104 protein-coding genes and 1 tRNA gene (1 of these 105 cut by a window edge) are annotated in these 112750 nt (G+C 68.8%); 51 read left to right on the forward strand and 54 right to left on the reverse strand.

The window, feature by feature from the left end; all coding sequences use genetic code 11:
• Positions 1 to 18 precede the first annotated feature (18 nt).
• From DES41_RS06610 to DES41_RS06625, 4 genes are read left to right on the forward strand one after another with little or no spacing between them, the layout of a single operon-like run.
• A complete protein-coding gene (locus DES41_RS06610; protein ID WP_211332922.1) occupies positions 19 to 5160 on the forward strand; it encodes a beta strand repeat-containing protein in 5142 nt (1713 codons plus the stop codon).
• A gap of 5 nt (positions 5161 to 5165) precedes the next feature.
• On the forward strand, positions 5166 to 6713 hold the full coding sequence (locus DES41_RS06615) for a sensor domain-containing diguanylate cyclase (protein ID WP_245965656.1): 1548 nt from the start codon (positions 5166 to 5168) through the stop codon (positions 6711 to 6713).
• Positions 6710 to 7816, forward strand: coding sequence for a response regulator (locus tag DES41_RS06620; protein WP_114466873.1), 1107 nt, complete (start codon positions 6710 to 6712; stop codon positions 7814 to 7816). Before DES41_RS06615 ends, DES41_RS06620 begins: the two co-directional genes overlap by 4 nt.
• The gene (locus DES41_RS06625) at positions 7816 to 8691 is read left to right on the forward strand and encodes an RNA polymerase sigma-70 factor (protein WP_114466874.1); all 876 of its coding nucleotides are present in this window, start codon (positions 7816 to 7818) and stop codon (positions 8689 to 8691) included. Before DES41_RS06620 ends, DES41_RS06625 begins: the two co-directional genes overlap by 1 nt.
• On the opposite strand, the gene DES41_RS06630 is transcribed toward DES41_RS06625, so the two are convergent.
• The 3 genes from DES41_RS06630 to phaC form a co-directional block, all read right to left on the reverse strand.
• A complete protein-coding gene (locus DES41_RS06630; protein ID WP_114466875.1) occupies positions 8688 to 9584 on the reverse strand; it encodes a DUF72 domain-containing protein in 897 nt (298 codons plus the stop codon). The genes DES41_RS06625 and DES41_RS06630 overlap by 4 nt on opposite strands.
• 190 nt (positions 9585 to 9774) lie before the next feature.
• Positions 9775 to 10953, reverse strand: a complete 1179-nt coding sequence (locus DES41_RS06635) for an acetyl-CoA C-acetyltransferase (protein WP_114466876.1) — start codon at positions 10951 to 10953, stop codon at positions 9775 to 9777.
• A gap of 47 nt (positions 10954 to 11000) precedes the next feature.
• Positions 11001 to 12698, reverse strand: coding sequence for a class I poly(R)-hydroxyalkanoic acid synthase (gene phaC, locus DES41_RS06640; protein ID WP_114466877.1), 1698 nt, complete (start codon positions 12696 to 12698; stop codon positions 11001 to 11003).
• A 91-nt stretch (positions 12699 to 12789) separates the two neighbouring features.
• On the opposite strand from phaC, the gene DES41_RS06645 reads away from it, so the two are divergent.
• Positions 12790 to 13089 (forward strand): hypothetical protein, encoded by a 300-nt coding sequence (locus DES41_RS06645; protein WP_114466878.1) that lies wholly within the window; start codon positions 12790 to 12792, stop codon positions 13087 to 13089.
• On the opposite strand, the gene pgeF is transcribed toward DES41_RS06645, so the two are convergent.
• The 4 genes from pgeF to DES41_RS06665 form a co-directional block, all read right to left on the reverse strand.
• Complete coding sequence (pgeF, locus tag DES41_RS06650; RefSeq protein ID WP_211332923.1) at positions 13018 to 13761, reverse strand: peptidoglycan editing factor PgeF; 744 nt, start codon at positions 13759 to 13761, stop codon at positions 13018 to 13020. The genes DES41_RS06645 and pgeF overlap by 72 nt on opposite strands.
• Positions 13761 to 14411 (reverse strand): maleylacetoacetate isomerase, encoded by a 651-nt coding sequence (gene maiA / locus DES41_RS06655; RefSeq protein WP_114466879.1) that lies wholly within the window; start codon positions 14409 to 14411, stop codon positions 13761 to 13763. The genes pgeF and maiA overlap by 1 nt, the downstream gene beginning before the upstream one ends.
• Before the next feature lie 91 nt (positions 14412 to 14502).
• Positions 14503 to 15729 (reverse strand): MFS transporter, encoded by a 1227-nt coding sequence (locus DES41_RS06660; RefSeq protein ID WP_114466880.1) that lies wholly within the window; start codon positions 15727 to 15729, stop codon positions 14503 to 14505.
• 54 nt (positions 15730 to 15783) lie between these two features.
• Complete coding sequence (locus DES41_RS06665) at positions 15784 to 16455, reverse strand: YiaD family glycine zipper/OmpA-like lipoprotein (protein ID WP_114466881.1); 672 nt, start codon at positions 16453 to 16455, stop codon at positions 15784 to 15786.
• 232 nt (positions 16456 to 16687) lie between these two features.
• Between DES41_RS06665 and DES41_RS06670 the strand changes: the two genes are divergently transcribed.
• Complete coding sequence (locus DES41_RS06670) at positions 16688 to 17386, forward strand: fumarylacetoacetate hydrolase family protein (RefSeq protein WP_114466882.1); 699 nt, start codon at positions 16688 to 16690, stop codon at positions 17384 to 17386.
• A gap of 58 nt (positions 17387 to 17444) precedes the next feature.
• On the forward strand, positions 17445 to 17993 hold the full coding sequence (locus DES41_RS06675) for an NUDIX hydrolase (protein ID WP_114466883.1): 549 nt from the start codon (positions 17445 to 17447) through the stop codon (positions 17991 to 17993).
• A gap of 27 nt (positions 17994 to 18020) precedes the next feature.
• Here the strand turns inward: DES41_RS06675 and DES41_RS06680 are convergent, their stop codons facing one another.
• The 5 genes from DES41_RS06680 to DES41_RS06700 form a co-directional block, all read right to left on the reverse strand.
• Positions 18021 to 18734, reverse strand: coding sequence for an ABC transporter ATP-binding protein (locus DES41_RS06680; protein ID WP_114466884.1), 714 nt, complete (start codon positions 18732 to 18734; stop codon positions 18021 to 18023).
• A gap of 1 nt (position 18735) precedes the next feature.
• The gene (locus DES41_RS06685; protein WP_114466885.1) at positions 18736 to 19506 is read right to left on the reverse strand and encodes an ABC transporter ATP-binding protein; all 771 of its coding nucleotides are present in this window, start codon (positions 19504 to 19506) and stop codon (positions 18736 to 18738) included.
• Positions 19507 to 19518: 12 nt separating this feature from the next.
• On the reverse strand, positions 19519 to 20712 hold the full coding sequence (locus DES41_RS06690) for an ABC transporter permease subunit (protein WP_114466886.1): 1194 nt from the start codon (positions 20710 to 20712) through the stop codon (positions 19519 to 19521).
• Positions 20713 to 20722: 10 nt separating this feature from the next.
• Positions 20723 to 21652, reverse strand: coding sequence for a branched-chain amino acid ABC transporter permease (locus DES41_RS06695; RefSeq protein ID WP_114466887.1), 930 nt, complete (start codon positions 21650 to 21652; stop codon positions 20723 to 20725).
• Between the two features lie 164 nt (positions 21653 to 21816).
• A complete protein-coding gene (locus DES41_RS06700) occupies positions 21817 to 23127 on the reverse strand; it encodes a replication-associated recombination protein A (protein WP_114467768.1) in 1311 nt (436 codons plus the stop codon).
• Between the two features lie 150 nt (positions 23128 to 23277).
• Here DES41_RS06700 and DES41_RS06705 point away from each other — a divergent pair, with 150 nt between their 5' ends.
• From DES41_RS06705 to DES41_RS06730, 6 genes are all read left to right on the forward strand, one after another.
• Positions 23278 to 24489, forward strand: coding sequence for an SMP-30/gluconolactonase/LRE family protein (locus tag DES41_RS06705; protein ID WP_114466888.1), 1212 nt, complete (start codon positions 23278 to 23280; stop codon positions 24487 to 24489).
• 44 nt (positions 24490 to 24533) lie between these two features.
• On the forward strand, positions 24534 to 25322 hold the full coding sequence (locus tag DES41_RS06710; RefSeq protein ID WP_114466889.1) for an SDR family oxidoreductase: 789 nt from the start codon (positions 24534 to 24536) through the stop codon (positions 25320 to 25322).
• Positions 25323 to 25370: 48 nt separating this feature from the next.
• Complete coding sequence (locus tag DES41_RS06715; protein WP_170168113.1) at positions 25371 to 25748, forward strand: DUF1090 domain-containing protein; 378 nt, start codon at positions 25371 to 25373, stop codon at positions 25746 to 25748.
• A gap of 16 nt (positions 25749 to 25764) precedes the next feature.
• Positions 25765 to 26172 (forward strand): PaaI family thioesterase, encoded by a 408-nt coding sequence (locus DES41_RS06720; RefSeq protein WP_114466891.1) that lies wholly within the window; start codon positions 25765 to 25767, stop codon positions 26170 to 26172.
• 143 nt (positions 26173 to 26315) lie between these two features.
• A complete protein-coding gene (locus DES41_RS06725; protein ID WP_114466892.1) occupies positions 26316 to 28691 on the forward strand; it encodes a DUF6351 family protein in 2376 nt (791 codons plus the stop codon).
• Between the two features lie 83 nt (positions 28692 to 28774).
• On the forward strand, positions 28775 to 30541 hold the full coding sequence (locus tag DES41_RS06730; RefSeq protein ID WP_114466893.1) for an ABC transporter ATP-binding protein: 1767 nt from the start codon (positions 28775 to 28777) through the stop codon (positions 30539 to 30541).
• Here the strand turns inward: DES41_RS06730 and DES41_RS06735 are convergent.
• Genes DES41_RS06735 through DES41_RS06750 form a run of 4 tightly spaced genes read right to left on the reverse strand, consistent with a single transcriptional unit; the run spans position 30538 to position 34802 of the window.
• Positions 30538 to 31008 (reverse strand): C40 family peptidase, encoded by a 471-nt coding sequence (locus DES41_RS06735; protein WP_114466894.1) that lies wholly within the window; start codon positions 31006 to 31008, stop codon positions 30538 to 30540. The two genes, DES41_RS06730 and DES41_RS06735, sit on opposite strands and share 4 nt — an antisense overlap.
• 4 nt (positions 31009 to 31012) lie before the next feature.
• The gene (gene lolA, locus DES41_RS06740) at positions 31013 to 31672 is read right to left on the reverse strand and encodes an outer membrane lipoprotein periplasmic chaperone LolA (RefSeq protein ID WP_114466895.1); all 660 of its coding nucleotides are present in this window, start codon (positions 31670 to 31672) and stop codon (positions 31013 to 31015) included.
• A 32-nt stretch (positions 31673 to 31704) separates the two neighbouring features.
• On the reverse strand, positions 31705 to 34071 hold the full coding sequence (locus DES41_RS06745) for a DNA translocase FtsK (RefSeq protein ID WP_114466896.1): 2367 nt from the start codon (positions 34069 to 34071) through the stop codon (positions 31705 to 31707).
• A gap of 50 nt (positions 34072 to 34121) precedes the next feature.
• Entirely contained in the window at positions 34122 to 34802 is a 681-nt protein-coding gene (locus DES41_RS06750; protein ID WP_114466897.1) for a Crp/Fnr family transcriptional regulator, read from the reverse strand.
• A 159-nt stretch (positions 34803 to 34961) separates the two neighbouring features.
• On the opposite strand from DES41_RS06750, the gene trxB reads away from it, so the two are divergent.
• The 8 genes from trxB (at position 34962) to DES41_RS06790 (ending at position 41021) form a co-directional block, all read left to right on the forward strand.
• Positions 34962 to 35912 carry a thioredoxin-disulfide reductase gene (trxB, locus tag DES41_RS06755; RefSeq protein WP_114466898.1) on the forward strand — a complete coding sequence of 317 codons (951 nt, stop codon included), beginning with the start codon at positions 34962 to 34964 and terminating at the stop codon, positions 35910 to 35912.
• A gap of 141 nt (positions 35913 to 36053) precedes the next feature.
• Complete coding sequence (gene rpmB / locus DES41_RS06760) at positions 36054 to 36290, forward strand: 50S ribosomal protein L28 (RefSeq protein WP_056672771.1); 237 nt, start codon at positions 36054 to 36056, stop codon at positions 36288 to 36290.
• 16 nt (positions 36291 to 36306) lie between these two features.
• Entirely contained in the window at positions 36307 to 36477 is a 171-nt protein-coding gene (gene rpmG / locus DES41_RS06765; RefSeq protein ID WP_056672770.1) for a 50S ribosomal protein L33, read from the forward strand.
• 124 nt (positions 36478 to 36601) lie between these two features.
• Positions 36602 to 37456: a 3',5'-nucleoside bisphosphate phosphatase gene (locus DES41_RS06770; protein ID WP_114467769.1), complete on the forward strand. Its 855-nt coding sequence runs from the start codon at positions 36602 to 36604 to the stop codon at positions 37454 to 37456.
• Positions 37453 to 38340, forward strand: coding sequence for a DMT family transporter (locus DES41_RS06775; protein WP_211332924.1), 888 nt, complete (start codon positions 37453 to 37455; stop codon positions 38338 to 38340). The genes DES41_RS06770 and DES41_RS06775 overlap by 4 nt, the downstream gene beginning before the upstream one ends.
• Positions 38341 to 38343: 3 nt before the next feature.
• Entirely contained in the window at positions 38344 to 38979 is a 636-nt protein-coding gene (locus DES41_RS06780; RefSeq protein ID WP_114466899.1) for an L-threonylcarbamoyladenylate synthase, read from the forward strand.
• A gap of 22 nt (positions 38980 to 39001) precedes the next feature.
• Positions 39002 to 39670: a site-2 protease family protein gene (locus tag DES41_RS06785; RefSeq protein ID WP_114466900.1), complete on the forward strand. Its 669-nt coding sequence runs from the start codon at positions 39002 to 39004 to the stop codon at positions 39668 to 39670.
• A 4-nt stretch (positions 39671 to 39674) separates the two neighbouring features.
• Positions 39675 to 41021 carry a tryptophan--tRNA ligase gene (locus tag DES41_RS06790; RefSeq protein ID WP_114466901.1) on the forward strand — a complete coding sequence of 449 codons (1347 nt, stop codon included), beginning with the start codon at positions 39675 to 39677 and terminating at the stop codon, positions 41019 to 41021.
• A gap of 2 nt (positions 41022 to 41023) precedes the next feature.
• On the opposite strand, the gene DES41_RS06795 is transcribed toward DES41_RS06790, so the two are convergent.
• From DES41_RS06795 to ligD, 7 genes are all read right to left on the reverse strand, one after another.
• Positions 41024 to 41461, reverse strand: a complete 438-nt coding sequence (locus tag DES41_RS06795; protein WP_114466902.1) for an OsmC family protein — start codon at positions 41459 to 41461, stop codon at positions 41024 to 41026.
• 32 nt (positions 41462 to 41493) lie between these two features.
• Positions 41494 to 42138 (reverse strand): superoxide dismutase family protein, encoded by a 645-nt coding sequence (locus tag DES41_RS06800; protein ID WP_114466903.1) that lies wholly within the window; start codon positions 42136 to 42138, stop codon positions 41494 to 41496.
• A 153-nt stretch (positions 42139 to 42291) separates the two neighbouring features.
• Positions 42292 to 42516 carry a hypothetical protein gene (locus tag DES41_RS06805; RefSeq protein WP_114466904.1) on the reverse strand — a complete coding sequence of 75 codons (225 nt, stop codon included), beginning with the start codon at positions 42514 to 42516 and terminating at the stop codon, positions 42292 to 42294.
• A 127-nt stretch (positions 42517 to 42643) separates the two neighbouring features.
• On the reverse strand, positions 42644 to 44764 hold the full coding sequence (gene glgX / locus DES41_RS06810; protein ID WP_114466905.1) for a glycogen debranching protein GlgX: 2121 nt from the start codon (positions 44762 to 44764) through the stop codon (positions 42644 to 42646).
• Positions 44765 to 44951: 187 nt separating this feature from the next.
• Complete coding sequence (locus DES41_RS06815; RefSeq protein ID WP_245965604.1) at positions 44952 to 45854, reverse strand: hypothetical protein; 903 nt, start codon at positions 45852 to 45854, stop codon at positions 44952 to 44954.
• A gap of 87 nt (positions 45855 to 45941) precedes the next feature.
• Positions 45942 to 46802, reverse strand: coding sequence for a non-homologous end joining protein Ku (gene ku / locus DES41_RS06820; RefSeq protein ID WP_114466907.1), 861 nt, complete (start codon positions 46800 to 46802; stop codon positions 45942 to 45944).
• A gap of 2 nt (positions 46803 to 46804) precedes the next feature.
• Positions 46805 to 49300, reverse strand: a complete 2496-nt coding sequence (gene ligD, locus DES41_RS06825) for a DNA ligase D (protein ID WP_114466908.1) — start codon at positions 49298 to 49300, stop codon at positions 46805 to 46807.
• A 158-nt stretch (positions 49301 to 49458) separates the two neighbouring features.
• On the opposite strand from ligD, the gene DES41_RS06830 reads away from it, so the two are divergent.
• Complete coding sequence (locus DES41_RS06830; protein WP_114466909.1) at positions 49459 to 50097, forward strand: CDP-alcohol phosphatidyltransferase family protein; 639 nt, start codon at positions 49459 to 49461, stop codon at positions 50095 to 50097.
• Positions 50098 to 50120: 23 nt separating this feature from the next.
• Here DES41_RS06830 and DES41_RS06835 read toward each other — a convergent pair whose 3' ends face one another.
• On the reverse strand, positions 50121 to 50597 hold the full coding sequence (locus DES41_RS06835; protein ID WP_114466910.1) for an Lrp/AsnC family transcriptional regulator: 477 nt from the start codon (positions 50595 to 50597) through the stop codon (positions 50121 to 50123).
• Between the two features lie 121 nt (positions 50598 to 50718).
• Here DES41_RS06835 and DES41_RS06840 point away from each other — a divergent pair, with 121 nt between their 5' ends.
• On the forward strand, positions 50719 to 51339 hold the full coding sequence (locus tag DES41_RS06840; RefSeq protein WP_114466911.1) for a LysE family transporter: 621 nt from the start codon (positions 50719 to 50721) through the stop codon (positions 51337 to 51339).
• A gap of 37 nt (positions 51340 to 51376) precedes the next feature.
• Here DES41_RS06840 and DES41_RS06845 read toward each other — a convergent pair whose 3' ends face one another.
• From DES41_RS06845 to DES41_RS06855, 3 genes are read right to left on the reverse strand one after another with little or no spacing between them, the layout of a single operon-like run.
• Positions 51377 to 52885: an acetyl-CoA acetyltransferase gene (locus DES41_RS06845; RefSeq protein ID WP_114466912.1), complete on the reverse strand. Its 1509-nt coding sequence runs from the start codon at positions 52883 to 52885 to the stop codon at positions 51377 to 51379.
• Complete coding sequence (locus DES41_RS06850; protein ID WP_114466913.1) at positions 52882 to 54036, reverse strand: acyl-CoA dehydrogenase family protein; 1155 nt, start codon at positions 54034 to 54036, stop codon at positions 52882 to 52884. Before DES41_RS06850 ends, DES41_RS06845 begins: the two co-directional genes overlap by 4 nt.
• A 1-nt stretch (position 54037) precedes the next feature.
• The gene (locus DES41_RS06855; RefSeq protein WP_114466914.1) at positions 54038 to 55222 is read right to left on the reverse strand and encodes an acyl-CoA dehydrogenase family protein; all 1185 of its coding nucleotides are present in this window, start codon (positions 55220 to 55222) and stop codon (positions 54038 to 54040) included.
• A 162-nt stretch (positions 55223 to 55384) separates the two neighbouring features.
• On the opposite strand from DES41_RS06855, the gene DES41_RS06860 reads away from it, so the two are divergent.
• Together DES41_RS06860 and DES41_RS06865 are read left to right on the forward strand one after the other, a co-directional pair.
• Positions 55385 to 56116 carry a c-type cytochrome gene (locus tag DES41_RS06860; protein WP_425466342.1) on the forward strand — a complete coding sequence of 244 codons (732 nt, stop codon included), beginning with the start codon at positions 55385 to 55387 and terminating at the stop codon, positions 56114 to 56116.
• Positions 56113 to 57396 carry a cytochrome c gene (locus tag DES41_RS06865; RefSeq protein ID WP_114466915.1) on the forward strand — a complete coding sequence of 428 codons (1284 nt, stop codon included), beginning with the start codon at positions 56113 to 56115 and terminating at the stop codon, positions 57394 to 57396. Before DES41_RS06860 ends, DES41_RS06865 begins: the two co-directional genes overlap by 4 nt.
• 6 nt (positions 57397 to 57402) lie before the next feature.
• On the opposite strand, the gene DES41_RS06870 is transcribed toward DES41_RS06865, so the two are convergent.
• Both DES41_RS06870 and phbB read right to left on the reverse strand, forming a co-directional pair.
• Complete coding sequence (locus tag DES41_RS06870; RefSeq protein ID WP_114466916.1) at positions 57403 to 59103, reverse strand: cation:proton antiporter domain-containing protein; 1701 nt, start codon at positions 59101 to 59103, stop codon at positions 57403 to 57405.
• Positions 59104 to 59237: 134 nt separating this feature from the next.
• On the reverse strand, positions 59238 to 59975 hold the full coding sequence (phbB, locus tag DES41_RS06875; RefSeq protein WP_114466917.1) for an acetoacetyl-CoA reductase: 738 nt from the start codon (positions 59973 to 59975) through the stop codon (positions 59238 to 59240).
• 214 nt (positions 59976 to 60189) lie between these two features.
• Here phbB and nikR point away from each other — a divergent pair, with 214 nt between their 5' ends.
• The gene (gene nikR, locus DES41_RS06880) at positions 60190 to 60678 is read left to right on the forward strand and encodes a nickel-responsive transcriptional regulator NikR (RefSeq protein WP_114466918.1); all 489 of its coding nucleotides are present in this window, start codon (positions 60190 to 60192) and stop codon (positions 60676 to 60678) included.
• An 8-nt stretch (positions 60679 to 60686) separates the two neighbouring features.
• Here nikR and DES41_RS06885 read toward each other — a convergent pair whose 3' ends face one another.
• On the reverse strand, positions 60687 to 61451 hold the full coding sequence (locus DES41_RS06885) for a crotonase/enoyl-CoA hydratase family protein (RefSeq protein WP_114466919.1): 765 nt from the start codon (positions 61449 to 61451) through the stop codon (positions 60687 to 60689).
• A 164-nt stretch (positions 61452 to 61615) separates the two neighbouring features.
• Here DES41_RS06885 and DES41_RS06890 point away from each other — a divergent pair, with 164 nt between their 5' ends.
• A complete protein-coding gene (locus DES41_RS06890) occupies positions 61616 to 63217 on the forward strand; it encodes an AMP-binding protein (protein WP_114466920.1) in 1602 nt (533 codons plus the stop codon).
• A 136-nt stretch (positions 63218 to 63353) separates the two neighbouring features.
• A complete protein-coding gene (locus DES41_RS06895) occupies positions 63354 to 63626 on the forward strand; it encodes an SWIB/MDM2 domain-containing protein (protein ID WP_245965605.1) in 273 nt (90 codons plus the stop codon).
• A 183-nt stretch (positions 63627 to 63809) separates the two neighbouring features.
• On the opposite strand, the gene DES41_RS06900 is transcribed toward DES41_RS06895, so the two are convergent.
• The 3 genes from DES41_RS06900 to DES41_RS06910 are packed head-to-tail and all read right to left on the reverse strand — an operon-like array spanning position 63810 to position 66460.
• Positions 63810 to 64457, reverse strand: coding sequence for a methionine ABC transporter permease (locus DES41_RS06900; protein WP_114466922.1), 648 nt, complete (start codon positions 64455 to 64457; stop codon positions 63810 to 63812).
• Positions 64447 to 65574: a methionine ABC transporter ATP-binding protein gene (locus DES41_RS06905; protein ID WP_114466923.1), complete on the reverse strand. Its 1128-nt coding sequence runs from the start codon at positions 65572 to 65574 to the stop codon at positions 64447 to 64449. Before DES41_RS06905 ends, DES41_RS06900 begins: the two co-directional genes overlap by 11 nt.
• Before the next feature lie 4 nt (positions 65575 to 65578).
• Positions 65579 to 66460: a MetQ/NlpA family ABC transporter substrate-binding protein gene (locus tag DES41_RS06910; protein WP_114466924.1), complete on the reverse strand. Its 882-nt coding sequence runs from the start codon at positions 66458 to 66460 to the stop codon at positions 65579 to 65581.
• A gap of 390 nt (positions 66461 to 66850) precedes the next feature.
• Between DES41_RS06910 and DES41_RS06915 the strand changes: the two genes are divergently transcribed.
• The 8 genes from DES41_RS06915 to DES41_RS06950 all read left to right on the forward strand — a co-directional run bounded on the left by DES41_RS06915 (position 66851) and on the right by DES41_RS06950 (position 74996).
• Entirely contained in the window at positions 66851 to 68464 is a 1614-nt protein-coding gene (locus DES41_RS06915; RefSeq protein WP_170168114.1) for an ABC transporter substrate-binding protein, read from the forward strand.
• A 14-nt stretch (positions 68465 to 68478) separates the two neighbouring features.
• Positions 68479 to 70116, forward strand: a complete 1638-nt coding sequence (locus DES41_RS06920; protein ID WP_170168115.1) for an ABC transporter substrate-binding protein — start codon at positions 68479 to 68481, stop codon at positions 70114 to 70116.
• A gap of 7 nt (positions 70117 to 70123) precedes the next feature.
• Positions 70124 to 71128 (forward strand): ABC transporter permease, encoded by a 1005-nt coding sequence (locus DES41_RS06925; RefSeq protein WP_114466927.1) that lies wholly within the window; start codon positions 70124 to 70126, stop codon positions 71126 to 71128.
• Positions 71125 to 72009 (forward strand): ABC transporter permease, encoded by an 885-nt coding sequence (locus DES41_RS06930; protein ID WP_245965606.1) that lies wholly within the window; start codon positions 71125 to 71127, stop codon positions 72007 to 72009. Before DES41_RS06925 ends, DES41_RS06930 begins: the two co-directional genes overlap by 4 nt.
• Complete coding sequence (locus DES41_RS06935) at positions 72006 to 73013, forward strand: ABC transporter ATP-binding protein (protein WP_114466928.1); 1008 nt, start codon at positions 72006 to 72008, stop codon at positions 73011 to 73013. Before DES41_RS06930 ends, DES41_RS06935 begins: the two co-directional genes overlap by 4 nt.
• Complete coding sequence (locus tag DES41_RS06940) at positions 73010 to 73984, forward strand: ABC transporter ATP-binding protein (protein ID WP_114466929.1); 975 nt, start codon at positions 73010 to 73012, stop codon at positions 73982 to 73984. The genes DES41_RS06935 and DES41_RS06940 overlap by 4 nt, the downstream gene beginning before the upstream one ends.
• A 333-nt stretch (positions 73985 to 74317) precedes the next feature.
• Positions 74318 to 74527 (forward strand): hypothetical protein, encoded by a 210-nt coding sequence (locus DES41_RS06945; RefSeq protein ID WP_114466930.1) that lies wholly within the window; start codon positions 74318 to 74320, stop codon positions 74525 to 74527.
• A gap of 118 nt (positions 74528 to 74645) precedes the next feature.
• Positions 74646 to 74996: an RNA recognition motif domain-containing protein gene (locus tag DES41_RS06950; RefSeq protein ID WP_114466931.1), complete on the forward strand. Its 351-nt coding sequence runs from the start codon at positions 74646 to 74648 to the stop codon at positions 74994 to 74996.
• A gap of 223 nt (positions 74997 to 75219) precedes the next feature.
• On the opposite strand, the gene DES41_RS06955 is transcribed toward DES41_RS06950, so the two are convergent.
• From DES41_RS06955 to ppsA, 10 genes are all read right to left on the reverse strand, one after another.
• Positions 75220 to 75307, reverse strand: a tRNA-Ser gene (locus DES41_RS06955).
• 52 nt (positions 75308 to 75359) lie between these two features.
• Positions 75360 to 76682: a serine--tRNA ligase gene (gene serS, locus DES41_RS06960; RefSeq protein ID WP_114466932.1), complete on the reverse strand. Its 1323-nt coding sequence runs from the start codon at positions 76680 to 76682 to the stop codon at positions 75360 to 75362.
• 16 nt (positions 76683 to 76698) lie between these two features.
• Complete coding sequence (locus DES41_RS06965; RefSeq protein ID WP_114466933.1) at positions 76699 to 77652, reverse strand: threonine/serine dehydratase; 954 nt, start codon at positions 77650 to 77652, stop codon at positions 76699 to 76701.
• On the reverse strand, positions 77652 to 79055 hold the full coding sequence (dnaB, locus tag DES41_RS06970; RefSeq protein WP_245965607.1) for a replicative DNA helicase: 1404 nt from the start codon (positions 79053 to 79055) through the stop codon (positions 77652 to 77654). The genes DES41_RS06965 and dnaB overlap by 1 nt, the downstream gene beginning before the upstream one ends.
• A 182-nt stretch (positions 79056 to 79237) precedes the next feature.
• Positions 79238 to 79690 carry a 50S ribosomal protein L9 gene (gene rplI, locus DES41_RS06975; RefSeq protein WP_114466935.1) on the reverse strand — a complete coding sequence of 151 codons (453 nt, stop codon included), beginning with the start codon at positions 79688 to 79690 and terminating at the stop codon, positions 79238 to 79240.
• 12 nt (positions 79691 to 79702) lie between these two features.
• Positions 79703 to 79987 carry a 30S ribosomal protein S18 gene (gene rpsR, locus DES41_RS06980; protein ID WP_056186748.1) on the reverse strand — a complete coding sequence of 95 codons (285 nt, stop codon included), beginning with the start codon at positions 79985 to 79987 and terminating at the stop codon, positions 79703 to 79705.
• The gene (gene priB, locus DES41_RS06985; RefSeq protein ID WP_114466936.1) at positions 79974 to 80297 is read right to left on the reverse strand and encodes a primosomal replication protein N; all 324 of its coding nucleotides are present in this window, start codon (positions 80295 to 80297) and stop codon (positions 79974 to 79976) included. The genes rpsR and priB overlap by 14 nt, the downstream gene beginning before the upstream one ends.
• A 52-nt stretch (positions 80298 to 80349) precedes the next feature.
• Positions 80350 to 80721: a 30S ribosomal protein S6 gene (rpsF, locus tag DES41_RS06990; protein ID WP_056672744.1), complete on the reverse strand. Its 372-nt coding sequence runs from the start codon at positions 80719 to 80721 to the stop codon at positions 80350 to 80352.
• A 108-nt stretch (positions 80722 to 80829) separates the two neighbouring features.
• Positions 80830 to 83055, reverse strand: a complete 2226-nt coding sequence (locus DES41_RS06995; RefSeq protein ID WP_114466937.1) for a VC_2705 family sodium/solute symporter — start codon at positions 83053 to 83055, stop codon at positions 80830 to 80832.
• Positions 83056 to 83152: 97 nt separating this feature from the next.
• Positions 83153 to 85543, reverse strand: coding sequence for a phosphoenolpyruvate synthase (ppsA, locus tag DES41_RS07000; RefSeq protein WP_114466938.1), 2391 nt, complete (start codon positions 85541 to 85543; stop codon positions 83153 to 83155).
• Between the two features lie 223 nt (positions 85544 to 85766).
• Between ppsA and ppsR the strand changes: the two genes are divergently transcribed.
• Positions 85767 to 86588, forward strand: coding sequence for a posphoenolpyruvate synthetase regulatory kinase/phosphorylase PpsR (ppsR, locus tag DES41_RS07005; RefSeq protein WP_114466939.1), 822 nt, complete (start codon positions 85767 to 85769; stop codon positions 86586 to 86588).
• Between the two features lie 21 nt (positions 86589 to 86609).
• Here the strand turns inward: ppsR and ahpF are convergent, their stop codons facing one another.
• Together ahpF and ahpC are read right to left on the reverse strand one after the other, a co-directional pair.
• Positions 86610 to 88184: an alkyl hydroperoxide reductase subunit F gene (gene ahpF / locus DES41_RS07010; protein WP_114466940.1), complete on the reverse strand. Its 1575-nt coding sequence runs from the start codon at positions 88182 to 88184 to the stop codon at positions 86610 to 86612.
• 130 nt (positions 88185 to 88314) lie between these two features.
• Positions 88315 to 88890: an alkyl hydroperoxide reductase subunit C gene (gene ahpC, locus DES41_RS07015; RefSeq protein ID WP_114466941.1), complete on the reverse strand. Its 576-nt coding sequence runs from the start codon at positions 88888 to 88890 to the stop codon at positions 88315 to 88317.
• Positions 88891 to 89155: 265 nt separating this feature from the next.
• Here ahpC and bfr point away from each other — a divergent pair, with 265 nt between their 5' ends.
• The 11 genes from bfr (at position 89156) to hemP (ending at position 101139) form a co-directional block, all read left to right on the forward strand.
• Positions 89156 to 89632 carry a bacterioferritin gene (bfr, locus tag DES41_RS07020; protein ID WP_114466942.1) on the forward strand — a complete coding sequence of 159 codons (477 nt, stop codon included), beginning with the start codon at positions 89156 to 89158 and terminating at the stop codon, positions 89630 to 89632.
• Positions 89633 to 89843: 211 nt separating this feature from the next.
• Positions 89844 to 91349: an efflux RND transporter periplasmic adaptor subunit gene (locus DES41_RS07025; protein WP_245965608.1), complete on the forward strand. Its 1506-nt coding sequence runs from the start codon at positions 89844 to 89846 to the stop codon at positions 91347 to 91349.
• Positions 91349 to 93331, forward strand: coding sequence for a MacB family efflux pump subunit (locus tag DES41_RS07030; protein WP_114466944.1), 1983 nt, complete (start codon positions 91349 to 91351; stop codon positions 93329 to 93331). The genes DES41_RS07025 and DES41_RS07030 overlap by 1 nt, the downstream gene beginning before the upstream one ends.
• Positions 93332 to 93342: 11 nt before the next feature.
• A complete protein-coding gene (locus tag DES41_RS07035; RefSeq protein WP_114466945.1) occupies positions 93343 to 94737 on the forward strand; it encodes an efflux transporter outer membrane subunit in 1395 nt (464 codons plus the stop codon).
• Between the two features lie 186 nt (positions 94738 to 94923).
• The gene (locus DES41_RS07040) at positions 94924 to 97215 is read left to right on the forward strand and encodes a catecholate siderophore receptor Fiu (RefSeq protein WP_114466946.1); all 2292 of its coding nucleotides are present in this window, start codon (positions 94924 to 94926) and stop codon (positions 97213 to 97215) included.
• Positions 97216 to 97283: 68 nt separating this feature from the next.
• Positions 97284 to 98420, forward strand: coding sequence for an alpha-hydroxy acid oxidase (locus DES41_RS07045; RefSeq protein WP_211332926.1), 1137 nt, complete (start codon positions 97284 to 97286; stop codon positions 98418 to 98420).
• Between the two features lie 118 nt (positions 98421 to 98538).
• Positions 98539 to 98829 carry a (2Fe-2S)-binding protein gene (locus DES41_RS07050; RefSeq protein WP_114466948.1) on the forward strand — a complete coding sequence of 97 codons (291 nt, stop codon included), beginning with the start codon at positions 98539 to 98541 and terminating at the stop codon, positions 98827 to 98829.
• A 123-nt stretch (positions 98830 to 98952) separates the two neighbouring features.
• Positions 98953 to 99654, forward strand: a complete 702-nt coding sequence (locus tag DES41_RS07055; RefSeq protein ID WP_114466949.1) for an energy transducer TonB — start codon at positions 98953 to 98955, stop codon at positions 99652 to 99654.
• A 32-nt stretch (positions 99655 to 99686) separates the two neighbouring features.
• Entirely contained in the window at positions 99687 to 100403 is a 717-nt protein-coding gene (locus DES41_RS07060; RefSeq protein WP_114466950.1) for a MotA/TolQ/ExbB proton channel family protein, read from the forward strand.
• 1 nt (position 100404) lies between these two features.
• Positions 100405 to 100815, forward strand: a complete 411-nt coding sequence (locus tag DES41_RS07065) for an ExbD/TolR family protein (protein WP_114466951.1) — start codon at positions 100405 to 100407, stop codon at positions 100813 to 100815.
• A 111-nt stretch (positions 100816 to 100926) separates the two neighbouring features.
• Positions 100927 to 101139, forward strand: a complete 213-nt coding sequence (gene hemP, locus DES41_RS07070) for a hemin uptake protein HemP (protein ID WP_114466952.1) — start codon at positions 100927 to 100929, stop codon at positions 101137 to 101139.
• A gap of 150 nt (positions 101140 to 101289) precedes the next feature.
• Here the strand turns inward: hemP and DES41_RS07075 are convergent, their stop codons facing one another.
• A complete protein-coding gene (locus DES41_RS07075; RefSeq protein WP_056672721.1) occupies positions 101290 to 101697 on the reverse strand; it encodes a GlcG/HbpS family heme-binding protein in 408 nt (135 codons plus the stop codon).
• 179 nt (positions 101698 to 101876) lie between these two features.
• On the opposite strand from DES41_RS07075, the gene DES41_RS07080 reads away from it, so the two are divergent.
• Together DES41_RS07080 and DES41_RS07085 are read left to right on the forward strand one after the other, a co-directional pair.
• Positions 101877 to 102575 (forward strand): Bax inhibitor-1/YccA family protein, encoded by a 699-nt coding sequence (locus tag DES41_RS07080; RefSeq protein WP_056672719.1) that lies wholly within the window; start codon positions 101877 to 101879, stop codon positions 102573 to 102575.
• A 116-nt stretch (positions 102576 to 102691) separates the two neighbouring features.
• Positions 102692 to 103045, forward strand: coding sequence for a hypothetical protein (locus tag DES41_RS07085; RefSeq protein ID WP_211332927.1), 354 nt, complete (start codon positions 102692 to 102694; stop codon positions 103043 to 103045).
• 9 nt (positions 103046 to 103054) lie between these two features.
• On the opposite strand, the gene rlmD is transcribed toward DES41_RS07085, so the two are convergent.
• Genes rlmD through surE form a run of 5 tightly spaced genes read right to left on the reverse strand, consistent with a single transcriptional unit; the run spans position 103055 to position 107980 of the window.
• Entirely contained in the window at positions 103055 to 104488 is a 1434-nt protein-coding gene (gene rlmD, locus DES41_RS07090; protein WP_114466953.1) for a 23S rRNA (uracil(1939)-C(5))-methyltransferase RlmD, read from the reverse strand.
• Positions 104489 to 104529: 41 nt separating this feature from the next.
• Entirely contained in the window at positions 104530 to 105507 is a 978-nt protein-coding gene (gene rpoS / locus DES41_RS07095) for an RNA polymerase sigma factor RpoS (RefSeq protein WP_114466954.1), read from the reverse strand.
• Position 105508: 1 nt separating this feature from the next.
• Positions 105509 to 106423 carry a peptidoglycan DD-metalloendopeptidase family protein gene (locus DES41_RS07100; protein WP_114466955.1) on the reverse strand — a complete coding sequence of 305 codons (915 nt, stop codon included), beginning with the start codon at positions 106421 to 106423 and terminating at the stop codon, positions 105509 to 105511.
• A gap of 13 nt (positions 106424 to 106436) precedes the next feature.
• A complete protein-coding gene (locus DES41_RS07105; protein WP_114466956.1) occupies positions 106437 to 107204 on the reverse strand; it encodes a protein-L-isoaspartate(D-aspartate) O-methyltransferase in 768 nt (255 codons plus the stop codon).
• Entirely contained in the window at positions 107204 to 107980 is a 777-nt protein-coding gene (surE, locus tag DES41_RS07110; protein ID WP_114467773.1) for a 5'/3'-nucleotidase SurE, read from the reverse strand. Before surE ends, DES41_RS07105 begins: the two co-directional genes overlap by 1 nt.
• Before the next feature lie 145 nt (positions 107981 to 108125).
• On the opposite strand from surE, the gene DES41_RS07115 reads away from it, so the two are divergent.
• On the forward strand, positions 108126 to 109121 hold the full coding sequence (locus DES41_RS07115; RefSeq protein ID WP_114466957.1) for an NADPH:quinone oxidoreductase family protein: 996 nt from the start codon (positions 108126 to 108128) through the stop codon (positions 109119 to 109121).
• Between the two features lie 59 nt (positions 109122 to 109180).
• Here the strand turns inward: DES41_RS07115 and DES41_RS07120 are convergent, their stop codons facing one another.
• From DES41_RS07120 to DES41_RS07130, 3 genes are all read right to left on the reverse strand, one after another.
• Entirely contained in the window at positions 109181 to 111712 is a 2532-nt protein-coding gene (locus DES41_RS07120; protein ID WP_114466958.1) for a bifunctional diguanylate cyclase/phosphodiesterase, read from the reverse strand.
• 401 nt (positions 111713 to 112113) lie between these two features.
• Positions 112114 to 112350, reverse strand: coding sequence for a hypothetical protein (locus tag DES41_RS07125; protein WP_114466959.1), 237 nt, complete (start codon positions 112348 to 112350; stop codon positions 112114 to 112116).
• Positions 112351 to 112447: 97 nt separating this feature from the next.
• On the reverse strand, positions 112448 to 112750 hold the end of the coding sequence (locus DES41_RS07130) for a THxN family PEP-CTERM protein (protein ID WP_114466960.1). The gene runs 486 nt beyond the window's last position; only the last 303 of its 789 coding nucleotides appear in the window; its start codon lies off the right edge, out of view; its stop codon occupies positions 112448 to 112450.

Genomic DNA, 112750 nt, shown 5'->3' on the forward strand with positions numbered 1-112750 from the left:
ACGATCACGCTCACCGACGTGAACGAAGCACCGCTGGGCGCCGTCACGGACGTGAACGCTGCAGCCAACAGCGTGACGGAGAACGCGGCCAACGGAACGGCAGTGGGGATCACCGCGCAGGCGCTCGACCCGGACGGCACGGCCACGGTGAGCTACAGCCTCAGCAACGACGCGGGCGGACGCTTCGCCATCGACGCCAGCACCGGCGTGGTGACGGTGCTGGACGGCACGCTGTTGGACTATGAGACGGCGAACAGCCATCAGATCACCGTGCTGGCCAGTTCCAGCGACGGCACAACCTCCAGCGCCAACTTCACCATCGCGCTGACGGATGCGAACGAGGCACCCATCGGTGCCGTGAGCGACACGAACGCTGCCGCCAACAGCGTGGCAGAGAACGCGGCCAACGGCACGGTGGTCGGCATCACCGCCCAGGCCACCGACCCGGACGCCAGCGCCACGGTGAGCTACAGCATCAGCAACAGCGCAGGCGGCCGTTTCACCATCGACGCCGCCACCGGCGTGGTGACGGTGCTGGACGGGACGCTCCTGAACTACGAAGCCGCCACCAGCCACACCATCACCGTGCTGGCCACCTCCAGCGACGGCTCTACCTCCAGCGCCAACTTCACCATCAACCTGACCGATGTGAACGAGGCGCCTGTCGGTGCGGTCACGGATGTGAACGCCGCGGCGAACCAGGTGGCCGAAAACGCCGCCAACGGCACTGCCGTGGGCGTCACAGCCCAGGCCACCGACCCCGACGGCACGGCCACAGTGAGTTACAGCCTCAGCAACGACGCCGGCGGCCGCTTCGCCATCGACGCCACCACCGGCGTGGTCACCGTGGCCGACGGCACGCTCTTGAACTACGAGTCCGCCACCAGCCATGGCATCACCGTGCTGGCCACGTCGAGCGACGGCAGCACTTCCAGTGCCAACTTCACGATCAACCTGACCGATGTGAACGAGGCGCCTGTCGGTGCGGTCTCCGACGTGAATGCGGCGGCCAACCAGGTGGCCGAGAACGCCGCCAACGGCACCACCGTGGGCATCACCGCGCAGGCGCTCGACCCCGACGGCACGGCCACGGTGAGTTACAGCCTCAGCGACAACGCCGGTGGGCGCTTCGCCATCAACGCCACCACCGGCGTGGTGACCGTGGCCGACGGCACGCTCTTGAACTACGAAGCCGCCACCAGCCATGGCATCACCGTGCTGGCCACCTCCAGCGACGGCACCACCTCCAGCGCCAGCTTCACCATCGACCTGACGGATGTGAACGAGGCCCCGGTTGGCGCAGTGATCGACACGAATGCGGCCGCCAACAGCGTGGCAGAGAACGCCGCCAATGGCACGGTGGTCGGCATCACCGCCCAGGCGACGGACCCGGACGCCACCGCGACGGTGAGCTACAGCCTCAGCAACAACGCCGGGGGACGCTTCACCATCGACGCCACCACCGGCGTGGTGACGGTGGCCGACGGCACGCTTTTGAACTACGAAGCCGCCACCGCCCATGGCATCACGGTGCTGGCCACCTCCAGCGACGGCAGCACCTCCAGCGCCAACTTCACGGTTGCGCTGACGGATGTGAACGAGGCGCCCATCGGCGCAGTCTCCGATGTGAATGCGGCCGCCAACCAGGTGGCCGAGAACGCCGCCAACGGCACCACCATGGGCATCACGGCCCAGGCGACAGACCCCGACGGCTCGGCTGCGGTGAGCTACAGCCTCTCGGACAACGCAGGAGGACGCTTCGCCATCAACGCCACCACCGGCGTGGTGACCGTGGCCGACAGCACCCTTTTGAACTACGAAGCCGCCACCAGCCACGGCATCACCGTGCTGGCCACCTCCAGCGACGGCAGCACTTCCAGCGCCAGTTTCACCATCGACCTGACGGATGTGAACGAGGCCCCGGTTGGCGCAGTGATCGACACGAATGCGGCCGCCAACAGCGTGGCGGAGAACGCCGCCAACGGCACGGTGGTCGGCATCACCGCCCAGGCCACCGACCCCGACGCGACGGCCACGGTGAGCTACAGCCTCTCGGACAACGCAGGGGGCCGATTCGCCATCGACGCCAACACCGGCGTGGTCACCGTGGCCAACGGCAGCCTGCTCGACTACGAGAACGCATCCAGCCACCAGCTCACCGTGCTGGCGACCTCCTCCGATGGGTCGACCTCCAGCACGCACTTCACGGTCCAACTCATGGATGTGAACGAAGCACCCATCGGTGGGCTCTCCGATGTGAATGCGGCCGCCAACCAGGTACCCGAGAACGCTGCCACGGGCACGCCCGTCGGCATCACGGCCCATGCCACGGACCCGGACGGCACGGCCACTGTCAGCTACACGCTCAGCAACGATGCCGGTGGCCGCTTCACCATCGACCCGGCCACGGGCGTCGTCACGGTGGCCGACGGCAGCCTGCTGGACTACGAGGGCACCGCGCAGTACCAGATCACCGTGCTGGCCACCTCGTCGGACGGCAGCACTGCCAGCCTCCAGTTCACGATCGACCTGACGGATGCGAACGAAGTCCCGGTTGGCCCGGTGAGCGACGTGGATCCGGCCGCCAACACCGTTCCCGAGAACACCGCCACCGGCACGCCCGTCGGCATCACGGCCCAGGCCACGGACGCCGACGGCACCGCCACGGTGAGCTACAGCTTGAGCAACAGCGCCGGCGGCCGCTTCGCCATCGACGCTGCCACCGGCGTCGTCACCGTGGCCAATGGCAGCCTGCTCGACTACGAGAGCGCCACCAGCCACCAGATCACCGTGCTGGCCACTTCGTCGGACGGCTCCACCTCCAGCGCCAGCTTCACCATCGCGCTGACCGACGTGAACGAGGCCGTGATCTCGCCCGTGGTCGACACCGATGCGGCGCCCAACCGCGTGCCCGAAAACGCCGCCACCGGCTCGCCCGTGGGCATCACCGCCTTCGCACGCGACCCTGATGCCGGCGCCACGGTCAGCTACACGCTGCTCGACAACGACGGGGGCCGCTTCGCCATCGACGCCAACACGGGCGTGGTCACCGTGGCCGACGGCAGCCTGCTCGACTACGAGGCCGCCACCGCGCACGGCATCGTGGTGCGGGCCACGAGTTCCGACGGCTCCACGACCGACACGGCCTTCGCCATCGCGCTGGCCGACGTGAACGAGTTCGCCGTGGGGCAGCCGGTGGACACCGACCCCGCGCCCAACCGTGTCGACGACAACGCCGGCACCGGCGCCACCGTGGGCGTCACCGTGCAGGCGGTGGACGCGGACGGCAGCAACAACACGGTGCGCTACAGCCTCAGCGACGACGCCGGCGGCCGTTTCGCCATCGACGCCGTGACCGGCGTGGTGACGGTGGCCGATGGCACGCGGCTGCAGGACGCCGATGGCTTCACCATCAAGGTGCTGGCGACTTCGTCCGACGGCAGCAGCAGCGAGACGGCGTTCAGCGTGGCGGTGCGCAACACCGACATCCAGGCGCCGGTGATCACCAGCCCGGCCAGCGTGGCCGTGCCGGAGAACACCGCCGGCGTGCTGCAGGTGACCGCCAGCGATGCCGACTCGCCGGCCGGTGCGCTGGTCTACAGCATCGTCGGCGGCGCGGACGCGGCGCGCTTCGCCATCGACGCGCAGACCGGCGCGCTGCGCTTCATCGCCACGCCCGATTTCGAGATCCCGGCCGATGCCAACGGCGACAACCTCTACGAGCTGCGCGTGCGCGTGAGCGATGGCCGCCAGGCCAGCGAGCAGCAGCTGGCAGTGCAGGTGACGCCCGTCAACGACAACCTGCCGCGCTGGACCACCCCGGGCGGGGTGGTCGAGGTGCCCGAGAACACCACCGAGGTCGTGCGCGTGCAGGCCGTCGACGCCGACCTGCCGGCCGAGACGCTGCGCTACAGCATCGTGGGCGGTGCCGACGCGGCGCGCTTCGCCATCGACGCGCAGACCGGCGCGCTGCGCTTCGTCAACGCACCGGACCGCGAGGCCCCCGTCGATGCCGACGGCGACAACGACTACGCCGTGGTGATCGGCATCAGCGACGGCCTGCACAGCGCCTCGCTGGCCCTGACGGTGCGGGTGCGCGACGTGGCCGAGGCGGGAGGATTGCCCGGCGGCACCGTGCAGGTCCGCGTGCCGGAGCAGCAGACCGCCGTCACGACGGTGCAGGCCACGGGCACGGATGGGCAGCCGCTGCAGTACGCGCTGGCCGGCGGCGCCGATGCGGCGCTGTTCGCCATCGACGCATCCACCGGCCGGCTGTCGTTCCGCGCACCGCCGCTGTTCATGTCGCCGCGCGATGCCAACGGTGACAACCTCTACGAAGTGCTGGTCCGCGTCAGCGACGGTGAACGCACGGGCGACTACCGGGTGCTGGTGACGGTCACGGGCAATCCGGTCGTGCAGCCGAACCCGGTGCCGACCGCGCCCGCTGCGGGCCCCACGCCGCCGGTGGCGCTGCCCTTGCTGCCCGGCCTGCCCGCCACCGGCGCCAGCCCTGGCATCGGCGGCGATTCCGCAGGCACCGGCACAGACGCAACGGAAGAAAGCCCGCAGCAGTTCGCGGGCGGTGCCGATGCGGTGCACGCCGACCATGTGCCCGGCACCAGGCCCGCTCCCGGCGTTCTGCTGGCCCCGACCACGCAGCAGCCGCTGCCGGCCGATCTGCTGCTGCGGGTGCACTGGCGCCAGTCCGACTACCACGCCGCGTGGGGCGAGGTGGGCCTGGCTGAACTCCTATTGCCTGAGATGCTGCGCAGCCAGCCTGCCGATGCCCGTGCGGAGACCGGCCGCGGCCTGCGGCCCGACGCTTTGCCGGTCCTCGCCGACACCACCGAGGAGGCCCGCGGCGATGCGCTGCAGACCAGCGCGGCTCTGGACCAGGCCCTGGCCGGCGGCATCGCCATCGGCCTGGGCGCGGCCTTCTGGGCCAGCCGCGGCAGTGCCCTGCTGGCCAGCCTGCTCGCCATGTCGCCGGCCTGGACGAGCATGGACCCGCTGCCCGTGCTGAACCGGCGTCGGCGCGGGCCACGCGACGCACGCGCGCAGCAACCCTTCGGCGATGCGCAGGACGACAATGCAGCCCGGACCGAACCCGAAGATGCCCGGCGCAGGAATGACGAAGCCGTGGCGGAGGACAACACGTGAATCTGATGGGATGGTGGCGCCAGTTGTTCACGCCTGCCGTGCGGGTCGCGCTCGGGCTGGTGTCGCTCATGGTCACGCTGGTGCTGATCGCCGAGATGTTCACCGGCTACCCGAGCGACCGTGGCGAACTGGTGCGCAAGCACCACGCCCTGGTGACCCGCACCGTGGCCCAGGATGTGGCCAGGGTGCTGAGTTCCGACGCCAGCGGCGCTGCGCAGTTGCCGCGATTGCTGGCCGATGCACGCGCGCAGGAGCCGCGGCTGCTGTCGGCCCGCGTGCTCGACAACCAGGGCCAGGTGCTGGGCCAGGTGGGCAACCACCAGAGCGGCTGGCACCTGGAGACCGGCAGCAGTTCCACGCTGGACAACATCCGCATCCCGCTGACGGTGGCCAACCAGCGCTGGGGAGAGGTCCAGTTCGTCATGCAGCCGCTGTACCCGCGCACGCTGGGCGGCTGGCTGCACGAGCCGCTGGTGCACTGGCTGGCCTTCATCTCGGTGGTCGGCCTGCTGGTCTATTCGCTCTACCTGCGCCGGGTGCTGCGCCACCTGGACCCGAACGCCGCCGTGCCGGAACGCGTGCGCACGGCCTTCGACACGCTGACCGAAGGCGTGCTGGTGCTGGACACCGTGGGCCGCGTGATGCTGGCCAACAAGGCCTTCACGCTGGTCGATGGCGAGGACGCCAAGGCCTTGACCGGCCGCGATGCCACGGACCTGCGCTGGCTCGTGGACAGCCTGCCGCCGGAGCAGCGCAACCCGCCACCGTGGCGCCAGGCCGTCCAGGACAAGGCGCCGGTGCTGGGCGTTCCACTGCATGTGGTGCGGCCGCGGCTGCCGGCGCTGCGGCTGGTGTTGAACTGCTCGCCCATCACCGACAACGGCCGCGTGCGCGGCTGCCTGGCGAGCTTTGCCGACGTCACGCAGCTGCAGGAGCGCACGGAGAAGCTGCGCGTGGCCTTGGAAGACCTCGGCGCCTCGCAGAAGGAGATCGAGCGCAAGAACGAGGAGCTGACGCTGCTGGCCACGCGCGACGCGCTGACCGGCATCTTCAACCGCCGCTCGCTGATGCAGCAGGCCGAGCAGCGCTTCACCGAAGCGCGCGCCAACGGCACGCCGCTGACCTGCATCATGTGCGACATCGACCACTTCAAGTCCGTCAACGACAAGTACGGCCATGGTGGTGGCGACCAGGTGATCCAGGGCGCAGCGCGCGCGCTGAGCCGCGGGCTGCGCATGGAGGATTTCGTCGGCCGCTACGGCGGCGAGGAGTTCTGCGTGGTGCTGCCGGGCAGCACGCTGGCGCAGGCGCGCGAGGTGGCCGAGCGGCTGCGCGAGGACATCGCTGCCACCCTCGGCGCGGCGCTGCGCGACCACCCCGGCGTGCGCGTGACCATGAGCTTCGGCGTCAGCGAACTCGAGGCCGGCATGGCCGACCCCGCTGCACTCATCGACCTGGCGGACCAGGCGCTGTACCACTCCAAGAAAAACGGCCGCAACCGCGTGACCGCGTGGCGCACCGAGGACACCAAGACGGCAGGAGCAGTTGCATGACGGACACCGCGAACTCCCCAACCCGGCCCACCGTGCTGGTGGTGGACGACACGCCGGACAACCTGTCGCTCATGAGCGCGCTGCTCAAGGATCTGTACAAGGTCAAGGTGGCCAACCATGGCGAGCGCGGCCTGCGCATCGCCAACTCCGACCCGCCGCCCGACCTGATCCTGTTGGACATCATGATGCCGGACATCGACGGCTACGAGGTCTGCGCGCGGCTCAAGGCCGAGCCGCGCACGCGCGACATCCCGGTGATCTTCCTGACCGCGCGCTCCGAGGTGGAGGACGAGACCCGCGGGCTGGAGCTCGGCGCGGCCGACTACATCACCAAGCCCATCAGTCCGCCCATCGTGCTGGCGCGCGTGCAAGCCCACCTGACGCTGAAGGCGCATGCGGACTTCCTGCGCGACAAGAGCGCCTACCTGGAGCAGGAGGTGGCCAAGCGCACGGCCGAGGTGCAGGCCATCCAGGACGTGACCATCATGGCCATGGCCTCGCTGGCGGAAACGCGCGACAACGAGACCGGCGCACACATCCGGCGCACCCAGCTGTACGTGCGCCGGCTGGCCGAGCAGTTGAAGGACCACCCGCGCTTCTCGGGCTACCTGACCGAGCGCACCATCGAGCTGCTGTACAAGTCCGCGCCGCTGCACGACATCGGCAAGGTCGGCATTCCGGACAACATCTTGCTCAAGCCGGGACGGCTCACCCCGGAAGAGTTCGAGATCATGAAGAGCCACACCACGCTGGGCCACACCGCCATCGCCGAGGCCGAGCAGCGCCTGGGCATGAAGGTGGACTTCCTCTCGCTGGCCAAGGAGATCGCGCTGTCGCACCAGGAGAAGTGGGACGGCTCGGGCTACCCGCAGGCGCTGGCGGGCGAAGCGATCCCGCTGTCGGCACGGCTCATGGCGCTGGCCGACGTGTACGACGCGTTGATCAGCAAGCGGGTCTACAAGCCAGCGCTGCCGCATGCGGAGGCGGTGCGCATCCTGCAGGAAGGCCGCGGCAAGCACTTCGACCCCGACGTGGTCGATGCCTTCCTGGTCGTGGCGGAAGACTTCCGCACCATTGCGGAAACCCACGGCGACGAGGACTGATGCAGGCGTCATCGAGCGACCCCTTCACCGCAGCGCGCCCCAGGCTGTTCTCCATCGCTTACCGCATGCTGGGCACGCGCGCCGACGCCGAGGACGTGGTGCAGGACGCCTGGCTGCGCTGGCACGGCAGCGACCAGGCAGCCGTGCAGTCGGCCGAGGCCTGGCTGGTGACGACGGTCACGCGGCTCGCGCTCGACCGGCTGCGTGCGGCCAAGACCGAGCGCGAGGCCTATGTGGGCTTCTGGCTGCCCGAACCGCTGGTGGAACTGGACGAGCGCACGCCTGAGGCCTTTGCGGAGCAGGCCGGCGAACTCTCGGTGGCCATGCTGTGGGTGCTGGAGCGCCTGGCGCCCGAGGAGCGCGCGGCCTACCTGCTGCGCGAGATGTTCGACCAGGACTACGCCGACATCGCCAAGCTGCTGGACAAGAGCGAGGCCGCCTGCCGCCAGCTCGTGCACCGCGCCAGCGAGCGCGTGCAGCGCGAGCAGCCGCGCTTTGACGTGCCGCGCGAGGCGCACCTGCGTGTGCTGCAGCGCTTCGTCACGGCGGCACGCAGCGGCGCACGCGATGCGCTGCAGGCCCTGCTGGCCGACAACGCCGAGCTGATCGGCGACGGCGGCGGCAAGGTGCCCTCCTTCGGCAAGGTGCTGCAGGGCGCGTTCCGCATCGCCAACCTGTTCTTCGCCACCTTCCGGCGTGCGCCGGACGCGGTGCTCTACCGCATCGCCACGGTCAATGGCGAGCCCGGCCTGCTGCGCTATGTCGAAGGTCGGCTCGAATCGGCCCAGGCCTTCGTCACCGATGGCGAGAAGATCCATACGATCTACGCCATCCGCAACCCCGACAAGCTGCGCGGGCTGCCGCAGCAGCCCTAGCCCGCCATGCCGGTCGGCACGCCGAGCCGGGCTGCCAGCCGCGCGGCGTCGTACGGCGCGTGCACCTTCACGTCGTTGTCGAAGTAGCAGAACACGTCGCGCCGCGCGCGCCGTGGCGCGGCGCGCGGTGAAGCGCGCCGTGCGCCATCGACCTGGCGGCCGGCGCGCCAGGCCGCGATGCGCGCGGCCCAGTGGTCGAGCGCGGCATCGCCGTAACCGCTCGCATAAAGTTCCTTGTCGCCATGCAGGCGCATGTAGACGAAGTCGGCCGTGAGGTCTTCCAGCAGCGGCCAGCGCCCAGCGGTGTCGGCCACCACCAGCGCGATGCCATGGCGCCGCAACAGCGCGACGAAGGCCGGATCTTCGAAGCTCGCGTGCCGCACCTCCAGCGCATGGCGCAGGCGCTGCGGGTGCGGCACACGCAGCAGCGCGCGTGCGGGCAGGCGGCCGTCGTGCCGGCGCGCGAGGGCACTGGCCTGGTCGGTGTCGCGCGGCAGGAGCGCGAGAAAGGCCTCGAGCCGGTCTGCATCGAAGCGCAGGGAAGGCGGCAGTTGCCAGAGCAGCGGGCCGAGCTTGGCGCGCAACGCGAACAGGCCGGAGGCGAAGAAGTTGGCCAGCGGCGTCTTCACCTCCTGCAGCCGCAGCATGTGCGTGATGTAGCGCGGGCCCTTCACCGCGAACAGGAAGTCCGCGGGCGTGGCGTCGTGCCAGGCCGCGAACGCGGCCGGCCGCTGCAGTGCGTAGTGGGAGCCGTTGAGCTCGATGCTGGGCAGGGCGCGCGCCGCAAAGGCCAGTTCCTCGCGCTGCGGCAAGCCGCGCGGGTAGAAGCGGCCGCGCCAGGGCGCATAGCGCCAACCCGAAATGCCGATCCATGCCCTGCCCTGGCCTGCCATGCCTGTGCTCCTTGTCGCGTTCTGGAGCGATGCAGCATGGCATGCGCCGCCGTGGCCGCCTGCACGCCAGCGGCGCGATCCCTTGTGCGGGATGGCCGATGCCGCAGCACCGGCCAGGCATGAAAAAACCCAGCGTCCAGACCACCGGGCCGTGGTCTTCGCGCTGGGTGGCGCCGGATGGCGGCGGGGATCAGCGTTCGATCGTCAGCGCCACGCCCATGCCGCCGCCGATGCACAGCGAGGCGATGCCCTTCTTGGCATCGCGCCGTGCCATCTCGTGCAGCAGCGTGACCAGGATGCGGCAGCCGGACGCACCGATCGGGTGGCCGATGGCGATGGCGCCGCCGTTCACGTTGACCTTGCTGGTGTCCCAGCCCATCTCGTTGTTGACGGCGCAGGCCTGGGCCGCGAAGGCTTCGTTGATCTCCAGCAGGTCGAGGTCGCCCGGCTTCCAGCCGGCGCGCTCCAGCGCCTTGCGCGCCGCTGGCACCGGGCCCATGCCCATGATGGCCGGATCCAGGCCCACGGTGGCGAAGCTGGCGATGCGGCCCAGCGGGGTCAGGCCCAGCGCGGCGGCTTTCTTGGCCGTCATGACGACCACGCCGGCGGCGCCGTCGTTGATGCCGGAGGCATTGCCAGCCGTCACGCCGCCGGCCTTGTCGAAGGCGGGGCGCAGGCCGGCCAGGGCTTCGGCGCTGGTCTTCTTGTTGATGAACTCGTCGTTGGCGAAGACGACGGGGTCGCCCTTCTTCTGGGGGATCGTGAAGGGGACGATCTCGTCCTTGAACCGGCCGGCTTCCTGGGCGGCGGCAGCCTTTTGCTGGCTGCCCAGCGCGAGCGCGTCCTGCGCCTCGCGGCTGATGCTGTACTTCTTGGCCACGTTCTCGGCCGTGATGCCCATGTGATACTGGTTGTAGACGTCCCACAGACCGTCGGTGATCATGGAATCGGTCATCTTCCAGTCGCCCATGCGCTGGCCGTCGCGCGAGCCCAGCAGCACGTGCGGGGCGGCGCTCATGTTTTCTTGCCCGCCGGCGATGACGATCTCGCTGTCGCCATAGGCCACGGCCTGGGCGGCCAGCATCACGGCCTTGAGACCGGAGCCGCAGACCGCGTTGATCGTCAGGCCGGGCGTGGCCTGCGCCAGGCCGCCCTTGATGACAGCCTGGCGGGCCGGGTTCTGGCCCGAGCCGGCGGCCAGCACCTGGCCCAGGATCACCTCGTTGATCTGCTCGGGGCTGAGCTTGGCGCGCACCAGCAGTTCCTTGAGCACCGCTGCGCCCAGCTCGGGTGCCGGGATCTTGGCCAGGCTGCCGCCGAATTTGCCGACGGCTGTGCGGGCGGCTGCGACGATGACGATGTCTTCCATGGTGTCTCTTCCTAACGATGCTGGGGTTGCGGGAAATCGAAAACGGATCAGGCCTTGGCCTTGACGTAGCGGCCGGGCGCCGGCTCGATGGCCTTGTATTGTGCGCGTCCGTAGCCGCGCGGGGCGGCAACCTGGCGGCCCGCATGGCCAGCCAGCCAGCTGGACCAATCGGTCCACCAGCTGCCCGGGTGCTCGGTGGCGTCGGCCAGCCAGTCCTGCACGTCGGCAGGGAAGCGGGTGTCGCTGCCGATCCAGTGGCTGCGCTTCTTCTTGGCCGGCGGGTTGATCACGCCGGCGATGTGGCCGGAGGCGCCCATCACGAAGCGCTTCTTGCCCGGCAGGTGCTGGGTGGACGCGTAGGAGCCGCCGATGGGCACGATGTGGTCTTCGCGCGAACCGTAGACGTAGACCGGCATCTGCAGCTTGGAGAAATCGATCTGCTCGCCGCAGACCGTGGCCCGGCCGGGCTGCACCAGCAGGTTCTCCAGGTAGGTGTTGCGCAGGTACCAGGCGTAGAAGGGGCCAGGCAGGTTCGTGGAATCGCTGTTCCAGTAGAGCAGGTCGAACGGCGGCGGCGTCTCGCCCTTGAGGTAGTTGCCCACCACGTAGTTCCAGACCAGGTCGTTCGGGCGCAGGAAACTGAAGGTGGACGCCAGGTCGCCACCGGGCAGGAGGCCGCCCTTGCCCATCTGCATCTCGCGGTACTTGACCATGTTCTCGTCGATGAACACGTCCAGGATGCCGGTGTCCGTGAAGTCCAGCAGCGTGGTCAGCAGCGTGAGCGCGGCGATCGGCTTTTCGCCACGCGCGGCCAGCACGGCGGCGGCCGTGGTCAGGATGGTGCCGCCCACGCAGAAGCCCAGCGCATTGATCTGCTTGGCGCCGGTGATGTCCTGCACCACGCCGATGGCCCGGATGGCGGCGTCCTCGATGTAGTCGTCCCAGCTCTTGTCGGCGAGCGACTGGTCGGGGTTGCGCCAGCTCACGACGAAGGTGCGGTGGCCCTGCTCCACCGCGTAGCGGATCAGCGAGTTCTCGGGCTGCAGGTCGAGGATGTAGAACTTGTTGATACAGGGCGGCACCAGCAGGAAGGGGCGCTCGTAGACCTTGGCCGTGAGGGGCTTGTACTCGAGCAGCTGGAACAGCTCGTTCTCGTAGACCACGGCGCCCTCGGTCGTGGCGACGTTGCGGCCGACCTCGAACAGGCTCTCGTCGGTCATCGACACATGGCCTTGCTGCATGTCGTGCAGCAGGTTCTGCATGCCCTTGGCGATGCTCTCGCCCTTGGTCTTCAAGGCCAGCGCCTGCGCTTCGGCGTTGAACGCCATGAAGTTGCTGGGCGCGGAGGCGGCCATCCACTGCTCGACCGCGAAGCGCACGCGTGCGCGCGTTTTTTCGTCGCCCTGCACCGCATCGGCCAGGGCCATCAGCGTGCGTGCATTGAGCAGGTAGCTGGCGGCCGAGAAGGCGGCCACGGGATTGCCGGACCAGGCCTCGCCCGCGAAGCGCCTGTCGCGCTGCAAGGAATGCTGCATGTTCTGGCCCCACAGGGCGCCGACCTCGCTCAGGTATTGCTTCTGCAACTCCTGCAGCTTGTCGGGTGCGAACGACAGCGCCGGCAAGCCAGCCGCAGCGGGTGCGCCCATGGTCGTGCCCCCGGACTGCTGCATGGCCTTGGCGAGCATGTCGCCCATCAGGCTCTGGAACTGCTGGGCGGCCTGCGCCCAGTCTGCTTGAGAATGCATTGCGTCTCCTCGACCCTCAAATCCCCAGAAATCCTGGGGTAAACCCTGATTACAGCAGCACCCTGTGAGGTGCGGCAACTTTATTTACGTTATGTATCTGGTCGTGATCGCGTGGATGTATGTGGCCGTGATGATGGCAGTGGCCGAGGCCACCAGTACACAGGGCACGCTATTGGGTGCCCTGGTGACCTTTGTACTCTACGGCCTCGTGCCGGTGGCACTGGTGGTTTACCTGATGCTGGCGCCGGCGCGGCGCAAGATGCTGCGGGCCCGCGAAGCGGCCGAGTTCGCGGCCCAGCAGGAAGCCCTGCGCAAGGCTTCAGCCGGCCAGCCAGATGCAGGCGGCCATGCGCCCGCTGACGCGGTCGCGCCGGTGCGAAAAGAAACGTGAGGCATCGCTGACCGTGCACCATGGCGCACTGCTGTCGTTGCCGTGGATGCCATGCAGATCCAGTGCCGCCAGCCGCAGCCGCGCGAGCGCGGGCAGATCGGCCAGCCATTTGCCTGCGGTGTGCGCGCGGAAACAGTCTGCCGCGGCCGCGGACTGCGCCAGGAATGCGGCCCGCACCTCGTCACCGACCTCGAAGGCCGTCGGGCCGATGCACGGCCCCAGCCAAGCCAGCCACTGCGCCCGCGGCACGGCGCGGCGCAGGCTCGCCACGGTGTTCTCGAGCACGCCCGCGGCCAGGCCGCGCCAGCCGGCATGGGCTGCCGCGACGGCGCGCCCTTCGGTGTCGCAGAACAGGACGGGCAGGCAGTCCGCAACCATGATGGTGCAGGCGGGGCCCGGCTGCAGGCTCATGCAGGCATCGGCCACCGGCACAGCCTGCGGACTGGGCAGGCGCTCCACCGCCGTGCCGTGGACCTGTTGCATGAACACTGGCGTGGCGCCCAATCGTTCGGCCAGCAAAGCGCGGTTGCCCTGGACGGCTGCGGCCTCGTCGCCCACATGGTCGCCCAGGTTGAGGCTGGCGTAGGGCGGCGCCGAAACACCGCCTGCGCGCAGGCTCATCAGCGCCCGCACGCGGGGCGGCGCCGGCCAGTCGGGCAGCAAGGCGTCCATCAGCCCTCGGCGTCCGGGCAAGCCGATGGTTGGGCCTGTTGCACAGCCGGCAAGGCCATGCCGGCCTCGTAGGCGGCCATGGTCAGCGGCAGGCCGGACACGTCGACCGCGAAGCGCTGCGCATTGAAGATCTGCGGCACCAGGCAGCAGTCGGCCAGCGTGGGACTGTCGCCGAAGCACAGGGCCGCCGGACCATGGGCCGCGCGCAGCTGCGACAACTGGCGCTCCACCGCCTCCAGCCCACTGCGGCACCAATGCCGGTACCAGGCGTTCTTGGCGCCGTCGTCGACCTTGAGCTCCTGCGACAGGTACTTGAGCACGCGCAGGTTGTTGATGGGATGGACCTCGCAGGCGATCGTCTGCGCGAGCGCACGCACCTGGGCACGCGCGAGCGGCTCGCGTGGCAGCAGCCTTGGCTCTGGGTGCGTCTCTTCGAGGTAGTCGATGATGGCCAGGGACTGCGACAGTGCCACGCCACCAACCTCGAGCACCGGCACCAGACGGTCGGCCGACACGGCGGCGAAAGCCTCGCCGCGCTGCTCGCCCTTGACCAGGTGGATCGGCACATACTCGTACGCGATGCCCTTGAGCGCCAGCGCGATGCGCACGCGGTAGGAGGCCGAGGAACGGAAGTAGCTGTAGAGCTTCATGGCGGCAGGGCGGGCTGGGATCGGGAGCGGCGATTATCCGCAGCGCGCGCCGCAAGGCCTTCGGCTTGCCCTGTTGGCGGCCGTGCGGCGCTCAGGCCGCAGCGGCCACGGCCCGCGCCGACTGGCGCGCACGCAGTCGGCCGAACGCCGCACCCACCGCCAGCGTGCCCAGCGCGCCGGCCACCATGAGCGGCCGCGTGCCGTGCTCGGCCACCGACAGGCCCGCCAGCCACACGCCGATGGCCTGGCCCAGGAAGAAACAGCAGGCGAACGAGGACACGGCGGCGCCGCGGCGCTCGGGCGCCATCTGCGTGGCATTGGTCTGCAAGGTGTTGTGCAGCATGTAGAAGCCCAGCCCGGCCGCCAGGCAGCCCGGCACGGCCAACCACCAGGCAGGCGCCCAGGCGATGCCCAGCAGCGCCAGCGCAACGATGGCGCCGCCCCAGGCCGCCAGCCGCGTCTCGCCCATGCGCGCCACCAGCGGCCGCGCGCCGAACGCGAACAGGATGCCGCCCGCGCCGAAGGCCATCAGCGTTGCGCCCGCGGCGGCCAGCGGCAGATGGAACACCGCATGCAGGTGCACGGCGATGAAGGCGAAGGCACCGAAGATGCACGCGCCCTCGAGGAACACGGTGGCCAGCACCACACGCGCCCAGGGCACTGAAAGCACTTTGGCGAACTCGCCGGCCATGCGGCGCACGGGATTGCCGGCGGCGGGCGTTCCGCTCGGCCGTGGCACGCGGCGGCCGACGCGCTGCATGGTCAACGCGATGGCGACGAACCAGGCCGCCAGCCCCCAGAACGGCAAGCGCCAGCCCAGGTGGTCTGCGGCCAGCCCGCCGACCACCACGCCGCTGGACATGCCCAGGATCTGCCCCACCAGGAAGCGCGCAAGCACGGGCTGGCGATCGGCATAAGCCACCATGTCGCCGATGAAGGCCATGGACAGCGGGATGATCGCTGCGGCCGCGATGCCGGCCACCAGCCGCGCGCCGACGAGCTCCGCGTGGCCTGGCGCCAGTGCGCAGGCCACCGATGCCAGCGCACAGGCCATGGCGGCCCAGCCGATCACGCGGAACTTGCCGAAGCGGTCGCCCAGCGGGCCGAACAGCAGCTGCGCCAGGCCATAGGCCATGGAGAACACGGTGACGACCTGGGCGGCCTGTGCCAGCGAGACCGAGAACTCCTGCGCCAGGCGTGGCAGCAGCGGATCGGTCAGGCGCATGGCAAAGGCACTGCCGAATGCAGCGAGGCCCAAAGCAAGCAAGGCACCGGGCGGCAAGCCGCGCGGTGCCTCGGTATCGGAAGAAGAAAGCATCCTCCGATGTTAGGCATCCCGCCCCGCCCGCGTGCGGACGGGGTGAATGCAGGCTCAGCCCTGGCGTTCGGCCAGGAAGATCTCCACGCGCCGGTTCTTGGCGCGGCCGGCATCGCTGTTGTTCTCGGCCACGGGCTCGTGCGAGCCGCGGCCGGCGGTCAGGATGCGCCGCGCATCGACGCCGCGCGCCGAAAGGTAGTCGCGCGCGCTGTTGGCACGCTGCAACGAGAGCGGGTCGTTGACGGCATCCGAGCCCGTGGAGTCGGTGTGGCCGATGATGCGCACCTCGGTGTTGGGCTGGTCGCGCAGGCCGCTGGCGAACTGGTCGAGGATGGGCCGCAGCGCAGGACGGATATCGGCGCGGCCGGTATCGAACGAAATGTCGCTCGGGATGTCCAGCTTGAGCTGGTTATCGGCCGTCTGCGTGACGGCCACGCCGGTGCCGGCCGTGGCTTGCTCCATCTCGGCCTTCTTCTTCTGCATGTGCGAAGACCAGATGTAGCCGCCCAGCGCACCGACGCCGGCACCGATGGCCGCACCCCGGCCCTGGCCGACCAGCGCGCCCACGCCGGCGCCGACACCGGCACCGACGGCCGTGCCCTTCTGGGTTTCGCTCATGTTGGCGCAGCCGCCAAGCGCCAGGGCAAGCACCACGGCGGCGGCGATGCCGGCGCGCGGCGCAGGCCGGCGGAACGATGCGGAGGAAGAGGGATGTTGTGCGGTCATGAAAGACTCCTGTTGTCGTGGCTCACAGCGGCATTGCACACCAGCCGCATCCGCCACCCAATGACGATGTGCTACGAGTTGTACCAATGCCGCGCCGGTGACTGCGAGGGGTTGCAGCGCCGATCGGCTGTCGGACATGGCCGCACCGATCCAGGCCTCGCCGTGGCACACTGCCCCGCGCATCACCAGGGCCCGCAGGGTGCGGGCCGCATTTGCCAGCAGAAAGGTCGCGATGAGCTTCGTTTTTCCTCCCGCCCCACCCGTCGCCGTGCCTGTCGTCGGCCAGACGGCCGCCTTCCCGGTGCACCGCGTTTACTGCGTGGGACGCAACTACGCAGAGCACGCCAAGGAGATGGGCTTCACCGGCCGCGAGCCGCCCTTTTTCTTCATGAAGCCGTTTGACGCCGTGGTGCCCGTGCCTGCCGGCCAGACCGGCACCATCGCCTACCCCAGCCTCACGAAAGACCTGCACCATGAGATCGAACTCGTGGTGGCCATCGGCACGGGCGGTTCCAACATCAAGGCGGCCGACGCGCACAAGCACATCTTCGGCTACGCCGTGGGCCTGGACATGACGCGTCGGGATCTGCAGGGCGAGATGAAGAAGCAGGGCCGGCCCTGGTGCATCGGCAAGGGCTTCGAGCAATCCGCGCCCATCGGTCCGATCACGCCCGTCGCGCAGGCCGGCGATGTCGAGAAGGCCGAGATCCACCTGACGGTCAACGGCAAGGAACGCCAACGCAGCGACGTCTCCAAACTGATCTGGAACATCGCGGAAACCATCGAACACCTCTCGGCCGCGTGGACGCTGCAGCCCGGCGACCTCATCTACAGCGGCACGCCCGAAGGCGTGGCCGCCGTGGTGGCGGGCGATGTACTGTCGGGTGGCGTGGCCGGGCTGGAAAGCCTGACGGTCCGGATCACCGGCTGACGCCCTTCGGACCGGCAGCCCGCCCACACGCTGCCGGTCCTCATTACACTGCCCCGCCATGAGCTTTCGCCCCCCCCTCAAGCACTGCCGCAACTGCGGTACTGCCGTGGTCTACCGCGTGCCCGACGACGGCGACACCAAGGAGCGGGCGGTCTGCCCGGCCTGCGCAACCATCCACTACGAGAACCCGCTGATCGTGGTCGGCACGGTGCCGGTGCTGGACGAGCGCGTGCTGCTGTGCAAGCGCAACATCGAGCCGCGTTGGGGCAAGTGGACGCTGCCGGCCGGCTTCATGGAACTGGGTGAGACCACCGCCCAGGGCGCCGCGCGCGAGACCGACGAAGAGGCCGGTGCCGCCTACGAAATGGGCGAGCTGTTCAGCCTCATCAACGTGGTGCGCGTCGGCCAGGTCCACATGTTCTACCGGGCCCAGCTGCTGCACGACCGCTTCGACCCCGGCCACGAAACCATCGAGGCACGGCTGTTCCACGAACACGAGATCCCGTGGGACGAGATCGCCTTCAAGACCGTGCGCGAAACGCTGCAGTGGTTCTTTGCCGACCGCAAGGCCGGCCAGTTCGGCATGCACCAGCTGGACATCGCGTAGCGGCGCCTGCCGCCACGCGCGCCAGGCTCACTCGCCCAGGTAAGCCGCCCGCACCTTGGGGTCGCTCAGCATCGCCTTGGCATCCCCGTTCATGGTGATGATGCCGGACTCCATCACGTAGGCGCGGTCGGCGATGGCCAGCGCACGGCTGGCGTTCTGCTCGACCAGCAGGATGGTGACGCCCTGGGCATGCACGTCGCGCACCACCTCGAAGATCTTGTCCACCATGATGGGCGACAGACCCATGGAAGGCTCGTCCAGCAGCAGCACCTTGGGCCGGCTCATGAGCGCGCGGCCCATGGCCAGCATCTGCTGCTCACCGCCCGACATGGTGCCGGCCAGCTGGTCCTTGCGTTCGCGCAGGCGCGGGAAGATGCTGAACATCTTCTCGATGTCCTTGGCGATCTCGGCGTTGTCGTTGCGCGTGTAGGCGCCCATCTGCAGGTTCTCGGTGATGGTCATGCGCGCGAACACACCGCGGCCCTCGGGCACCATCGCCAGGCCCTGCTTGACGAGGTCCCAGGCGCCCTGCCCGCGCACCGGCTTGCCCAGGTACTCGATCTGGCCGCCGCTCGCGGGCAAGGTGCCCGTGATGGCCTTCATCGTCGTGGTCTTGCCCGCACCGTTGGAGCCGATCAGCGAGACCAGTTCGCCCTGGCGCACTTCGAAATCGATGCCCTTGACGGCCTGGATACCGCCATAGGCCACCTGCAGGCCCTGGACTTTCAACAAGACAGTCATCTCAATGCGCTCCCGTGCCGAGGTAAGCCTCGATCACCTTTTCGTTCTTCTGCACGTCGGCGGGCGAGCCCTGTGCGATCAGCTTGCCGTAGTCGAGCACCGTCACGCGGTCGCACAGGCCCATGACCAGCTTCACGTCGTGCTCGATGAGCAGGATGGTGCGGTTGTCCTTGCGGATCCGGTCGATCAGCTCGCGCAGCTGCACCTTCTCGGTGGCGTTCATGCCGGCAGCCGGTTCGTCCAGCGCGATCAGCTGCGGATCGGTGGCCAGCGCGCGTGCGATCTCCAGCCGGCGCTGGTCGCCGTAGCTCAGCGTGCGCGCCTTGTAGTCGGCCAGCTTGCCGATGCCGACGTAGTCCAGCAGTTCCTGGGCGCGCTTGGCGATGGCCTCTTCCTCGGCCTTGAAGCCGCCGGTGCGGAAGATCGCGCCGAGCAGCCCGGAGCGCGTGCGCACATGGCGGCCCACCATGACGTTCTCCAGCGCCGTCATCTCGGCGAACAGCCGGATGTTCTGGAAGGTGCGCGCGATGCCGGCCTGTGCGACCTCGTGCACGGCTGTGGGCTTGTAGGGCTTGCCGGCCAGCTCGAAACTGCCGCTGTCCGGCGTGTACAGCCCCGTGATCACGTTGAAGAAGGTGGTCTTGCCGGCGCCGTTGGGACCGATGAGGCCATACACCTGGCCGCGCTCGATCTTCATGGCCACATCGCTTAAGGCCTGCAGGCCGCCGAAGCGCTTGGAAATGCCGCTGACGTTGAGAACCGTGTCTGCCATGTCCGTCTCGCTTCAGGGGTTGATGGACATGGGGCGGTTGGCCGCGCCGGGCACCGCATCGGCCGGCGTGTCCACGCCGGGCGTGACGGCCTGGGCCGAACCGGGCACCGGATCGGGCGCCATCTTCTTGTTGAGCGACTTGCCGTGCTCGGGCGCCGGCCACAGGCCGCGGGGGCGCAGCAGCATCACGATGATCATGGCCAGCGCGATCAGCAGCTGGCGCAGGATGGGCGCATCGAGCCGGCCATCGGTCATGGCCTGCAGCGGGCCGGCGACGTAGCGCAGCACCTCGGGCAGCGCCGACAGCAGCACCGCGCCCAGGATCACGCCGGGCAGGTGGCCGATGCCGCCCAGCACCACCATGGCGACGATCATGACCGACTCCATGAGGCTGAACGACTCGGGCGAGACGAAGCCCTGGAAGGCGCCGAACATGGAACCGGCGACACCGCCGAAGGCCGCGCCCATGCCGAAGGCCAGCAGCTTCATGTTGCGGGTGTTGATGCCCATGGCCTTGGCTGCGATCTCGTCTTCGCGGATGGCCATCCAGGCCCGGCCGATGCGCGAGACCTGCAGCCGATGGCAGATGACGATGCTGATGAGGACCAGCGCCAGGAACAGGTAGTAATACAGCGTGACCGATGGCAGCGTGAAGTCGCCGATCTTCAGCGAGCGGCCCAGGTCCAGGCCGAACAGCTTGACCGAGTCGATCTGGTTGATGCCCTTGGGGCCGTTGGTCAGGTTGACCGGGTGGTCCAGGTTGTTCAGGAACACGCGGATGATCTCGCCGAAGCCCAGCGTCACGATGGCGAGGTAGTCGCCGCGCAGCTTCAGGGTGGGCGCGCCCAGCAGCATGCCGAACAGCCCCGCGATGCCGGCCCCGAGCGGTATCACGAGCCACAGCGAGGAGTGCAGGCCGTTGGGAAACATGGCCTTGAAGGCCTCGAAGGTGTCGGTCAGGTGCGGCGAAGCCAGCAGCGCGAACATGTAAGCGCCGACAGCGAAGAACGCGACGAAGCCCAGGTCCAGCAGTCCGGCGTACCCGACGACGATGTTCAGGCCCAGCGCCAGCATGATGTACAGCAGCGACATGTCGGCGATGCGCACCCAGGCGTTGCCGAAGTTCTGCAGCACCAGCGGAAAGGCGATCAGCACGATGGCGCAGACCACCAGGGTCAGCGGCTTGTTCTTTTGCAGGAAGCTCATCGCGTGCTCCTCAGGCCCGGTCCGCCACCCGCTCGCCGAGCAGGCCCGAGGGCCGCAGCGTGAGGATGATGATGAGCACGATGAAGGCGAAGATGTCCGAGTAGTGGCTGCCCAGCACCCCGCCCGTCAGCTGGCCGATGTAGCCTGAGCCGATGGCTTCGATCAGCCCCAGCAGGATGCCGCCGACCACCGCGCCACCGAGGTTGCCGATGCCGCCGAACACCGCGGCCGTGAAGGCCTTGAGGCCGGGCAGGAAGCCCATCGCGTGCTGCGCCGTGCCGTAGTTGGAGGCGTACATCACGCCGGCGATCGCGGCCAGCACGGCACCGATGATGAAGGTGGCCGAGATCACCACGTCGGGCTTGACACCCATCAGCGCGGCGACGCGCGGGTTCTCTGCCGTGGCGCGCATCGCGCGGCCGAGTTTGGTGAAGTTGACGAGCCACATCAGCAGTGCCAGCGAGACGGCCGTGAGGCCCAGGATCAGCACCTGCGTGGGCGAGATCACGGCGCCGCCGATGTGGATCGGGTCGCTCGGCAGCAATGTGGGATAGGCCTTGTAGTTGGGCTTCCAGATGATCATGGCCAGCGTCTGCAGCAGGATGGAGACGCCGATGGCGGTGATCAGCGGGGCCAGCTTGGGGCTGTTGCGCAACGGGCGGTAGGCCACCTTCTCGATCACGAAGTTGAGTGCGGCGGCCACCACGCAGGCGATGACCATGGCGATGAACAGGATGACCCAGCCCGGTGTGCCCGCCATGTTCTGTTGCATGAGGCCGATGACCGACCAGCTTGTCAGTGCACCCACCATGAGCACTTCGCCATGCGCGAAGTTGATCAGGTTGATGATGCCGTACACCATGGTGTAGCCGAGGGCCACCAATGCGTACATGCTGCCCATGACCAGACCGTTGATGATCTGCTGTAGCAAGATATCCATCTTCTTCTCCGTTGCGGTACGCCCTGCGCGTAGCCCTTTGTGGGGACTAGCAAAAAGCCCGCCAAGCCTGTGTCAGCAGCGGGTTGGGGCGGGATTGTAGTCACGGGCATGCACCAGTCCGGGGTGTATTCAGACGGGGTTTTCCCTCTGTAAATCGCGCCGTTTCAGCCGCGCTGCTGGCGGTTCTTCTCGCGCAGCGCGGCCAGCTTCTCGCCGATCTTGAGCTCCAGGCCGCGCGCCACCGGACGGTAGAAATGGGGCTCGTCCATGCCGTCGGGAAAGTAGCGCTCGCCGGCCGCGAAGCCTTCGTCCTCGTCGTGTGCGTAGCGGTAGTTCTTGCCGTAGTCCAGGCTCTTCATGAGCTTGGTCGGCGCGTTGCGCAGGTGCATGGGCACGGGCCGCGTGCCGTCCTGCTTCACGAAGGCGCGCGCCTGGTTGTAGGCGGTGTAGACGGCGTTGGACTTGGGCGCCACCGCCAGGTAGACCACGCACTCGGCCAATGCCAGTTCGCCTTCGGGCGAGCCCAGGCGCTCGTAGACCTCGGCAGCATCGAGAGCCAGGCGCAGCGCGCGTGGATCGGCCAGGCCGATGTCCTCGCTGGCCATGCGCACGAGACGGCGCGCCATGTAGCGCGGTTCCGCACCGCCATCGAGCATGCGCACCAGCCAGTACAGCGCCGCATCGGGATCGGAGCCGCGCACCGACTTGTGCAGCGCACTGATGCTGTCGTAGAACTGGTCGCCGCCCTTGTCGTAGCGGCGCATGCGCTCGCCCAGCACGCGCACCAGCCAGGCGTCGTCGATGCGTGCAAGCTTCTCCTGCTGGGCCGCCACCGCCAGCGTCTCCAGGGTGTTGAGCAGGCGGCGCGCGTCGCCGTCGGCATAGGAGATCAGCCGGTCCAGTGCCTTGTCCTCGATGGCGGGCACGGCGTCGATGGCCTGCGCCCGCTCCACAATCTGGCGCAGGTCCTCTTCACCCAGCGGTTGCAGCACGTAGACCGCGGCGCGCGACAGCAGCGCCGAGTTGACCTCGAACGAGGGGTTCTCGGTGGTCGCGCCGATGAAGGTGAACAGCCCGCTTTCCACGTGCGGCAGGAAGGCGTCCTGCTGGCTCTTGTTGAAGCGGTGCACCTCGTCGACAAAGACGATGGTGCCGCGCTGCTCCAGGCCGTCGCGCGCGATGGTGGCGCGCTCGACGGCCTCACGGATCTCCTTGACGCCGCCCAGCACCGCACTGATGGCAATGAACTGTGCTTCGAAGGCATCGGCCATGAGCCGCGCGATGGTGGTCTTGCCGGTTCCGGGCGGCCCCCAGAGGATGCAGGAGTGGGGCCGGCCGGACTCGAAGGCGATGCGCAGTGGCATCCCCTCTCCCAGCAGTTGCTGCTGGCCGACGACCTCGCCCAAGGTCTTGGGACGCAGGCGTTCGGGCAGGGGCTGGTGCGGCGCGGCGGAAGGACGGGAAGCGGTAGCCATGGGCCCATTGTCCGGTGCCTCTGCCAGGCCCTGGCGCCGCGGAAGTTCCAACCAGATGTAACGCATGGGCCCGCCGCCTTGTGCGACGCGGCCGACGCCCGTATCGTGGCGGCGCTTTCGGATGCGACCCGCCAACAAAAGGAGACAACCATGGCGACAGCGGACAAGCAGGGGTTGGGCGACAGCCATGCGGCCACACCGGACCGGCGGCGCTTCCTGGCCCGCGCCGGCGCAGGCGCCGCGGCACTGGCTGGCGCCAGCGCCTGGGCCCAGGGCAAACCGCCACCGGGGCCGCCCAGCACGGTGACGACACCGCCGCGCGACTTCGGTCCGGGCGCATCGCCCACCACCTACTTCTGGGACCCGGACGTCATTGCGGTCGATCCGTCCTTCAACGACCTGGCCCAGCCCAACGCATCGATCCAGCGCCTGTGGACCGGGGCCGGCTGGGCCGAGGGGCCGGCCTGGAATGCGGTCGGCAAGTTCCTGCTGTGGAGCGACATCCCGGCCGACCGACAGCACCGCTGGATCGAGGACGACGGCCACGTCTCGGTGTTCCGCTCGCCATCGAACAACAGCAACGGCAACTGCTTCGACTACCAGGGCCGCCAGATCAGCTGCGAGCACCTGACGCGCCGCGTGGTGCGCTACGAGCTCGATGGCTCCATCACCATCCTGGCGGACCGCTGGAACGGCAAGCGCCTGAACTCGCCCAACGACGCCGTGCCCCACACCGACGGCAGCATCTGGTTCACCGACCCGCCCTATGGCGCGCAGCTGTACGAGGGCACGCCCGACCCGGCGGGCGGCAAGAGCAACCGCGCGGGCCGGCTCAACAACCGCATCGGCCAGCCGCCCGGCGTGAGCGATGCGCGGCAGGAGCTGCCGACCCAGGTCTACCGCTGGGACCCGAGTGGCCGGCTCGACGCCGTGGTTGCCGACGACAAGGTGCCCAACCCCAACGGACTGTGCTTCTCGCCCGACTTCAAGAAGCTCTACGTGGCCAGCACCGGCCCGGCCGGAAAGGGCGACATCCATGTGCTGGATGTGGGCGCGGACAACAAGCTGTCGAACCAGCGCGTGTTCAGCGACTGCATGGTCGACGGGGTCAAGTGCGGGCCGGACGGCATCCGTGCCGACGTGTTCGGCAACATCTGGTCGGCCAGCAACGCGGGCCGCGCCGTGGGCTACAACGGCGTCACGGTCTGGAACCCCGAGGGCAAGCTCATCGGCCGCATCCGCCTGCCCGAGGTCTGCGGCAACCTGACCTTCGGCGGACCCAAGCGCAACCGGCTGTTCATGATCGCGAGCCAGTCGGTCTATGCCGTCTACACCGCGACACAGGGCGCGGCACCGAGCTGACACACTGGCGCCCGTCGCGCGCTTGCGCATCAACGAGGTGGGGCATGGACATCCGGAACAAGGTCGTCATCGTCACGGGCGGGGCCAGCGGCATCGGCCGCAGCCTGGCGCAACGCTACGCCGCAGAGGGCGCCCGCGGCGTGGTCGTGGCCGACATCCAGCAGGACGCGGCGCAGCAGGTGGCTGACAGCCTGCCCGCCGGCGTGGGCCTGGCGGTGCGCTGCGACGTGCGCCAGGAAGCGGAGATCCAGGCCCTGGTCGCGGCCGCGCGCGAACGCTTCGGCCAGGTCGATGCCTACCTGTCGAACGCCGGCATCCTCGGCCAGGCCGGCGGCATCGAGCTCGACGACGAACTCTGGAATGCGATGTGGCAGGTGCACGGCATGGCCCACGTCTGGGCCGCGCGCGCCGTCGTGCCCGAGATGGTCGAACGCGGCGAGGGCTTCTTCCTGGTCACGGCCTCGGCCGCGGGCCTGCTCAGCATCGTGGAGACGGCGCCCTATGCCGTGACCAAGCACGCGGCCGTGGCCTTCGCCGAGTGGCTGCGCATCGCCTACGGCCGGCGCGGCCTGGGCGTGGCCTGCCTGTGCCCGCAGTCGGTGCGCACGCCCATGGTCAAGGGCTCGGACAGCTCGGCCTCGCAGGACGGCGTGCTGCCGCCCGAGCAGGTGGCGGGCGACGTGGTGCAGGCCATGCAGGACGGCCGCTTCCTCGTGCTGCCGCATCCCGAGGTGCTGCAGTACCTGCGCGCCAAGGGCCAGGACTACGAGCGCTGGCTCGGGGGCATGCAGAAGCTGCACGCTAGGCACAGCCAGCAGGCGCCAGAACACTGAGGCATGCGCGCCCGTACCGTGGCCAGGCTATCCATCCAAGGAAACTCCATGAAGCGCTTGGCGTTCTGCGCATCCGTCCTGCTGTTCTGCACCCTCCCCGCCACCGCTGCCGAGTCGCCGGCCTGCGCGGCCAAGCGCTCCAACATCGAGAGCCAGATCTCGGAGGCGCAGGCACGCGGCCGCACACAGGAATTGCGCGGCCTGCAGCGCGCCTTGCAGGCCAACCAAACCAACTGCTCCGATGCCTTGCTCGCGCGCGAGCGGGAGGACCGCATCGCCAAGGCCGAACGCGAAGTCGCCGAGCGCGAGAGCGATCTGCGCGAAGCCGAAAGCAAGGGCGACCGGCGCAGGACCGCCAAGCGCGCGGAGAAGCTCGCCGAGGCGCGCAGCGAACTCGCCGAAGCCCGCAAGCCGCTTCCACAATAGCCCAGGGAGACCCGCCATGTCCGACCTCGCCGCCGTCCAGGCCCGTCTCGATCCCCTCTTCCCCGGCCTCATGGGCGTGCGCCTGACCGCGCTGTCGCCCGAGCGCGTGCTGGCCGAGATGACCGTGCGGCCCGACCTCTGCACGGCCGGCGGCATCCTGCACGGTGGCGCGCACATGGCCTTCGCCGACACGCTGGGCGCGGTCGGCACCTTCATCCAGCTAGGGGCCGGCCAGCGCACCACGACCACCGATTCCAGCACCAAGTTCATCGCCGGCGCCAAGGTCGGCAGCGTGGTCACGGGCGAGTGCGTGGCCCTGCACCGCGGCCGCAGCACCCAGGTCTGGCAGACCAGCATCCGCAACGCCGACGGCAAGCTCTGCGCCGTGGTCACGCAGACCCAGCTGGTAATGACCGCGGGCTGACACGCTGGAACGTTCTGCCAATGCCGGCCGACCTTTTCGGCCATTGTTCGCAGAACGAACGCGGTTTCTACTGTCCCGGCCGGCCTTCCGGCCGACCGTCGCCCGGAACGATGGCGACGACACATGACATGGAGACAATCGCGATGACATCCCTGCCATCCTGGCAACTGGCGCTCGCCGTGAGCACCGCCGCGGCCCTGGCCGCATGCGGCGGCGACGGCGGCAACGAGCCCGTGCAGATCTCGACCCTGGGCAACCGTGCCGACCTCATCAGCGACGGCAACGCGCTGGTGGAAGTCCAGCTGCCCACCGGCAGCAACAAGGACACGCTCAAGGTGCTGCTCAACGGCAGCGACGTGACGGCGGCCTTCACCACCGCCACGGACAACGGTCGCAAAGGCCTGGTGCAAGGCCTGGCCAACGGCCGCAACGTGCTGGTCGCCGAGGCCGCAGGCGCAAAGGCGGCCGAATTGGTCGTGACCAATGCGCCGCGCGGCGGCCCGCTGCTGGCCGGCACGCAGCCCGCTCCCTACATCTGCGCGGCACCGACCGCGGTGGCCGCCACGGCGACCACGGCCGCGGTCGACGCAAGCGGCTTCACGACCGCCGCCACGGACGCGCAGTGCAACACCGCCACGCAGACGCTGTACTTCTACCGCACGACCACGGCCGGCTGCTCGATGGCCAACCCCTACCCCAGCCCGCCGGCCACGGCGCCGGCCAACGCCTGCTTCAAGCCCTACACCGTGGGCCAGGCTGCGCCCGGCGACCTCGCCACCACCACGACCGAGGCCGGCCTGACCGTGCCCTACGTCGTGCGGCTGGAGCGCGGCGTGATCAACCGCGGCATCTACGAAATGGCCGTGCTGATCGACCCGGCCAAGCCCTGGGCCAACGGCCTGGCCCCGCAGGCGACCTGGACCGGCAAGCTCGAGTTCATCTTCGGCGGATCGAGCGGCCAGCTGCGCCGCCAGCTGCGCCCGGCCAGCCTGTGGAACCACGACGCCGCGCTGGCCAAGGGCTGGATGGTGGCCACCAACGCGCTCGTCGACGGCTCGCGCAACACCAACCGCACGGCCATGGTCGACACCGTGATCATGATGAAGGAGGACATCACCGAGCGCTACGGGCCGCTCGTGCACACGGTGGCCAGCGGCTGCTCGGCCGGCTCGATGTCGGCCTACGGCATCGCCTCGTCCTACCCGGGCCTGCTCGACGGCCTGCTGGTGTCCTGCTCGCTCAACGACGCCGAGTCGTCCAACCAGGAAAGCGTGGACTGCGGCCTTCTGGTCGAGGCCTACGACAGGCCACGCTGGCGCGAGCTGATGGCCGCCGGGGGCTACAGCCTGGACGAGATCAACCTGAAGAAGGCCAGGATCAACGGGCACGAGGACTACACCGCCTGTATCGGCTGGTACAACAGCTTCGGCGTGCAGAAGCTCGCGGGCAACTACGACACGGCGCGCGAGGTCACCGCCGCGAACCGTGCCACCGGCGTGATCACCGCGCGCAGCCTGGGCCAGGCCACCAACGGCTGCCAGTTGCCGGCCAGCCAGGTGTTCGACCCGGTCGGCAACCCGAGCGGCCTGCGCTGCTCGCAGTGGGACCACGCGGTCGCCACCTTCGGCAAGCGCGCCGACGGCGAGCCCAACTCCACGCGCGACAACACGGGCGTGCAGTACGGGCTGAAGGCACTCGTCGCCGGCACCATCACGGCAGAGGAGTTCGTCACGCTCAACGAGACGATCGGCAGCTTCGACCGCAACGGGCTGTACTCCAGTGCGCGCGCCGTGGCCGACCTGCCGGCCCTGCAGACCGTCTACCGTGCCGGCCTGATGCCCGACTACCAGCTGCTGGCCCGGATCCCGATCCTGGACTTCCGGGGCTACGACGACAGCCTGATCCAGCCCATCACCAACACCGGCCGCACGGGCCTGCACCAGATCTGGAAGAGCTTCGCGAACCGCGCCCGTTTCGACCAGGCCAACGGAACCTCGGCCAACTATGCGATGTGGCGCTACGGCCTGAGCCCGAACGGCTTCAGCCCCAGCCAGCCACTGGCCGACGAGGGCTTTTTCGTGATGGACCAGTGGATCACGGCGGTGAAGGCCAGCGGTGCCGGCACGGCTGCAGCGCGGGTGCTGGCGGCCAGGCCTGCCGCGGCGGCGGACTTCTGCCTGCTCAGCACCGATGCGGCGCAGACCACGCGCGTGACCGATCCGGCGGTTTGCGATGCCGACCCCCTGCTCAAGGGCGGCACGTCGCCGCGCGAGGCTGCTGGCAGCCCGCGCGCCAACGACCTGCTCAAGTGCCAGCTCAAGCCGCTCGACGTGGCCGAGTACCTGCCCGCCGTGCTGAGCGCCGAGCAGTTGGCCCGCATGCGCGCCGTGTTCGCCGACGGGGTGTGCGACTACAGCAAGCGTGGTGTGGGCTTCGAGCCAGCGCGCGGCGTGACCAGCTTCGCCGCGGGCCCGGGCGGCCAGGTGTTGCCGGCAGCGCCGGTCTCGACGCCGCGCTGAGGGCGCACCGCGGCCGGACGTACCATGGGGTACGCTGGCGCGGCCTCCTCGGCATGCGCCACCGACCGCCCAGGCCGCAGCGCATGCCGACTTCCACACCCGCACAGACTCTCTCGCCCGCATCACCCGCCCACGCCGCGCGCGAACTCTACGGCGCACTCTGGCGCCATGCCGAAGGCGCGCGTGGCCAGCTCGTCGGCGCGCTGAGTCTGCTGGGCGGCGCCCAGTTGGTCCGCCTGGCCATGCCATGGCTGGCGGCCCAGGCCATCAACGCGCTGCAGCGCACGCAGCTGCAGACCTCGGCGCAGTGGATCGCCGCGCTGATGGCGGTGTACCTGGTGTCGTGGCTGCTGCACGGGCCGGGCCGCGTGCTCGAACGCAACGTGGCCGTGCACGTGCGCGAGCAACTGGGCGACCGGCTCTACGCGCGCATCGCAGGCGCGCCGCTGGCCTGGCACGGCGCGCAGCACTCGGGCGAGCTGCAGCACCGCGTGCACCAAGCCAGCCGTGCGCTGGCGGACTTTGCACAGAACCAGTTCGTCTACCTGCAGAACATCGTCAACTTCTTCGGCCCGCTGATCGCGCTGACCCTGTTGTCGCGCAGCAGCGGGGCCCTGGCCTTGGGCGGCTACCTGCTGATCACCGTGGTGGTGCTGCGCTTCGACCGCGCCATGATGCTGCTGGCCCGGCTGGAGAACGATGCCGACCGGCGCTACGTGGCCGCGCTGGTCGACTTCATCGGCAACACCGCCACCGTGATCGGCCTGCGCCTGGCCGCGGCCTCGCGCGCGCTGATGCGGCTGCGCATGCGCGCGGTGTCGGCGCCACTCAAGCGCGCCACCATCGTGGGCGAAGGCAAGTGGTTCGCGGTCGACATCCTGGGCCTGGGCCTGACCTGGGGCCTGGTCGTGCTCTACGTCTGGCAGACGCGCACGCCGGGCGAAGCCGTGCTGCTGGGTGGAGTGTTCATGGTCTACCAGTATGCGCAGCAGACCGCCGTCGTCATCGGCTCCATGGCCGGCAACTTCCAGAGCTTCGCGCGCATGCACACCGACTACCGCAGCGCCGAACCGCTGCTGGCCGCGCCGCAGCGCGCCGACGAGGCCGCCGAAGCGCTCGACGCAGGCGCCCGCTGGCAGCAGCTCGCACTGCGCGGCCTGCACTGGGTCTATGCGGACAGCGCGCGCGGCGGTGGCCTGCGCGAGGTCGATCTGCAACTGCAGCGCGGCCAGCGCGTGGCGCTGGTCGGCGCCAGCGGCGGCGGCAAGAGCACGCTGCTGCGCGTACTGGCGGGCCTGTACCCGCCAACGTCCGGGCAATTGCTGCTGGACGGACAGGCGCAGGACTGGCCGCGGCTGCGCAACATCGCCACGCTGATCCCGCAGGAGACCGAGGTGTTCGAGGCCAGCGTGCGCGAGAACCTGGCGTTCGGCCTGCCGCAGCAGGATGCCGACCTGCTCGCCGCCATCCACACCAGCGCCTTCGACGAGGTGCTGGCCGGCCTGCACGGCGACCTGGGCACGCTTCTGACCGAACGCGGCGCCAATCTCTCGGGCGGCCAGCGCCAGCGGCTGTGCCTGGCGCGCGGCGTGATGGCCGCGCGCGGCAGTTCGCTGCTGCTGCTGGACGAGCCGACCAGCGCGCTCGATCCGGCGACCGAGGCGCGGGTGCTGGACCGCATCGCCGCGGCCTTCCCCGATGCTTGCGTGGTCGCCTCCATCCACCGCATGAGCCTGCTGTCGCACTTCGACCAGATCGTGGTCATGGAGGCTGGCCGCGTGCGCGATGCCGGGCCGCGCGACGCGGTGCTGGCGCGCCAGCCGCAGCTGCGCACCGCCGCAGTCGTCTAGGGCCGCCGGAACGCCACGGGCTGGCGCGCCCAATACACGCCATCTAGCCGGTCCAGCCGCACCGTTCCGCCGGTGGACGGCGCATGCACGAAACGCCCCTCGCCCACATAGATGCCGGCGTGCGTGGCACGCGACCCGAACACCACGAGGTCACCCGTGCGCAAGGCGTCGCGGTCCACCCCCGCGCCCCAACCGGCCAGCTGCGCCACGGTGCGCGGCGCCAGCACGGGTGTCATGCCATGGCGGTAGACGTAGCCGATGAGGCCGCTGCAGTCGAAGCCGCCATCGGGTGTGTTGCCGCCGTAGCGGTACGGGGTGCCGACCAGGCCCAGCGCATGCACGGCCACGTCACTGGCCGCGTCTGGGCTGAGCCGGCTCTCGACCGGCTCGCGCACGCGCGGCGGCGCCGTGCCGCAGGCGGCCAGCACGGTGGCCAGCAGCAAGGGCAACGCCAGGCGCCGCTGCATCGGCCTATTGGCGTAGCACGTCGGCACCGGCCGGCGGCTTGAACTGGAAGCTGCTGGCCGGCAGCGCCGGGTTGACCTCGACCTGCGTAAAGCGCAGCACCGAGCGCTGGCCGAAGCTGTCCGCGATCTCCAGTGCGGCCAGTTCCGGGCCTTTGTCGCCGAGCTTGAGGCCCACGCGCACGGCCGCGAGCTGGCCGTCCTTGGCCTTGGGCGTCGCATCCACCCACTGCAGACCGTCCTTGTCGGGCGCGGCCTTGAGGTCGAAATCGGCGCGCAGCGCGGCCAGGTCGGGCGCCGCGGCCACGAGCGCTGCCGGCGTGGAGCCCAGCACATCGGCCTGCTTGCGCGCCGTGACCTGGTTCAGGTCCACGTCGTGCATCCACAGCGTCTGGCCGTCGGCCACGATGGTCTGCTCGAAGGGCTTGGTGTACTCGAAGCGAAAGCGGCTCGGGCGCTGGAACGCAAAGCTGCCGCTGGAGGTCTTGCTGCGCGCGGCCTGGCCCTCGCGCGGCGGCGAGGTGACGGTCTGCGTGAACGCGGCGCGGCCGCTCTTGACGGTCTTGACGAAGGCCTCGAGGCTGTCGAGCGCGTCGGCATGCGCGGCGCCCAGGCACAGCGCGAGCAGACCGCCGGTGGCCAGGGTCCGCAGTGTTTTGGATTGCATGGGCTCTCGGAGTCGGCCAGTGCGCACTTGGTTCATTCGGCGCGCTCGGGCACGAGGATCTCGCGCTGGCCGCTGCCGCTCATGGAGCTGACCAGGCCAGCCTTCTCCATGTCCTCGACCAGCCGCGCGGCGCGGTTGTAGCCGATCTTGAGGTGCCGCTGCACCAGCGAGATGCTGGGTTTGCGGTGCTTGAGCACAACCTCCACGGCCTGGTCGTACATCGGGTCCTTCTCGCCGCCGCCATCGCCCTCACCGCCATAGTCGGTGCTCTCGCCGTCGATGGTGCCGCCTTCCAGCACGCCCTCGATGTAGTCGGGCTCGCCCTGGCTCTTGAGGTAGGCCACCACGCGGTGCACTTCCTCGTCGCTGACGAAGGCGCCGTGCACGCGGATCGGCAGGCCCGAGCCGCTGGCCATGTAGAGCATGTCGCCCATGCCGAGCAGCGCCTCGGCGCCCATCTGGTCGAGGATGGTGCGGCTGTCGATCTTGGAGCCCACCGAGAACGCGATCCGGGTCGGGATGTTGGCCTTGATCAGGCCGGTGATCACGTCCACGCTGGGGCGTTGCGTCGCCAGGATCAGGTGGATGCCGGCCGCGCGCGCCTTCTGCGCCAGCCGCGCGATGAGTTCTTCGATCTTCTTGCCGACCACCATCATGAGGTCGGCCAGCTCGTCGATGATGACCACGATGTGCGGCTCGCGCTTGAGCGGCTCGGGGTCGTCGGGCGTCAGGCTGAAGGGGTTGTAGATGAACTCCTCGCGCGCCTTGGCCTCGTCGATCTTGGTGTTGTAGCCGGCCAGGTTGCGCACGCCCAGCTTGCTCATGAGCTTGTAGCGGCGCTCCATCTCGGCCACGCACCAGTTCAGGCCGTGGGCCGCCTGCTTCATGTCGGTGACCACCGGCGCCAGCAGGTGCGGGATGCCTTCGTAGACCGACATTTCCAGCATCTTGGGGTCGATCATCAACAGGCGCACATCGCGCGCCTCGGCTTTGTAGAGCAGCGACAGGATCATCGCGTTGATACCGACCGACTTGCCCGAGCCCGTGGTACCGGCCACCAGCACGTGCGGCATCTTGGCCAGGTCGGCCACGATGGGGTTGCCCACGATGTCCTTGCCCAGGCCCATGGTCAGCATGGACTTGGCCTCGTGGTAGACCTGCGAGCCCAAGATCTCGGACAGCTTGATCGACTGGCGCTTGGCGTTGGGCAGTTCCAGCGCCATGTAGTTCTTGCCCGGGATGGTCTCCACCACGCGGATCGACACCAGGCTCAGGCTGCGCGCCAGGTCCTTGGCCAGGCCCACGATCTGCGAACCCTTGACGCCCGTGGCCGGCTCGATCTCGTAGCGCGTGATGACAGGCCCAGGCGAGGCCAGCACCACCGTCACGTCGACGCCGAAGTCCTTGAGCTTCTTCTCGATCATGCGGCTGGTCATCTCCAGCGTGTCGTTCGAGACGGTCTCCTGGCGCAGCTGCGCCGCGTCCAGCAGATCGACCTGCGGCAGGCGCGAATCGGGCATCTCGATGAACAAGGGCTTCTGGCGTTCCTTGACCACGCGCGCGCTGGGCTGCGGCTCGGCCAGTGTCTGCGGCTCGATGACCACGGAGGGCTTGGCCGGCTTGGGCATGCGCAGCGCACGCGGTGGCTCCTCGCCCAGTTCGATGCGGTCTTCCAGCGCATCGACCGGGTCCAGCGTGCCCTCGGCGCGTTCGCGCACGGCCTGCTTGCCCAGGGCGCGGTCTTCGGCGGCTTCGCGCTTCTCGCGGCGCAGCTCGACCAGCGCATGCACGCGCGCACCGACGCGCTCGGCCACCTGGGCCCAGGAGAAGCGGAAGACCGCCGCCACGCCGATGATGCCGGCCACGATGGCGACCAGGCCGGAGCCGGCGAAGCCCAGCCACTTGGTGGCCAGCGGACCGGCCAGGTAACCCAGCACGCCACCGGCATCGCCGGGCAGACCGGGCTCGAGCCGGTACAGCCGTGTCCATTCCAGCGCGCAGCTGGCCAGCAGCAGCACCGCCAGCCCGATGGCAAAGCCCGGCAGGCCACCGCCGACGGGCCTGCGCGGCGGCTGGGCCCCGCGCATCCAGCGCGCCAGGTGGGTCAGCCACGACCGCACGCCGGCAGCCACGCACCACCAGACCGAGTAGCCCAGCGCGAAGTAACTGAGGTCTGCGACCAGGGCACCGAGCCGGCCGCCCCAGTTGCGCGTGGCACCCGGTCCTCCGGAGGTGGACCAGGCCGCGTCCTGCGGCGAGTAGCTGATCAGGGCGATGAACCAGAAGGACAGGGCCAACAGGCCCAGCAGCAGGCTGAACTCACGCGCGAAACGGACGATGCCCGAGCGCGGCGGCTCCGCGCCCTGCGATGAATTGAGGGTATTGAGCGAATAGGTCATGGGGGCAGCGCGCAAGCTTACCCCATGCCTTGCATGGGTTCGGCCCGTGCTCAGGCGAGGCTGGTCAGCCGTTCCTTGATGTGGATGGCGCCGCTTTCCTGCGTCTCGATGTAGCCGCGCTCCTCCAGGTCCTTCATCACGCGGCTGACCATCTCGCGCGAGGCGCCCACCATCTTGGCGATGTCCTGGCGCGAGATCTTGTCGCGGATCTGCAGCACGCCGGCCGCGTCGGTGCTGGCCTGCTCCAGCAGCGCATGGGCCACGCGGCCATACACGTCCATCAGGGCGAGCGACTCGATCTTCTGGTCGGCGCGGCGCAGGCGCTTGACCAGGCCGGTCATCACGGCGCGCGCCATCTGCGGGTTGTCGGCCACGCAGCGGTCGAACTCCGCGCGGCCCAGCATCAGCACGTCGGTCTGCACTTCGGCCAGCACGGTGGCCGAGTGGGGCTCGCTGTCGATCAGGCTCATCTCCCCGATGCAGTCGGCCGGCCGCAGCGTGGCGATGATGACCTCGCGCCCGCGCGTGTCGGTCGTCACCACGCGGCAGCGGCCGCTCAGCAGGATGAACAGGGCGTTGGTCTTGCGGCCCTGCTCGACGATGGTCTCGCCGCGCTTGACGCGGCGCTTGCTGACGGCCTGCGCCACCAGGTTGGCCTGCTCCCCGGTCAGCATGGAGAAGAGGGGCACGCGCAGCAGCAACTCCAGATTCGACAGCATCGACACGACCATGACTCCTTGTTGTTGGTTGACCCCCGCTCAACAGAGCAAATGGCGATCAAGGGCAAAATCCACACCTTGCGGCGTGGGCAGTCGCCCTCGCTTGATTCTGTGGGAAAAGACCCCACCTGTACACACAATGTGTGCAAATTCCGCTCGAAAGAACCGCTGATGTCGACTGAAAAACACGCCAAAGTCCTGATCCTGGGCTCGGGTCCTGCGGGATATACCGCCGCTGTCTACGCTGCGCGCGCCAACCTCAAACCGCTGCTGGTCACTGGCATTGCGCAGGGCGGGCAGCTGATGACGACGACCGAAGTCGACAATTGGCCTGCCGATGTGCATGGTGTACAAGGTCCTGAATTGATGCAGCGGTTCCTGGAGCACGCCGAGCGCTTCAACACCGAGATCGTGTTCGACCACATCAACAAGGTCGATTTCAGCCAGCGGCCGTTCCGGCTCACGGGCGACAGCGGCACCTACACCTGCGATGCGCTGATCATCGCGACCGGCGCCTCGGCCCAATACCTGGGACTGCCGTCGGAAGAGGCCTTCATGGGCAAGGGCGTCTCGGCCTGCGCCACCTGCGACGGCTTTTTCTACCGCGACCAGGAGGTCTGCGTGGTCGGCGGCGGCAACACCGCCGTCGAGGAAGCGCTGTACCTGTCCAACATCGCGCGCAAGGTCACGCTGGTGCACCGCCGCGACAAGTTCCGCGCCGAGCCCATCCTCGTCGACAAGGTCGCCGAGAAGGTCAAGGAAGGCAAGATCGAGCTGCAGCTGTTCCAGACGCTGGACGAGGTCAAGGGCGACGCCAGCGGCGTCACCGGCATCCGCCTGAAGGACCAGCGCGACGGCTCCACCAAGGACATCGACCTCAAGGGCTGCTTCATCGCCATCGGCCACCGCCCGAACACCGAGATCTTCCAGGGCCAGCTGGAGATGAAGGACGGCTACATCGTGACGCAGTCGGGCCTCAAGGGCATGGCCACGATGACAAGCGTGCCTGGCGTGTTCGCCGCCGGCGACGTGCAGGACCACATCTACCGCCAGGCCATCACCAGCGCCGGCACCGGCTGCATGGCGGCCCTGGACGCCCAGCGTTTCCTGGAACAGGAATGAAGCGGCTATAATCGCGGGCTTTGCCGGAAATCCAACACGGCAGACAGGAAACCGCCACCTGCTTATGGCGAGGTCAAGCTGCAAAACACCGAGCCGCACAACGCGCGGCAAAGTGCCAGCTGTTATCACGAGGAAGTGACCATGTCACGCGTATGTGAAGTCACGGGCAAAGGCCCGATGGTCGGGAACAATGTTTCCCACGCCAACAACAAGACCAAGCGCCGGTTCCTGCCGAACCTGCAATACCGCCGCTTCTGGGTGGAGACCGAGAACCGTTGGGTGCGCCTGCGCATCTCCAACGCCGGCCTGCGCCTGATCGACAAGAACGGCATCGACGCTGTGCTCGCAGACCTGCGCGCACGCGGCCAAGCAGCATAAGCGAAGGGGAATCACCATGGCTACCAAAGGCGGACGCGAGAAGATCAAGCTGGAATCCACTGCCGGCACCGGTCACTTCTACACCACGACCAAGAACAAGAAGCTCATGCCCGAGAAGATGCTGATCACCAAGTTCGATCCCAAGGCTCGCAAGCATGTCGAGTACAAGGAAATCAAGCTGAAGTGATGCCGGGGCTCCGGCCCGCAGCACTCCTCAACGAACCCGCTCACCCGAGCGGGTTTTGTTTTTTGCGCGGCCGCTGCCGCGCCGGCGACCTTGGAAAATGGCCTGCCAACCTAGAATGCCCGCCGTGCCTTCCATCCTCAACGCCGACCTGCACTGCCACTCCATCGTCTCCGATGGCACGCTGACTCCCGAGGAACTCGCGCAGCGCGCGCGGGCCAACGGCGTCGAGCTTTGGGCGCTGACCGACCACGACGAAATCGGCGGCCAACAGCGCGCCGCGGCCGCAGCCAAGGCCAACGGCCTGCGCTACCTCACCGGCGCCGAGGTCTCCGTCACCTTCGCGGGCGAGACCGTGCACATCGTGGGTCTGGGCTTCGACGCCGAAGATCCGCGCATGGCCCAAGGCCTGGCCGACACGCGCGATGGCCGCGGCCCGCGTGCGCGCGAGATGGCCGAGGGCCTGGCCAAAGTGGGCATCCATGGCGCCTACGAGGGGGCGCTCAGGTTCGTCGGCAACCCGGCGCTGATCTCGCGCACGCACTTCGCGCGCTTCCTGGTCGAGGCCGGCTACTGCAAGGACACCCCCGAGGTCTTTCGCAAGTACCTGACCGAGGGCAAGCCCGGCTACGTGCCGCACCGCTGGGCCAACCTGAAGGACGCCGTGACCTGGATCACCCAGGGTGGCGGCATCGCCGTCATCGCCCACCCCGGCCGGTACAAGTTCAACGCCACCGAAGAGTACGCGCTGTTCAGCGAGTTCAAGGCCCATGGCGGCCGCGGCGTGGAGGTCGTGACCGGCAGCCACACGCCGGCCGAGTACGTGGAATATGCCGGCATGGCGCGCGAATTCGGCCTCGCGGCCTCGCGCGGCAGCGACTTCCACAGCCCCGACGAAAGCCACTGCGACCTGGGCGCGCTGCCCTACCTGCCGGGCGACCTGACCCCCGTCTGGGAGCTGCTGGCGGACCGCATCCAGTGAGTCCGGCCGCACTGCCCGCCTCGCCGTTGGGCGGCATTGCACTGGTGCTGTGCGCCGTCGCCTGCTTCGCCGTGCTGGACACCACCACCAAGGCGGTCACCGTGACCGTGCCCTTGCTGATGGGCCTGTGGTTCCGCTATGCCTTCCAGGCCGTGGCCACCACGGCCATCGTGCTGCCGCGCCAGGGCCTGCGCCTGCTGCGCACGGCGCATCCGCGCTTTCAGCTGCTGCGCGGCGTGCTGCTGCTCACCAGCAGCCTGCTGGCCTTCCTGAGCCTTCGGACCATGCCGGTCGGCGAGTTCACCGCCATCGTCATGATCACGCCCCTGGTTATCACGATGCTGGCCGCACGCACGCTGGGCGAGCGCGTCTCGCCCCAGCGCTGGGCGCTCGTCGTCGGCGGCTTCGTCGGCACCATGGTGATCATCCGGCCCGGCGGCGAGGCCTTCGACTGGCGGCTGCTGCTGCCGCTGGCACTGGTGGCCACCAACGCCTGGTTCCAGGTGCTCACCAGCAAGCTGGCGCGCACCGATGCACCCCTGACCACCCACCTCTACACGGGCTGGATCGGCACGCTGGCCGCGTCCATCCCATTGCCCTTCGTCTGGGTGAACCTGCCGGACTGGCGGCTGTGGGCCGGCCTGGCGCTGATGGGCGTGATGGCCACCGTCGGCCACTTCCTGCTGATCCTGGGCTATTCACGCGCGCCCGCCGCCACGCTGACGCCCTACCTCTATGGCCAGATCGGCTTCGCCATGCTCGGCGGCTGGCTGGTCTTCTCGCACGTGCCGGACGGCTGGTCGCTGCTGGGCATGGGCCTGGTGGCCGTCTGCGGCGCGCTGGGCGCCTGGATGACGCTGCGCGAATCCCGTCCGAGACATTGAACCATGGCCCAATACTTCGAACTCCATCCCGACAACCCCCAGCCGCGCCTGCTCAAGCAGGCCGTCGCGCTGCTGGCCAAGGGCGACGTGATCGCCGTGCCGACCGATTCCAGCTACGCCCTCGTCTGCCACCTGGACGACAAGGCCGCGGTGGACCGCATGCGCCGCCTGCGCGGCGTGGACGACCGCCACCACCTCACGCTGCTGTGCCGCGACCTGTCGGAACTGGCCAACTACGCGCGCGTGGACAACAAGCAGTACCGGCTGCTCAAGTCGGCCACGCCCGGCGCCTACACCTTCATCCTGGAAGCCAGCAAAGAGGTGCCGCGGCGCGTGAGCCATCCTTCGCGCAAGACCATCGGGCTGCGCGTGCCCGAGCACAAGGCGCTGCAGGAACTGCTGGCCCTGCACGGCGCGCCGCTGCTGGCCACCACGCTGATCCCGCCCGGCGAGACCGAGCCGCTGCACGATGGCGCCGAGATCCGCGAACGCTTCGAGCACCAGCTGGCCGCCGTGGTCGACGCCGGTGCCTGCCCGTCCGAACCGACGACGGTGATCGACCTGGTGCCCATGGGCACGGGTGGCGAGCCCGAGATCGTGCGCCGAGGCCGCGGTTCGCTGAGCGCGCTGGGCCTGTAGGGCGCACTGCGACAATCCGCCGGTGAACTTCGACGCCATCCTCCAGAACCTGCTGATCTTTGCGCTCCCAGTGCTCTTCGCGATCACGGTGCACGAAGCAGCCCATGGCTACGTGGCCCGGCACTACGGCGACAACACCGCCTACCTGCTCGGCCGCGTGACGCTGAACCCCGTCAAGCACATCGACCCGCTGGGCACCATCCTGATGCCCATCATGCTGTACCTGGCAACCTCGGGCGCCTTCGTGTTCGGCTATGCCAAGCCGGTCCCGGTGCAGTTCGGCCGGCTGCGCAACCCCAAGCGCGACATGGTGTGGGTGGCGCTGGCCGGCCCCCTCGCCAACCTGGTGCAGGCCCTGCTGTGGGGCATCGCGTTCTACCTGCTCGTCGGCATGGGCGTGCGCGAGCCCTTCTTCGTCAAGATGTGCCAGGCCGGCATGCTGGTGAACGTGGTGATGTTCGCGTTCAACCTGTTCCCGCTGCCACCGCTGGACGGCGGGCGCGTGCTGGTGGGGCTGCTGCCCTACAAGCAGGCCGTGCTGGTCTCGCGCGTGGAACCCTGGGGCTTCTTCATCGTCATGGGCCTGGTGCTGGCCGGTGTGGTCGGCGCGCTGTGGCTGCGCCCCATCATGGGCCTGACCTTCGCATTCCTCGACCTCCTGCTGACGCCCTTTTCCCTTCTGATCCGTTGACCCTATGAGCACGCTGCGCGTCCTGACCGGCATCACCACCACCGGCACCCCCCACCTGGGCAACTACGTGGGCGCCATCCGCCCGGCCATCCGCGCCAGCCGCGCCGCCGGCACCGACAGCTTCTACTTCCTCGCCGACTACCACGCGCTGATCAAGACCGACGATCCGCAGCGCATCCAGCGCTCCACGCTGGAGATCGCCGCGACCTGGCTGGCCGGCGGGTTGGACGCCGAGCGCGTGACCTTCTACCGCCAGTCCGACATCCCCGAAATCCCCGAGCTCACCTGGTTCCTCACCTGCGTGACGGGCAAGGGCATCCTGAACCGCGCCCATGCCTACAAGGCCGCGATGGACCGCAACGCCGCAGCCGGTGCCGAGCCCGACAACGACGTGACGGCCGGCCTGTTCATGTACCCGGTGCTGATGGGCGCGGACATCCTGATGTTCAACGCCCATAAGGTGCCAGTGGGCCGCGACCAGGTGCAGCACATCGAGATGGCACGCGACATGGCGCAGCGCTTCAACCACGCCTATGGCGAGCACTTCGTGCTGCCCGAGGCGGCCGTGGAAGAAGACGTGGCCCTGCTGCCTGGCCTGGACGGCCGCAAGATGAGCAAGAGCTACGACAACACCATCCCGCTGTTCGCACCGCGCGAACAAATGCGCAAGCTCATTGCCGGCATCGTGACCGACTCGCGCGGCCCCGGCGAGCCCAAGGACACCGAGGGCTCGGCCCTGTTCCAGATCTACCAGGCCTTCGCCGAGCCGGCCGAAACTGCCGACTTCCGCCGCGCGTTCGAAGCCGGCATCTCCTGGGCCGATGCCAAGCAGGCCCTCTTCGAGCGCATCGACCGCGAGGTCGGCCCCATGCGCGCCACCTACCAGCGCTACATCGACGATCCCGCCAGCGTCGAACGCGTGCTGCTGGCCGGCGCCCAGAAGGCGCGCCGCACGGCCAGCCCCTTCATCGCCACGCTGCGCCATGCCGTGGGCCTGCGCCCACTGGGAAGCCAGGCAGGCGCGGCCAAGGCCACCAAGGCGGCCAAGGTCGCCCAGCCCACGTTCAAGCAGTACCGCGAGGCCGATGGCCTGTTCTATTTCAAGCTCGTCGATGCCGGCGGCGCATTGCTGCTGCAAAGCCACGGCTTTGCCTCCCCCAAGGAGGCTGGCCAGGCCATCGCCCAGCTGAACCGGGACGGCGCAGCCGCGCTCTCGGCGTTGTCGGCGCAGCTGGCCAGTACCGAGCCAGGTGCCGCCGCAGCGCTGGCGCAGCTGGCCGCGCCCAAGGCCGATCCACGCTCGGTGGCCGGCGAGGAAGACCCCGGCGCGGCCATCGAGCCCAGGGCCTGAGCCTAGGCCTGCAGCGTCGCCGACAGGGTGATCTCGGGCACCGCCGCCAGCGCCTTGGACAGCGGGCAGCCGGCCTTGGCGCCCTGGGCCAGTTCCTGGAATTTCGCCTCGTCCAGCCCGGCCGCCTTGGCCGTGAGCGTGAGCGCGATGCGGTCGATCTTGAAGCCCTCGCCATCCTTCACCAGCCGCACGCTGGCCTGGGTATCGGCCTGCTGCAGCGCGACGCCAGCCTTCTCGCAGGCGAACGCGAACGCCATCGTGAAGCAGGCCGCGTGCGCGGCGCCGACGATCTCCTCGGGATTGGTGCCGCGCCGGTCGTCCTCGAAGCGGCTGGCAAAGCCGTACGGATAGTCCTTCAGCGCGCCGGTCTCGGTGCTGATCGCGCCCTTGCCGGTCTTGCCGGCCCCCTCCCAGTGCACGTTGGCCTTCTTCTCGCTCATGGTGTCGTCCTTTCGAAAGGGTTGGGGTCCGCTCAGCGCAGGTGGCGCGAGGTGGGCACGCTGCCCACCACGGCGTCCAGCCGCGCCGGCTCAATCACGCCGCACAGCACGCGGCCGCCCGAATTGCCGGCCGGGTTGGTCCTGTAGTCGTCGGCATCGGCGTGCACGACGAGCGTGCGGCCCAGCACAGAGTTCTTGGCGCTCCGCAGCAAGGTGATCTTGGGGTTGGTGAAGCGCAGCACGCCCTTGCCCTGGCCATCGACGAGCAGGTTGGGCGCATCGCCGGCATGGCGCTGCGCGTCGTGCTCGGGATGGCCATGGCGGCCCGTGGCCTCGGGGTCGAAGTGCCCGCCTGCGGCGCCGAAGGCGATGGTCTTGCCGCTGGGATCGGGCCCCGGCGCGCACTGGCCGTTGACGTGGATGTGGAGCCCGTGCAGGCCAGGCGTCAGCCCTTCGGCATTCACGACGATCTCCACCCCCTCGGCCACGGAGGTCAGGACGGCCTGGCCGCGCGGCTGGCCGTCTTCGCCCATGAGCTTGACCAGCGCGCTCGATCCGGCGCGCGGTGTCGGCACGGCCGCCGGACTGGCGGGGTTGCCAGCGCCCTGGGCGCCGCCGGCCAGCACGGCGGCCGCGGCCAGCAGGATCAGCAAGTGGGTGCGTGCGGGCTTGTTCATGCAGGTCTCCTCGTTCGGCGCGGCCAATCTAGCACCGCAGCCGCGACGCGCGCGTAGGAAAGCAGCGCTTGTCACACAAGTTTCGAGAGGCCCGTCGGCGGCGGCGTCCAACGCGCCGCCACGCCAATCCGCCATGCGGCCCTGCCAGGCCGTTCACTGGCCGGTTTCGAGCACCAGCTCCAGGCCGAGTTTGCCGACCAGGAACGCGATGGCAGACAGCATGAACAGCCAGGCGAGGGCCAGCAACTGCTCCATGTGGTCGCCCGGCGCCAGCAGCATCCCGGCGAACGCCAGGCAGGCCAGCACGAGTGCGGCGTAGAAGCCTTCGGTGGTGCGTTGGTTCAGCAGCGCAAGCACGCTGCGTTTCGCATGCGTCATGGACCATTCTCCGGATCGGACGATGGGGACACGGAACAACCGTCACGATGACGGGTTGGCTCCAGCCTAAAGTCCGCCCCGCACGCCACGGATCGGTGCGTGGCGCAAGCCACGGTAGGAAAAGCGCCTACGCCGCCGGACCCTGCGTCAACACCATCATCGCGTGCGCCTTCAGCCGCAGCTTGGCGCCCGGCGCGACACGCCGCGCACGCCGTGCCGGCAGCTGCGCGCGGTCGGTCGCGATGCGCAGCTGCCAGGCCTGGCCGAAGCGCGTCTCGGGGGGCACCGTGAACAGGTGCGACTCGGGCGCGCCGTTGAACAGCAGCAGCACCGAGGGGCCCGGCGCATCGGCACGGCCCTTGGCATGGTCGGCCGCGCCGTCGAACACCAGCTGCAGGCAGCGCGCACGCGGATGCTGCCACTCGTCCTCCGTCATCGGCAGGCCCCAGACGCTGTACCAGGTGGCGTCGGGATGCTCACCGTCGCCCACGGGCCAGTGCGGGCTGCGCAGCACGGCCAGCTCCTTGCGCAGCCGGATCAGCTTGGCCGTGAAGGCGAACAACGCGTCGTCGCGCACGCCATCGCTCCAGTCGAACCAGGAGATCGGGCTGTCCTGGCAGTAGGCGTTGTTGTTGCCCTGCTGCGTCCGGCCGATCTCGTCGCCGCCCAGCAGCAGCGGCACGCCGCGCGACATGAACAGTGTGGCCAGCAGGTTGCGCTGCTGGCGCGCGCGCAGCGCCAGCACCTCGGGGTTGTCGGTCGGGCCTTCGGCGCCGCAGTTCCAGCTGCGGTTGTGGCTCTCGCCGTCGCGGTTGTCCTCGCCGTTGGCCTCGTTGTGCTTCTCGTTGTAGCTGACCAGGTCGCGCAGCGTGAAGCCGTCATGCACCGTCACGATGTTGACGCTGGCCGAGGGCGGCCGGCGCGATGGCGCGAAGATCTCGGGCGTGCCGCACAGGCGCGAAGCGAAGGTGGGCAGGCTGTCGTCGGCGTTGCGCCAGAAGTCGCGCACCTCGTCGCGGTAGCTGCCGTTCCATTCCGACCAGCCGACCGGAAAGCCGCCAACCTGGTAGCCGTAGTCGCCCAGGTCCCAGGGCTCGGCGATCATCTTCACGCGGCGCAGCACCGGGTCCTGCGCCACCGCCGATAGGAACGGCGTGCGGTGGTCGAAGGCGCCAGCCTCATCGCGCGAGATGGCCGGGGCCAGGTCGAAGCGAAAGCCGTCCACATGCATCTCTTCGACCCAGTAGCGCAGGCTGTCCATCACCATGCGCAGCACCGGCGGGTTGCTCACGTCCAGCGTGTTGCCGGTGCCGCTGAAGTCGTTGTAGTAGCGGCGGTCTTCGGTCAGCCGGTAGTAGGCGGCGTTGTCGATGCCCTTGAAGCACATGGTCGGGCCCAGGTGGTTGCCCTCGCAGGTGTGGTTGTAGACCACATCCAGGATCACCTCGATGCCGGCCTGGTGCAGCGCCTTCACCATGCCGCGGAACTCGGCCACGCCGCCGTCCGTGCCCTTGAAGCAGTAGCGCGGTTCGGGGGCGAAGAAACCGATGGTGTTGTAGCCCCAGTAGTTGGCCAGCCCGGCATCCACGAGCCGGCCTTCGTCGTTGAAGGCCTGCACGGGCAGCAACTGCACGGCCGTGACGCCCAGGCGCTTCAGGTAGTCGATGGCAGCCTGGTTGGCCAGGCCCGCAAAGGTGCCGCGCAACTCCTCGGGCACGCCGGGCATGTTCTTGGTAAAGCCCCGCACGTTGACTTCGTAGAAGACCGAGTCGGCCATGGGGATGGCCGGGGGCTGGTCGCCTTGCCAGTCGAAATCGGGCGCGATCACGACCGACCTGGCCGCCACGGCCGCGCTGTCGGTGTCGTCGCGCGCGAGATCCTGCTCCTCGTGGCCCAGCGGATAGCCGAAGGTCACGGCATCGCCGCGCAGCGGCCGGTCGATGGCGCGGGTGTAGGGGTCCAGCAGCAGCTTGGCCGGATTGCAGCGCTGGCCGTTGCCGGGATCGAAGGGGCCGTGCACGCGCACGCCGTAGCGCGTGCCCGGCTCGACACCGGGCACGAAGCCGTGCCAGATGTCCTCGGTGCGCGCCGGCAGCCGGATGCGCCGCTGCTCTTCGCGCCCTTCGGCATCGAACAGGCACAGCTCGACCGATTCGGCCGCACTCGAATAGAGCGCGAAATTCGCACCACCATCGCGCAGGTGCATGCCCATGGGCCAGGGCCGGCCCGGATCGCAAGTGTCTGTCATGGTTTCTTGTCGCAAGCAAGCGCCGGGCCGCGGCGCGGGACGGTCGAGGGCCGGTGGCCCAAAGGGATCAACGGAAGATCAATGCGATCAGGATGATGATGGGGATCGGCACACCGAGGAAGAACAGCAGCAAAGAGCGCATGGGAGGTCTCCAGAGGAAGGAAGGGTGATCGAAGAATCTGGCGGATCAGGCGTCGCGTTCGCGGCCGCCCCAGGTGGCTGCCAGGCTTGCGCAGAAGGCGCCCAGCAGCATGGACACGAACAGCCACAGCGTGGCCGTGATGCCGGCCTTGCGCGCCTTCTCGGCGGCCTCGCGCGCTGCGGCCTCGGCTTCCCGGGCCTTGGCCTGCATGCGGGCCACGGTGTCGGCCACGCGCTGCTCGGCCTCCGGCTGTGGGATCCCCGTGCGCTCGGCCACGAGCTGGCCCAGGTAGCGCTGGTCCTCGGGCGCAAGCGGCTTGTCCTGGCCCGCCTGGCCCAGGATGCGGGCCACCTCGGCCGCGGGCACGGCCTCGGCCGGCGCGACCTGGCCGGCCTGCGCCGGGCTGGCCGGGCGGCGGAACATGCTGTCGATGAAGTAGGCGGCCGGGCCTTCGCTCGCGCCCTCGCCCTGCGTGGCCCCGGCCACGGCAGCCGTGGCAGCCCCACCGGCGACCGTGGCGCCCACCTTCACGGCGCCACCCACCACGCTACCGATGGCTGTGGTGAGCAAGGCGGCCGTGGCCAGCGTGGCCACGGCCCAGGCCAGGAAGCCGTGGGCCGTGTCGCGGAAGAAGACCTCGTCGCCCTGCACACCGGCCCAGCGCGTGCGCAGACGGCCGGCCAGATAACCGCCCATGCCCGAGGCCAGGGCCTGCGTGACCATGACCCAGACGACGGCCGAGAAGCCCAGTGCCATGGCGCTTGCGCCTTTGCCGCCATAGGGCGACAGCGAGGTCAGGCCCAGGCCTGCGCCAAGGATCAGCAGGATCAGGGAGAGCGCCGCCGCGGCGGCGCCGCCAGCGACGATGGCGCCCCAGGAGACGGCGCTGGCCGGCGCATCGACGGCGGTCTCGAGCCGGGCCGATGCCAAGGGAAGGGAAGCTGCCACCGGGTTCTCCTGTTGTTGCGACCGCGCCATTGTTCGCAGCGCCCTGAAGGGGGTTCGTCGGACGGCAAAGCCGCCGCTTGTAGGAAATCAGGCCCGATTGCGGGCCGCCGGCCGGCCGCTCTTGCCACCCCCTGGCCGGCCCTTGCCGCCGGGCGGCCTGCGCCCCGCCAGGCTCTGGGCCAGCAGTTCGGTGAGGTCCACCACATTGGAGTCGCGCGTGCTTTGCGGTGCCGACTCCAGCGGCGTGACCTGCTGCGTTTCGCCCGCCGCCACCTTGCGCTGCACCAGCGCGTGGATCGCCTCGGAGAAATGGTCGGTGTAGTCGGCGGGTTGCCACGGCACGGTCATCTCGGCGATCAGCTGCGACGCCATCTTGAGTTCGGCCGGCTTGAGCACGCCCTTGCCCGCGGCGGGCAGCTTGAGCTCGTCCTGCGGCCGGATTTCGTCGGCCCAGCGGATGGTGTTGAGCATGAGCGCCGGCCCCGTGGGCACGAGCACCGCGAGGTGCTCCTTGCTGTGCAGGACCACACGCGCGATGCCGATCACACCGGCACCCACCATGGCCTCGCGCAGCAGCGCGTAGACCTTGTCGCCCCTGCCCAGGGGCTCCAGGTAGTAGGGCCGCTCGAGCAGCACGAAGGGGATCTCGGCGGCCGTGACGAAGGCTTCGATGGCGATCGTCTGCGTGGACTGGGGGTAGGCGTCCTTGATCTGCTCGTCGGACAGCACCACGTAGTCACCGTCTTCCTGCCGGATGCCTTTGACGATGTGCTCCTTGGCGATCTCGCGGCCGGTGCGCTTGTTCACGCGCTTGTAGCCCACGGGGTCCATCGAGCGCCTGTCCAGCCAGTCGAAGTCGATGCCGGTCTCGCGCGAGGCCGGGTACAGGCCCACGGGCACGTGCACCAGACCGAAGCTGATGGCGCCTTTCCAGATGGCCCGCAGCATGTCTAGCCCTCCTCGAAGCCGATGGTCTTCATGGCCGTCTTGAGCGACCGGGCGGCGCGCGCATAGCCCTGCCAGGGCGCGTTGCCGATGTCCAGCCGCCCGTGCACGTTGCGCACGTTCCACTGGTCGCTGCTCTTCAGCGTGGACAGCTCGTCCCAGGCCAGCGGCACCGAGATGCCCATGCCGGGCCGTGCGCGCGCCGACCAGGCGCAGACCGTGGTGGCGCCCTGGCTGTTGCGCAGGTAGTCCACGAAGATCCGGCCGACGCGGTTGCGCGGCCCGCTCTTGGCCACGAAGCGGTCGGGGATGGTGCGCGCGAGGTGCTGCACGATGGCCTGCGCAAAGCCCTTGGCGCTGGCCCAGCTGTGCAGGCGCTTGATCGGCACGACCACGTGCAGGCCCTTGCCGCCGCTGGTCTTGAGGAAGGCCGGCAGGCCCAGCTGCTCCAGAAAGGCGTGCACGAGTTCGGCCGCCTCCTGCATCTGGCGCCAGCGCACGCCCTCGCCGGGGTCGAGGTCGAACACCAGGCGGTCCGGCTTGTCGAACGACGCCGCCAGTGCGTTCATCGAATGGAACTCCACCACGTTCCACTGCGCCGCCGACAGCAGCCCGCGCGGGCTGGCCAGGGCCAGCAGCGACGCGTGCCCGGGGTCGAGGCCAGGGTCGAGCTGGCGGATGCCCGGCAGCTTTTCGGTCTCGGCATGCTTCTGGAAGAACAGTTGCTTGCCCATGCCGGCCGGCGCACGCACCAGCGCCACCGGCCGGTTGCCCTTCAGCTGGTCCAGCATCAGATCGCCGACCAGCGCGTAGTAGCGCACCAGGTCCAGTTTGGTGATGCCGCTGGAGGGGTCGATCACACGCTCGGGGTGTGTGACCTTGAGGCGCGTGGACAGCGCGTGCGCCGTGCTCTCGTCCGCCGCCTTGGCTGCCGGCTTGGCCTTCGGTGGCGGTGCGGCGCGCTCGCGCACGATGGTCTTGGCCGGCTTGTCGGCGCGCAGGCCGTGGAACACCGCATGGCGGATGCGGCCGCCGCGCGTCCATTCGCCGAACGTGACCTCGGCCACCAGTTGCGGTTTCACCCAATGCGGCTTGCCCTCCACGCCCGCCGTGTCGGCCAGCGGGCTGCGCGGCGTGGCCAGCGCGGCCAGCTGGCCCGCGAGCTTCTTGAGCGTGGCCTGGTCGAAGCCCGTGCCGACCTTGCCGGCGTAGACCAGGCGCCCCGCCTTGTCGTGCACGCCCAGCAGCAGCGCGCCGAAGCCCGCGCGCGTGCCTTGCGGGTCGGTCGTGCCCACGACCACGAACTCCTGGCGCTGGCTGCACTTGAGCTTGAGCCAGCTGTCGCTGCGGCGAGAGACATAGGGCGCATCCTTGCGCTTGGCGATCACGCCTTCCAGGCCCAGCTTGCAGGCGGTGCCGACCACCTGGCCGGGCGGCGCATCGAAGGTGGCGGAATAGAACACCAGGTCCGAGTCCTTGCCCTCCAGCAGCGAGGCCAGCAGCGCGCGGCGCGCCTGCAGGGGCTGCTCGCGCAGGTCGTGGCCGCCGCAGTAGGGCACATCGAACAGGTAATAGACGATGGTCTGGGTCTTGGAGGCATCGAAGGCCTGCTGCAGCGCGCCGAAGTCCGGCAGGCCGTTGTGGTCCATCACGACGATTTCGCCGTCGTACCAGCCTTCGGGCAGGTCCAGGCGCAGCAACTCGGCATGCAAGGCCTTGAGCTTGTGTGTCCAGTCGTTGCCGTTGCGCGTGAACAGCTGCACCTGCTGCTTCTTTCCACGCCCTTCGACGCGTGCGAGCAGGCGGTAGCCGTCGAACTTGATCTCGTAGACCCAGTCGGCCGGATCGGCAGGGGGCTGGCTGGCCAGCGTGGCGAGTTGGGGTGCCAGCGTGGCCGGCAGCGTGGCCTGTGGCGGCTGCGCCGTCTCCTGGACCGCGGGCGCCTGCAGGCCCATGACGCTGTCGGGCATCTCGTCGACCACACTGAACTCCGCGGCCGGCCGCTCGAAGGCATCCTTCTCCTTGACGAGCAGCCAGGGCGGCTGGCGGTCCTTGCCCTTGCCGTGCATGCGCACGAGCGCCCAGCGCCCCTGGAGCTTGTGGCCGTGCAGTTCGAACTTGAGGTTGCCCTTGCGCCATCCGGCTGCCGGGTCGCCGACGGGCGCCCAGTGGCCCTTGTCCCAGACGATGACCTTGCCGGCGCCGTACTGCCCTTCGGGGATCTCGCCCTCGAAGCTGGAATAGGAGATCGGGTGGTCCTCCACCTGCACGGCGAGCCGCTTGTCGTGCGGATCGAAACTGGGGCCCTTGGGCACGGCCCAGCTCTTCATCGTGCCGTCGATCTCGAGCCGGAAGTCATAGTGCAGGCTGCTGGCCCAGTGCTTTTGCACGACGAAGCTGGGCTGGCCCGCAGGCGAGCGCTTGCCGCCGCTGCGCGGCTCGGAGGTGCGGCCGAAGTCGCGCTTGGCCTGGTAGGTGGCGAGGGCAGATGGATGGGCCATGGTCGGTCCAGCTTGCCGCCAGAGCGTGGCGGGCGGCTGTCATCGCGCAGCGCCAAGCCCTGTCAGCCACCGCCGTTCGCCTACAGGCGATGGCACGCTTGCCCCACAGCCGGCACGCACAATGGCGCGCAAGCTCAAGCGTCCAGGAGAATCCCCTCATGAGTGCCCTGCCCCGACCCCCACGCCACTTCTCGATGCTGCGCGGCTTTCACCTCGCGGACTTCTTCACGCTGGGCAACGCGGCCTTCGGCATGGCCTCGGTGTTCCTGGCCATGCAGTTCCTCGTGACGCGCGACACCACGCACTTTCTGCTGGCGGCGCTCATGACGCCGATCGCGTTCGTGTTCGACGTGCTCGACGGCCGCATCGCGCGCTGGCGCCAGCAGCATTCCGCCCTGGGGCGCGAGCTCGACTCGCTGGCTGACGTCATCTCGTTCGGTGTGGGACCGGCCACGCTCGGTTTCGCGGCGGGCCTCACGGGGGGTTGGGACATCGCCATGCTGGTCTACTTCGTCTGCTGCGGCGTGAGCCGGCTGGCCCGCTTCAACGTGACCGCCGAGGCGCTGGCCGAAGGCGACGAGGGTGGCAAGGTCAAGTTCTTCGAAGGCACGCCGATTCCCACCAGCGTAGTCTTGACGGGCGTGCTGGCCTTCGCAGCCTGGCAGGGCCGCATCGGCGAGGCGCTTTACGGCGGCGCCTGGGTGTTGGGCCCATGGGAGCTGCATCCCATGGCCTTGTTGTTCGCGCTGTCGGGCACGCTGATGGTCAGCAAGACCTTGCGCATCCCCAAATGGTGAGCTGCGCAGAGACTCGGCTGCGCTCAGGAGCGCCGGGCCGCGCCGGGTGGCACCAGGCCACGGCGCTCGATGGGCGTTGAGAACACGATGGACGTGCGCGTCTCACCGTAGCCGTTGATGGTGCCGATGAAGCGCTCCAGGTCGGCCAGGCCGGTGGCCACGACCGTCATCAGGTAGGAGTCCGCGCCGGCGACGTGGTGGCATTCGATCACCTCGGGCGCACGGCCCAGCCGCTCCAGCAGCGCCTTCTTGCCGGGCTGGGCGGTGGTGATGCCCACGATCGCCTTGACCGGGTAGCCCACCTTCGCCGCATCCACCTCGGCCACGAAGCGCTGGGCGATGCCCGCGTCCTGCAAGCGCTTGAGGCGCTCCGCCGTGGCGGCCACCGAGAGCCCCGCGGCCTCGGCCAGCGCCTTCAGCGGCGCGCGCGCGTCGGCCTGCAATGCACGCAACAGGCGCCAGGCCACTTCATCCAATGCCGTCTTGTCGATCGATGCCATTTCGGGATTTCACCAGAAGAATGCATTGCCAAACCGTGGCGCGGCCAGAAGAAAGCACTGTGCGGGCGCGGGCCTGCGCTGGATGATTGCCGGACCGACCCGACCCCAGCGCACCTGCCCCATGCTCGACATCCAGAACTACACCAGCTTTGTCACTGCCATCCTCGTGTTCCAGGCGGTGCCTGGCGCGGGCACCATCGCCATCCTCGACGCCACGGCGCGCCAGGGGCGTGCTGCGGGCATGGCCGCGGTCCTCGGCACGCTGCTGGGCGACCTGGTCTTCATGGTGGGCGCGGCCTTGGGCCTGGCAGCCCTCATGCAGGCGCAGCCAGCCGTGTTCCAGGGCTTGCAGTGGTTCGGCGCGGCCTACCTGTGCTGGCTGGGCGTGCAGCTCCTGCGCAGCCCGGCCGGTGGCGCGCAGGCCCGGCCCGCACCCGCGCAACCCGTGGCAGCCCATTTCCGCAAGGCGCTGCTGGTCAGCCTGACCAACCCCAAGGTGCTGCTGTTCTTCGTCGCGTTCTTTCCGCTGTTCATCCAACCGGGGGCATCCGCGGCGACGCTGCCCGTGATGATGTTGCACGTCACCGTGCTCAGCCTGGCCTACCAGGCGGCGCTGGTGCTGGTGGGCAACCTGCTCGCCGTGCGCCTGGCTGCCTTTGCCGGTGCCAGAAGGACCGCGACCCGACTCGCGGGCGTGGCGCTGATCGCGTTGGGCGCCAGGCTCGCCGGGGGCGTTCGCTGAGCCGTCGATCCGCGGCCGGCAAAAGCTGGCCGGGCCATCACGCGAACGCCCATACCAGCAGCCCGTCCTCACCCACGGCGGTGCGCCCGGCGCGGCCGACGGGGCTGCGGTCGGCATCGGTCAGCAGCGCCAGTGCGGCAGCGTCGTCTGCCGGCACGCGTGCCATCAGGCGCGCGCCGGCCGGTGTGCGCGCGATCACCACGCCGTGCGTGGGCTGGCCGTCGCGGCCATAGATCACCGTGAAGGTTTCCAGCTGCGCCGCGCCGGCATGGTCCAGCACCAGCGCTGGCACCGGGCCACGCCGCGCGTCGGCCCGGGCCTGCACGCTGTAGTCCTCGGCCAGCGCGCCGGGCGGTGCGGGGTCGGCGCCCAGCACCAGCGCATGGTGCTTGGTCACGTATTCGCCCTGGCCGTACAGCAGTGCGGCCTTGCCGGGCGCGGCCCGCAGCGCGCGCACCAGGCCGCAGGCCGCATGGGTCATGTAGTTGTTGAGCGGCGCGCCGAAGAAGCTCAGGCCGCCCGTGGATGTCATGCGCGCATCGCCGGCCAGGCCCAATGTGCGCCGCGCCATCTTGGGCACGACCGGAAAGCAGCTGTACAGCTCCAGCATGTCGAAGGCCGCGGCGTCGCCACCGGCCTGCGCCAGCACGGTCTCCATGACCAGGTCTTGCGCGTGCGAGCCGACATAGTGGTCGCGCTGCAGGTAGTCGCGCGGCTCGCGTGCGGCCGCGCCGCCCCAGATGTGGACCCAGCGCGCCGGCGGGATGCCGAGCGCCCGCGCCCGGCCCACGCTCGTCAGGATCACGCCCGCGCCCATGTTGACGACCGGGTTGGCCACCATGTGCTTGGTGTAGGGCCAGGCGATCAGCCGGTTGGTGGGGCTGGGCGTGGCCACTTCTTCGGGCGTGAAGCGCCGGTGCAGCCAGGCGTACGGGTTGTCGGCAGCCACCTCGGAGTAACGCGCCCACAGCCGGGCGGACTCTGCGTGCGCCTCGCGTGGCGTGAGTCCCCAGTGCGCGAGCGTGGCGTTCTCGTAGAACGGGTAGATCGTGGTGGGCATGAAGGCGCCCAGCTGCACCGCCACGGGATGGCACAGCACGGTGCCGCGCACGAGCTTGACGCTGTCGTCGCGCGGCGTCCAGGGCAGGGCCAGGCCCGCCTTGGCCGCGGCGTCCACGGTGTAACGCGCCTCGGCGCCGACGATGGCCGCCACCTCGCTCTCGCCGCGCGCGATGCGCAGTGCGGCCTCGTGGATGAAGCGCACGGGCGACTCGCCGCCGGTCTCGCCGTAGACCAGGTGGGCCGGGCGGCAGCCCAGCCGCGCGGCCAGCAGGCCGGGCGCGTCGCTGTAGGGCCAGGAGTACTCGCAGACGACGTCGAGCGCGTCCAGCCCCGCCAGCAGCGGCGCGCCGGCGTCCTGCTCGGCTGCGCGCAGCGATTGCTCCATGAGGGCCAGCGGCTCCAGGCCGGGCGGCTCCTTGCTGCGGTGGACGGCCTCGCCGATGCCGACCAGGATGGGGGTACGGTCGCCGGGCACCACCGTCATGCAGCGTCCTCGGCCAGGTCGGCAAGATCGGCGACACGGCGCAGGTGCCAGGACACGGGGCCGAACAGGCCCTCGATCAGCGTGGCACGCCGCATGTAGTGGCCCACGGCCAGCTCTTCGGTCATGCCCATGCCGCCGTGCAGCTGCACCGCCCCCTGGCCCACGGCCTTGCAGGCCTTGGACGCGGCCACCTTGGCGGAGGACACGGCGCGCGCGCGCTCGGCCGGCGTGACACCGCCGGCCGCCAGCCGTTCGCCGACCTGGTGCGTGAGCGCGATGGCCTGCTCGAGCGCCATGTGCATGTCGGCCAGCCGGTGCTGCACCACCTGGAAGCTGGAGAGCGTGGCACCGAACTGCTTGCGCTGGCGCACGTAGTCCAGCGTGTCGCGCAGCAGCCGGCGCAGCACGCCCAGCGATTCGGCGCAGACGGCAAGCGTGGCCTCGTCCAGCGCCTGTTCGATCTGCGGCAGCGCCGCCCCGGCTTCGCCCAGCAGCGCCGAGGGCGGCAGGCGCACATCGTCGAAAGCCAGTTCGGCCGCACGGTCGCCATCGCGCAGCGGGTAGGCGCGCAGGGCGAGGCCCGGCGTATCGCGCGGCACCAGCAGCAGCGACAGGCCCTGCGCCGCGTCCGGCGCGCCTTCGCTGCGCGCGCTCACGATGAAGTGGCTGGCCCAGGGCGCAGCGTGGACGACGGCCTTGCGACCGTCCAGGCGCCAGCCTTCACCGGCGCGCGCGAGCCGCGTCTGTACCCAGCTGCGGCTGTGGCGGCCCTCTGGCTCGCCGTGCGCGAACGCCAGCACGGCGCGGCCCCCGACCACCTGCTCCAGCAGCGCGTCGGCGGCGGCGCCGGGGCGGCGCTGCAGCAGGCCGGCGCCGAGCACCATGGTCGAAAGGTAGGGCTGGGCCGCGAGCGAAGCGCCCAGCGTTTCCATGATGGCCAGGTGCGCGGCCAGGCCCAGGCCGAGCCCGCCCTGGTCTTCCGGCAGCGCGGCGCGCAGCAGGTCGAGTTCTCGCGCAAGGCCGGGCCAGAACGGCGGCGGCGCGGTGTCGGCCGCGCGCAGCGCGGCCAGGCGCGCTTCGAAGCCGTGGCGGTCCTCCAGGTAGCGGGCCAGGCTGTCCTGCAGCATGGCCAGGGTGTCTTCGTGTGCCATATCAATTCGCCAGGAGATGGGCTGCGATCAGGTTGCGCTGGACTTCGTTGGTGCCGGCGTAGATGGTCGCGGCACGGTCGTTGAGGTAGGCCGACATCGCGTAGACGGCGTCCTCGGGAAGTGGCAGCGGGCCGTCCAGGCGGTCGTCCAGCGGCAGGCCCACGGCGGCGTACTGGCCGGCGATCTCCACGGCCAGCTCGTCCAGGCGCTGGCGCAGTTCGGTGCCCAGGGTCTTGCCCATGGACGGCCGGATGCCACGCGGCTCGCCGCGCACCTGCGCGCGCAGGGCCGCCATGTCCATGGCCTCCATCGCGTCGACCGCGCATTCCAGGTCGGCCAGCTTGAGCGCCAGGTCGCCGGCTTCGGCGCCCCGCAGGTTCGCCTGCGCCAAGGCGCGGCGCTGGCGCCGCAGGCGCGCGCGCAGCTGCGGCGCATAGCTGCCCCCGCGCTCGTGCTGCAGCAGGTACTTGGCGATGGTCCAGCCCTGGTTCTCCTCGCCGATGCGGCCGGCCACAGGCACGCGCACGTTGTCGAAGAACACCTGGTTCAGTTCGTGGTCGCCCGAGATGCTGATGATGGGCCGCACCGTGATGCCGGGCGTGTCCATGTCGAAGCACAGGAAGCTGATGCCGGCCTGCGGCTTGCCGCCGGTGGCCGTGCGCACGAGGCAGAACATGCGGTCGGCGTACTGCGCGTGCGTGGTCCAGATCTTGGTGCCGTTGATCACGTAGTCGTCGCCCTCGCGCACGGCACGGCACTGCAGCGCGGCCAGGTCCGAGCCGGCGCCGGGCTCCGAGTAGCCCTGGCACCAGTAATCGTCGCCGTTGCGGATGGCGGGCAGCCAGCGCTGCTGCTGCTCGGGGGTGCCGAACGCGATGATGACGGGCGCCACCATGCCTGGCCCCATGGGTGCACGCGGCGGCGCGTCGGCCGCGGCCAGTTCGCTGGCGAAGATGTGGTGCTGCACCGGCGTCCAGCCGGTGCCGCCATGCTCGACGGGCCAGTGCGGCACGCTCCAGCCGCGCCGGGCGAGGATGCGGTGCCAGCGGTTGCCGTCGTGGTATTCGGTGAAGATGCCGCTGCAGCGCCTGCCGGCCTGCCGCAGCTCGGGTGTCAGCTCGCGCGCGAGGAAGTCGCGCACCTCGTCGCGAAAACGCAGTTCTTCGTCGTTCAGTGCCCCGGACACGGTAAATCTCCCTTCGGTTGCAAGGCCCGCACTGTGCGCGCGCGTGGCCACAGGCGAATCGTCGGAACGGACGACGGCGTCACCCGGGGGACATCTGATCCGGTCCGGCCCGGGCGAACTGATGCTGTCTTGCGCCTTCGGCTTGGTGCATCATCGACCGCCGTGAACTCCAGACCCGCCACGCGCGCCTTGCGCCCAGCCCTGCTCCTCGCCTTCACGCTGCTGGCCACTGCGGCCGAGGCCGCGCCGCCCACCGTGCAGGACACCATGGCCCAGCGCATGGTGGCCTGCGCGGTCTGCCACGGCCCCGCCGGCCGCGCCGGGCCCGACGGCTACTACCCGCGCATCGCCGGCAAGCCGGCCGGCTACCTCTACCACCAGCTGCTCAATTTCCGCGACGGCCGGCGCCACTACGGCCTCATGACGCAGATGGTGGACCGGCTCAGCGACGACTACCTGCGCGAGATCGCTGGCTACTTCGCGGCGCTGGAGCTGCCCTACCCCGCGCCCGCTCCCGCCACAGCCCCGCCCGCGCTGATCGAACGTGGCCGCCAGCTCGTGCAGCACGGCGATGCCGCGCGCGGCCTGCCGGCCTGCGTGCAGTGCCATGGCGCGGCCATGACCGGCGTGGCGCCCAACGTGCCGGGCCTGCTGGGCCTGCCGCGCGACTACCTCAACGGCCAGCTCGGCGCCTGGAAGACGGGCCAGCGCCGCGCGCATGCGCCCGACTGCATGGCCCACGTGGCGCAACGCCTGCCCGATGCCGACGTGGCCGCCGTCTCCGGCTGGCTCGCGGCCCAGCCCGTGCCGGCCGAGGCCAAGGCCGTGGCCCAGCCGCCCGCCGGCAACACCCTTGCCTGCGGCAGCGCGCCGGAACTCGGGGGTGCACGATGAAGCGCCTGTCGCAGCTGCTCGCCGCGCTGGCGCTGCTGTTGGCCGCCGCCAGCGCGCTGGTCTGGTGGCTCAACGTGCGCGGCGAGCCGGACCTCTCCATCGCCGAGCCTGCGGTGCCGGCCACGCCCGAGCTGATCGCACGCGGCGCCTACCTCGCCAAGGCCGGCAACTGCGCGGCCTGCCACACGGCGCGCGGCGGCGAGCCGTTCGCGGGCGGCACGCCCATCCCCACGCCCTTCGGCACGGTCTACGGCAGCAACCTCACGCCGGACCCCACCCACGGCCTGGGCCAGTGGAGCGCCGCCGCCTTCTGGCGCGCCATGCACCATGGCCGCTCGCGCGACGGGCGCCTGCTGGTGCCGGCCTTCCCGTACACGAGCTTCACCGAGGTCACGCGCGCCGACGCGGACGCGCTGTTCGCCTTCCTGCGCAGCCAGCCGGCCGTGGCGCAGCCCAACATCGCCCACGAGCTGCGCTTCCCCTACAACCAGCAGGCCGCGCTGGCGGTCTGGCGTGCGCTGTACTTCCGGCCGGGCGTTTACCAGCCCGAGCCCGCGCAGACGGCCGAATGGAACCGCGGCGCCTACCTCGTGCGCGGCCTGGGCCATTGCGCGGCCTGCCACACGACGCGCAACGCCTGGGGCGCCAGCGACGAGCGGCTGCCGCTGTCGGGCGGCCTGATCCCGATGCAGAACTGGTATGCGCCCGCGCTGACCGCCGCGAGCGAGGCCAGCGTGGCCGACTGGCCCGTGGACGAGGTCGTGGCGCTGCTGCAGAACGGCGTGGCGCCACGCGGCTGGGCCGCCGGCCCCATGGCCGAGGTGGTGCTGCGCAGCACCCAGCATCTGACGACCGAGGATCTCACGGCCATGGCGGTCTACCTGCAGGCGCTGCCGCAGCAGCCGGCCCCGCCACCGCCCGCGCGCGCGGCACCGAGCGCGGAAACCGCCACGCTGGGCCGCCAGCGCTACGAGCAGCATTGCGCCCAATGCCACGGCGAGCGCGGCGAAGGCGCGGGCCTGGCCTATCCGCCCCTGGCCGGCAACCGGGCCGTGACCATGGCCTCCACGGCCAACCTCGTGCAGGTGGTGCTGCATGGCGGCTTCACACCGGCCACGGCAGGCAACCCGCGGCCCTACGGCATGCCGCCCTTCGTCCTGAGCCTGAACGACCGCGAGATCGCGGCTGTGCTGACCTATGTGCGCGGCGCCTGGGGCAACCAGGCCGCATCCGTCAGCGAGTTCGATGTGAGCCGGCTGCGCGCTAGCACGCAGCGCTGAACCGCTTCAGTGGGCGGACGCGCCGACCGTGGTGCGCTCCACCACATGGCGCGCCATCGACTGCGCCAGCTCCTGCTCGCCCAGGAACACGCGGCCGGCCTGCTCCTCGTTGAGCAGCCGCGCCTCGGTCTCGTTGTGCGTGCGCACGGCGATCTCGATCTCTGGGTTCAGTGCGCGCGCCACGGCGATCATTTGGCGCACGTTGAGCGAATCGGGCGTGGCGATGACCAGCATGCGCGCGCGTGCGATGTGGGCCTGGATCAGCGTGGCCGGCTCGGAGGCATCGCCGAACACCGCGGCCATGCCCTCGCCGCGCAGCCGCTCCACCGTCTCGCGGTTCTGCTCGGCCACGACGAAGGGGATGTGGTGGGCCTGCATGGTGGCCGCGATGCGCCGGCCCACGCGGCCGTAGCCGACCAGCACGACCTGCTGGGCCAGGTACTTCTGCTCGGTGTGCGTGGGCAGTTCGGCCATGGGGTCGTCGCGCGCCTCCATGCGCCGGGCCACGGCCGAGCGCGCGAGGATCCAGCGCTGCATGGGCTCGGCGAAATAGAAGGCCGCCGGGTTCAGCGCGATGGAGATCAGCGCGCCGGCCAGCACCAGGCTCTGACCCTCGGGCGGCAGCAACCCCAGCGAGGCGCCCAGCCCCACCAGGATGAACGAGAACTCGCCGATCTGCGCGAGGCTGGCAGAGACCGTCAGCGCGGTGTTGAGGGGGTAGCGGAACGCCAGCACCAGCGCCGCCGCGGCGATCGACTTGCCGACCACGACGATGCCGACCACGGCGATCACCTGCAGCGGCCGCTGCACCAGCACCATGGGGTCGAACAGCATGCCGACCGACACGAAGAACAGGACGGCGAAGGCGTCGCGCAGCGGCAGCGATTCCTCGGCCGCGCGGTGGCTGAACTCGGACTCGCGCATGACCATGCCCGCGAAGAAGGCGCCCAGAGCGAAGGACACGCCGAACAGCGCGGTGGAGCCGAACGCGATGCTGACGGCCGCGGCCACCACGCACAGCGTGAACAGTTCGCGCGAGCCCGTGCGCTGCACCTGCCAGAGCAGCCAGGGGAACAGGCGGCGGCCGACGATCAGCATCAGCGCGACGAAGCCGCCGACCTGCAGCAGCGTGAGGCCCAGCGTCTTCCACAGCGCATTGGCGTCGGCCACCTGGCCACCGGCCAGCCAGCTGCCCAGCGGCGGCAGCAGCACCAGCACGAGCACCATGGCCAGGTCTTCGACGACCAGCCAACCCACCGCGATGCGGCCGTTGAACGAATCGAGCACACCGCGGCTCTCCAGCGCCCGCAGCAGCACCACCGTGCTCGCCACCGACAGGGACAGGCCGAACACCAGCGCGCCGCCCAGGTTCCAGCCCCACAGCGTGGCCAGGGCCATGCCCAGCGCCGTGGCCACGGCCATCTGCACCACGGCGCCCGGCAACGCGATCTTGCGCACGGCCAGCAGGTCGTCGAGCGAGAAGTGCAGGCCCACGCCGAACATCAGCAGCATCACGCCGATCTCGGCCAGCTGTGCGGCGATCTCGGCATCGGCCACGAAGCCGGGCGTGAACGGCCCGATCACCACGCCGGCCAGCAAGTAGCCCACCAGCGCCGGCAGCCGCACGCTGGCCGCCAGGAAGCCGAACACCAGTGCCAGGCCCAGACCGACGGCGATCGTGCTGATCAGGGAGACGCTGTGCGGCATGGGGGTGGGTCTTTCGGGGTGGGTGCGTGGCTTGGCGTTCTGCGGGCAATTTACCGTAGGCCTGCCAGGCGCCCGTCCCTGAAACGAAAAAACCCGCCGAAGCGGGTTCATCGTGGAAAGGCAGATGCGGCGCGTCAGCCCATGTGCAGGCCGCCGTTGACGGAGAAATCGGCCCCGGTGGAGTAGCCGCCTTCGTCGGACGCCAGCCACGCGATGATGGAGGCGATCTCTTCGGGCTGGCCCAGGCGCTTGACGGGGATGGTGGCGACGATCTTGTCGAGCACGTCCTGGCGGATGGCCTTGACCATGTCGGTGCCGATGTAGCCCGGGCTCACGGTGTTGACGGTCACGCCCTTGTTGGCCAGCTCCTGGGCCAGCGCCATCGTGAAGCCGTGCATGCCGGCCTTGGCAGCCGAGTAGTTGGTCTGGCCGGCCTGGCCCTTCTCGCCGTTGACGGAGGAGATGTTGACGATGCGGCCCCAGCCCTTCTCGACCATGTCGCCCACCACCTGCTTGGTGACGTTGAACATGGAGTTCAGGTTGGTCTCGATCACGGCGTCCCAGTCGTCGCGCGTCATCTTGAGGAACATGCGGTCCTTGGTGATGCCCGCGTTATTGACCAGCACGTCGATGGTTCCATGCTCGGCCTTGGACTTGGTGAAGGCTTCGACCGTGGACTCCCAATTGCCTACGTTGCCTGCCGAAGCGTAGAAGGTGTAGCCCTCGGCCGCCTGCTCGGCGATCCACTTGGCGTGGTCGCGCGTGGGGCCACAGCCAGCGATCACTTTGAAGCCTTCCTTGTGCAGGCGCCGGCAGATGGCGGTACCGATGCCGCCCATGCCGCCGGTGACGTAAGCGATCTTCTGTGTCATGTCAAAAATCTCCGTAGTAGGTTCAAACAACCTATCAAGAACTGTACCCAAGATGAAAACCGCCCCGCCCCAGGAAAACACTGAAGGTGGTATGCGTTTGTCACTTGCTTTGATGACTGTCACGCCTGTGCATGCACTGCCGCGGTGCACAAGGACAGCGGACGAGCGGCGGGTGGCCGAAGCCTTGCCACGCCGATGCGGCACACTCTCGCGCATGCAACGCTTCACCATCTCGCTGGACGATGCGCTCGCCCGTCAGTTCGATGAATTGATCGCGGCCAAGGGCTACGAGAACCGCTCGGAGGCCGTGCGCGACCTGATCCGTTCACGGCTGGGCGATGCCTCGCTCGCGGCTCCGCCCAGCGCGGCCTTCACGCCCGTGCACCCATGGTGCGTGGCCACGGTCAGCTATGTCTACGACCACCATGACCAGACGGTGGCCCGGCGCGTGCTGGACCTGCAGCACGCGCACCACGACCTCGTGGTCAGCAGCCTGCACACGCACCTGGACCATGAAGACTGCCTGGAGACGGCGGTGTTGCGCGGCCCGCTCGGCGCAGTGCAGGCCTGTGCCGAGCGGCTGGTGGCACTGCGTGGCGTGCGGCACGGCGCCATGCATCTGGTGCCGCTGGCGGCGCCGGACCATGGCCACACGCATGGCCAGGGGCTGGCGCGGCACCAGCACCTCAAGCCGCTCAGCTGATCAGCTGATCAGCGGCCGGTCCAGTTCGGCTTGCGCTTCTCCGCGAATGCGGCCGAGCCTTCGCGGGCATCGGACGAGGTGAACACCGGGGCCGCGATGGGCTTCTGGCGCTCGAACATCTCGGCCTGGCTCCAGTCAGCCGACTCGCTGACGATGCGCTTGCTCGTTGCCACGGCCAGGGGGCCGTTGGCGGCCACGCTCTCGGCCAGTTGCAGCGCGCCAGCCAACGCCTGGCCCGGCTCGGCCAGGCGGTTCACCAGGCCCAGCGCGTGGGCGCGTTCGGCATCCAGCATGTCGCCCGTCAGCGCGAACTCCATGGCCACGTGGTACGGAATGCGCCGCGGCAGGCGGATGAGTCCGCCGGCGGACGCCACGAGGCCGCGCTTGGCTTCGGGCAGGCCGAACTTGGCGGCCCGCGAGGCCACGACGAGGTCGCAGGCCAGCACCATCTCGAAGCCGCCGGCCAGCGCATAGCCTTCCACCGCGGCGATCAACACCTTGCGCGGCGGCCGCTCGGTGAGGCCGGCAAAGCCGCGACCTTCCACACTGGGCCGCTCGCCGCGCAGGAAGCCCTTGAGGTCCATGCCGGAGCAGAAGGTGCCGCCGGCGCCCGTGACGATGCCCAGCCGCAGGTCGTCACGCGCATCGAGTTCGTCGAGCGCGGCGGCCAGCGCCTCGGAGGTGGCACGGTCCATGGCGTTGCGCGCCTCGGGCCGGTGCATGGTCATCACGAGCACGTTGCCGTGTACTTCGGTTTGCAGGCTGTCTGCCATGGGGTCGTCCTTTCGAAGAGGGTCCGCGACGTCGCGATGCGCGAGTGTTGGAAGCTTTGCGCCGCCGGCCTGTTGCCTGTGCGACAGGCTCGGGGTAATCACGGGTCCGTGGCGCCGGGACGGCACGGGATCATGAAATTTCCCAAGCCTTCCACCACATCCCAATGACACCTCCGCTTCCCGGATGGCTGCCCCCATTGCCGGGCGGCGTCGCGGCCGACAAGCCGGCCTTCATCGACGGAGGCAGCGGCCACACCGTGACGCACGGAACGCTCGCGCTGCGCGCCGCGCGCGTCGCCGGCTGGCTCGCCGATCTGGGCCTCGCGCCCGGCGACGGCATCGCGATGCTGCTGGAGAACCGCGCCGAACTCGTCGAGCTGGCGCTGGGTGCCGAACGCGCAGGCCTGTACCACACGCCCATCGGAACGCAGCTGTCGCCGAGCGAGATCGACTACCTGCTGCGCGACTGCGGTGCCCGCGTGTTCGTGGCGTCGCAGAAGATGCTGGAGGGGCCGGGCGCCGGCCTGCAGCTGCCGCCCGGTCTGACGCTGGTGCTGCTGGACGGACAGCGCGCGGGCTGGTCGGGCTACGAGGAGGCACTGGCCAGCGTTCCCGCGCAGCGGCTGGCGGCCATCTGGGAGGAACTTTCGCAGCGCCCGCAGGGCCGCGATCTGCTGTACTCCTCGGGCACCACGGGCAGGCCCAAGGGCGTCAAGCGCGCGCTGGCGCCACGCCTGCCGATGGGCCAGGTGCCGCCCGACATCGACAGCTGGCGCCAGCTCTACGGCTTCGGTGCCGACACGGTCTACCTCTCGCCCGCGCCGCTGTACCACGCGGCACCGCTGCGCTACACGCTGCGCGTGATCGGCCTGGGCGGCACGGCCGTCGTCATGCCCAGGTTCGACGCGGCACAGGCGCTGGCGCTGATCGAACGCCACCGCGTGAGCCACAGCCAATGGGTGCCGACCATGTTCGGCCGCCTGCTGCGGCTGCCGGAGGAGGTGCGCGCGCGCCATGACCTGTCGTCGCTGCGCGTGGCCATCCACGCGGCCGCGCCCTGCCCCGTGGAGATCAAGCGCGCCATGCTGGACTGGTGGGGCGATGTGATCCACGAGTACTACGCCGGCTCCGAGGGCGTGGGCATCACCGTCGCGGGGCCGCAGGAATGGCGGGCGCGGCCGGGCACGGTCGGCAAGGCGCTCGGCTGCGGCGTGCACATCGTCGGCGATGACGGCGCCGAGCTGCCCGCCGGCGAGATCGGCGCGATCTACTTCTCGGGCATGGCGGGCGCCAGCTACCTCAACGACGCGGACAAGACGCGCGGCCTGTACAACGCGCAGGGCTGGGCCACCTACGGCGACATCGGCCACCTGGACGCCGACGGCTACCTGTTCCTGAGCGACCGGCGTGCCGACCTCATCCTCTCGGGCGGTGTCAACGTCTATCCCAAGGAGATCGAGGACGCGCTGGCGCCGCATCCGGATGTGGACGATGTGGGCGTGGTCGGCGTGCCCGATCCCGACTTCGGCGAAGTGCCCAAGGCCGTCGTGCGCCTGCGCCCCGGCCTCAGCGCCGACGCCGCCCGCGCCGAGGCCCTGCTCGACTACCTGCAGGGCCGGCTGGCGCGCACCAAGCTGCCGCGCTCCGTGGTGTTCGATGCCGCGTTGCCGCGCATGGACAATGGCAAGCTGCTGCGCCGCGTGCTCAAGGAGCGCTACCGCGACCAGCCCGAAGCGGGTTTCATGCTGCGGCCCCACGCGCACTGAACGCGGCGCAAGCCGCCGGCCCCCGGCTCCGCGTGCTGGCCGTGCGCAGCGGACTCGCCGACCGCGGCGAACGCCTGCCGGGCAGGTGCGGCGCCCTTTCCGGCTATGCTCGCGCCCTTTTTCGAAGGAATCAATGATGACCGAAGCCACCACCCCCAAGAAACAGACCGCCTTCAACAAGCCCCTGCGCCCCAGCGCTGCACTGGCCCGCGTCGTGGGTGCCGAGCCGCTCGCCCGCACAGAGGCCACCAAGAAGCTGTGGGACTACATCAAGGCCCACAACCTGCAAAATCCCGCAAACAAACGCAACATCCTGTGCGATGACGCGCTGAAGGCGGTGATGGGCAAGGACGAGGTGACGATGTTCGAAATGACGGGCCTCGTCGGCAAGCATCTGGCTACGACCTGAGCCCGTTCCTGCTTCGCGCGCAGATCCGGTCGCGCAGGCACCGCACCCTGCGTGGCGTGCGTGCCGCGAGAGCCGGACGACAGCGCCCCCTCTTCTCCGGCGGTGCGCCGATCGACGCCGCCAGCCAGAAGCCTTGCACGTCATGACTTGCAAGGCTTCTTGCTTTTGGCGCCAGCAAGCACCTCAGCGTCTTTTGTTGAAGCGGCGCGCGAGCCGGTCGCCCGTCCACTGCACCGTGCCCACGAGCGCGATCAGCACCACGATCACCTGCAGCATCACGGTGGTGTCGAAACGCTGGTAACCGTAGCGGATCGCCAGGTCGCCCAGCCCGCCCGCGCCCACGGCCCCGGCCATGGCCGACGAACCGATCATCGTCACCAGCGTGAGCGTGAAGCCCGCGACGATGCCGGGCAGCGCCTCGGGCACCAGCACGTGGCGCACGATGTCCCAGCGGCTGCAGCCCATGGCCTGCGCAGCCTCCACGAGGCCGCGGTCGACCTCGCGCAGGCTGACCTCGGCCACGCGCGCGAAGAACGGGATCGATGCGATGGTCAAGGGCACCACGGCCGCCCACAGGCCGATGGAGGTGCCGACCACGAAGCGCGTGAAGGGGATCAGCGCCACCAGCAAGATGATGAAGGGCGCCGAGCGCAGGACGTTCACCGTGGTGCCCAGCACGCGGTTGAGCCCCGTCTTCTCGCAGATGCCGCCCGGCGCCGTGGTGGTCAGCACCACGGCCATCGGCACGCCCACGGCGAAGGCGATTCCCGCCGACACGCCCACCATCACGATGGTCTGCCAGAAGGCGTTGATGAACATGTCAAGCAGCATGGGACTCTCCTGTGCGGCGGCCGAGGATGGCCACGCCGTCGGCACTGGCCTGCAGCGCCGCCAACAGCGCATCGGCATCGGCCAGCGCGGTGCGCGCCGAGACCACCAGCCGACCCTGTGGCCGGCCCTGGATGCGGTCGATGCCGCCGTGCAGCAGTTCCACCTTGCCGCCCAGCACCCGGGCCAGCGTGCCGAGCTCGCACTCGCGCGCCTGCGCGCCGGTCAGCCGCAGCTCCAGCAGCAGCGTCCAGCCCGGGTCGAGCCGGGCACCGGACGCCAGCGGCAGCAGGCCCTGCGCCAGCTCGGCCGGCAGCTCGTGCACCAGCGGACGCAGCAGCGCGCGCGTGGCCTCCACCTGTGGCGCGCCGAACACGCTCCACACCGCACCGAGCTCGACCACGCGGCCCTTCTCGAGCACGGCCACGCGGTCGCAGATCTCCCGGACCACGGCCATCTCGTGTGTGATCAGCACCACCGTGAGGCCCAGCCGCCGGTTGATGTCCTGCAGCAGTGCGAGGATCGACTGCGTGGTCTCGGGGTCCAGCGCCGAGGTGGCCTCGTCGCACAGCAGGATGTCGGGCTCGTGCACGAGCGCGCGCGCGATGCCCACGCGTTGCTTCTGCCCGCCCGAAAGCTTGGCCGGGTACACGTCGCGCTTGGCCGAGAGGCCCACCAGGTCGAGCAGGAAGCCGACGCGCCGTTCGATGGCCGCGGCGGGCACACCGGCCACGCGCAGCGGCAGCGCCACGTTCTCCCAGACCGTCTTGGCCGACAGCAGGTTGAAGTGCTGGAAGATCATGCCGATGCGCCGACGCAGGTGCCGCAGCGCGGGTTCGTCCAGCGTGGCGACATCCGTGCCATTGACCAGCACGCGCCCGCTGCTCGGCGCCTCCAGCCGGTTGATCACGCGCAGCAGCGTGGACTTGCCCGCGCCGCTGCGCCCGATGATGCCGAACACCTCGCCCGGGGCGATGCCGAAGTCCACGTCCTGCAACGCCTGCAAGGTGGCCGCGCCACTCCGGTAAGCCTTGCCCAGCCGCTCGAAGACCACGCGCTGGGCTGTCGGCGGCGCCACGTCGGCGGCCTGCAGACGCCGCTGTTCGGAAAGATCCGTCATCGCGTCACTTTGCCGAGGCGGTGCGTGCGTACCCCTGCTCCCAGGGAAACTCCACCAGGCCGTCGAAGGCCTGCCTGACGGCCGCCTTGACCTCCGCGCTGTTCTGGTAGATGGCGATGAACTTCTGGATGCGGGCATCGTTGGCGCGCTCCGGCTTGGCGGCCCAGACGAAGTCGTAGGCCGAGTTGTCCTTCTCGCGGTAGACCGGTTTGTTGACGTCGAGCTTGGCGATCTTCACGAAGGTGGCGTAGGTCACGGCGGCGTCCAGGTCGTCGAAGGAGCGGGCGATGGCCGGGCCGTCGATCTGCACGATCTGCAGCTTGCGCGCGTTCTCCACCACGTCGCCGATGTCCGAGGTCGACGAACCACCGTTGCGCAGCTTGATCAGCCCGGCCTCCTGCAAGGTCAGCAGCGAGCGCGCCGTGTTGATCGGGTCCTGCGCGATCGCCACCTTGGCGCCGTTGCGCAGGTCGGCCAGCGCCGTGATCTTCTTGGAGTACAGGCCGACCGTGGTGGTGTACCCCTTGCCAACCGGCACCAGCTTGTAGCCGCCAGCCTTGTTGGATTGTTCGAGGAAGGGCCGGTGCTGGAAGTGGTTGACGTCGACCTCGCCGGTGGCGACCGCCGAGTTCGGCGTGCGCCAATCGCTGAACTCGATGATCTCCACGTCCAGGCCCTGGGCCTTGGCCAGCTGGGCCGCGATCTCCAGGCCGCGCGTGGCCGGGCTGGTGGCGGTGGCCACCTTGAGCGGCTTGTCCTGGGCGACCACGGGTGCGGCCGCCAGGCCCATCAGCACGATGGCACCGACGGCGCCCAGCCAACGGCGCAGGCGGCTGGGCGGATTCGGCTGGGCTGGGGAAATCTGGGGCGCTTGGGCGAGCGGCATGGATAGGTCCTGTTCAACACATAGAGATCGGCGAATCTAGAAGAGCCCGAGCTTTTCGTTGCGAACGGATCGGCGCTTGCTTATGCGCTTTTCGGGCTTGCCATCCCGGGGATGTCGGTCGGCGCGCCGTACAAGCGCTTCGAGTGGTGCCGCACCTCGGGCGCATGCGCCGGATCGGTGGCCTGGTGCATGGCCGTGGCGGGTACCAGCATCCCTGTTCGACAAGGTCGCCATCGGTGCCGTGACGGCAGCATCGGCCTGCCGCGCAAGCCGCGGCCGGCTGGACGCGATGCCGCCGCGCATATCGACATGCGCTTTCCTTCCTTCGGATCCGGCGGATCGGCTGGCACAGTCGCCGGCCGACCGGACCGCACCCTGCACCTTCCTTCCATGCGCCTTCCTCCCACCCGCCGCCGCCTGTTGCAAGGCGGCATCGCCCTCGCCGCCTGGCCGTTCGGCAGCCAGGCTGTGTTCGCCCAGACCGATGCCACACCGCAGCGCGGCGGCACGCTGGTGATCTCGCTGGCGCCCGAGCCCCAGACCATCTCGGCCGCCTTCCTCACGACGATGCAGACCACCATGGTCGCGGGCAAGATCAGTGAGGGCTTGGTGTGGTTCGACGACAAGCTGCAGCCCCAGCCCGAGCTGGCGCAGTCCTGGGCCTTCGCGCCCGATGGCCTGTCGCTCACGCTCAACCTGCGGCGCGGCGTGAAGTGGCACGACGGGCGCGACTTCACGTCGGCAGACGTGGCGTTCTCGCTGCAGAGCGTCTGGCAGAAGTTCCACCCGGGCGGGCGGCTGGCCTATGCCTCGGTCACTGCCGTGGACACGCTCGACGCGCATACCGCGGTGCTGCGCTTCTCGCGGCCCACGCCTTACCTGCTGGCCTTCCTGAACGTGTATGGCGCGCAGGTCGTGCCCAAGCACGTGTACGAGGGCACGGACCTGCTCAAGAACCCTGCCAACAACGCCCCGATCGGCACCGGCCCGTTCCGCTTCAAGGAATGGGTGCGCGGCAGCCACATCGCGCTGGAGCGCAACCCGAACTACTGGCGCCCGAACCAGCCCTACCTGGACGGCGTGGTCTTCAGGTTCATCCCCGAGGCCGCGGCCCGCGCGGTGGCGCTGGCGGGCGACGAGGTGCAGGTGGCGCTGGCCTCCAACATCCCGGTCTCCAACCTGCCGCAGTTCGCCGACAAGAAGAAGTTCCGCATCAATACCACGGACGGCAACTACCTGGCGTCGATCCAGCTGGTGCAGGTGAACACGCGCAAGCCGCAGCTGGCCGACAAGCGCGTGCGCCAGGCGCTCATGTACGCGCTGGACCGCGATGCGCTGCTGCGCGTGGTGTTCCGCGGCTACGGCCGCGTGGCGCAGAGCCCGATTCCGTCCACCGTGCCGGCCTTCTTCAGCGCCAAGGGCCGGCAGTACCAGCACGACCCCAAGCAGGCCGAGGCTTTGCTCGACGCTGCCGGCTTCAAGCGCCAGGGCAAGGAGCCGCGCTTCAAGCTCACGCTGGACTACGGCACCGGCTCGCTGGAGGCCACGCGCACGGCCGAATTCATCAAGCAGAACCTCGCGCGCGTGGGCATCGAGGTGGAGCTGCGCGTGTCCGACGCCGGCGTGTACCTGAAGCGCGTGTTCGGTGATGCCGACTTCGACCTGTTCCTGACCAGCTTGCACAACCTGCCCGATCCCACGCTGGGCGTGCAGCGCTGGTACTGGAGCAAGAACATCGTGAAGGGCGTGCCCTGGAGCAATGGCTCGGGCTACGCCAATCCCGAGCTCGACCAGCTCATGGAGGCCGCCGCCGTCGAGGGCGATCCGGCCAGGCGCCGTGCGCTGATCGACCAATGGCAGGCCTTCGTGCAGGAAGAGGTGCCGATCCTCGACCTGGTCGAGATCGACTGGATCACCGTCTCGAGCACCCGCGTGCACAAGACCACCGCCCAGGGCGACGGCCTCTACGCCTCCCTCGCCGACGCCTGGCTCTCCCCGAAATGAAGAAAGACTTCCCCATGCAACGCCGTGACCTCTTGACCACCACCTCCGCGCTGGGCGCGCTGTTCTCGCTCGGCATTCCGCTGGCGCCCGCCGCCTATGCGCAGACCGTCGGCAAGACGCCGGTGCGCGGCGGGATGCTGACCGTGGCCGTGGCGCCCGAGCCCACGCAGCTGACCTCGGCCAACCTCACGACCATGAACGTGGGCATGGTCTCCAGCAAGATCCTAGAAGGCCTGGTCAGCTACGACCTGGACCTCAAGCCCGTGCCGGCGCTGGCCGAGTCGTGGCAGCAGGCCGCGGACGGCCGCACGCTGACCTTCAAGCTGCGGCCGAAGGTGCTCTGGCACGACGGCAAGCCCTTCACCTCGGCCGACGTGGCCTGGACGCTGGAGGAAGTGTGGAAGAAGCTGCACCCGTTCGGCCGCGCCGCATTCGCCAACGTGGAGAAGGTGGAGACGCCCGACGCGCTGACGGTGGTGATCCGCCTGTCGTCGCCCGCCCCGTACATCCTCAACTACATCAACACGTACGGCGCGCAGATCCTGCCCAGGCACGTGTACGAGGGCACGGACGTGCTCAAAAACCCGGCCAACAACGCGCCCATCGGCACCGGCCCCTTCGTGTTCAAGGAATGGGTGCGCGGCAGCCATGTGCGGCTGGAGCGCAACGCCAACTACTGGGGCCGCGGCCCGCAGGGCGAGCAGCAGCCCTACCTGGATGGCCTGTTGGTCAAGTTCATCCCCGACGCGGCCGCGCGCACGGTGGCACTGGAGGCCGGCGAGGTCGACGTGGCGCTCGGCTCCATCATCCCGCTGACCAACCTGAACCGCTTTGCCGACAAGAAGAAGTTCACCATCAACCTGGACGATGGCCGCTACCTGTCGACCATCTTCCTGCTGCAGTTCAACGTGCGCCGGCCCCACTTCCAGGACAAGCGCGTGCGCCAGGCCTTCGCCCACGCCATCGACAAGAACGCGCTGCTCAAGATGGTGTTCCTGAACTACGGCAAGGTGGCCACGGGGCCCGTGCCCTCCTCCGTCGTCAACTACTACAGCAAGGATGTGAAGCACTACGCCTTCGACCCCAAGCGCGCCGAAGCGCTGCTGGACGAGGCCGGTTTCAAGAAGGGCAAGGACGGCAAGCGGCTGAAGATCGGGCTGGACTTCGACGGCTTCGGCGGACCCATCGGCGCGCGCTCTGCCGAGTTCCTCAAGCAGTCGCTGGCGCGCATCGGCGTGGACGTGGAGCTGCGCAGCGCGGACACCGCCAACTACCTCCGCCGCATCTTCACCGACCAGGACTACGACCTCATGACCTCCAGCCTGCACCGGCTGCCCGACCCCACGCTGGGCGTGCAGCGGCTGTACTGGAGCAAGAACATCGTCAAGGGCGCGCCCTGGACCAATGGCTCGGGCTACTCCAACCCGGCGCTCGACAAGGTCATGGAAGCCGCCGCGGCCGAACCGGACGAAGCCAAGCGCAAGGCCCTCATCACCCAGTGGCAGCAGATCGTGCAGGAAGACGTCCCGCTGATCGAACTCATCGAGCAGACCTGGGTCACGGTGTCGAACGCGCGGCTGAAGAAGCAGAACCTGCAGGGCGACGGCCTGTTCGCCTCCTACGCCGACACCTGGCTCGAAGCGGGGCATTGAGCACGGCATGGCATCCGCGGCCCCGCCCCTGCTCGGCTTCTTGCGCCGGCGCCTGCTGCAGGTGCTGCCGGTGGTGTTCGGCATTGCGCTGCTCAACTTCCTGATCCTGCAGCTGGCGCCCGGCGACGTGGTCGACGTGCTGGCCGGCGAGGCCGGTGCCGCCACGCCCGAGTACATGGCACAGCTGCGCGCCAGCTTCGGGCTGGACCAGCCGCTGGGCGTGCAGTTCTGGAACTACATGACCAGCGTGGCCACGCTGGACCTGGGCTGGTCGTTCCGCCAGAACATGCCGGTGCTGGACCTGATCCTCGAGCGCATCCCGGCCACGCTGTTGCTGATGAGTTCGGCCATCGCCGTCGCGTTGGCGCTGGGCGTGCTGCTGGGCGTGCTGTCGGCTATCCGCGTGCATGGCTGGCTGGACGACGTGGTCTCGGTCTTCGTGCTGCTGACCTATGCGCTGCCCACCTTCTGGCTCGGCCTGATGGCGATGGTGCTGTTCTCCGCAAGGCTGGGCTGGCTGCCTTCGGGCGGCATGGTCGATCTCGGCGCCAACCACACCGGCCTGGCCTGGGCGCTCGACGTGGCGCGCCACGCGCTGCTGCCGGCGCTGACGCTGTCGACCTTCTACCTGGCCGTCTACACCAAGCTGGTGCGCACCTCCATGCTGGAGCTGTACGGCGCGGACTTCATCCGCACCGCGCGCGCCAAGGGTGCGGGCGAGCTGCGCATCACTGTGCGCCATGCGCTGCGCAACGCGCTGCTGCCGCTGCTGACCATGGTGGGCTACCAGGTGGCCTCGCTGCTGAGCGGCGCGGTGCTCGTGGAGTCGGTGTTCAACTGGCCTGGCATCGGCCGGCTCGCGTTCGAGGCCATCATGTCGCGCGACTTCAACCTGCTGCTGGGCATCCTGCTGCTGAGCTCCGTGCTCGTGACGCTGATCAACGTCGTGGTGGACCTGCTGTATGCCTGGCTCGATCCGCGGGTGCAGCTGGCCGGGGGGGCGTCGGCATGAGCGCCATCTTGCACATGCAAGCGCGCCCGGCGACAGCCTGGCAGCGCACGCTGGACTTCGCGCAAAGAGTGGCGGCCAGCCGCTCCGCTGTGCTGGGGCTGGTGCTGCTGCTGAGCGTGGTGGCCGTGGCCACGCTGGGCCGGCTGTGGTTCCCGGGCGACCCGTGGGAGATGAGCGGTGCGCCCATGCTCTGGCCAGGGGAAGACGCGCAGAACCCGCTGGGCACCGACTTCATGGGCCGCGACCTGGCCACTGGATTGGTATCAGGCGCCGGCGTCTCGCTGCTGATCGGCCTGGTCAGCACGCTGATCTCGACCGTCGTGGGCATCACCGTGGGGGCGCTGGCGGGCTACTTCCGTGGCGCGGTCGATGCGGTGCTGATGCGCGTGATCGAGCTGTTCCAGACCGTGCCGAACTTCGTGCTGGCCGTGGTGCTGGTGGCCATCTTCAAGCCCTCGGTGGCGACAGCGGTGTTCGCCATCGGCATCGTGTCGTGGCCGCCCACGGCGCGGCTGGTGCGCTCGGAATTTCTGCAGCTGCGCGAGCGCGAGTTCGTGCTGGCCAGCCGCACGCTGGGCACCGGCCATGCGCGGCTGATCCTCACGCAGATCCTGCCGAACGCGCTGCCGCCGGTGGTGGTGGTGTCCACGCTGTCGATCGCGCATGCGATCCAGACCGAAGCCGCGCTGGCCTTCCTGGGCCTGGGCGATCCGAACGTGATGAGCTGGGGCACCATCATCGGCATCGGCCGCGAACAGGTGGTCGACGCCTGGTACATCTGCGGCCTCCCGGGCCTGGCCATCGTCGTCACTGTGCTGGGCTTCAGCCTGCTCGGCGAAGGGCTCAACGACGCCCTCAACCCCCACTTGCGCAAACGATGAGCCTGCTCGACATCCAGGGGTTGCAGACCTCGTTCCAGACCCGCGCCGGCGTGGTGCGCGCCATCGACGGCGTGGACCTGCGCGTGGAGCGCGGCGAGACGGTGGCGCTGGTCGGCGAAAGCGGCAGCGGCAAATCGGTCACGGCGTACTCCATCCTGCAGCTGCTGCCCAAGGGCCAGGGCCGCATCACGGGCGGCAGCATTCGCTTCGACGGCACCGAGCTGACCACATTGCCCGAGGCCGGCCTGCGCGCGTTGCGCGGCAACCGCATCTCGATGATCTTCCAGGAGCCGCTGTCGGCGCTCAACCCGGTCCTGTCCGTCGGCTGGCAGATCGTCGAGGCGATCCGGCTGCACCGCCGCGTGGGCCGCCGCGCAGCCTGGGAGCAGGCCGTGGAGCTGCTCGCGCACGTGGGCATTCCCTCGCCCGCCCAGCGGGCCCACGACCATCCGCACCAGCTGTCGGGCGGCATGCGCCAGCGCGCCGTGATCGCCATCGCGCTGGCCTGCGAGCCCGACCTGCTGATCGCCGACGAGCCCACCACCGCCCTCGACGTGACGACGCAGGCGCAGATCCTGGAGCTGCTCAAGCGCCTGCAGGCCGAGCGCGGCATGGGCCTCTTGCTCATCACGCACGACCTGGGCGTGGTGGCCGAGGTGGCCGACCGCGCCGCCGTGATGTACGCGGGCCGCGTGGTCGAGCAGGTGCCGGTACAAGCGCTGTTCGAAGCCCCAGCCCACCCCTACACGCAGGGCCTGCTGGCCTCGCTGGCCATCGACGAGCTGCCGCCCGGCACGCGCCTGCCCGAGATCGCCGGCACCGTGCCCTCGCTGCTGGAGATGCCGCCGGGCTGCGCCTTCGCGCCGCGCTGTGCATACGCGAGCGCGCAGTGCCGCGAACAGCGGCCGGCCGCCGTGCCGCTGGATGCGCATCGCGTGGCGTGCCACCACCCGCTGGAGCGTGCAGTTGCTGCGCGCCGGCACCTGCAAGAGATCGCCGCATGAACGCCGTCGCCGAACTGCCGCATGCGGCGCCCCCGCTGCTGCGCTTGCAGAACGCCGTCAAGCACTACCCATCGTCCGGTGGCGCCGTGCAGGCGCTGAACGGCGTGGACCTGCACGTTGCGCGCGGCGAGACACTGGGCCTGGTCGGCGAAAGCGGCTGCGGCAAGTCCACCGTGGCGCGCGTGGCGATGCGCCTCACGCCGTTGACCGCTGGCCGCCTGTGGTTCGACGGCCAGGACCTGGCCGCACTGGAGGGCGAGGCCCTGCGCAGGCAGCGCGCGCGGCTGCAGATGGTGTTCCAGGACCCATACGCCTCGCTGAACCCGCGCCAGACCGTGGAACGCGCGCTGCGCGAGCCGCTGGTCGTGCAGCAGCGCGGCAGCGAGGCAGATCAGCGCGAACGCGTGGCCTGGGCGCTCGCGCGGGTGGGCCTGCGGCCCGAGATGGCGCAGCGCTACCCGCACGAGTTTTCTGGCGGCCAGCGCCAGCGCATCGGCATCGCCCGCGCGCTGATGCTGCGGCCCGAACTCATCGTCTGCGACGAGGCCGTCTCGGCGCTGGATGTCTCGGTGCGCGCGCAGGTGCTGAACCTGCTGCTGGAGCTGCGAGCCGAGTTCGGCGTGTCCTACCTGTTCATCTCGCACGACCTGTCGGTGGTGCGGCACATGTCGGACCGCATCGCCGTCATGTACCTGGGCCAGGTCGTGGAGCATGGCGCACGCGACGCCGTATGGAAGTCCCCACGTCATCCGTACACCCAGGCCCTGGTTTCTGCGGCCCCCAAGGTCCGGCCGGGTGCAACGCGTACCCAGCGCATCCTGTTGCAGGGCGACCCACCGAGCCCGTCGAACCCGCCAGCCGGCTGCCGCTTCCACACGCGCTGCCCGCAGGCGCAGGCACGCTGCCGCAGCGAGGCGCCGGTGGCGCGCGCGGTCGGCGAGCGGCACTGGGCGGCCTGCCACTTCGCCTGACGCGCAGCGCAGGTGCCGCGGCGCGGCGTCGGAGTGCAGCGTCACTGCCGCATCCAACGCTTTGCGCGTCGCCTCTTTAAAACCAAATAAAATATTAAACTGGTTTGAAATGCGCGGCGGTGATATACTCCGGCCGCTGCTAGCGACACGCGTGTGATTCGTCCAGCTGCCACAACGCCTGCAGGCCTTGAACAGCACATGCAGGCTTCTCTCGCGACCTTTGTCGCCCTGTTGGTCTGTAGAGCTGCAGCCAACCGCGTTTTCTGATGGCTCACGCAGCTTGGTTCAAGCTTGCGATCCCGAATGAACTAGATTCCAAAAATCGGCATTTCCATGGGCAAGTACGTCGTTTCGCCCGCGACACACCGGACCGACTGTGGCCGCTACCGCGCCTCCTTCTCGGTTCATCGCTCCCAGGGCAATGGCAGCTACTGCCGCGTCTTCCGGTTCGACAGATGCTTTGCCTCGCGCGAAGGCGCCCGGCTGTTTGCAGTCACCCAGGGCTGGCTGCAAACCTCCATGTCGCAACCCCCTGCATGCTGATGGTCTGCTCCCGCAGCTTCCATCCTCCCCTGTCAGTTGTTGTGGACACCCAACCCACAGCCCTGTCTCCCAGTGGCGCGGCATCCGTTGCGCACCTTCCTCCAGAAAGGCTCTCCTCATGAGCGTGAAAATCTATGTGGGCAACCTGCCCTATTCCGTGACCGATTCCAGTCTCGAAAGCAACTTTGCCGAGTTCGGCAGCGTTTCTTCGGCCAAGGTCATGATGGACCGTGAAACCGGCCGCTCCAAGGGCTTCGGCTTTGTGGAAATGGCCTCTGCCGAGCTGGCCCAGGCCGCCATCACCGGCCTGAACGGCGTGTCCGTCGATGGACGTGCGATCGTCGTGAACCTGGCCCGCCCCCGCGAAGCGGGCGGTGGCGCGGGCGGCTATGGTGCGGGCGGCTACACCGCCAGCAAGCGCTCGGACGTCGGCTACGGCACCGGTGGCTACGGCGGCGGCCGCTACTGAGTCCACGCGCTCTTGCTGAAAGACCGGCTCTCGCGAGCCGGTTTTTTTTCGTCTCCAGTGCAGGTTGGACAGTGGCCCAAGCGCGGGGGCCGCGCTGCCGCGGGCGGCCTGCGGACAGACAAAGCGTCCTGGCCCGTGAAAGAAAAAAGCCCCGCAGAACAATGTTCTACGGGGCTTTTTTGGTCTGCTTCTGGTGCGTTGTAAAACGGCCTGAAAGCTGTCTTGGCGGAGAGGGTGGGATTCGAACCCACGGTACCTTGCGGTACGCCTGATTTCGAGTCAGGTACATTCGACCACTCTGCCACCTCTCCTGAATCCCTGTGGCTGCCCCGGCGGTCGACCCGGGTTGCGAAGCCCGCTATTCTAGCAGGACAAACGCGCGATCCCGCCCAGATAGGGGCGCAAAACTTCGGGGACCGTCACGGAGCCATCTTCGTTCTGGTAGTTCTCGAGCACCGCGACCAGCGTGCGGCCCACGGCCAGCCCCGAGCCATTGAGTGTGTGCAGCAACTCGTTCTTGCCCTGTGCGTTCTTGAAGCGCGCCTGCAGGCGGCGCGCCTGGAAGGCCTCGCAATTGGACACCGAGCTGATCTCGCGGTAGGTGTTCTGCGCCGGCAGCCAGACCTCCAGATCGTGCGTGCGCGCCGCGCCGAAGCCCATGTCGCCCGTGCACAGGCACAGCACGCGGTACGGCAGGCCAAGCTTCTTGAGCACGGTCTCGGCGTGGCCCGTCATCTCGTCCAGCGCAGCGTAGCTCTTCTCGGGGTGCACGATCTGCACCATCTCGACCTTGTCGAACTGGTGCTGGCGGATCAGGCCGCGCGTATCGCGCCCGGCACTGCCGGCTTCGGAACGGAAGCACGGCGTGTGCGCCGCCAGGCGGATCGGTAGCTCGGACTCGGCCACGATGCTGTCGCGCACGAAGTTGGTCAACGGCACCTCGCTCGTGGGGATCAGGTACAGCGCCTGGTGGTCGGGCACGGGCTCTGACTCCTGGCCGCCCTTCTTGGCCGCGAACAAGTCGCCCTCGAACTTGGGCAACTGGCCCGTGCCCTGCATGCTGTCGGCGTTGACGACGTAGGGCACATAGCACTCGGTGTAGCCATGGTCCTGCGTCTGCGTGTCCAGCATGAACTGCGCAAGCGCGCGGTGCAGGCGCGCGATGGGACCCTTCATGACCGTGAAGCGCGAGCCCGAGAGCTTGACGCCCATCTCGAAATCCAGCCCCAGCGGCGTGCCGATGTCGACATGGTCACGCGGCGTGAAGGCCAACGGCTTGGGGTCCTGGCCGTCCGGGCTCCAGCGGCGCAGTTCCACGTTGCCCTGCTCGTCGGCACCAACGGGCACGCTCTCGTGCGGCAGGTTGGGCACGGCCAGCAGCAGTTGCTGCAACTCGGGCTGCAGCTGGTCCAGGCGCGCAGCGGAGGTTTCGAGTTCCGCCTTGAGCGCGTTGACCTCGGCCATGACGGCGTCGGCGCTCTCGCCCTTGGCCTTGAGCTGGCCGATCTGCTTGGACAGCGTGTTGCGCTTGGCCTGCAGTTCCTCGGTGCGGGTCTGCAATGCCTTGCGTTCGGCTTCCAGCGCCTTGAAGGCCGCCACATCGAGATAGGGCTGCGGGTTCTTGCGCTGCGCGAGCCGCGCGACCACGGCGTCCAGGTCTTTACGGAGAAGGGTGATGTCCAGCATCGTCGGATTCTAGTTTTCAGGCCAGGGCGGCCAGGTCCACATTGGCACCACACAGGACGAGGCCCACGCGCTCGTCTGCACGCGGCACATAGGCGCCGCTTTGGAGCGCCGCCAGGCCCAGTGCGGCCGCGGGTTCGACGGCCAGGCGCAGTTCGCGCCACAGCCATTGCTGGGCCTGCCGGATGGCCCCGTCGTCGAGCAGCAGGGCGGCCTGCACATGCTGCTGCGTGACGCGCCAGCTGATCTCGCCGATGCGCTTGGCACCCAGCGAATCGGCGGCCACGCCGCCGACCTCCACATCGACGGGCGCACCCGCTTCGCGCGCGAGGAACAAGGTGGGCGCCAGCGCCGGCTCCAGTGCGACGACGCGGCAGCGGCCTGCACACCAGGCGGCGATGCCGCCGATCAGGCCACCGCCGCCCACGCTGACGAGCAGGCTGTCGGGCAGACCACCAGCCTGCTCTTCGAGTTCGCGGGCCAGCGTGCCGGCACCGGCCACGACCTCGGGCTGGTCATAGGCATGGGTGAGCAGCGCACCGGTCTCCTGCTGGCGCGCCATGCAGGCGGCCAGGGCCTCGGAATAGGCTGCGCCGACGACCTGCACCTGCGCACCCAGCGCGCGCAGGCGCGCCTGTTTGGCCGGCGAGGAGATGGTCGGCACGAAGACCTCGCAGCGCACGCCCAGGGCCTGGGCGGCCGCTGCCGTGGCGATGCCGGCGTTGCCGCCCGAGGCCATGATCACGCCTGCCGTGGGAATGGGCTGCGCGAGCAGCCGGTGCAGCATGCCGCGCGCCTTGAAGCTGCCCGAGACCTGCAACTGCTCGAGCTTGAGCCAGACCTCGGCGCAGGCCAGGCCCAGCGCCGCACCTGGCAGGCGCCACAGCGGCGTGGTGCGCAGGAAATTCGCCGGGCCTTGGCGCAGGCGCGCGTGCGCGGCCTCGATGTCCGCCCGGGTGACGGCCGCCGGCATCAGTAGCCGCTGTCCGAGCCGGCCGCGAGGCTCTCGAACTTGGTGATGTTGCGCAGGAAGGCGAGCTTGACGGTGCCGGTCGGGCCGTTGCGCTGCTTGGCGATGATCACCTCGGCCACGCCGGGCTCCTTGCAGGCGTCCTTGGTGTAGTACTCGTCGCGGTAGATGAACATGATGATGTCGGCGTCCTGCTCGATGGCGCCGGATTCGCGCAGGTCCGACATCATCGGGCGCTTGTCGGGGCGCTGCTCCACGCTGCGGTTGAGCTGCGACAGCGCGATCACCGGGCATTGCAGTTCGCGCGCGAGCATCTTGAGGCCGCGAGAGATCTCGCCGAGCTCGGTGGCGCGGTTCTCGTCGCTGCCGCCGCCCGAGCCGCTCATCAGCTGCAGGTAGTCGACCACGATCAAGCCCAGCTTGCCGCACTGGCGCGCGAGCCGGCGTGCGTTGGCGCGCAACTCGCTGGGTGTCAGGCCAGGCGTTTCATCGATGTGCAGGGAGATGTTGCGCAGCTTCTCGATCGCCTCGGTCAGCCGCGGCCATTCGTCGTCGGTCAATCGGCCGTTGCGCAGGTGGCTCTGGTCCACGCGGCCGATGGAGCCGACGATACGCACGGCCAGCTGGGATGCGCCCATTTCCATCGAGAAGATCGCGACGGGCAGGCCTTCGTTGAGCGCCACGTGCTCGGCGATGTTCACGGCGAAGGCGGTCTTGCCCATGGACGGGCGCGCGGCCAGCACCACCATGTCCCCGGGCTGCAGGCCCGAGGTCATGCGGTCCAGGTCGTAGAAGCCCGTGGGCACGCCCGTGATCTCGTTCTGCTGGTCGGCCATCTCCTGCACACGGTCCAGCAGGTCGACGACCAGCGATTCCATGGCCTGGAAGCCCTGCTTGTTCCGCGCGCCCTCTTCGCCGATGTTGAAGATCTTTTGCTCGGCTTCGTCCAAGATCTTGTCGACTGCGCGGCCCTTGGTGTTGAAGGCGCTGGTGGCGATCTCGTCGCTGGCCGTGACCAGTTTGCGCAGGATGGCGCGCTCGCGCACGATCTCGCCATAGCGGCGGATGTTGCTCGCGCTCGGCACGAACTGCGCCAGCGAGTTGAGGTAAGACAGCCCGCCCACGTCGTCGGCCTTGCCGACCGATTGCAGCACCTCGTAGACGGTGATCACGTCGGCCGGCTTGTTGGCGTTCACGAGGTCGCGGATGGCCGCGAAGATCAGCCGGTGCTCATAGCGGTAGAAGTCGCCTTCCTTGAGCACGTCGCCCACGCGGTCCCAGGCCGCGTTGTCCAGCAGCAGCCCGCCCAGCACGCTGGATTCGGCCTCGATGGAATGCGGCGGCACGCGCAACTGCGCGAGCTGGCGATCCTGCGGATCGTCGTCGATGGAGTACATGGCGGACATCGGAGACCTTGGAAGCAAGCGCGGGATGCTACGCGCCGCATGCCCGGGCGTCATGGAACAACCCTGTGCATAAACGGTGGAGCAGCGGTGATTCTGGTGGCACAGCCTGTGGGCAAGCTGTGGTCACCAAAAGAAAAAGCCGCCGGGCTCGCGCCAGGCGGCTTTTCAACGGATCGCGGGGATCAGGCGGTTTCGCCGTACACCGAGACGTTGATCTCGACGACCACGTCGGTGTGCAGTGCCACGCTGACAGTGCTTTCGCTGACGGTCTTGATCGGACCATTGGGCATGCGCACTTGCGACTTGGCGACCTTGTAGCCCAGCTTCTCGAGCTCTTCGGCGATGTCGGCATTCGTCACGGAGCCGAACAGGCGACCGTCGACGCCGGCCTTCTGGGTCAGCTTGACGGTGGTGCCAGCCAGCTTCTCGCCCTGTGCTTGCGATTCGGCCAGCTTGGCAGCGGCAGCCTTCTCGAGTTCGGCACGGCGTGCTTCGAATTCGGCCTTGGCCGAATCGGTGGCGCGGCGGGCGCGGCCGGACGGGATCAGGAAGTTGCGGGCGTAGCCGTCCTTGACCTTGACGATCTCGCCCAGGTTGCCAAGGTTCACGACCTTGTCGAGCAGAATGATTTGCATACTCGTAGCTCCTTAGATGCGGTGCTGGTCGCTGTACGGCAGCATGGCGAGGAAACGCGCACGCTTGATGGCCGTGTTCAGCTGACGCTGGAAGAAAGCGCGGGTGCCGGTCAGACGCGCCGGGATGATCTTGCCGTTCTCGGCAATGAAATCGCGCAGCGTGTCGATGTCCTTGTAGTCGATGTGCTCGACACCGGTCACGGTGAAGCGGCAAAAGCGCTTGCGCTTGAACAGCAGCGATTGCGTGTTGCGCTTGGGACGCTTGTCCTTGTTGTTGAAACGCCTAGGTCCGGCCATGGTGGGCTCCTGATGAATCTGTTGAAACTGGTTGAAACTCTTGCACGTGCAGAACGAGACCCTTGCCAAGGCGGGGGTTGGCGACGAAGCCGGCGAAACGCCAGCTGCTGCCAACCACCTGCTTGCGCATCCGCTCGGCCACGGCACCAAAGGCCACAGCCCTGATGCTTGCCTTGATCTGCCGGGTCTGGCCCGCTTCCTCGACCTGCGACTCGTGTTCCAGCACCATATCCTGGGCGGGCAAGCCGGCCGGGGTGTAGCGCAGAGCCTTGAGTTCGGCGATCGACGCGGTCAGCAGCAGGTGGTTCATGCCTGCCAAGCCTGCACGCGGCGGTGCGTTGCGTTCTGCTGCGGTGCAGTCCTCAATGCTGGCCGGCGGTCTCGGCCTGCTGGGTCTTGCGGGCTTCTTCGCGCTCGACCGTCTTCATCATCGAAGACGGGCCGGTCTCGGCCTTCTTCAGCTGAACGGTCAGGTGGCGCAGCACGGCGTCGTTGAACTTGAAGGCGTGCTCGAGCTCGCTCATCACGGCCTGATCGGCCTCGATGTTGACGCACAGGTAGTGCGCCTTGGCCAGCTTGTTGATCATGTAGGCCAGTTGACGGCGGCCCCAGTCTTCCACGCGGTGGATCTTGCCGCCACCGTTGGTGATCATGGACTTGTAGCGTTCCAGCATGGCCGGAACCTGTTCGCTCTGATCCGGGTGGATCATGAGGATGATTTCATAGTGACGCATGGACTCTCCTTAAGAGTAAAACCCCTCGCCTTGGGAAACATTTCCCCAAGTCTCAGGGCCAGAGCCACCTGCGGCGTCAACTGCAGTGTGGCAAGGCAAAGCCGAGCATTATAGCCCGGATCTTCGGGAGAGGAAGCTTGCCGAGGTGATCGCGACTGTCGCTGCCGCCAGGCCGAACACGCCGGCTGCCGCCGGCTGGATGCCGAACCACCAGCCTGGCCCCACAAAACCCGTCCAGCCGCGCACCACGGGATGGTGGGCCAGCATGTAGCCAAGCGTCACGCCGGCACCGGCCAGCATGCCGGCCACCACGCCCGCGCGCGAAGTGCGGCGCCAGAGGATGCCAGCCACCAGCGCCGGAAAGAAGGTCGAGGCCGCCAGCGAAAACGAGGCCGTGACGAGGTAGAGGATGTCAGCCGAGCGCCAGGCCGCCACATAGGCGGCCGCCAGCGCCACCATCAGCAGCGCGAACTTGGAGAACACCACGCTGTAGATCGCCCCCACGCGCCGACGGCCGCTCTGCAGGTACAGGTCGTGCGCGAAGGCATTGCCCATGGTCAGCAGCAGGCCGTCGGCCGTGGACAGCGCCGCCGCCAGGCCGCCGGCCGCCACCAGGCCGGCGATGACATAGGGCAGCCCGCCGATCTCCGGCGTGGCCAGCATGATGATGTCTGCGCCCAGGCGGATCTCGGCGAACTGCAGGATGCGGTCGCCATTCACGTCCGCGACCGAGACCAGTGCAGGGTCGACGCGCGCCCACTGCGCGATCCAGGCCGGCAGGTCGTCGAAGCTCTTGCCCACCAGTTCGCTGAGCACCTCGTGCTTGACCAGCACCGCCAGCGCCGGCGCCGCGATGTAGAGCAGCGAGATGAACAGCAGCGACCAGGCCACCGAACTGCGCGCGCCCGCGACCGAGGGCGTGGTGAAGAAGCGCGTGAGCAGGTGCGGGAGGCCCGCCGTGCCCAGCATCAGGCACAGCATCAGCGCGAGGAAGTTGAGCCGCGCCGTCGAGAAGGCGGCGCGCTCGGCCGGCGTGCCGTCGGGGCGGCCACCGAAGGGTGTGGCCATCGGCGCCACGCCGCCCAGCGCACGCGCGCGCTCGTGCATTTCCGCCATGGCGCGTGTCCAGCGTTCGCGCGCGGCTTGCTCGGTCGGGGGCAGCGCATTCAGCGCGCGGCTCGCTTCGCGCAACTCGGCATCGGACGCGCTGGCCGCGCGCAGCTGTTGCAGGCGCTGCTGCGCGTGCAGGCGCTCGCGGGTGAGCGCGGCCGGCACGTCGCGCAACAGGGCCTCGTAGGCGGCAGCGCGGCGCGCGAATTCGGCCAGCACGGCCCGCTCGGCCGGCGCGGCGGCCAGCTCGGCCTCGCGCACGGCGATCTGGCCCAGCTGTGGCCCATAGACGAAGGGCGCCGCCGGATTGCCCAGCTGCTTGTAGGCCAGCCAGGACACCGGGATCAGGAAGGCCAGGATCAGGATCACGTACTGCGCCACCTGGGTCCATGTCACGGCCCGCATGCCGCCCAGGAAGCTGCACACCAGCACACCACCCAGTCCGAGCAGGATGCCGATCTCGAACTGCACGCCGGTCAGGCGCGAGGCGATCAGGCCCACGCCGTAGATCTGCGCCACGACATAGGTGAAGGAGCACAGCACCGCCGCCAGCGCCGCCAGCACGCGCGGCCAGCGACCGCCAAAGCGCTGGGCGAAGTAGTCGGGCACGGTGTAGATCTCGGCGCGGCGCAGGGCCGGCGCGATCAGCAGCGCCACCAGGCAGAAGCCACCGGTCCAGCCGAGGATGTAGGCCAGGCCGCCGGCCTGGCCGGGCATCCCAGAGAAGCCCTGTAGGTAAAGCCCGCCGGCCAGGCTGATGAAGGAGGCCGCACTCATCCAGTCCGCCGCCGTTGCCATGCCGTTGTAGATGGGCGGCACGCTGCGGCCCGCGACGTAGTACTCGCGTGCGTCCGAGGTGCGGCAGAAGATGCCGATGCCCGCGTACAGCGCCAGGCTGGAGAACAGGAAGATCGCGCCGATCCAGGGACGCGGCAGCCCGCCGCGTTCGGCCAGCGCCATCGCGGCCAGAAAGGCCAGCAGGCACAGCACGTAGAGGCCGAAGATGCGGTGCAGCCGGCCATGCGCGCCGGGCGCAGCGTCTTCTCTGCCGCGCCCGGCCCGCGCGTGGATCGCCACGATGGCGATGAAGCCGAACACGGCGCCCTGCGCGCAGAGCCAGTAGTTCAGCGGCCAGCCGGCGACGGTGGTGTCGAGGTCGCGGGCGAACCAGGCCGGCCCGAAAGCCAGCAGCGCCCACAGCAACAACAGCAGACCTCGCAGCAATCCGTCTCCTCCTCGTCACCGCGTCGCGCCGCGGCCGTCCTCATCGAAAAGGGGCGCCCGAAGGCGCCCCGATGGTGCAGCGCGATGGCCTGGCGTCTCAGCGCGCCAATTGCTGCCAGGTCGCCACCACCGTGTCCGGGTTCAGCGAGATCGACTCGATGCCCTGATCGGCCAGCCACTGCGCGAAGTCCGGATGGTCGCTGGGGCCTTGGCCACAGATGCCCACGTACTTGCCCTTGGACTTGCAGGCCTCGATGGCGCGCTTGAGCATGGCCTGCACGGCCGGGTCACGCTCGTCGAAGTCGGCGGCCAGGAGTTCCAGGCCGGAATCGCGGTCCAGGCCCAGCGTGAGCTGGGTCAGGTCGTTGGAGCCGATCGAGAAGCCGTCGAAGTACTCCAGGAACTCGTCGGCCAGGATGGCGTTGCTGGGCACCTCGCACATCATGATGACCTTGAGATCGTCCTGCCCGCGCTTCAGGCCGTGCACGGCCAGCAGCTCGGTCACGCGGGCGGCCTGCTTCAGCGTGCGCACGAAGGGCACCATGACCTGCACGTTGGACAGGCCCATGTCGTTGCGCACGCGCTTCAAGGCCTGGCATTCCATCGCGAAGGCCTCGCCGAACTCGGCGCTGATGTAACGCGCCGCGCCGCGGAAGCCCAGCATGGGATTCTCTTCCTCGGGCTCGTAGCGGCTGCCGCCGATCAGCTTGCGGTATTCGTTGGACTTGAAGTCCGACAGGCGCACGATCACCGGCTTGGGCCAGAACGCCGCGGCGATGGTGGCCACGCCCTCGGCCACCTTGTCGACGTAGAAGGCGCGCGGCGAGGCATGGCCGCGGGCCACCGACTCGACGGCCTTCTTGAGGTCGGCATCGACGTTCGGATAGTCCAGGATGGCCTTGGGGTGCACGCCGATGTTGTTGTTGATGATGAACTCCAGGCGCGCAAGGCCGACACCGGCGTTGGGCAACTGGCAGAAGTCGAAGGCCAGTTGCGGGTTGCCCACGTTCATCATGATCTTGGTCTTGATCTCGGGCATGGTGCCGCGCTCGACCTCGGTGATCTCGGTCTCGAGCAGGCCGTCGTAGATGCGGCCGGTGTCGCCCTCGGCGCAGCTGACCGTCACCAGCGTGTCGGTCTTCAGGCGCTCGGTCGCGTCACCGCAGCCGACCACGGCCGGGATGCCGAGTTCGCGCGCGATGATCGCCGCGTGGCAGGTGCGGCCACCGCGGTTGGTCACGATGGCGCTGGCGCGCTTCATCACCGGCTCCCAGTTCGGGTCGGTCATGTCGGTCACCAGCACGTCGCCGGGCTGCACCTCGTCCATCTGGCTGATGTTGTGGACCAGGCGGACCGGGCCGGTTCCGATCTTCTGGCCGATGGCACGGCCCTCGGCCAGCACGGCGCTGCGGCCCTTGAGCTTGTAGCGCTGCTCGGCCTTGCCGGCCTGCTGGCTCTTCACCGTCTCCGGACGGGCCTGCAGGATGTAGAGGTGGCCGTCGGTGCCGTCCTTGCCCCACTCGATGTCCATCGGGCGGCCGTAGTGCTCCTCGATCACGAGGGCGTAGCGGGCCAGTTCCTCGACCTCGGCATCGGTCAGCGAATAGCGGTTGCGCAACTCGGTCGGCACGTCCACGGTCTTGACCAGCTTGCCACTGGCCTTCTTCTCTTCGGGTGTGGCGAAGACCATCTGGATCAGCTTGCTGCCCAGGTTGCGGCGGATCACGGCCTTCTTGCCGGCCTTGAGCATGGGCTTGTGGGCATAGAACTCGTCGGGGTTCACGGCGCCCTGCACCACCGTCTCGCCCAGGCCGTAGCTGGAGGTGATGAACACCACCTGGTCGAAGCCGGATTCGGTGTCGATCGTGAACATGACGCCAGCCGCGCCCAGGTCGGAACGCACCATGCGCTGGACCCCGGCCGACAGGGCCACCACGTCGTGGGCGAAGCCCTTGTGCACCCGGTAGCTGATGGCGCGGTCGTTGTAGAGGGAGGCGAAGACCTCCTTCATCTTGTGCAGCACGTCTTCGATGCCGACAACGTTCAGGAAGGTTTCCTGCTGGCCGGCGAACGAGGCGTCGGGCAAATCTTCGGCGGTGGCGGACGAACGCACGGCGAAGCTGGCCTGGTCGTTGCCGGCCGAGAGCTTGGCGAAGGCGTCACGTACACCCTTTTCCAGGTCGGCGGGGAAGGGTTGGGCTTCGATCCAGCCGCGGATCTCGGCGCCGGCCACCGCGAGCGCGCGCACGTCCTCGATGTCCAGCGTGGCCAGACGCTGGGCGATGCGCTGGGTCAGGCCTTCGTGCGCGAGGAATTCGCGGAAGGCATGGGCGGTGGTCGCGAAGCCCGTGGGCACGCGCACGCCCTGGGGCAGTTGCGAGATCATTTCGCCGAGCGAGGCGTTCTTGCCGCCAACCGACTCGACGTCGTCCATTCTCAGGTTCTCAAACGGTACGACCAGGGCGGTCGGCTCAAAGAGTGCAGACATGGGAAAGCTCCAAAGGTTGAAAAACCGTCTGCACGCCGCCCGCAGGACACCCCGCCGTCAGCAACGTCGTCCATGCCGGCGGCGCAACGTCGTTGTCGTTGCTGTGTGTGCGCGCACCACATGGTGAAAATCTGGGACATTGGGCCGGCATTGTAGGGGCGAGGCCACGGCCGGTGTGTAGGCCCAGTTCCTGCAAAATGGCCACGCAGTACCAGGAGCACCTATGACGACCCGCACCGTATTCTTCATTTCCGACGGCACGGGCATCACCGCCGAAACCTTCGGCAACGCCATCCTGGCGCAGTTCGACATGACCTCGCGCCACGTGCGTTTGCCCTTCATCGACACCATCGACAAGGCCCACCAGGCAGTGCGCCAGATCAACCACACGGCCGAGGTCGAGAACCGCAAGCCGCTGGTGTTCACGACCATCGTCAACGTGGAGGTGCTGCAGTTCTTCGAGCAGCACTGCAACGGCATGCTGCTGGACATGTTCGGCACCTTCGTGCGGCCGCTGGAGGTGGAGCTGGGCATCAAGTCGCACCACCGCGTGGGCCGCTTCAGCGACATCAGCAAGAGCCAGGCCTACAACGACCGCATCGCCGCGATCAACTTCTCGCTGGAGCACGACGACGGCCAGAGCGACCGCGACCTGCAGCAGTCCGACGTGATCCTGGTCGGCGTGAGCCGCAGCGGCAAGACGCCGACGTCCCTCTACCTGGCCATGCAGTACGGGCTCAAGGCCTCCAACTACCCGCTGATCCCCGAAGACTTCGACCGCAACCACCTGCCGCCGGCGCTGGTGCCCCACCGCGCCAAGCTGTTCGGCTTGACCATCAACCCCGAGCGGCTTTCGGAGATCCGCAACGAGCGCCGCCCCAACTCGCGCTATGCGTCCCTGGAGAACTGCCGCATGGAGGTGGCCGCGGCCGAATCCATGATGCGGCGCAGCGGCATCCGCTGGCTCAGCACCACGACCAAGTCGATCGAGGAGATCGCCACCACCATCCTGCAGGAGGTGCGGCCGGAGCGGCTCACCTATTGAGCCACCCGGCGCGCTGCCCGCTCAGGCCGCGACCGGGGCCGGGCTGCGGATCAGGTGATCGAAGGCGCTGAGTGCCGCCTTGGCCCCCTCGCCCGCGGCGATGACGATCTGCTTGTAAGGCGTGGTTGTCGCGTCACCGGCCGCGAACACGCCCGGCACCGAGGTCTGGCCGCGCGCGTCGACGATGATCTCGCCGTACTTGGACAGCTCCACCGTGCCCTTGAGCCACTCGGTGTTGGGCACCAGGCCGATCTGCACGAACACCCCTTCCAGCGCCACCAGGTGCTCGGCACCGGTCGCACGGTCCTTGTAGCGCAAGCCGTTGACCTTGCCCTCGGCCCCGGTGATCTCCGTCGTCTGGGCGTTGGTGTGCACGGTCACGTTCGGCAGGCTCAGCAGCTTGCGCACCAGCACCGCGTCGGCCTTGAGCTGGTCGGCGAACTCGACCAGCGTCACGTGGCTCACGATGCCGGCCAGGTCGATCGCCGCCTCGACACCCGAGTTGCCACCGCCGATGACCGACACGCGCTTGCCCTTGAACAGCGGGCCGTCGCAGTGCGGGCAGTAGGCCACGCCCTTGTTGCGGTACTCGGCCTCGCCCGGCACGTTCACGTTGCGCCAGCGCGCGCCCGTGGACAGGATCACGGTCCTTGACTTCAACACCCCGCCGTTGGCCAGATGCACCTCGACCAGGCCGCCGGGCTCGGTGGCCGGCACCAGCTTGTCGGCGCGCTGCAGGTTCATGATGTCCACGTCGTAGGCACGCACGTGGGCCTCCAGGTTGGCCGCGAACTTGGGGCCGTCGGTCTCGACGATGGAGATGTAGTTCTCGATGCCCAGCGTGTCGTTGACCTGGCCGCCGAAGCGCTCGGCCGCCACGCCGGTGCGGATGCCCTTGCGGGCCGCGTACACGGCAGCGGCGGCGCCGGCCGGGCCACCGCCCACGATCAGCACCTCGTAGGGGTCCTTGGCCGACAGCTTGGCCGCATCGCGCGCGGCCGCGCCGGTGTCGAGCTTGGCGACGATCTCTTCCAGCGTCGTGTGGCCGGAGTGGAACATCTCACCGTTCAGGAACACCATGGGCACGGCCATGATCTCGCGGTCGTTGACCTCCTGCTGGAAAGCGCCGCCTTCGATGACGGTCGTCTTCACGCGCGGGTTCAGCACCGCCATCAGCGACAGGGCCTGCACCACGTCCGGGCAGTTGTGGCAGGTCAGGCTCATGTAGACCTCGAACTGGTAGTCGCCATCAAGCGCCTTGACCTGATCGATCACATCCTGCTCGACCTTGGGCGGGTGGCCGCCGGTCCACAGCAGCGCCAGCACCAGCGAGGTGAACTCGTGCCCCAGCGGCAGGCCTGCAAACCGCAGTTGGCTGTCCGTGCCGGTGCGCTGCACGCTGAACGAGGGCTTGCGCGCATCCGCGCCGTCCAGGCGCAGCGTGATCTTGTCGCTGCGCAGGCTCTGGACCGTTTCCAGCAGGCTGCGCATGTCGCGCGAGGTCTCGCTGTCGTCCAGGGAAGCCACCAGTTCGAACGGCTGCGTGACGCGCTCCAGGTAGGCGCCGAGCTGGGTCTTGAGTTGGTCGTCGAGCATGGTGGATTCCTTTCAATATGGAGTTATTTGGGGATCGAACGGGCAAAAAAAAGCCGGACGGCATGGCGGATGGCCGCCATGACGCTGTCCGGCTGGTGGGCGCAGCATGCGCCCTGCCGTTGCCGGTTGTTTAGATCTTGCCGACCAGGTCGAGCGAAGGCGTCAGCGTCTTGGCGCCTTCCTTCCACTTGGCCGGGCACACCTGGCCAGGGTTCGCGGCGGTGAACTGGGCGGCCTTCAGCTTGCGCAGGGTTTCCGACACGTCACGGGCGATTTCGTTGGAGTGGATTTCCATCGTCTTGATCACGCCATCGGGGTTGATCACAAAGGTGCCGCGCAGCGCCAGGCCTTCTTCGGGGATGTGCACGCCGAAGGCGTTGGTCAGCTGGTGCGTCGGGTCGCCGACGAGCGGGAACTTGGCCTTGCCGACGGCGTCGGAGGTTTCGTGCCAGACCTTGTGCGAGAAGTGCGTGTCGGTGGTCACGATGTAGACCTCGGCGCCGGCCTTCTGGAATTCGGCGTAGTTCTCGGCAGCGTCTTCGATCTCGGTCGGGCAGTTGAACGTGAAGGCTGCCGGCATGAAGATCAGGACGGACCACTTGCCCTTCAGCGTCGCTTCGGTCACTTCGATGAACTCGCCCTTGCCGGCGCGGTTCACGAAGGCGGTGGTCTTGAAGGGTTGGACTTGCGTGTTGATCAAAGACATGTTGTTCCTATGGAAGGCGGTTGAGAAATCGCGAAGCCCGAACTTTAACCCTCGCCCCCGGGCCAAGACCAATCGTTTGGCGATATGGCCTGCATTGAAAAAGCCAATGCCCGCGCACTGTTGTGCCACCGCCTGAGCAAGAACGCCTATCAATGTCAGCCGCAGCCACACCGCAAACACGGGGCCATTGCCTGGTGCTGCTTTTGGCGAAACAGGACAATGCGCGGCTTGATCCCCATCACGGCAGCATAAGAAAGGAACCCCCATGCAAGGCGACCCCCAAGTCATCGCACATTTGCAGGCGCAACTCAAGAACGAGCTGACCGCCATCAACCAGTATTTCCTGCACTACCGCATGCTCAAGCACTGGGGCCTGACCCGGCTTGCCAAGAAGGAATATGAGGAGTCCATCGGCGAGATGAAGCACGCCGACAAGCTCATGGACCGCATCTTCATGCTGGACGGCCTGCCCAACCTGCAGGACCTGGGCAAGCTGATGGTCGGCGAGGACGTGCCCGAACTGCTGAATTGCGACCTGAAGATGGAGTACGGCGCCCAGGCCACCATCAAGGACGGCATCGCCCACTGCGAGACCGTTCGCGACTACGTCTCGCGCGATCTGCTGCAAGGCATCCTGGACGACACCGAGGAACACATCGACTTTCTGGAGACCCAGATCGACCTGGTCACACGGGTCGGCTTGCAGAACTACCTGCAAAGCCAGATGGGCGAGCTCGAGTAACACGCGCCTGGCGCTCTCGGTTGCAACGGCGGGGTTCTCCCCGCCGTTTTTCATTGGCGCCAGGGCTTTACCGCAGCGCCACATGCCGGCAACACAATCCACATCGGATGCGGGTTCCAAGCCGGCATACTCGCGCGCTACTGTCTGTAACAATTTCAGTCGCACCTTGCCCTCCACCCGAAAATCTCTCTGGCCGCGCCTGACCGGCCTTGTGGCAGCCGTCGCCCTGCTCGCAGGCGGCAGCTACCTCAGCTGGAAGACCTGGTTCCAGGCCGCCGACCCGCGCGACCAATACCAGATCGTCAGCGTGCAGCGCGGGGACATCGAGGACCTGGTCACCGCCACGGGCACGCTGCAGCCGCGGGACTACGTGGACGTGGGCGCCCAGGTGAGCGGTCAGCTCAAGAAGATCCATGTGGAGGTGGGCTCCATCGTGCAGCAGGGCGACCTGCTGGCCGAGATCGACCCCACGGTGCTGCTGGCCAACGTGGACGCCAGCCGCGCCGGCCTGCGCAACCTGCAGGCCAACCTGCTGGTGCGCGAGGCCGCCCTGGTGCTGGCACGTGACCAGCACCTGCGCCAGAAGAACCTGATGGCGGCCGACGCCACCACCGTCGAGGCGCTGCGCACGGCCGAGAACAACCTGCGCTCGGCCGAAGCCCAGCTGGCGGCGCAGAAGGCCTCGATCGAGCAGACCCAGTCCACCCTGCGCGCCAGCGAGGCCAATCTCAACTACGCGCGCATCTACGCGCCGATCTCGGGCGCCGTGGTCTCCGTCACGGCGCGCCAGGGCCAGACGCTCAACGCCAACCAATCCGCGCCCATCCTCCTGCGCGTGGCCGATTTGTCGACCATGACGGTGCAGACCCAGGTCTCCGAGGCCGACGTGGGCCGGCTGCGCGTGACGATGCCGGTGTACTTCACGACGCTGGGCAGCCAGGGCCAGCGCTGGTATGGCCAGCTGCGCAAGGTGGAGCCCACGCCCACCGTGACCAACAACGTGGTGCTCTACAACGCGCTGTTCGACGTGCCCAACGCCGACCAGCGGCTCATGACCTCGATGACGGCCCAGGTGTTCTTCATCGCGGCCCAGGCGCAGGGCACGCTGCTGGTGCCGGCCGGCGCCGTGCAGACCCAGCCGCGCGGCCCGCGCCGCCAGGGCGGGCCGGCTGGCGCGGCATCGGGCGCCGCAGCTGCGGCCTCGGGCGCGCCGCAGCCGGCCACGAGCGTGCCGGCCGAGCCCTGGCAGGCCGAGCGTGAGCGGCGGCGCGCCGACATGGCCCACATGAGCGACGAACAGCGCCGGCGCGCACGCGAGAGTGGCGACCCCAGCCCCCGCCCGCCCCCCAAGGCCGATGCACCGCCGGCCGAGCGCGTGGCCGCCGTGCGTGCGCCGGACCAGGCCGCCGAAGCCGTCAACCGCGGCCTGTTCACGGGCCCGACCGGCATGCCGCAACGCGGACCGCGCCAGGCCACGGTGCGGGTGATCGACGCCGAAGGCCGCATCGAGGAGCGCCGGGTGGAGATCGGCATCGGCAACCGCGTGCAGGTGCAGGTCCTGTCGGGCCTGGCCGAGGGCGACGAAGTAATCGCCGGCCAGCGCCAGCCCGCCGGCGCGGCCTCTGGCGCGCGTGGCGGCCAGGGCGCCGGCCAGCAACGCTCCGGCCTGCAGGGCGGTGGCGGCATGCCCATCATGCCGCCCGGAGGCCCGCGCTGATGAAGCCGGCGGAAGACCCGGCGCTGGCGCCGGCGGCCTTCCCGCCGGGCGCGCCGCTGATCGAGCTCAGGGGTGTCACCAAGACCTACGCCAGCGGCGATCTCGCGGTGCAGGTGCTGCACGGCATCGACCTGACGATCCGTGAAGGCGAATTCGTCGCCATCATGGGGGCCTCCGGTTCGGGCAAGTCCACGCTCATGAACATCCTGGGTTGCCTGGACCGGCCGACCACGGGCAGCTACCACTTCCTGGGCCGCGATGTCTCGCAGCTCTCGCGCGACGAACTCGCACTGCTGCGCCGCGACGACTTCGGCTTCGTGTTTCAAAGCTATAACCTGATCGCAACGGCCAGCGCGGCCGAGAATGTCGAGGTGCCGGCCATGTACTCCGGCATGCCGGCAACACAGCGCCATGCGCACGCGCTGGAACTGCTGGACGGCCTGGGGCTGGGCGCGCGCCACCACCACCGGCCGAACCAGCTGTCGGGCGGGCAGCAGCAGCGCGTGTCGATCGCGCGCGCCCTCATGAACGGCGGGCGCATCATCCTGGCCGACGAGCCTACGGGGGCGCTGGACAGCAAGAGCGGCGCCGACGTGATGGTCCTGCTGGCCCAGCTGTCGGCCCAGGGCCACACGGTGATCCTGATCACCCATGCGCGCGAGGTGGCCGAACACGCGCACCGGCTCATCGAGATCAAGGACGGCCACATCCTGTCGGACAGCGGCACGGCCCACCGACCGCCCGAGACCACCGCCTTCACGCCGCAGCCCCACCGCGGCGGCGGCTCCTTCCTGGGCGATGTGGTCGAGGCCGCCAAGATGGCGCTGCGCTCGCTGCGCGCCAACGTCTTCCGCTCGGTGCTGACGCTGCTGGGCATCGTGATCGGGGTGGGTTCGGTGATCGCCATGCTGGCCATCGGCGACGGCGCCAAGCAGGCCGTCATCGACCGCATCAGTGCCATGGGCTCGAACCTGCTGCTGGTGCGGCCGGGCGCGCCCAACCAGCGCGGATTCAACAACACGGCCACGCTGGTGCTGTCCGATGTCTATGCCATCGACACGCTGCCCAATGTGCTGGCGGCCGTGCCGGAGCAGACCAGCACGGCCACGCTGCGGCGCTCTGGCGCGGACTACAGCACCACCGTGAACGGCACCTCGGCCAAGTTCCCACTGGCGCGGCAATGGCCGGTGGCGCAGGGCACCTTTTTCAGCGAGGAGGACGACCGGACCTACGCCAAGGTGGCGGTGCTGGGGCAGACCGTGGCCAATGCCCTGTTCGCCGACGGCATCGACCCGGTGGGCCAGTACGTGCTGATCAACAACCTGATCCTGCAGGTGGTGGGCGTGATGTCCGAGCGCGGCGCCTCGCCCACGGGCGCTGACCAGGACGACGTGGTGTTCCTGCCCTATGCCACGAGCAGCCTGCGGCTGTCGGGCCAGCGCTTCCTGCGCAACGTGACGGTGGCGGTGGACGATGTGGCACGCATCGACGACACCCAGGCCGATGTGGAGAAGCTGCTGCTCGAGCGCCACGGCGTGGTGGACTTCCAGATCCGCAACATGGCTTCGATCCTGGAGGCCAGCGCGCAGACGCAGAACACCATGACCATGCTGCTCGGCTCGATCGCCGCCATCTCGCTGCTGGTGGGCGGCATCGGCGTCATGAACATCATGCTGGTGTCGGTGACCGAGCGCACGCGGGAGATCGGCATCCGCATGGCCACGGGCGCGCGCGAGCGCAACATCCTGCAACAGTTCCTGATCGAGGCGGTGGTGGTCTCCGCGCTGGGCGGCGCCATCGGCGTGGCCGGCGGGCTCGTTACCGCGTCCATCATCGCGGCCTTCGACACGCCGATCCAGTACTCGCTCGCGCCGGTGCTGCTGGCCTTCGGCTGCGCATTCGCCACCGGCCTGGTGTTCGGCTGGCTGCCTGCGCGCAAGGCCGCGCGGCTGGACCCGGTCGTGGCCCTGTCTTCCGAATGAGTTGTCTCTTTATGCTTTCTCCGCCCTTTCGACGCATCGCCTTCGCTGCCCTGCTCGCCCTCATGGCAGCCGGCTGCGCCGTGCCGCCGGTCGAGCCGCCGCGCGTGGCACCGGCCGCGCCGCCCCAGTTTTCCGAAGCGCCGGCTGGCCTGCAGGCGCTGCAGCCCGATTGGTGGAACAGCTTTGCCGCGCCCGAACTCGCGGCGCTGGTCGAGCAGGCGCTGGCCGGCAGCACCGATCTGGCGATCGCGGCCGAACGCGTACGCCAGGCCGAGCTGGCGGCGCGCAACGCCGGCGCCTCGCTGTTCCCCTCGCTCTCGGGCGGGGCCAGCACGGCCGACCGCTACACCGACCCTTCGGGCGCCAGTGGCAGCAGTGCACGATCCTCGGGGGTGTCGCTCTCGGCCAGCTACGAGATCGACCTGTGGGGGAGGCTCGCCGCCAACGTGGACAGCGCGCAGGCCGCGCTGAGCGGCAGCCGCTACGACCTGCAGACAGCGCGCCTGTCGGTCAGCAGCGCCGTGGCCAATGCCTACTTCCAGGTGCTGGCGCTGCGCGTTCGGCAGGCGATCGCGCAAGAGAACCTGGCCATCGCCGAGCGTGTGTTCCGCATCGTGCAGGCACGCTACGAGAACGGCGCGGCCTCGGCGCTGGACCTGTCGCGCCAGCGCACCACGGTGCTGAGCCAGCGCGCCACCATCGAGCCGCTGCAGGTGCAGCAGCGCCAGGCACTCACCGCGCTGGCCGTGCTGGTGGGCCGTGCGCCGCAGGGCTTCGCGGTGGCCGGCATGCCGCTGGACGCGCTGGCCGTGCCGGCCGTGGCGCCGGGTCTGCCGTCCGACCTGCTGCTGCGCCGCCCTGACCTGGCCAGCGCCGAGGCCGCCCTGCAATCGGCCGACGCCGATGTGGCCGCGGCCCGCGCGGCGCTGCTGCCCAGCATCCAGCTGTCGGGCTCGACCGGCCTGGCCAGCAGCGCCCTGCTGTCGCTGGCGAACCCGAGCTTCAGCCTGGGCCTCACAGGCTCGATTGCGCAGACGCTGTTCGACGGCGGCCGCCTGCGCAACCAGGTGCTGCTGAACGAATCGCAACGCCGCGTGCTGGTGGAGAACTACCGCGCATCCATCCACAGCGCGCTCAAGGAGGTGGAGGACAGCCTCTCCAACATCGCGCGCAACCGCAGCCAGGAGCAGTCGCAACTGGCGATCCGCGACGAGGCCCAGCGCTCGCTGCGGCTGGCCGAACTGCGCTACCGCGAAGGCGTGGAAGACCTGCTCAGCACGCTGGATGCACAGCGCACGCTGTTCTCGGCCCAGGACAGCCTGGCCCAGCAGCGGCTGGCGCGGCTGACCTCCGCGGTGGACCTCTACAAGGCACTGGGCGGCGGCTGGGTTCGGCCAGAACTGTGAGGCGTGACGTTGTGGTCACACAACGTCATGCTTTTCAAACACAATGAGAATAATTATCATCCGCGCGCCTTGTGCCGCCGGTGACCGGCGGCCCGTTTCCTAGCCCGCCATCCGCTCCTTTGCGCCCCTCCGGGGCCGATCTGCGCCAGCCAGCCAGGCCATCCCTGCAGATCCAACGGAGCATCCATGTCCTACATCATCAGCCGCAAGCACCCGCGTGCGGGCAGCGCCGCGGCCGCGACCCTGGTCGCCATTGCCGCACTGCCGGTCGCCGCCCAGACCACCTCCGGCACCTTGCGCGAAGTCCAGGTCCAGTCCACCGCCGAAAGCGAATACAAGGCCGAGCGCGCCTCTTCGCCGAAGCTCACACAGCCACTGGTGGACACGCCGCAGACCATCACCGTCATCAAGAAGGAAGTGCTGCGCGACCAGGCCGCCACCACGCTGACCGATGCGCTGCGCAACACGCCCGGCATCACCATGCAGATGGGCGAGAACGGCAACACCGCCACCGGCGACGCGGTCTACCTGCGCGGCTTCGATGCACAGGGCAGCATCTTCGTGGACGGCATCCGCGACGTGGGCACCATCACGCGCGACATGTTCAACATCGAGCAGGTCGAGGTCGTCAAGGGCCCGGCCGGCACCGACATCGGCCGCGGCTCGCCCAACGGCTACATCAACCTGCAGAGCAAGCTGCCGTTCGCCGAGAACGATGCCAATGCCACCGTGAGCCTGGGCAGCGGCAACCACAAGCGCAGCACGCTGGATTTGAACCGCAAGCTCAACGAAGCCGGCACGGCCGCGTTCCGCCTGAACCTGATGGCGCAGGACAGCGGCGTGGTCGACCGCGACGAGGTCAAGAACAAGGGCTGGGGCTTCGCGCCCTCGCTGGCCCTGGGCCTGGGCACGCCGACGCGGACCTACTTCTCCTACCTGCACATGAACCGGCGCAACCGGCCGGACGGTGGTTTCGTGACGACGCGGCTGCCCGGCTGGTCGGCATCGGCGCCACGTGGGGCCACCAGCTTCCCCATGGTGGACGAGAGCAACTTCTACGGCTGGTCCTCCGACCACGACGACGTCGATTCCGACATGTTCACAGCGCGCATCGAGCACGACCTCGCGCCGGGCGTGACGGTGCGCAACATCACGCGTTGGGGCCGGACCAAACAGGACCTGGTGCTGACTGCGCCCTTCTCCAATGGCTTTGCACCGGGCACGAACGCAGCGGACCCCGCGTCCTGGATGATTCGCGTGCTGCCGCAGGGCAAGCTGCAGCGCAACGAAATCCTGGCCAACCAGACCAACATCACGGCAGACCTCCAGCTCGGCGGGCTGGACCACAGCTTCAGCGGCGGCGTGGAACTGGCACGCGAGAAGCAGAACAACGGCACCCTGGCGGCCAACATCAACGCCAGCAACGGTGTGCTGATTCCCGCCAGCACCAACCCGACCACGGGTGTCGTCACGCCAGCCAGCTACCAGGCCTTCGCCAACCTGTACACGCCGAACATGGGCCGGCCCTTGGTCCCGGTGACACCGAACGGCGCCAGCACCAGCGGCGAAGTGACGACCACCGCCGCCTACCTGTTCGACACCATCAAGCTCAACCCGGCCTGGCAAGTCAGCGCCGGCGTGCGCTGGGAACACTACCGCACCGAGTTCCTGAGCCTGCCCGCCACGGGCACGAGCACGGCAGCCACCAACCTGTCGGATTCCGACAGCTTGTTCACCGGCAAGCTCGGCGTGGTCTACAAGCCGGCCCCCAACGGCAGCATCTACGCGGCCTATGCCACGTCGGCGCGGCCGCCGGGCAGCGACTTCGCGCTGAACAGCACGGCGGGCAACAGCAACAGCCCGAACATGGACCCGCAGAAGGCCCGCACCGCCGAACTCGGCACCAAGTGGGACGTGCTGGACAAGCGCCTCGCACTGACCGCGGCCCTGTTCCGCACCGACAACACCAACGAAGTCGGCACGCCCGACCCCGTGACCGGCGCGGTCGACCAGTACGGCAAGACCCGTGTGCAGGGCGTGGAGCTCAGCGCCATCGGCCAGATCACACCGGCCTGGCAATTGATCGCCGGGCTGGCCAACACCAGCGCCAAGGTGATCGAGGGCTCGCGCGCGGCCACGACGACGGGCGCCGCCGTGCGCTACTCGCCCAAGCTGACCGCCACGCTGTGGAGCACCTACAAGCTGCCCATCGGCCTGACGGTGGGCGGCGGCGTGCGCTATGTGGACACGCAGGCCCGTTCGACCAACACGGCCGCCGTGGCCTTCGTGCCGGAGATCCCAAGCTATACCGTGCTGGACGCCATGCTGGGCTACGAGGTCAACAAGAACTTCTCGCTGCAACTCAACGTGTTCAACCTGACCGACAAATTCTACATCGCGCGCATCAACAACGCCGGCAACCGCGCCAGCGTCGGCACGCCGCGTTCGGCGGTCATGACGGCCACGCTGAAGTTCTGAAAGGCCGAAGCAGGCGGTGTGGCCGCACGTTGCCGGGGATGCTGTACGACGGTTGCGATACTGGCGGCATGCCAGCAGCTCCACCGCCCGTCCCCGCCGTCGACCGGCTGCCCGCCGGCCTGGCCACACTGGCCGACCATGAGGCCCATGCCCGCACGCGGCTGGACGACAATGCCTGGGCCTACTTCAGTGGCGGCGCGGGCGACGAGATCACGTTGCGCGCCAACCGGGCGGCCTGGGATGCGCTGCAGCTGCACCCCCGCGTGCTGCGTCCGCTGCAAGGCGGGAACACGCGGGTGGAATTGCTGGGCCGCCAGTTGGCCCACCCCATCCTCGTGGCCCCGGTGGCATTCCAGCGCATGGCGCACGCCGACGGCGAACTGGCCACGGCCCACGCGGCGTCTGCGCTGGGTGCCGGGCTGGTGCTGAGCACCCAGGCCAGCACGCCGCTCGAAGCCATTGCCGCAGCCATTGCGCACGAGCCAGGCCGCGGCCCGCTGTGGTTCCAGCTCTACCTGCAGCACGACCGCGGCTTCACGCGCGCGCTGGTGCAACGGGCGGAGCAGGCCGGCTACGAGGCGCTGGTGCTGACGGTGGACGCGCCCACCAGCGGCGCGCGCGACCGCGAGCGCCGGGCCGGCTTCCAGGTGCCGCCCCATGCCGCGGCCGTGCACTTGGCGGCTTTATCGCCCCCGCCGCCGGTCATGCTGGCACCGGGCCAGAGCGCGTTGTTCGACGCGCTGCTGCAACACGCCCCCACCTGGGACGACGTGCATTGGCTGCAGTCCATCAGCCGGCTGCCCGTGCTGCTCAAGGGCGTCACCCATGCCCAGGATGCGCGCCAGGCCGCTGCGCTGCAGGTGGCCGGGCTCATCGTCTCCAACCACGGCGGCCGCACGCTGGACACGGTGCCGCCGACGGCCGTGCTGCTGCCGCCCATCGTGGACGCCGTCGGCAGCACCCTGCCCGTGCTGGTGGACGGCGGCATCCGCCGCGGCACCGACATCCTGAAGGCCATGGCGCTGGGCGCGCGCGCGGTGCTGGTCGGACGCCCCGTGGTGTGGGGCCTGGCCAACGCCGGCGCCGTCGGCGTGGCCCATGTGCTGCGCCTGTTGCGCGACGAACTGGAGATCGCCATGGCCTTGTGCGGCTGCGCCAACCTGGCCGATTGCAGCCCGCAAATGCTCTGGCGTGCGGCCCCCTGAGCTCCTCAAATCCCCACACCGCACCCGCCTTCGCGCCAATAAGTTGCACGAATGCGATGAATTCGTATTTATAATCGCGGGCAACTCACCAGCCAGCCACCAACCCGCCTTCACCGCCATGATCGTCTGTGTGTGCAACCGGATCTCCGACCGCGAAATCGTCCGCCATGTGCGGGCCGGTCTGAGCTTCGACGACATCCAGCTCGAACTTGGCGTGGCCACGCAATGCGGCCGTTGTGAAGGGTGCGCCCGCGAAGTCGTCGACCAGTGCAGCCGCATGCACCCCGTCGCGGCCTTGCACAGCGCCGTCGGGCCCGATGACCGCGGTCTCGATGCCCCGGTTCCCAAGCTCGCCAGCAGCATCACGGAAGGCGTTGCATGGAACTGTTCTCTCTCGGCGGCAGCCTGATCCTGGTCGTTGGTTCGGCCTGGTGGATCTTCCGCAGATAGGCCCGGTCCGCCACACTCCGCTTCGCGCGCTCTTCCACCAGGCACCGCTCCGGCGCCTGCTTCGGCATTTGTCTTTTCCACCATGGCTTCCAGCACCTACCCCGAACGCAGTGGCCTGAGCCGCAACACGGTCATCGTCGGCAGCGTGATCGCCTTCCACGCTGCAGCCCTGTGGGCTTTGCAAAGCGGCCTGCTGGTCCGCGCAGTCGAGGTGATCGTGCCGGTCGAGATCCTGTCGCAGTTCATCGAGCCGCCCAAACCCACGCCGCCGTCCCCGCCACCGCCGGCCCCGCCGACGCCGCCCAAGGTGCAAAAGCCCGTGGTCAAGCCCAAGGCACCGACGCTGCCGCCCCCGCCGCAGCCCCAGGCGATCCAGGACCCGACGCCCGCACCGGCCGCCCCCACCGGCGTGGTCGCGCCGCCGGCGCCGCTGCCGCCCATCGAGCAACCCGTCGCCCCGGCGCCCGAACCACCGCCGCCCGCACCGCCGGCACCGCCCAAGATCCAGCTCCCGTCCAGCGACGCCAGTTACCTGCAGAACCCGAGCCCGGTCTATCCGGCCATCAGCCGGCGCCTGGGCGAACAGGGCAAGGTGCTGGTGCGCGTGCTGATCGGTACCAACGGCCAGCCGGAACGCGCCGAGATCAAGCGCTCCAGCGGCTTCGAGCGGCTGGACCGTTCGGCGATGGAGTACGTCCTGAAGTGCCGCTATGTGCCGGGCAAGGTCAATGGCGTGGTGCAGGCCATGTGGTACGAAGCGCCAGTCAACTACGTCCTCGAATAACTTTTTCTTCTTCTTTCTTTCTGGAGTAACGCATGGAATCCCATTTCGGCCTGGCCAACGTCTGGCAGCAAGGCGACATCGTCACCAAGGGTGTGGCCATCATGCTGCTCGTCATGTCGCTGGCCTCGTGGATCGTGATCCTGATCAAGACGCTGGACATCATCCGCTACAAGAAGATGGCCAATGCATCCGACGGCTTCTGGCACAGCGAAGATTTCGCCACCGGCATGGCCAAGCTGGGCAACGACCCGGGCAACCCCTTCCGCAGCCTGGCCGAGGAAGGCCGAGAAGCCACCGCCCACCACCGCAACACCAAGGCCCATCTGCACGACACGCTGGACGTGAGCGACTGGGTCACGCGCACACTGCGCAACAGCATCGACTCCACCACCGCCCGCATGCAGTCCGGCCTCGCGATCCTGGCCTCGGTCGGCTCCACGGCCCCGTTCGTGGGCCTGTTCGGCACGGTCTGGGGCATCTACCACGCGCTGCTGGCGATCGGCCTGTCGGGCCAGTCCACCATCGACAAGGTGGCAGGCCCCATCGGCGAGGCGCTGATCATGACGGCACTGGGCCTGGCGGTCGCCATTCCCGCCGTGCTGGGCTACAACGCCCTGGTGCGCGGCAACAAGTCGGTGCTGACCAAGCTCAACAGCTTCGCGCACGATTTGCACGCCTACTTCGTCACCGGTGCCCGCGTGGCCAGCGGCGGCACGGCCAACGTGGTGGCCATGAAGAAGGGAGCATGAGATGGCCTTCGGCACCCAGGACGACGCCGATGAGGTGATGAACGAGATCAACATGACGCCGCTGGTCGACGTCATGCTGGTGCTGCTCATCATCTTCATCATCACCATCCCGGTGATGAAGCACGCGGTGAACATCGACCTGCCCCGCGCCAGCAGCGAGCAGGAGGACGCCAAGCCGGAAACCATCCGCTTGTCCGTGGCCGCCGATGGCGGCTACTACTGGAACGAGAACCGCATCACCGACGAAGACCTGCTGCCCCGCCTGCAGGCCGAAGGCGCCAAGGAGCCGCAACCGGAACTGCACATCCGCGGTGACCGCGAGGTGCGCTACGAGCGTGTGGCTCAAGCCATGTCGTTCGCACGCCAGGCCGGCGTGCGCAAGATCGGTTTCATCACCGAGCCAAAGCCCTGAGCTGCAACCCTGAGGGCACAAGGGGCGAAAAAAACTTCGCCCCTTTTCTTGACTCACAACTGCGAATCGTTATCATTAACTACATCGCAAGTTGATCAAGGGACCGACACCATGCACGCAGCCACCCAACCCCTGATGTCCGGCAACGCCGCCGCACTCCAACGCTTCGCTGCTGCGGGCATGTCGCCGCTCAGCGCGGCAGACGCCCTCTCGGTCGACAGTTATGAACTGTTGCGCGGCCAGAAGGCCGTGGAGATCAAGCACAACGGCGCCATCTACCGGCTGCAGACCACCAAGCTCGGCAAGCTGATCCTGACCAAATGAGTTTCATCGTGGGGCGACTCCAAGACTGATCCTCAGTCTCCAAGGGTCGTTTTTGCCAGCCAGCGGGATTGCCCCGTCAGCCACGCATTTTTTCTCCACACCCATGAAAAAGCCGGCCCACAGGCCGGCTTTTGCTTTGGGCCAAGACGATTACAGGCCGATGGCGGCAATGCCGGCGCGGGCGATCTGCGCGTCTTCGGTCGACTTGACCCCGCTCACGCCGACGGCGCCAATGCAGTTGCCGTCCTTAAGGATCGGCACGCCGCCTTCCAGCAGGCCCTTGAGGTCGGGTGCGCTCAGGAAAGCCGTGCGGCCGCCGTTGACGATGTCCTCGTAGACCTTGCTTTCGCGGCGGCCGAGCGCGGCCGTGTTCGCCTTGGCCGGGGCGATGTGGGCCGACACGGCGGGCGCGCCGTCCAAGCGCTGCAGCCACAGCAGGTGGCCGCCGTCGTCGACGATGGCGATGGTCACGGCCCAGTTGTTCTTGAGCGCCTCGGCTTCCGCGGCGGCGGCGATCGCCTTCAGGTCGGACAGTTCGAGAAAGGACTTGGTTTTCATGGTGCTCTTTGCAAAGGAAAGACGGCGAGCATAAACAAAACCCGTCCCGCTTCTGGCCCGGCCGGCGCGTACAAATCCCTTTGCACAATAAGGGTGGACCCTGGAGTGGTATTGCAGCCTGCCACTTGATTCTCCCTAGAATTCCCGCAACTGCCGATCAAGGCAATGAGGAGCTATCGATGACCAATCAAGTACGCACTTACGACGCCGGTTACGGCGGTTTTGAAGTTTCCCAGGAGCAGCGCAACAAGGTGCTGCGCAACACCTACTGGCTGCTGGCACTGAGCCTGCTGCCCACGGTGCTGGGCGCATGGGTCGGCGTGTCCACCGGCATCACGGCCGCACTGAGCGGTGGCCTGGGGCTGATCGTGTTCCTGGGCGGCGCCTTCGGTTTCATGTTCGCGATCGAGAAGACCAAGAACTCGGCCGCCGGCGTGCCGGTCCTGCTGGGCTTCACCTTCTTCATGGGCCTGATGCTGTCGCGCATGATTGCCATGGTGCTGGGCTTCTCGAACGGCGCCGAGCTGGTCATGACGGCCTTCGGCGGCACGGCTGGCGTGTTCCTGGCCATGGCCAGCCTGGCCACGGTCATCAAGCGCGACCTGTCCTCCATGGGCAAGTGGCTGTTCGTCGGCGCCATCGTGCTGCTGGTCGGTGGCATCGTGAACGTGTTCGTGGGCTCCACGGCCGGCATGATGGCCTTGTCGGTTGCCGCCATCGGCATCTTCAGCGCGTTCATGCTCTATGACCTGAAGCGCATCATGGACGGCGGCGAGACCAACTACATCAGCGCCACGCTGGCCCTGTACCTGGACCTGTTCAACGTGTTCCAAAGCCTGCTGGCCCTGCTGGGCATCATGGGCGGCGAGCGCGACTGATCCTGGCACCCCTCTTGGAAAGGCCCTTCGGGGCCTTTTCCATTTGTGCGAAATGAACACTCAACGTCAGACGCACCCGTGCCGATAATGAACGCATCCCCTGTCCGAGGCCGCCCATGTCTGCACGTCTTCTCGCCATCCTGAGCGTCGCCTCGCTGCTGGCGGGCTGTGAAATCCCGGGTATCTACCCTGACCCCAAGGTGCTCGCACGCGAGGCCGACGCCAAGGCCACGGGCGGCGGCTGCCGCCATGCCAAGCGCGCTCTGGAAGACTGCTACACGCTCAATCCCAAGGCGCCGCGCTCGGCCGTCTTCGCCGGCTGGCGGGAGATGGACCAGTACATGCGCGAGAACAAGGTCGAGGGCGTGCCGGCCGTGATCCCCTCGCCCAAGGCGGAAACCACCGAGGAATCGGTGGCCAGCAGCCCGCCCGAGGGCAAGGCCGAGCGCCGCAGCGCGCGCGGCTCCTGACGCACCGCCCTAGCGCGGCACCAGTTCGAACTGCGCGATGCTCTCCACGTGCGCGGTGTGCGGGAACATGTTCACCGCGCCAGCTGCCACGCAGCGGTAGCCCGCCTTGTTGACCAGGATGCCCGCATCGCGTGCCAGCGTGGCGGGATTGCAGCTCACATACACGATGCGCTGGGGCGGCTGCCAGTCGGCGCGTTCAGGGCTCAGGCGCAGCTGTGCCAGGGCCTGGACCAGCGCATGCGCGCCTTCGCGCGGCGGATCGACCAGCCACTTCTGCGCCGTGCCATCGGCGACCAGTTGCTCTGGCGTCATCTCGAACAGGTTGCGCGCGGCAAAGCGCGTCGGCGCCAAGGGACCATGGATGCCGCGCGTGGCCGCGTTGCGCTGGTAGTTGTCGCGCGAGCGGGCCACGAGCGCCTCGCTGCCCTCGATGCCGAGCACCTCGTGGGCCCGTGTCGCCAAGGGCAGGCTGAAGTTGCCGAGGCCGCAAAACCAGTCGATCACGCGTTCGGTTGCCTGCACATCGAGCAGGCTCAAGGCACGGTGGACGAGCACGCGGTTGATGTGCGCGTTGACCTGCGTGAAGTCGGTGGGGCGGTAGGGCATCTCGATGCCGTATTCGGGCAGGCGGTAGCTGAGCTGCGGCCCGCCTTCGTCCAGCAGGTGCACGGTGTCCGGCCCCTTGGGCTGGAGCCACCATTGCACGCCGTGGGTGCTGGCGAACGCCCGCAGCTGCGCGAGGTCGCCCGCGCTGAGGGGCTCCATGTGGCGCAGGACCAGTGCGGTCACATCCGCACCCACCGCCAGTTCGATCTGCGGCAGCGTCTCGCGCGCGTCCATGGCGCCGATCAGGGCCCGCAAGGGCAGCAGCAAGGCGCTGACATGGGGCGGCAGCACGCGGCATTCGCGCATGTCGGCCACGTAGCGGCTCTTGCGCTCGTGGAAGCCGACGAGCACCTCGCCCTTCTTGCGCACATAGCGCACCGACAGGCGGCCGCGGTCGCGGTAGCCCCAGGCCGGGCCTTCGATCGGGCGCAGCACACGCTCGGGCCGCAGCCGGCCCAGATGCCACAGGTTGTCTTCCAGCACGCGCTGCTTGACGGCCACCTGCGCCGCCACATGCAGGTGCTGCATCTTGCAGCCGCCGCAGGCACCCGCGTGCAGACCGAAATGCGGGCAGGCAGGTTGCACGCGCTGGGCAGACTCGCGCAGCACCGCCGTCAGGCTGGCATGCTCGAAATGGCTCTTCTTGCGGTGCACGTTGGCCAACACGCGCTCGGTCGGCAAGGCCCCTTCGATGAACACGACCTTGCCGTCCGGACGCCGTGCCACGCCCTGCGCTTCGAGGTCGACCGCGTGCACTTCCAGCCAGGGCGGCGGCGGGCTCGCATCGCTTGCGGTGTCGTGGGAGGCGGCCAAATCAGGGAGAGAAACATCGGACATGGCCCGATTGTCTCAGGCCACCCCGCGCGGCCCGCACGCCGCTACAGCAGCGCGTCGCGGTCCACGCCGTTGCGCCCCAGGTGCTGCTTGAGCTTGCGCAGCGCCTCGTTCTGGATCTGGCGCACGCGCTCGCGCGTGAGGCTCAGGCGTTCGCTCAGCGTGTCCAGGGTTTCCGGTTCGCGGTCGTGCAGGCCAAAGCGGCCATCCAACACCTCGCGCTCACGCGCCGAGAGGGCGCCGATCCAGGTCTCCAGCAATTCTTCGACCTCATGAGAATGGGTGAGGCTGGAGGGGTCGGGCGCCTGGTCGTCGGTCAAGGTGTCGGCCAGGGTGCCGCTCTCCTCCGTGCGGTCCAGCGAGGCATCGAGCGAGCGCGGCGTCTCGGCCAGCGCCAGCAGGTCGGCGACCTCCTGCACGTCGCGGCCCAGCAGCGAGGCCACGTCGTCCACGCGCACGCCGTCGGGGCGCAGCGCCTGGAAGGCCGGATCGTTCTCGAGCGAGCGCCGCGCCCGCAGCACCTGCTGCAGTTCGCGCACCACGTGCACCGGCAGGCGGATCACGCGGCCCTGGTTCATCACGGCGCGTTCGACCGACTGGCGGATCCACCAGGTGGCGTACGTCGAGAAGCGAAAGCCGCGCTCGGGCTCGAACTTGTCGATGGCGTGCATGAGCCCGAGATTGCCCTCTTCGATCAGGTCGCTCATGGGCACACCGCGGCCCAGGTAGTTCTTGGCGATGCTGACGACCAGGCGCAGGTTGTGCTCGATCATGGCCTGGCGGGCTTCGAAGTCGCCGGCCCGCGCGCGTGTCGCGGTGTCGAACTCCTCCTGCGGTGTGAACAGCGCCGTGCGCCGCACGTCACGCAGGTACATGGTCAGGATGTCGCTGGATTCGCCGTCGAGCGGCACATCGTCCAGCAAGGCCGCCCGCTCGCTGGAGGGCGGCGCCTGCGGCTCGGAAGAAGGCGCCTTCAACGCATCCGGCTCGGGGACTGGGCTGGATGCGTTGCGCTTCTTCATGTCACGGGGCCGGGCGCGGTGGCAGGTACTTGAGCGGATCGACCGGCCGCCCCTGGCGCCGGATCTCGAAGTGCAGCTTGACGCGGTCGGCGTCGCTGTTGCCCATCTCGGCCACCTTCTGGCCCTTGCGCACGGTCTGGTCTTCCTTGACGAGCAGCGACTGGTTGTGGGCGTAGGCCGTCAGGTAAGTGTTGTTGTGCTTGAGGATGATGAGGTTGCCGTAGCCACGCAGGCCCGCACCGGCGTAGACCACCTTGCCGTCGGCCGCGGCCAGCACGGCATCGCCAGCCTTGCCGGCCAAGTCCACGCCCTTGTTCTTGGCCTCGTCGAAGCCGCCGATCAGACCGCCCGACGCCGGCCAGATGAAGGCCATGTCTTCACTACCGCCCATGGCGGCCACCGCCGGCGGAGCTGCAGCTGGTGGCGGCGTGGGCTCGGCGGCCGGTGCGGCAGCCGCACTCGCAGCAGGCCGCGGTGCGCTGGCCGACCCGGCCGGAGCCAGGGGTGTGGCCTGCGCGCTGCTGGACGGTGCCACGGGCCGCGTGACCACGCCGCTCTCCGCCACATGCGCGCCTGGCGGCACCACGCGGAAGACCTGGCCCACCTCGATCAGGTTCGGGTTCTCGATGCTGTTCCAGCGCACGATGTCGCGCCAGTTCTGGCCCGTGTCCAGGCCAATGCGGATCAGCGTGTCGCCAGGCTTGACCGTGTAGTAGCCCGGCTTGCCCGCATTCGGGTCCACCGGCTTGGCCGGCGTCTCTGCCGGCACCGCCGCGATCTGCTCACCCGAGCTGGTTCCACGGTTTTCCACCGGTGCACCCCGCACGGGCACATTGCGGCTCGCGCACGCACCCAGGGCCAACGCCACCATCAGCGCTACCACCCCGTGCCATCGCCGCCCTTCGCCCAACACCATGTACGCACTCCGTTTAAGCAACGCCGGATTTTAAAGGCACGAAATGCACCGCCTCGAGCAGCTGCTGGCGCAGCCCCTGGGCCGTGCGGTCGATCACCACCAATGCCTGCTGCCCACCCTGCCCCGCCACCGGCGCGACCAGGCGCGCGCCGACGGCCAACTGGTCCAGCCAGGCCTGGGGCACGGCCTCGCCGCCGGCCGCGGCGATGATGGCTGCGTAAGGTGCGCCCTTGGCGTAACCGGCCATGCCGTCGCCGAACAGCAGGTGCACATTGGGCAGCCGGAACGGGCGCAGGTTCTCACGCGCCTTCTCGTGCAGCCCGCGCAGGCGCTCGATGCTGTAGACCTCGCGCGCCAGCAGCGAGAGCACGGCCGCCTGGTAGCCGCAGCCCGTGCCGATCTCCAGCACGCGCGCAAGTTTGCCGTCGCGCGCGAGCTCTGCACCCAGCAGCAGTTCGCACATGCGCGCCACCACGTTGGGCTTGGAGATGGTCTGGTTCAGGCCGATCGGCAGGCTGGTGTCTTCGTACGCCTGGGCCACGAGCGCGCTGTCGATGAAGCGGTCGCGCTCGACCGTGCCCATGGCGGCCAACACCGCGGCCGACTGCACGCCGCTCGCCGCGAGCCGCCGCACCATGCGCTGGCGCATGGCGCTGAAATCGGCGCGGGCCGACACGGAAGCCGCCACTGGCGGCAAGGCTGCCCGTGGCCGTGCGGGCGCAGCCGCGGCAGGTGCCGGGCCGTTGTTCAGACGTGCGGGAAAGCTCGGGCGCGTACCCATCACGCCGCAGGACGCGATCCGCCCGACACGCCCGCAAGCAGATCCGTCCAGTGCGCCAGGCGCGGGTGGTCCGTCAGATCCACCTGCAAGGGTGTGATCGACACATGGCCCTGGGCCGTGGCGTGGAAATCCGTGCCATCGGCGCCGTCCTTGGCCGCGCCGGCGCCACCGATCCAGTACATGGTTTCGCCGCGCGGGCTGTCCATGGTGATCACGCGCTCAGCCGCATGACGCCGGCCGAGACGGCAGACCTTCGCCGGCTTGAGCTGTTCCAGCGGCAGGTTGGGAATGTTCACGTTGAGCAGCCAGGGCGCATCGCCCACGGCATGCCGCTGCATCAGTTGCAACACCAGCGCGCGGGCCGTGGCGCCGGCGGCGTCCAGGTGCTGCCAACCCTTCTCTGTCTGCGAGAACGCCACCGCCGGCACGCCGAACAGGTAGGCCTCCATGGCCGCGCCGACCGTGCCGGAATAGATGGTGTCGTCGCCCATGTTGGCGCCGTTGTTGATGCCCGAGACCACGAGATCAGGCCGGTAGCCGAGCAGTCCGGTCAGCGCGATGTGCATGCAGTCGGCCGGCGTGCCATTGACATAGCGGAAGCCGTTGGCCCCCTGGTGCACGTAGAGCGGCGCGTTCAGCGTCAAGGCATTGGACTTGGCGCTGTTGTTCTGTTCTGGGGCGATCACCTCGACCTCGGCGACGTCCTTCAACGCCTCGTACAGCGCGGCGACACCGGGCGCCTGGTAACCATCGTCGTTGCAGATCAGGATCTTCATGGGCATGGTTCGAAGTGCCGGCATTGTAGGGGCGCGATGCCCGGCGGCGCGGGCGTCGCCGGCGGGACAAAGCACCGCCCAGCCCGCCCGGGCAGCCACCTATCATGCGCCTCATCCGTCAAGGCTGTACCCAAGGAGACACGAGATGCAGGCATGGTTGTGTGAGAACCCAGTGGGCGTGGACGCATTGGTCTGGAAGGAATTGCCGACGCCGCAGCCCGGCCCCGGCCAGGTGCTGGTGCGCATCCACGCGGCCAGCCTGAACTTCCCCGATCTGCTGATCGTGCAGAACAAGTACCAGATGAAGCCCGACCTGCCCTTTGTGCCGGGCTCCGAGTTCGCCGGCGTGGTCGAGGCCGTGGGCGAAGGCGTGCGCAATGTGGCGGTGGGCCAGAACGTCGCCTGCCTGGCCGGCACCGGCGGCTTCGGCACCCATGCGCTGGCGCAGGCCGCCACCTGCATGCCGCTACCGGCTGGCTTTCCGCACGTGGACGCGGCGGCCTTCATCATGATCTACGCCACCTCGCACCATGCGCTGGTGGACCGCGCGCAACTGAAGGCCGGCGAGACCGTCCTGGTGCTCGGTGCGGCCGGCGGCGTGGGCACCTCGGCGATCCAGATCGCCAAGGCCATGGGCGCGCGCGTCATCGCCGCCGCATCCAGCGAAGAGAAGTGCGCGCTGTGCCGCTCCCTCGGCGCGGATGCGACCATCAACTACAGCGAACACAAGCCTTCGGGCAGCTTGCGTGACGAGATCAAGAAGCTCACCGACGGCAAGGGCCCCGACGTGATCTACGACCCGGTGGGCGGCGAGTTCGCCGAGCCGGCCTTCCGCTCGATCGCCTGGCGCGGCCGCTACCTGGTGATCGGCTTCGCCGCGGGCCCGATCCCCTCGCTGCCGCTGAACCTGGCACTGCTCAAGGGCGCGTCCATCGTGGGGGTGTTCTGGGGCGGCTTCTCGCGCCAGGAGCCCAAGGCCAGCGCGGCAGCACTGGCCGAGCTGGCGCAGTGGTACGCCGAGGGCAAGATCAAGCCCGTCATCGACAGCACCATGCCGATGTCCGAACTGAAGGCCGCCTATGCCCACATGGGCTCGCGCGGCGTCAAGGGCAAGCTGGTGCTCGTGAACCCGGGAGCCTGATCACCGTCCGGCTGTGCGAAGCTGCCAGCACCGCAGCTGCGGCGTGATCCGGTGGGCGCTCAGGACGGGCCCAGCCGGGCGCCGAAGGCCTCCGGCCGCAACGGCCGGTCGAACAGATAGCCCTGCGCGAAAGTGCACTGCAGGTGCTTCAGGCGCTGGGCGATCGCCTCGGTCTCCACGCCCTCGGCGAGCACCGACAGGCCCAGGCTCTGCGCCAGCGAGATGATGCCGCGCACGATGGCGGCGTTGTCCGGTTCGTCGATCAAGTCGCAGACGAAGGAGCGGTCGATCTTGATCTTGTCGAACTTGAAGCGGCGCAGGTAGGCCAGGCTGGAATAGCCGGTGCCGAAATCGTCCATCGAGAGCTTGGTGCCGAGTGCCTTGAGGCGACGCAGCGTGGCCATGACCGCGTCGCCGTCGTGCAGCAGCACCGTTTCGGTCAGCTCCAGTTCGAGCCGGTCGGGCGGGATGCCGGACGCCACGAGCGCATCCTCCACCTGCTGCAGCACGACACCGCGCTGGAACTGCCGCGCGGAGAGGTTCACGGCCATCATCAGTTCAGTGTGGCCTGCGTCGTGCCATTGCCGCAGCTGCAGCGCCGCAGTTTTGAGCACCCAGCCGCCCAGCGCCTCGATCAAGCCGCAGTCCTCGGCGATCGGGATGAACAGGCCGGGCGGCACGGCGCCGCGCTCGGGATCGTCCCAGCGGCACAGCGCCTCGGCGCCGACGATGCGGCCGCTGGCCAGGTGCACCAGCGGCTGGTACTCCAAGCGCAGCGCCTGGTTCTCGATCGCGCGGCGCAGCGAGGCCTCGATCTGCAGCCGGTCGATGGCCGCTTCGTTCATGAGCGCACTGGCGAACTGGTAGGCCGCCCGGCCCTTGCGCTTGGCTGCGAACATGGCGGCGTCGGCCCGGCCGAACAGCGTGTCGAAGTCGGTCCCGTCGCTGGGGAACATGGCGATGCCGGCAGAGACCGAGACGCTCACCGGCAGGTCGCTCAACACCACGGGCTGGCCCAGCAGGTCCATCAGCGCGCGCACCGCATGGGCAGCCTCGGTCGTGCTGTGCACGCCGGACAGCAGCACCATGAACTCGTCGCCGCTCAAGCGGCCGACCATGGTGCGCTCGCGCGCCTGGCCCAGCAGGCGCGCGCCGATCTCGCGCAGCAGTTGGTCGCCCACGCTGTGTCCCAACGAGTCGTTGAGCGTCTTGAAGTTGTCGACGTCGATGACGATCAAGGCCACGCGGTCGTTGCTGAGCTCGGCATGCTTGAGCGCCAGGCTGGCCTGCAACGTGGCCTGGGCGCGGTTGGGCAGCCCGGTGATCACGTCCTTGCTGGCGAGGTAGGCGATCTTCTCCTCGGCCGCCTTGCGCGAACTGAGGTCGGAGAAGGCCGCCACGTAGTGCGTGATCTCGTCCGTGCTGCGCTGGCGCAGCGCCGACAGGCTCAGCCATTGCGGGTACACCTCGCCATTGCGGCGCCGGTTCCAGATCTCGCCGCTCCAGCGGCCCTGCTCGGCCAGCACGGCCCACATCTGCGCGTAGAAGGCCTTGTCGTGCTGGCCGGAGGCCAGAACCCTGGGGTCGCGGCCCAACACCTCCTCGGCCTGGTAGCCCGTGATCTCGGAGAAGGCCGCGTTGACCATGATGATCCGGTTGTCCGCGTCGGTGATGATGATGCCGTCGGTGCTCTGCTCCAGCACGCGGCCGGCCAGCTCCAGCTTGGTGGCCGCGATGCGCTGGTCGGTCACGTCGCGCCGCACCACGAGCAGATGCAGGCGCTGCCCGCGCCGGCCGAAGGTCGGCACGCGGATCACGTCGTAATAGCGCAGGTTGCCGTGGCCGTCGTCGTTGGCTTCCTGCACATGCGAGAGGCGACCGGACTGCCAGGTCGCCTCTTCCGTGAGCGCACTGTGGTTCAGGTCGATGGCCGCCGGGCGGCTCGGTTCGACCACCTCCAGGCTGCTCGAACTGCGGCCCTCCTGCTCGGCCAGGCCCAGCACGGCGCGCGCAGTCGGGTTGGCAAGCAACCAGCGACCGTCGCCATCCTTGAGGTAGACCATGTCCGGCAAGTGGCGGAACACCGAGGTCAACAGCTTGTCACGGTCTCGCAGCAGCCTGTGCGACTCCGAATGGGCCGTGATGTCCAAGCCCAGGCACCAGCGCTGGCCGCCCTGCGCGGCCACGCCCTCGACCGAGGACCAGGCGATGCGCCGCTTGCCGTTGGCCTTGCTGGTCAGCGTCCATTCGAGCGCGCGGAAATGCGGGCCCTGCGTCAGGATGTCGGCCGTCTTGCGGGCCAGGTACAGGGGCTCGGGGTAGAGCAGCTGCAAGGCACCGGGATTGCCCACGATCTCGGCAGCGCTGTAGCCCGAGCAGCGCTCGCACTCGCGGTTCCAGTACAGAACGGGCAGCTCGGCGCCGAAGTCCACGCAGCACACCATGACGGGCAGGTGGTCGAACACCGCCACGAGCTCGGCCGGCATGCCTTGCACGCCTGGCGCTTCGGCGCCCTCGTCGAGGTAAAAGTGGTCCGCCGCCAACGCGCCTTCGATGGCATGTTCGTCCGACGGACTCCCGCTGCTGCTCAAGCTTGTTCTCCCATGTGCCGGCTCGGCCGCGGCCGGTTGACCGCAGGACAGGCGACGCAACGGCGCACACTAGCACATCCGCGCGAGCCGCAGGCCAAGTCGACCCCGTACTGTTGCAAAAAATGCGCAGCTGTGCGACGCCGATTGCGCGCGGAAAAAAAAATGCCTGACCTCGGAAGGTCAGGCATCTGGCCGGTCAGCCTGCATCACGCAAGCTTCACGGCAATTCGGTGGGGTGACTGATGGGGCTCGAACCCACGACAACCAGAATCACAATCTGGAGACACAACCCGCATGCCTACTAACTGCGCGCATGGTACATGGGAATAACTGCTCAATTCCTAGGCGCCTGTCCATGCGCCGTCCTGGCCCTTCAATCCCATGGCCAAGAGGCCCAGAGCCTAGTCCGCAGCGGGCCGCAACCAGTGCACCCAGAGGCCCCGCATCCACGCAAAGGCGTACAGCACCGACACCGCGAAGATCCCCCACTGCTCGGCCTTCCAACTGGCCCAGAACCAAAACGGCTGCCCGATGAGCCCGAAGATGCATGCCCACCGGCGCACGCGGTCGCGCCGCTCCTGTGAGCACCACGCCGCCAGAGCGCCGAGGATGGGGATCGCGATCTGGTCGATGGGCATGGATGGATTCTCAGTGTTCCATGCTGTCGCGCGGCAAGTTGACCACCGAGAAATGAAAAAACCCGGCCTCGCCGGGTCTTGGCTGTGAGCTGGTCGTTCAGGCTTGCTTGCGGCGGCGCAGCACGGCAACGCCCACTAGACCCAGGCCCAACAGCGCGAGCGAGCCGGGCTCAGGCACTTGAATGGCTTCACTGGTGATGACCAGGTTGAAGTTGACGTTAGTGGTCTGGAACTCTTGCGTGGTAAAGCCCATGCAACCCGTGCCGGCGCCCGCTGCAGCGCAAACTTCGGGATCAAGCGTCGCCAGATCCGGAGCGGCGAAGAAGCTCACGAAATACTGAAAGCCGTCGTAGACGAACTCTGCGTTCAGCGAGCCGGAGATCACGAAGATGTCATCACA

Source organism: Pseudorhodoferax soli, assembly GCF_003337555.1.
Taxonomy (GTDB): Bacteria; Pseudomonadota; Gammaproteobacteria; order Burkholderiales; family Burkholderiaceae_C; genus Pseudorhodoferax; species Pseudorhodoferax soli.

Excerpts from the sequence above, each read along its gene's own strand:
- DES41_RS06615 (WP_245965656.1), top strand. The coding sequence starts at position 5,166 with ATGGGATGGTGGCGCCAGTTGTTCACGCCTGCCGTGCGGGTCGCGCTC.
- DES41_RS06620 (WP_114466873.1), top strand. The coding sequence starts at position 6,710 with ATGACGGACACCGCGAACTCCCCAACCCGGCCCACCGTGCTGGTGGTG.
- DES41_RS06625 (WP_114466874.1), top strand. The coding sequence starts at position 7,816 with ATGCAGGCGTCATCGAGCGACCCCTTCACCGCAGCGCGCCCCAGGCTG.
- DES41_RS06630 (WP_114466875.1), bottom strand. The coding sequence starts at position 9,584 with ATGGCAGGCCAGGGCAGGGCATGGATCGGCATTTCGGGTTGGCGCTAT.
- DES41_RS06635 (WP_114466876.1), bottom strand. The coding sequence starts at position 10,953 with ATGGAAGACATCGTCATCGTCGCAGCCGCCCGCACAGCCGTCGGCAAA.
- phaC (WP_114466877.1), bottom strand. The coding sequence starts at position 12,698 with ATGCATTCTCAAGCAGACTGGGCGCAGGCCGCCCAGCAGTTCCAGAGC.
- DES41_RS06645 (WP_114466878.1), top strand. The coding sequence starts at position 12,790 with ATGTATCTGGTCGTGATCGCGTGGATGTATGTGGCCGTGATGATGGCA.
- pgeF (WP_211332923.1), bottom strand. The coding sequence starts at position 13,761 with ATGGACGCCTTGCTGCCCGACTGGCCGGCGCCGCCCCGCGTGCGGGCG.
- maiA (WP_114466879.1), bottom strand. The coding sequence starts at position 14,411 with ATGAAGCTCTACAGCTACTTCCGTTCCTCGGCCTCCTACCGCGTGCGC.
- DES41_RS06660 (WP_114466880.1), bottom strand. The coding sequence starts at position 15,729 with ATGCTTTCTTCTTCCGATACCGAGGCACCGCGCGGCTTGCCGCCCGGT.
- DES41_RS06665 (WP_114466881.1), bottom strand. The coding sequence starts at position 16,455 with ATGACCGCACAACATCCCTCTTCCTCCGCATCGTTCCGCCGGCCTGCG.
- DES41_RS06670 (WP_114466882.1), top strand. The coding sequence starts at position 16,688 with ATGAGCTTCGTTTTTCCTCCCGCCCCACCCGTCGCCGTGCCTGTCGTC.
- DES41_RS06675 (WP_114466883.1), top strand. The coding sequence starts at position 17,445 with ATGAGCTTTCGCCCCCCCCTCAAGCACTGCCGCAACTGCGGTACTGCC.
- DES41_RS06680 (WP_114466884.1), bottom strand. The coding sequence starts at position 18,734 with ATGACTGTCTTGTTGAAAGTCCAGGGCCTGCAGGTGGCCTATGGCGGT.
- DES41_RS06685 (WP_114466885.1), bottom strand. The coding sequence starts at position 19,506 with ATGGCAGACACGGTTCTCAACGTCAGCGGCATTTCCAAGCGCTTCGGC.
- DES41_RS06690 (WP_114466886.1), bottom strand. The coding sequence starts at position 20,712 with ATGAGCTTCCTGCAAAAGAACAAGCCGCTGACCCTGGTGGTCTGCGCC.
- DES41_RS06695 (WP_114466887.1), bottom strand. The coding sequence starts at position 21,652 with ATGGATATCTTGCTACAGCAGATCATCAACGGTCTGGTCATGGGCAGC.
- DES41_RS06700 (WP_114467768.1), bottom strand. The coding sequence starts at position 23,127 with ATGGCTACCGCTTCCCGTCCTTCCGCCGCGCCGCACCAGCCCCTGCCC.
- DES41_RS06705 (WP_114466888.1), top strand. The coding sequence starts at position 23,278 with ATGGCGACAGCGGACAAGCAGGGGTTGGGCGACAGCCATGCGGCCACA.
- DES41_RS06710 (WP_114466889.1), top strand. The coding sequence starts at position 24,534 with ATGGACATCCGGAACAAGGTCGTCATCGTCACGGGCGGGGCCAGCGGC.
- DES41_RS06715 (WP_170168113.1), top strand. The coding sequence starts at position 25,371 with ATGAAGCGCTTGGCGTTCTGCGCATCCGTCCTGCTGTTCTGCACCCTC.
- DES41_RS06720 (WP_114466891.1), top strand. The coding sequence starts at position 25,765 with ATGTCCGACCTCGCCGCCGTCCAGGCCCGTCTCGATCCCCTCTTCCCC.
- DES41_RS06725 (WP_114466892.1), top strand. The coding sequence starts at position 26,316 with ATGACATCCCTGCCATCCTGGCAACTGGCGCTCGCCGTGAGCACCGCC.
- DES41_RS06730 (WP_114466893.1), top strand. The coding sequence starts at position 28,775 with ATGCCGACTTCCACACCCGCACAGACTCTCTCGCCCGCATCACCCGCC.
- DES41_RS06735 (WP_114466894.1), bottom strand. The coding sequence starts at position 31,008 with ATGCAGCGGCGCCTGGCGTTGCCCTTGCTGCTGGCCACCGTGCTGGCC.
- lolA (WP_114466895.1), bottom strand. The coding sequence starts at position 31,672 with ATGCAATCCAAAACACTGCGGACCCTGGCCACCGGCGGTCTGCTCGCG.
- DES41_RS06745 (WP_114466896.1), bottom strand. The coding sequence starts at position 34,071 with ATGACCTATTCGCTCAATACCCTCAATTCATCGCAGGGCGCGGAGCCG.
- DES41_RS06750 (WP_114466897.1), bottom strand. The coding sequence starts at position 34,802 with ATGGTCGTGTCGATGCTGTCGAATCTGGAGTTGCTGCTGCGCGTGCCC.
- trxB (WP_114466898.1), top strand. The coding sequence starts at position 34,962 with ATGTCGACTGAAAAACACGCCAAAGTCCTGATCCTGGGCTCGGGTCCT.
- rpmB (WP_056672771.1), top strand. The coding sequence starts at position 36,054 with ATGTCACGCGTATGTGAAGTCACGGGCAAAGGCCCGATGGTCGGGAAC.
- rpmG (WP_056672770.1), top strand. The coding sequence starts at position 36,307 with ATGGCTACCAAAGGCGGACGCGAGAAGATCAAGCTGGAATCCACTGCC.
- DES41_RS06780 (WP_114466899.1), top strand. The coding sequence starts at position 38,344 with ATGGCCCAATACTTCGAACTCCATCCCGACAACCCCCAGCCGCGCCTG.
- DES41_RS06790 (WP_114466901.1), top strand. The coding sequence starts at position 39,675 with ATGAGCACGCTGCGCGTCCTGACCGGCATCACCACCACCGGCACCCCC.
- DES41_RS06795 (WP_114466902.1), bottom strand. The coding sequence starts at position 41,461 with ATGAGCGAGAAGAAGGCCAACGTGCACTGGGAGGGGGCCGGCAAGACC.
- DES41_RS06800 (WP_114466903.1), bottom strand. The coding sequence starts at position 42,138 with ATGAACAAGCCCGCACGCACCCACTTGCTGATCCTGCTGGCCGCGGCC.
- DES41_RS06805 (WP_114466904.1), bottom strand. The coding sequence starts at position 42,516 with ATGACGCATGCGAAACGCAGCGTGCTTGCGCTGCTGAACCAACGCACC.
- glgX (WP_114466905.1), bottom strand. The coding sequence starts at position 44,764 with ATGACAGACACTTGCGATCCGGGCCGGCCCTGGCCCATGGGCATGCAC.
- ku (WP_114466907.1), bottom strand. The coding sequence starts at position 46,802 with ATGCTGCGGGCCATCTGGAAAGGCGCCATCAGCTTCGGTCTGGTGCAC.
- ligD (WP_114466908.1), bottom strand. The coding sequence starts at position 49,300 with ATGGCCCATCCATCTGCCCTCGCCACCTACCAGGCCAAGCGCGACTTC.
- DES41_RS06830 (WP_114466909.1), top strand. The coding sequence starts at position 49,459 with ATGAGTGCCCTGCCCCGACCCCCACGCCACTTCTCGATGCTGCGCGGC.
- DES41_RS06835 (WP_114466910.1), bottom strand. The coding sequence starts at position 50,597 with ATGGCATCGATCGACAAGACGGCATTGGATGAAGTGGCCTGGCGCCTG.
- DES41_RS06840 (WP_114466911.1), top strand. The coding sequence starts at position 50,719 with ATGCTCGACATCCAGAACTACACCAGCTTTGTCACTGCCATCCTCGTG.
- DES41_RS06845 (WP_114466912.1), bottom strand. The coding sequence starts at position 52,885 with ATGACGGTGGTGCCCGGCGACCGTACCCCCATCCTGGTCGGCATCGGC.
- DES41_RS06850 (WP_114466913.1), bottom strand. The coding sequence starts at position 54,036 with ATGGCACACGAAGACACCCTGGCCATGCTGCAGGACAGCCTGGCCCGC.
- DES41_RS06865 (WP_114466915.1), top strand. The coding sequence starts at position 56,113 with ATGAAGCGCCTGTCGCAGCTGCTCGCCGCGCTGGCGCTGCTGTTGGCC.
- DES41_RS06870 (WP_114466916.1), bottom strand. The coding sequence starts at position 59,103 with ATGCCGCACAGCGTCTCCCTGATCAGCACGATCGCCGTCGGTCTGGGC.
- phbB (WP_114466917.1), bottom strand. The coding sequence starts at position 59,975 with ATGACACAGAAGATCGCTTACGTCACCGGCGGCATGGGCGGCATCGGT.
- nikR (WP_114466918.1), top strand. The coding sequence starts at position 60,190 with ATGCAACGCTTCACCATCTCGCTGGACGATGCGCTCGCCCGTCAGTTC.
- DES41_RS06885 (WP_114466919.1), bottom strand. The coding sequence starts at position 61,451 with ATGGCAGACAGCCTGCAAACCGAAGTACACGGCAACGTGCTCGTGATG.
- DES41_RS06890 (WP_114466920.1), top strand. The coding sequence starts at position 61,616 with ATGACACCTCCGCTTCCCGGATGGCTGCCCCCATTGCCGGGCGGCGTC.
- DES41_RS06895 (WP_245965605.1), top strand. The coding sequence starts at position 63,354 with ATGACCGAAGCCACCACCCCCAAGAAACAGACCGCCTTCAACAAGCCC.
- DES41_RS06900 (WP_114466922.1), bottom strand. The coding sequence starts at position 64,457 with ATGCTGCTTGACATGTTCATCAACGCCTTCTGGCAGACCATCGTGATG.
- DES41_RS06905 (WP_114466923.1), bottom strand. The coding sequence starts at position 65,574 with ATGACGGATCTTTCCGAACAGCGGCGTCTGCAGGCCGCCGACGTGGCG.
- DES41_RS06910 (WP_114466924.1), bottom strand. The coding sequence starts at position 66,460 with ATGCCGCTCGCCCAAGCGCCCCAGATTTCCCCAGCCCAGCCGAATCCG.
- DES41_RS06915 (WP_170168114.1), top strand. The coding sequence starts at position 66,851 with ATGCGCCTTCCTCCCACCCGCCGCCGCCTGTTGCAAGGCGGCATCGCC.
- DES41_RS06920 (WP_170168115.1), top strand. The coding sequence starts at position 68,479 with ATGCAACGCCGTGACCTCTTGACCACCACCTCCGCGCTGGGCGCGCTG.
- DES41_RS06925 (WP_114466927.1), top strand. The coding sequence starts at position 70,124 with ATGGCATCCGCGGCCCCGCCCCTGCTCGGCTTCTTGCGCCGGCGCCTG.
- DES41_RS06930 (WP_245965606.1), top strand. The coding sequence starts at position 71,125 with ATGAGCGCCATCTTGCACATGCAAGCGCGCCCGGCGACAGCCTGGCAG.
- DES41_RS06935 (WP_114466928.1), top strand. The coding sequence starts at position 72,006 with ATGAGCCTGCTCGACATCCAGGGGTTGCAGACCTCGTTCCAGACCCGC.
- DES41_RS06940 (WP_114466929.1), top strand. The coding sequence starts at position 73,010 with ATGAACGCCGTCGCCGAACTGCCGCATGCGGCGCCCCCGCTGCTGCGC.
- DES41_RS06945 (WP_114466930.1), top strand. The coding sequence starts at position 74,318 with ATGGGCAAGTACGTCGTTTCGCCCGCGACACACCGGACCGACTGTGGC.
- DES41_RS06950 (WP_114466931.1), top strand. The coding sequence starts at position 74,646 with ATGAGCGTGAAAATCTATGTGGGCAACCTGCCCTATTCCGTGACCGAT.
- serS (WP_114466932.1), bottom strand. The coding sequence starts at position 76,682 with ATGCTGGACATCACCCTTCTCCGTAAAGACCTGGACGCCGTGGTCGCG.
- DES41_RS06965 (WP_114466933.1), bottom strand. The coding sequence starts at position 77,652 with ATGCCGGCGGCCGTCACCCGGGCGGACATCGAGGCCGCGCACGCGCGC.
- dnaB (WP_245965607.1), bottom strand. The coding sequence starts at position 79,055 with ATGTCCGCCATGTACTCCATCGACGACGATCCGCAGGATCGCCAGCTC.
- rplI (WP_114466935.1), bottom strand. The coding sequence starts at position 79,690 with ATGCAAATCATTCTGCTCGACAAGGTCGTGAACCTTGGCAACCTGGGC.
- rpsR (WP_056186748.1), bottom strand. The coding sequence starts at position 79,987 with ATGGCCGGACCTAGGCGTTTCAACAACAAGGACAAGCGTCCCAAGCGC.
- priB (WP_114466936.1), bottom strand. The coding sequence starts at position 80,297 with ATGAACCACCTGCTGCTGACCGCGTCGATCGCCGAACTCAAGGCTCTG.
- rpsF (WP_056672744.1), bottom strand. The coding sequence starts at position 80,721 with ATGCGTCACTATGAAATCATCCTCATGATCCACCCGGATCAGAGCGAA.
- ppsA (WP_114466938.1), bottom strand. The coding sequence starts at position 85,543 with ATGTCTGCACTCTTTGAGCCGACCGCCCTGGTCGTACCGTTTGAGAAC.
- ppsR (WP_114466939.1), top strand. The coding sequence starts at position 85,767 with ATGACGACCCGCACCGTATTCTTCATTTCCGACGGCACGGGCATCACC.
- ahpF (WP_114466940.1), bottom strand. The coding sequence starts at position 88,184 with ATGCTCGACGACCAACTCAAGACCCAGCTCGGCGCCTACCTGGAGCGC.
- ahpC (WP_114466941.1), bottom strand. The coding sequence starts at position 88,890 with ATGTCTTTGATCAACACGCAAGTCCAACCCTTCAAGACCACCGCCTTC.
- bfr (WP_114466942.1), top strand. The coding sequence starts at position 89,156 with ATGCAAGGCGACCCCCAAGTCATCGCACATTTGCAGGCGCAACTCAAG.
- DES41_RS07030 (WP_114466944.1), top strand. The coding sequence starts at position 91,349 with ATGAAGCCGGCGGAAGACCCGGCGCTGGCGCCGGCGGCCTTCCCGCCG.
- DES41_RS07035 (WP_114466945.1), top strand. The coding sequence starts at position 93,343 with ATGCTTTCTCCGCCCTTTCGACGCATCGCCTTCGCTGCCCTGCTCGCC.
- DES41_RS07040 (WP_114466946.1), top strand. The coding sequence starts at position 94,924 with ATGTCCTACATCATCAGCCGCAAGCACCCGCGTGCGGGCAGCGCCGCG.
- DES41_RS07045 (WP_211332926.1), top strand. The coding sequence starts at position 97,284 with ATGCCAGCAGCTCCACCGCCCGTCCCCGCCGTCGACCGGCTGCCCGCC.
- DES41_RS07050 (WP_114466948.1), top strand. The coding sequence starts at position 98,539 with ATGATCGTCTGTGTGTGCAACCGGATCTCCGACCGCGAAATCGTCCGC.
- DES41_RS07055 (WP_114466949.1), top strand. The coding sequence starts at position 98,953 with ATGGCTTCCAGCACCTACCCCGAACGCAGTGGCCTGAGCCGCAACACG.
- DES41_RS07060 (WP_114466950.1), top strand. The coding sequence starts at position 99,687 with ATGGAATCCCATTTCGGCCTGGCCAACGTCTGGCAGCAAGGCGACATC.
- DES41_RS07065 (WP_114466951.1), top strand. The coding sequence starts at position 100,405 with ATGGCCTTCGGCACCCAGGACGACGCCGATGAGGTGATGAACGAGATC.
- hemP (WP_114466952.1), top strand. The coding sequence starts at position 100,927 with ATGCACGCAGCCACCCAACCCCTGATGTCCGGCAACGCCGCCGCACTC.
- DES41_RS07075 (WP_056672721.1), bottom strand. The coding sequence starts at position 101,697 with ATGAAAACCAAGTCCTTTCTCGAACTGTCCGACCTGAAGGCGATCGCC.
- DES41_RS07080 (WP_056672719.1), top strand. The coding sequence starts at position 101,877 with ATGACCAATCAAGTACGCACTTACGACGCCGGTTACGGCGGTTTTGAA.
- DES41_RS07085 (WP_211332927.1), top strand. The coding sequence starts at position 102,692 with ATGTCTGCACGTCTTCTCGCCATCCTGAGCGTCGCCTCGCTGCTGGCG.
- rlmD (WP_114466953.1), bottom strand. The coding sequence starts at position 104,488 with ATGTCCGATGTTTCTCTCCCTGATTTGGCCGCCTCCCACGACACCGCA.
- rpoS (WP_114466954.1), bottom strand. The coding sequence starts at position 105,507 with ATGAAGAAGCGCAACGCATCCAGCCCAGTCCCCGAGCCGGATGCGTTG.
- DES41_RS07100 (WP_114466955.1), bottom strand. The coding sequence starts at position 106,423 with ATGGTGTTGGGCGAAGGGCGGCGATGGCACGGGGTGGTAGCGCTGATG.
- DES41_RS07105 (WP_114466956.1), bottom strand. The coding sequence starts at position 107,204 with ATGGGTACGCGCCCGAGCTTTCCCGCACGTCTGAACAACGGCCCGGCA.
- surE (WP_114467773.1), bottom strand. The coding sequence starts at position 107,980 with ATGAAGATCCTGATCTGCAACGACGATGGTTACCAGGCGCCCGGTGTC.
- DES41_RS07115 (WP_114466957.1), top strand. The coding sequence starts at position 108,126 with ATGCAGGCATGGTTGTGTGAGAACCCAGTGGGCGTGGACGCATTGGTC.
- DES41_RS07125 (WP_114466959.1), bottom strand. The coding sequence starts at position 112,350 with ATGCCCATCGACCAGATCGCGATCCCCATCCTCGGCGCTCTGGCGGCG.